The following is a 114446-nucleotide window of genomic DNA, read 5'->3' as shown; positions in this document are numbered from 1 at the left end:
CCGAAGAAGCAATCAATGCGGCAACCATCAACGGCGCCTTTGCAATGGATCTGCAAGAGGAAGTGGGCAGTATTTCGGTAGGCAAAAAAGCTAATCTTATTTTCACCCGCTCTATTCCTTCTGTTGCTTATTTGCCTTATGCATTTGGCAGTAATCTTATTGACAAAGTGATGATTGGCGGAGAATTTTTTGCGTGAAGGAATATGTACTGAAATAAGTTATCTTTCAATACGAATCAAAACAGCCATATGCAGTCATTCCGTTTTTACAACAAAGAAGATGTACTTACATTAACCAAGATCCGTCGTTTTGAAACCAAGCTGGGAGAGAGAGTGCAATTGCCAAACAACAGGGAACAGTTTGATAAAATATTACAGGAATCAACTGCAAGATTTGCGTTGTTTGGAATACCGGAAGATATTGGCGTAAAAGCAAACGAAGGAATTGGCGGGGCCGATACGGCATGGTTTCCTTTTCTCACTGCATTTCTAAATATACAAAGCAACGATTTTTTGCAGGGCGATGAAATTCTCCTGCTCGGTCATTTTGATTTTACGCATGTTGAATCGGTGATTGAAGAGAATGCACACGGCCACGAAGAAAGAGTAGAGGCTTACCGACATGCAGTGCATGCAATAGACGAAGAAGTGGAAACGCTTGCTAAACTCATCACCTCATACGGAAAAATTCCGATCGCTATTGGTGGCGGACATAACAATGCCTATCCACTTATAAAAGGCACAGCAAAAGGATTACATAAAGTTGGCAAGGTTCAACTGGCGCAAATCAATTGTATTAACCTTGATGCACACACCGATTATCGTCCTGTTGAAGGAAGGCATAGTGGTAATGCATTTCGTTATGCAGAAGAAGATGGTTACCTGCAGAAATATTTTGTAATTGGGGTACATGAAAATTATATTCCACAAAATGTATGGATCGATATTGTGAACAATCCTTTCTTCGACATGATCACTTACGAAGATATTTTTATTCACGAAAAAAGAAATTTCATACAAGCGGTGGCACATGCCACGGGTTTTACTGAAGATACTTATACAGGCCTGGAACTTGATCTTGATTCTATTGAACATACCCTCAGCAGTGCGTTTACACCGAGCGGTATTGATAAGCTGCATGCAAGACAGTATATTAATTTTGCAGCGACCGATGCAAAAATTGCTTACCTGCATATTTGTGAAGGCGCCAGCTTTTTAAGCGATGGGCGAAAAAGTGAAGGAACCGGAAAGTTGATCAGTTACCTGGTAAGCGATTTTGTAAAAGCCGGACTTGCACCTTAAAGCACCGGTGCAGTTATTTTAACAGTGTTGTTATTTGCTTTTTTTATTTTTTCCAGTAAAGCAGTTGCTTCTTTTATTTTTTTCTGCTGTACATAGGCTGTGTGTAAACCCGACAAGGCCCAGATGTTATTGTTATTATTCTTTAGATCGCTAAGCAATATCTTTTCTGCATTCTTCCAGTCTTTTTGTTGCAGGTAGGCGTTACCTAAATAATGTTTTGGATTAAGCAACCAATCTCTTGGTTCGTTATACACCATCTGTTCTTCTATTGCAGCGGCTTTACTAAAATGCTGGATAGCGGATGCATTGTTCTTTTGTGTAAGTGCAATAGTGCCTGCCAATAAATTGGCGGCAACATTTGCACCATCGATAGCAGGAGAGAAGGGCGCAAATGGTAATGAAAGCATGCTGTCTTTTAATAACTCACTCAAATAACCATACTCTCTTTTTGCATCGGCTAATTTTTGTTGGTGTGCATAAGCCATTCCTTTTCCGAAATGATAAAGCACATTTGAATATACTTGTTTTACAGGTGGCTGTGTCATTGACAGTAACACCTCCCACCGTGCATAACGAACATCAACAAGAGTGGGTGTATGATAAATGTATTGCAGGTAATTTCCCATGGCTCCTTCCATCAACAAATAATCAGCTGGTATGCTGGCTGCTGTTTGCTTTGCACTCTCAACTGCATACTTCATATCACCACTCATGATAGCATGATTGGTTTGCATATGCAGGTTATGAATCACATACAAAAAATCGGCACCAGCTGCCGGCGCAAAAAGTTGTACTACGTTTTTATAACTCTTCACTGCATCTTCATTTACACTTCCGCCTTTACTGTAATTGCCGGTGCGTAAATAAATATGCGAAGGCATATGCACCATGTGTGATAAAGCCGGAGTAAGACTGCCAAGCCTGTCGGCACTTGCTGTTGCAAGGGAAGCGTACGGCGAAGGTTCCATCACATGTATGTAGTAGTGATTGGCACCGGGATGAAGCGGAGCGGTAATTAGTAATTTTTCAAGTACATTTCTTATGCGTGGAGTCCACTCTTTTGGTTTGCCGTTGCTGGACCACAAATCCCAGGGATGTTGCAGCATTAATGCATCGGCATATAACGCAGCTATATCAGCAGATGATGAATGTTGTTCATACAATGCTTTCATTTTATCGGCATACAATTGATTCAGATGTGTTCTTGTTTGTGTACTGTCAGCTGAATAACGAACAGCCTGCGCAAGTATCAATCCTTTTTCAACAGCTGTGGCGTTGGTTGAAAGTTCACTTGCTTTATTTATTGCTGTTAATGCATCAGGCGATGCTGCATAACCAAGATCGTTGATGTTTGGTCCGTATGCCAATGCTTTTGCCCAATGGATCATAGCAGCAGAGGGATCAAATTTTTCTGCTTTCTTAAACGATGCCATTGCTTCAATAATATGAAACCCATAATACATGTTGATGCCCTGGTTGAAATAGAATTGTGCACTGTCGTTGCTGGTTGTGATCTTCCATTTGTACGAACCTGCACCGGGAATGGGTGGAATGTCAACTTCCTCCAACATATCTTTTAATGCATCCCAATCAGGACTGCAACGAATGGCATTTTCCCGTTTATATTTTTTTAGCTTTGTTAATTTTTGATTCGATTCATAGCGATCTGCAAACTGTGCTGCCAGTAATGCTATAACAAATGCAGGAAGTGAAAGCAGTAATAATCGCAGTTTCATTCGAGATAAGTTTGGTTGTTGAGGTTAAACCGTTGAGGCGAAAAAGATACAATAAAGGAAAGACAGCTGCAAGCCTGCTTTGAAGCTTTTACTGAAAACCGGTGGTAGTTTTTAATTCTTCCATCACGTTAAAAATAATGGGGCAGCGATCGTAGTGCATCATCACAGAAAATAAACGAGCGGTAAACTGCGGAAGATGTAAAGCGGGAAATTCCCTGCAACCCGCAAACCTGTCCTCATAAATAGTGCATATGTTATTCTCCAAAAAATGACAAGGGATTTGATTGATGATCATCAATTCATGACTTCCTTTCTCGAGGTATTTTTCATCAAATACTTCACGGGTAATTTGTAAACGATCTGCAACACGATCGGCCTCTGCTGCTGTTACATTTATCATTAAACTTTTACAACAGTTGCCACAACTTGTACAATCGATCTTTGGCTCAACAAGTTGATTGAGACGGACCACTTCTTCATCCACCTCATTGCTGTTGTGTTGTTTCAGAAACTCCACGAAGCGAAGATTCTCTTCCTTCTTTTCATCGGCAATTTTTGCAATAAGGGGGAGTGATTTTTGAAGATCCAAGAAAATGATTTGCGGCAAAGGTAAGTGTTGTGTGAACTACTGTAAATTGCATTATAGAACTTAATAAGCGTCTACTCAATCATAAATTTATAACCTCTGCCATGTACGTTAATAAATTTAAAGGAGCTATCCTCGCTTAATTTCTTACGTAGTTTAGATACTAATACGTCAACATTTCTGCTGATCACTACGATGCCTTCGTCTTCCCAGATTTCTTTCATCAGCTGTTCCCTGTCTACAACCTGGTTCCTGTTTTCTGCAAATATTTTCAGCGCTTTTGTTTCCTTTCCTGAAAGCATGATGGTTTTATTCTCACTTTCAAGAACATTACCGGCAGTATAAAACCGGAAGTTGCCTAATTGTATGTAATCACTATTGTGGGCGATTGATTCTATCTCTTCTTTTTTCCGAAACTTGTCTTTCCTGTAAAAACCAAGAAAACCCAAAGGGATAATCAATAGCAACAACCAATAGAAATTAAAATTCGTTTTCTTCAACAATTCAATTTCAATCATATAACAGCTAACCTCCAGTGAGCGACCCCTGCAAGGTGTTAAATTGCCTTTGAGGTTATTTATTTCGAATGCAAAGACCGTTTCATTTTGTTTGCAATCTCTCAAATTCACGATATAATCGGTGGCAGGGATATTTTTTTGAAATGTACGTTGAACTAGATTTATGAGCGAATCGGAAACAAACCCAAAGTGGTGCTGAAAGGAAATCTGGTATGTATTTTCATTTATTTTCTTAACTGGGAGTACCCGGGATGAAGAATCTTTCGCTGTAAGCAAAAGCTGATGGCCCAAATCACGCAATACCACTTCTAAGTGCTTCTCCGGAATCTCTTCCTTTTTATTGATAACTGCCACGGCGGAAATCAACATAACAATTATGATGACTGAAGATGCAAACAGAATAAACCGGTTCATATGTTCACTTTTAGTGCGCAGGCTATCGCCTGCTATTTTTTGGCCATAAGCCCGCCTGACCGGACGGGCAGGGAATCCCTATGATCATTTGCAGGGGCATTGGTCAGGTAGTGGGGATTTCATAGCTGCAAAATAATCTATTAAACGCCGGTTTCAGGCGGTTTTACAAATGTTTTACGGTTCCTTTACATCTCTTTACTATAAAAAAGCCTGAGCAATGTTGGCGCCCGATATCTTTATTGCATTGTTCACCAAATCATCATCGTTATGAAAATCTACAGCCTTCCTTTTTTGCTTGTTCTTCCCATTCTATTTCCCATTCCTGTTAGTGAGCAGGAACAAAACAGAGATAAGACCGCAGCTGCAAACATTGTTTTTAAATCTGCTGACGGCGGACAAACATGGCAGGATATCAGCAAAGGCCTTCCCGAAAATTTGCGAGAAGATGGTGCCGACAGGGATGGTTTTTTTGCCAACGAAGCGGGGTTCTATGTGCGTGTTGAAAATGGACTCTATCACAGTAAACCAAATTCCGTTGCTCCATTTTGGGGAAAAGAAAATTTCCCTAGCAAACAGGCCAGTATTGCGGCATGTAAGAGCGGATTAATTGCATACAATTACAATGGCCAGTTTTTACAAAGATTAAACGGAACCGATTCGTGGAAGCCTGTGTACACAAATTTCCCGGAAAGAGAGATACGTACTGTTTTTGAAACTACCGGAGGTGTTGTTTTCATCGGCTGCAACAAAGGTCTTTTCAGATCCACAGACAATGGAAAAAACTGGAAACAAGTGCAGAAAGGGGGATGGGCAATGAAGCTGGTAGAGTTAAACGGTGTACTCCTGGCAACCAGTCAGAGTGGAATCATCAGATCAACCGATGCTGGTGAAAACTGGGAATTAGTGATCAGTGAAGGCGGAGTGGGGATAGATGTAACACGCATCAATGGCGGGTTCGCTGCAATTACATTCAATACACAATCGAATACCCGGAGAATAAGAACATCTTACGATGGCGGTAAAACCTGGCAGCCAATTGATGCAGGTTTACCGGCGTCCATCTTTACTGCTCCTGCTGCAATACCTTTCTCACAACTTAATCAATCTGATTCAGCCTGGAATCCCAATCCAATGAATACCGGGCTTCCTGACCAGGCTTTTATCAGTTCAGTTGTGCAGGTTGGTAAAGATTTCTTTTGTGGTCATCCCAGCGGCATTTTCAAAACATCCGATAATGGAAAAACGTGGAAGCTGATACTGCCCTCTATTAAAAATAAGGTGTTCAATTTATCAGTTTCAAACGGTGTGATTTACGCTATACCAAGAAACAGGGGATGTTAATGTAATGGTTAAATGTTAATGGTTAATTGTTAATAGCAATCGTTTCAGAAGTTTAAAATAATATTTTTCAGATGTACTATTAAAGGGCTATTAAACGGGTGTAATGATGAGGCATACTTACTGTTTTATTCTTGTTTCTTTTCTTTTAATCAGTTGCAGTTCACAAAACAACATTTCAAAGCAAAACAGCACCGAAGAATATATAACGACAAGTTCAGGACTTAAATATACCATCCTCAAAAAAGGAAATGGTGCTGCTGCAAAGGAAGGTGACCAGGTTTTAATTTTTGAAACGACCAGCTATTTAAACGGAACGGTATTGTATTCAAACGAAAACTCAACCACAGCTGTTAAAGTATTGATTGGTGGTAAGCAGGCAACTGAAGGAGTTGATGAAGGATTGCGAGGCATGCAGGTTGGTGAAGTGAGGAAGCTGATCGCAGCGCCTCATTTGGTAAAAAGAACATCGTATCCGGAAAATGTATCACCTGACTCTACATTAACGATCAAGATTATACTTCATAAAATATTATAGTGTTGATTTTTATCATTATGTTTTTAACCCACAAACGGATTAGGTATTTCTATTTTCCGGGGTCTACTAAGTAAGACCCCGGCAGATAACATAAATGATAAAACAGAACATCCTTTCAATTTAAACAATTGACTTCGTGCAGATCTCTGAGAGTTCTGTCTGCAAAGAACGAGTGCCTGCAGACAACTGCACGTTGTAACCATTAAACCTTAATGTCTCCTTCCAAAGCGCCATCGTCTGTTTTTCCTCCTGTTAATGCTTTTAATCCTGCCTTTAGCATGCCGATTAAATGCCCGTCTTTTTCATCCCAGTAATGACCACTCATTACACTTGCCCTCAGTAATGAAATTTCGGGATCGCTCTTTCCACCAGGGAACCATGCTTTCATAAGGTCATTCCACAATTCATCTACTTTCTGCTGATCCTCTACAATTACCACTTCGGTACTTAACGAAAGATAATGTTGCTTACCCGCTTCAATAAACATCAGGTATGCTTCCGGATCTTTTTGTACCTGCCGGTTTTTATTGCTGCTTTTTGCACTGAAGAACCAAATATCACCTGCCTCATCTACCTGCGTTGCACCCATGGGGCGGGAAACCAATTGCCCGTTTTCTTTTGTGCAGAATAAACACATTTTTCCTTCTGCCAGCTCTTTGAGTTTTTCAATGGCTTCCTGGTTGCTTAGATTTTTTATTGTTGACATAACTGTAGTTTACAAGTAATACTCATAAAACATACCACTTAAAATTTTGAATGTTTTGTTTAATTGCTGCAAGCAGGTATTACTAAAAATGTGAACATGCATGTAAGAGCGTGAAGAAAAAAATGCGATTTGTGTGGAAATAACAGGTCAACCCAAACAGTTTAAAGACGTTTTGCGACCCGTGGTTTCCTGATTGTACCTTGTACTGCAAAGCCAAAAATAAAGTGCTAACTTCAGGAACAAATCGTTAACCACGCTGGTATGATCTATCGTTGTTATCATCCAAGTGCTCATCTCAAAGAATTTATCAGGGATTATCTGCTTATTCATTTTGACTTTACAGGAAACGATGCAACACCTGTAAAACCTTATCCTGCCTGTCCAAAACAAGGTATCATCTTTTATATACGGGGTTCTGTTGTTTCAAGTGATCCTGTAAGTGGCCTGTCGGAAAAAAGAGCGCAGACGGTTATTTTCGGGCAACCTGTTGCCCGGCAGGATCTGCATCTTCCCAAAGATTATATGGCTATCAGCATACGTTTTCAACCTGGCGCATTGTTCAAATTCCTGGCAGTTCCAATGACAGAGTTTCTTCAACGAAATGTGGATGCTGAATTGGTGATGGGGCCTGAGATAAACCTGTTAAATGATCAACTTGCAAATGCTGGGTCATTTGAACTAATGCTGTCGTTAATAGAAAATTTTCTGTGGAAGCGAATTCAGCAATTAAAAGAAAATATTCATCCTGTTGATAAGATCGGTCAACTGCTTTTGGATAATCCACAAACTTTTACGTTAGATAAAATTGCGAAACAGGCATGCCTTAGTGCAAGCCAGTTAGAGCGACGTTTCCTGCAACAGATAGGAGTGTCGCCAAAATTCTATGCCCGCATTTGCCGATTTTATAATGCCTATAATATGAAACAGCGTAACCCCACATTGCCTTGGCTGGATGTGGCCTGGGAAAATGGCTATAATGATTATCAGCACATGGTGAAAGATTTCAAAGCTTTTTCAAACAGTACACCAAATGATTTGATAAAGGATAATGCAACTGCACCCGAACAATTCCTTTCGCTAAATCCTGATTTTAAATACGATTAAAACTTGCGGATTTTTTACCACTATGTAATGAGCAAATGGTTTGAGCTTTATTGAATCATTTACATCACATCTTTAATTGCTCATTACATGAAAAGAGGAACATTTATTAAAACAAGCTTAATGACTTTTCCCATGATAGGTGTTAATCAAACTGACGTTTTCGCCGCCGACAGGCCGAAGAAAGGTATTAAAGTTGCAGACGGCGAAAACAGGCTGCATGAAACTGTAAAACTCGATGGCGTAGTTCCCATTGATTTTAAAGTATTGTCGAACGATACGGATGGTGGTCTTGCGGTTATGACCAGCTCTAACAATCCAAAATCTACTGGCCCGCCTTTACACATTCATCCCGATTTTGATGAAATGTTTTATGTTACAAAAGGTGAAGTGAAATTTAAAGTAGGAGATGAGCTTTTCTTTTTGAAGGTGGGCGACAGCATCTTCATTCCACGTAATGTTCCTCACTGCTTTACTATCGTGAGCGAAATGCCTGCAACGTTCCTGATCATTGCGCAACCAGCAGCAAAGCTGGAAGACTTTTTCAGGGCTTATGCAAAAGTTGATAAGATGACTCCTGACATAGCTAACCGATTAATGATAGAACATAATATGACGGTTGTCGGGCCGCCGTTAACAGTCGATTGAGAAATATTCAATGTATTAAATTAAACATGCCTGGTGATGAATAATCTATCGGCATGTTTTTTTTTTTAACAGGCGAAACTTTTTGGAACAAGCTCTCAGTTGTAAATGTTTATTCAACTGGTAGCGTAAAATAAAAATCAGAACCTTTATTTACTTCACTCTCAACGCCCACGGCGCCACCATGTCGTTTCACAATACCTGCACAGATGTAAAGACCAAGACCCAGGCCGGGGAAATTATGCAAGTGTGGATTATTTACACGGAAAAAGCGGTTGAACACTTTCTCTTTCATATCATCAGGAATGCCCATTCCTTTGTCCGATACAATAAGTTTAACAACACCGTTCAATTGTTCTGTGCTTATAGTTATTGTAGAACCATCAGGACTATACTTAATGGCATTTGAAATAAAATTGCTGATCACCTGTGCAATTCGTTCCCTGTCGGCTTGCACAGCAGGTATGTCACCCGGTACAAATTCAAATTCATGCAGACCAGCCATCAACTTCATATCACTGATGATCTCGGAAGAAAGGGTATTCAAATCAATTGATTCTTTCTGTAGCTGCATTTGCCCTTCCGATATTTTTGTGGTGTCGAGCAATGAGCTGATAAGATTTACCAAACGATCGACCTGCCGGCCCATTTTATTGACAAAGAGTTTGTGTTTGGTATCGCCTTCTTCCTGGTAGGTTTGTTCTAACAGTTGCGCATAACCTTTAATGCTGGTGATAGGCGTTTTTAATTCATGACTCGCTATGCCAATAAATTCATCTTTTTGTTGTTCCAGTTTTTTACTGTTGGTGATATCATACAAAACGCCCACCATGCGTGAGGCCTTGCCGTTTTCCTGTTCAATGGTTCGTCCGTAACCACTCATCCAACGTATGTTTCCATTATCAGCACGCCTTATGCGAAACTCTGCATGAAAAACATCAGCAGCAGCAATGGCTGTGTTAAATTTTTCTGATACCATATCAACATCATCAGGATGTATGAACTGCAGGAAATATTCAACCGTTTTTTTAGAATCGGTGGGAGAAAGGCCGAGCAGGAAATAATGCTGATCATTCCATTCAACAATATTATCAGCAACATTCAGATCCCACGCACCCATTTCTGCAGCCTGCAAGGTTACTCTATGTCTTTCTTCTGATAACCTGATGAGGTCTTCTGCATTCTTACTTTCAGTAATATCCTGGAAAAGGATGGCAATCGTGTTATCGCCTGAATTTCCTGTTTTAAATACTTTTATATCGTGCCATGCTTTTAAGCTATTCACTTGCCTGACACTATGTACACTCTCACCAGTTTTTACCACATTCAGGTATCGTTCGTGCCAATAGGGTTCAAGGTCGGGTTCCACTTCACGCAGGCGACGATTTTTATAACTGATGCCGGTAAGTTTTTCTGCCGCAACATTTGCATCGGTGTATATCACATCAATGGTGTTGGTTGCTTCATCATGTGTTACTTCAGCAATAAGGCAACCTTCATCAATAGAATTAAAAAGCGAACGGTATTTTTCAACAGAAAGTTGTAACAAATCCTGGTGACGCTTACGTTCTGAAATATCAATAAAGGTGATAACGATACCGTTGATCTGGTCTTCGTTGGTGCGGTAGGGGAGCAACCGCATAATATAAGTTCGGCCATCGGTAGTTGTTACTTCTTTTTCGATGTTTTGCAAACGGCCAAGCACAAGTTCTGCATCCTTACCAATGTTGCTGTACTCGAGTTTGTGTGTGATATCAGAAAGCATTCTTCCTGTATCAGCAGGTATCAGGTTGAAAATATCTGTTGCAGTGGGTGTAAACAATACCACACGCAAACCTCTGTCGAGAAAGATAGTGCCAATGCTTGCAGAGTTGATGAGGTTTTGAAGATTGTTTGAATATATACTCGTCTCTTCAATTTTTACTTTCAGTTCCTGGTTCACAGTAAGCAATTCTTCATTTACCGATTGCAATTCCTCCTTGCTTGTTTCGAGTTCTTCTGCGGATGAACGTAACTCTTCATTCAACGCCTGTAATTCTTCATTGGAAGCTTTTAATTCTTCGGCCTGGAACTCGTGTTGCTCAACCGATGCTTTTATCTGGTCTTTAAAACGGATGATCTCATCTTCCAGCTGTTGCGAATACACTTCGTTATTCATCACAACATATTCTTCGTTGCCGCTTTCGCTTGTGCTTGGTTCAAATATCACCAGCAGGTAACCGTGTTTGGTACTATCATCCCCAAAAACCGGTTTTACAAATATGTTGATGACCTCATCCACACCATCAATTTTTACTTTGATGGCTTTGATCTCTACGGGCTTTTTTTCATGCGATGCCTTGTACAATGCAGAACGCAGCTCCACTCTTATATCTGGCTTAGCAAGCTTCAACAGGTTTTGCGAAAGTTCGCCACCTTTTATTTCAAGGTAGCGACTGGCATTGTTGGATAGATGAACGATCTCATTCTCTTCATTTACTACTAATGAAGGTGGCGCATATTCTTCAAGCAAGCGCTGGTGCAGTTCATGGTATCTTACATCGGAGCGATGAAATCTTCTTTCAAGTGTATTAACACCCAGCTCCGGTATATCTGCAGGAGTGAGTTGTGCGATTGGTAATGGTGGACGGTTGTATTTCTTACGGCTGCGGAATATATGATGCTGCCGATCGAATTTCTCAAAATAATCACCTGATCCTTCAGCCGATTCGGATGAACCAAGAAATAAAAATCCATCGGGTTTTAGTGCAAAATGAAATGTTTGAATGGCGTGTTGCTGGGCTGTTTTATTATAATAGATCAACACATTTCGACAAACAACAAGGTCGAGCCTGGAAAATGGCGGGTCTTTAATAAAATTGTGTGTGGCAAAGAGGATCATTTCTCTTATCTCCCGCCTTATGCGATAACCATTGCTTTCCTCTTTAAAGTATTTGCTTGTTCTTTCAGGTGATACATCGGCAATATCATTGAGCGAATACAAACCTTCTCTTGCATGCCGAATAGCTGCTTCATCGATATCGGTTGCAAATAGTTGTATTCTCGGCGCTCCCACAACATCGCTTAACAATTCGGCACAAATGATGGCGAGTGAATACACTTCTTCACCAGTGGCACAACCGGCTGCCCATATCCTTACTTCATCCATCGCTCCTTTGCCGTTCAATATTTCGGGCAACACTTTTTCCTTGATGCGGCTGAATGCATTTGTATCCCGAAAGAAATTGGTAACCGATATCAGCAGATCTTTCAGCAATGCGTTTATCTCATCTTTATTCTGTCGCAGGTAAGCAACATAGGTAATGAGATCGGGGAAGTTAAAGATGTTGATACGTCGCTCTAACCGTCTTAATAACGTTGGATGTTTATAATTACTGAAATCATGACCTGTGTGTGCACGAAGCAATGTAAATACATCATGCAATGCTTTGGTGTGTGCATCAATATTATTCTCTTTCTCTATTTCAATATGACCCGTTTCAAAATTGTTTTTGTATTGGAGTATGCGTGCAGCCATTTCGCTCACGGGTAAAATTTCATCTACTAAGTTAGTAGCAATAGCATGACGTGGCATATCATCAAACATCGCTTCAGTTGGCTCCTGCACAAACACAACGCCTCCTTTTTCTTTTATTCTTTTCAAACCCATGGAGCCGTTAGCGCCGGTGCCTGATAAAAGAACAGCGATGGCACGTTGCTGATGCGAATCAGCCAGCGTGCGGAAAAATATATCAACCGGTGCACGCCTGTCTTCAACCGAACTGTTGTTCAGTACTTTTAACTTTCCATCCACCATATTCAAATGCTTGTTAGGTGGAATAACATATACATGATCGGGCTTTACTATCGTGATTTCGGTTACCTGTGTTACAGGCATTTTGCAGGCTGTTTGTAATATTTCAGCTAACTGGCTATCATGATCGGGTGAAAGATGAAGAATAACGATGTAGCATAAGCCCGAATCTTCTTTAACACTGCTGAAGAATTGTTTTAATGCCTGTATACCACCGGCGGATGCACCTAGGGCTACAATGGAAAATTTTCCCTGATTAGAGTCGTCAATGTCATCTTTTGCGGAACTTTTGCTCATTGAATTGGTCTTTGACCTGGTTGAGGAACTAAACTTTTGAAAGTATTTCCGGCGATCCTGAAAACTTATAAAAACTTTTGTTGATTGTTCATGGTCATGGAGTTAAAGGTAAAGCTATTCCTATAGCAACAGGAAATTAAAACCCCGGTTTTCAATTTGATGTTCAATTGCCTCTGTTCTTGCAAAACATGGCTTGGACTTTGCGCCCATTACCTTTTATATGAAAAAGAGAATACTAATTGCAGATGATGATGAGAGCATACGTGATGTACTATCCATGATACTTGAAAGGGCGGGTTATGAAGTGGAATTGTGGCCAAATGGAAGTTTTATTCATGCTGAACCTGACCATTATCCTGACATGTATTTAATTGACAGGCAGATGCCGGATGCAGATGGGCTTGAGTTGTGTAAGCAGTTGAAAGGTGCCGATAGTACACGTTTGATTCCTGTGATCATTATATCCGCTACTCCCGGTTTGAAAAAGCTTTCTGCCGAAGCGGGCGCCAATGATAGTATTGAAAAGCCTTTTGACATAGCACAGTTGCTTGAACGGATCGGCGATCACGTCAATAGAAATAAAGTTGTTGATTGATATTGAAATAAAAAAAGGGCTTTCATTAATGAAAGCCTCTTTTGATTTTATCAGTTGTTATGCTACGGGTGTGAGGTATTGCGTAAAACAATAACCTTCTTCACCATTATCTGTTTTAATATACCACCACTGATCGTTTTCTTTACGCACCAATGTAATTAATTCGTGCCTTGCTGCCTTGCCTACAATATCATCATTAGTGCTTGGCCCGCTGCGAATGTTGAGGTTGCTGTTGTTGGTTGTTACTTTCAACTTGCTTCCTTCTGCCACACCAGCAACGCTGTTGATGTTAAGCATAAGATCGCCTGAAGAATAATCAGGGTCTATCTTTTCATAAATATCCCACAATTGTTGCTTTACTGATCCCGTGGCTTCGCCATCAATATATAACACATTATCCTGTTCACGTACCTGCAGATTAGTTACTCCAACTGAATTGGCAGCGTCAACCAATTCTCTGTATTTATCTTGTAGTGCCATAATATGTTTCCTCCTTGTTTATTTTTTTACTAACCCGGCTGACTCAATTTTTTTCAGCCCCATGGATTTTAATGCATTTAAACTCATCATCAGTTTTTGAAGATCAGCTCGTTTAATTTCACCAGTCAATGTCAGCACGTCGTTATCGAGTTGTGCATTAACCGTTGGGTAATCCTTTACCGCATCTGCAACGGCCTGCGATAACGCATCACTAACCGGAGGTACAACAACAGTGGGCGCTGCCGCAACAGTACAGTTGTTGATAACAGATTTTACGCCTTCAACTTTTTTTACGGCATCTTCGCATCTTGCCCTGCAGGCTTCATCTTTACATTCGCCGCTAATGGTGGCTACACCATCTTTCACAATTACCATGGTTCTTTTCATGTCAGGATCAGAATTAAGAACCGATTCAATATTGGCCTGTATGTCGGCGTCCTTTAGTTTCTTTTTGCATGCTACCGCTCCCAGCACCAATACAGATGCAAGCAGAATAAAACATCGTTGAAATGTTGTTTTCATTTGTTTTGTTTTTTTAAATGATGAAATTGAATGATGCAGTCTTCAGAGTAGGAGATGTTGGTGGAATATCCTTTGCAAGCGTTATGCCAATAATGCACACCCATGTTTCATAAAATAAAAAAGCGACAGACGCAAGTCTGTCGCTTTTTTGTTTAGTAATATTTACTTAATAGTCAACTTTCATTTCAACCCTTCGGTTCAACGCCCTTCCTTTTGCCGTTTTGTTGTCGGCAATGGGCTTAGCGTCGCCATAACCTTTGTATGTAATACGTTCTGCTGCAATTCCTTTGCTGATGAAATAATCGGCCACAGCTTTTGCTCTTTGTTCGCTCCAATACAAATTCCGTTCAGTAGTACCTACATTATCAGCATGCGCATCGATCGTTAATTTCAATGATGGATTTTCTTTCAAAACCTTTACTACTTCGTTTAACGGTGCAAAAGATGATTTTAAAATAACAGCGCTTGCAAACTGGAAAAGAATATTCTTTGCTGCAAAATCAATTTTCTGTTTTATCTCCTGTTTTATTTCGGGACAACCTCCGTTAGCACTAATACCTGACTGCGTTGGGCATTTATCTTCTTCATCATTTATGCCATCAGCATCTGTATCAGGAATAGGGCAGCCGTTGTAACGTGCAAGTCCTGCCACATCTTTACACTTATCATCTTTATCGGCCACGCCATCATTATCTGTGTCGGGGCAGCCATTCAATGTGCCTTTGTCGTTGGGGCATGCATCATCTTTATCGGCAATACCATCTGCATCAGTATCCGGACAGCCATTGAGCGTTCCTTTTTCAGCAGGACATTTATCATTTGCATCGGCAAAACCATCGCCATCAGCATCGAGAGGCAATACTGGTTCAACTGCAATTACCACAGTCGCTTCGCTCACTTTCTTTTTTCGTTCAAACGGATTTTGCTGTGCAAAGCTGAAACTGTAATGCAGGTAATCGTTGTTAATACCATTGGTTAATTTCTTGCGCCATTGTGCCTGCAGGAAAAAATAGGCACCTGACTTTGCATGAAATTGTAAACCCACACCTAAAGGAGCGTAAGCGGCAAACTGTTTAGGAAAATAACCAATGCCCAAACCAGCCGTTAAAAATGGATTAACTGGAGATTTGTCTTTAAAAGCTCTTATATGAAGCAATGCATCAAGTTGTGTGCTGAATCTTGCTTGGCCAATTGAATCGTCTTTTACAAAATTGGCGGGGAAGTTAGAGAACGTACCGGTCATTGTTCCCGAAGCATCTATCTTTTGTGTTAATCCACGCCAGTAACTGAAGCCAAATCCAAATGATTTGTTGGATGGTTTATACCAATCGCCCTGGTCAAAAGCTTTGCTGGCGGTTGAATCTTTAATGAGTTGTGGAAAACGGTAATCAGAAAGACTGATGTTGTAAGAAATAAGTTCGGGTTTTCGTAGCTGATGATCCTGCGCATGCAGGCTAATGATACACATCAGGGAAAATACGGTTAGTAAGCAGTTTGGTTTCATAGAAATTAATTGAGCGCTAAATTAACGTTCGAAACTCTATTTTATGCATAAATGATGTTTTCTTTTTGTGCGTAAATCATCAGTTTTTTTATAGGTTTTATGAGATGTATTGACTAAATTTATTTAGCTCTTTGATGATATCTTATTTAATCACAATTAAAACTGTTTCCCATGGTTTCAACAGACACAACACAGCTTAACAGGGAATGCAGCTCCTGGAGGGAGCATCTGCGTTCCTATCGCAATGAAATGAGTCAACTGAGAGATCAGCTTCAACTCATGGCAAGCGGAGAAAAAGACAAGGAAGTCCTTACCGAAGTGGAACATTATCACAACCAGTTTTACATTCAGCAGATCAACATTCACGATCTGAAACAAGCCATCAAAACTCACGACCGACGACTACAGGTAGAAAAAGATCCATCAAGCGGTCATCCATCAGAAGCGGCAATGCAGGAGCATGAAGAGCTGCACGGACAATACGAAATACTGGAACATACGTTAAATGAATTAAGAAGCGATTTTAGAAATTTCGTTGCTAAGGCATAATTGTAATTGCCTTTACTACATCTATCAAAGACATTCCCCCAGCCACCCATTCAAATTCTATCTGTTCCCTTGTACGGTAACGCTTGTACTTACATGCCCATGTATGCAGGTGATTGTTTACATTTTAAAAAATGAATGTTATGGCAGACTTTGATACCTCACACGTAAAAAACATTGTCTTGCTGGGCCACGCAGGTTCCGGTAAGACAACATTAGCGGAGTGCATGCTATACGAAGCAGGCATTATTAACCGCAGAGGCACAGTAGCAGAACGCAATACTGTTGCCGATTATCATGAATTGGAACAGGAAAGAGGCAATTCGGTTTTTTCAAAACTTTTACACAGCAAATGGCGGGGTTATAAGATCAATATTATTGATACACCCGGCTATGATGATTTTGTTGGCGAAGTAATAAGTGCATTGCGTGTTGCTGACACTGGTGTTATGTTATTGAATGCAAGTCGTGGTGTGGAAGTGGGTACGGATATTATCTGGGATTATACCGAACAGTTTAAAACACCCATGATCTTTGCAGTAAATAAACTTGATGAAGATGCAGCTGATTTTGAAAAAACAGTTGCTGAAGCAAAAGCTCATTTTGGTTCAAACATTACAGTGGTGCAATACCCACGGCAACAGGGAGCAGGTTTTCATGAAATTATTGATGTACTGCGTATGACCATGTATAAGTTTAAAGATGCAGGAGGCAAGCCGGAAAAATTACCTATTCCGGATGAAGAAAAAGAGAGAGCCGATAATTTACACAAAGAATTAATTGAAGCTGTTGCAGGTAATGACGAAACACTTATGGAAAAGTATTTCGATAAAGGTGAGCTTGATGAAGATGAAATAAAAGCTGGTATGAAAAAGGCGATGATCAATCACGACCTGTTTCCATTGTTCTGTTTATCTGGTGAACGTAATATGGGTAGTGGTCGTTTAATGGGCTTTATTGATAATGTTTGCCCAAGCGCCAATGAAATGCCTCCGCAAAAAACAAAAGCAGGTGCAACGTTGTCTTGCGATGAAAAAGGACCAGGTTGCATTTTCATTTACAAAACTGTAAGCGAACCGCATGTGGGCGAACTGTCTTTCTTTAAAGTTTACAGTGGCACTATTAAAGCAGGAATGGAATTGGTAAATGAATCAACCGGTGTTGCCGAAAAAATGAACCAGCTGTTTATTGTAGAAGGAAACAAACGCACACAGGTAAACGAACTCACCGCTGGTGATATTGGAGCAACGTTGAAACTCCGCAACACGCATGTAAATAATACACTGCACGAAAGAGGAAAAGATATTGAATTGCTTCCAATTGATTTTCCTGCTTCCAATCTTACCATGGCCATTGAAAGTGTAAAGAAAGGCGAAGAAGAAAAGCTGGCCGAAGCTTTACATGATCTCCGTAATGAAGATCCCACATTTAGAGTGGAAGTATCCCAGGAGTTAAGACAAACGTTGATCCATTGCCAGGGCGATATGCATTTGTCTGTTGCCAAATGGAAAATTGAACACCAGCACAAACTGGAAGTGAAGTTTGCAAAACCACGCATTCCATACCGTGAAACAATTCGTCGTAGTGCCGATAGTATGTATCGTCACAAAAAACAAAGTGGAGGTAATGGGCAGTTTGGTGAAGTACATTTACGTATTGAACCATGGCATGAAGGAATGCCCGAACCTTCCGATCTGAATGTTCGTGGCAGGGAAGTGCATGATTTGCCATGGGGTGGTAAGTTGGTTTATTATAACTGTATTGTGGGCGGTGCGATTGATGTTCGCTTTTTGCCATCTATCTTAAAAGGAGTGATGGAGAAAATGAACGAAGGTCCGCTTACGGGTTCTTATGTGCGTGATGTTAGAGTAAGTGTGTATGATGGTAAGATGCACCCGGTTGATAGTAATGATATCTCTTTTAAGATTGCAGGACTGCAGGCTTTCCGACAGGCATTTCAACAAGCCGATCCGCAGATACTGGAACCGATGTATCATGTGGAAGTACTTTGCCCCGAAGATCTCACTGGTGCTGTTATCGGCGATTTGCAAACTCGTCGTGCCATGGTAGAAGGGATGGACACCGAAGGGCATTTTACGAAAGTGATTGCTAAAGTTCCATTAGCGGAAATGCAGGACTATAGCAGCAACCTGCGTTCATTTACTCAGGGGCGTGCAAAATTCCGTATGCATTTTCTCGATTACGAGCCTTTGCCATTTGAAGTACAACGTAAACTTGCTGATGATTACAGCAAAGTTGCGAAAGAAGAGATGATGGCTTAATGCCGGTTATGAGAGCAAATCAAAAATATCCTGCACCAAACGTGCAGGATATTTTATTTATGATCTGTCTGCAAAAAAAACTTTGTCAGGAATCGCACTTCCCGAGTACTACCCATATAACAATGAAAATAAGAATTGTACTTAAGCATCCGCCTCCTAATTTTTTTGCGCCATATCCTGCAATTAATGCTCTGAAAAATTTATTCATCTTGTTCTTTTAGTTGGTCAATAGTTGATATCAATATTTTTTTGTCATGGCTTTTTACCTCTTCCCATCCGGAAAATTAAAAACAGGATCAAACCTATAATTGCCACCACAATAAAAATTCCGAAGCCCATGCCGGCTTTGAAAATACCTTGAACAAGTTCACAAGAACTGAGCATTGTCATCATTGCAATCAATAAAAAGCTGACGTACTTTGTTAGATTCATAGTTTAAATATTTAGCGGTTATACAATTTTTTGCCTGTCAATAGTTTTTAAAAAACTTTTCCATCGTCCTGTTTATTTAAAATAGTGGGTGCATCGGAGTCGCCTGCAACAGTTTCATCTGGCTTTTCATTAAGTGGTTTATCGGTTGTGTCGGGCTGTTCCGGTTTGTATTCTTCTGACGAGCCTTTTGTTTTTTGCTTTTCATCAACCCCGCTGCCGCTGTTCTTTTTTTTATCCTCAATGCCGGGAACTTCCGGTTCCGGCTTTTCTTTTTTTAGATCAGGGTCGTTGGGCAAAGGTTTTTTGCCGTTGAAATCCTGGTTTGTTTTCTGCTTTAATGCTTTTTCTGTCTCCTCTTTATTTTCGGTTATAGTTTCACGTTTGTCCATGATATGAGTGTTTAACTGTTAACAATATGTAGTCTTACAAATCTGACTATCATTTACTATAAATTCCTTACATGATTCAGTTGAGTTCTTACAACTTTCACATATTTATAAAGCATTGTTTAGGTTTTACTCTAAGGGTAAAGGAAAAGAAGAGGGTACATGTAATAAGAAAAAGCGACACTTACAGGTGTCGCTTTCCATGTATATATAGAAGTGAAACCTATTTTTCGTTTCAAGAAGGGTTGCAATATGTCACTACAATTTCATTGCCACTGTTCGACAGAGAACGATATATCACAAAGCTGAAAATATCATTAGCAATTAGGAATAGTTAAAAAATCATGCCAAAGCTTTTAGATTCCCTGGTGGATAATCATTGTTATAATGATTCTGTTTATTGCGTGACTTGATTTGAAACTATGGTATAAGTGACACTGAACTATAGGATTAACGCTTGTTTGTATTCTGTTTCTTATCTTCCTAGCATGAATCAAACGACTGCTTCCTCTTCCATCTGGAAAGTGATTGCTGCTTCCTCGATGGGCACCCTGATTGAATGGTACGATTTCTACATTTTTGGTATGCTTGCCAAAACAATTTCTGTGCAGTTTTTTCCCGAAGGCAATGATATAGCAGCATTGCTCAGCACACTGGCCATTTTTGCTGCAGGTTTTATTGTGCGTCCTTTTGGTGCATTATTGTTCGGCAGACTTGGAGATCTCATTGGTCGTAAATATACCTTCCTGTTGACGCTTGTGCTGATGGGAAGCGCCACATTTTTAATAGGACTTGTGCCAGGTTATAAATCAATTGGTGTGTTGGCGCCAATTCTTGTTTTATTACTTCGCCTGATACAAGGTTTAGCTCTTGGCGGCGAATATGGAGGTGCGGCTACTTACGTGGCCGAACATGCGCCATCGAACAAGCGTGGCCTTTATACGAGTTGGATACAAACAACAGCAACGCTCGGATTGTTCGTCGCATTAGGCGTTATTCTTATTGTAAAATCAAGCATGAGTAATGAAGCATTTGATGCAGAGTGGGGTGGATGGCGTTATCCATTCTGGTTATCTATTTTGTTAGTTGGTGTTTCCATATACATACGCATGAAGATGAAGGAATCGCCTTTGTTTGCGAAGCTGAAGCATGAAGGAAAAACATCGGCAAATCCATTAAAGGAAAGCTTCAGCCACAAAGCAAACTTTAAAATGGTATTGCTTGCATTGTTTGGTGCAGTAATGGGGCAGGGAGTTATTTGGTATACGGGACAGTTTTATGCTCAAAACTTCCTGGAAACAAAAGTGATGATTGAATTTGGACAAAGCAGAACCATTTTGCTTTGGGCCATTTTATTTGCGACACCTTTCTTTGTATTCTTTGGTTGGCTGAGTGATAAGATAGGTCGTAAATGGATCATGCTTATTGGTATGTTGTTGGGCGTATTATTTTATCGTCCCATATACAGTAGTTTTTTGAATAGTGTTGATCCGGCTAAAATAGAAACGGTTGATGTTGCAATGACGAATAATCCCAAAGTAACCACTAGCCTGATTAGCGGAACGAATGATTCATTGAGAATATCAACAGCTTCTTACAAAACAACAAATGGCTGGGCATATACAGTTTTATCAAAAGACACACTTAAGCAAAATGGTTCAACCATTCCTGCGCAAATTCAATACAAAGACCGTGTGTTACCTTCTTCTGTTTTCTGGAAGTTTGTGTTGCTGGTGTTCATCCAGATATTTTTTGTGACCATGGTGTACGGGCCCGTTGCGGCCTTTTTGGTGGAGTTGTTTCCAACGAAGATCCGTTATACTTCCATGAGTTTACCTTATCATATTGGTAATGGCGTATTCGGCGGGCTTGTTCCATTTATTGGATTGCTGTTAACTGCTACTTACCCTGATGATCCGCTGGTAGGTTTGTGGTACCCCATCATTGTTGCCGCCTTATGTTTTGTTATCGGCGCATTGTATTTGAATAATAAAATTGATCCTAACGTAAACGATTAAACTATGAACAAATTAAAGCGATACGCAGGTTTGGTGTGGATGATTGCTGGTCCATTAATCTTTGTGTTTCTTGTAATGGCCGCCTGGTATAATATAGATAGCAATGGAAAGAAGGATATCAATAACCCTGTGCCATGGGTTATCATTATTGGTATTTTTTTACCAATAGTAATAGGGTTAGTCATATTTGGATGGTATGCACTGAAAGGTGAATATGATCACTTGCCTGAAGATTCGACGGAAGTTGAATAGGTCCTCAACTAAATTCTTATATATATAAGCACAGAACGCTGAGCAAATTGTTCAACGTTCTGTGCTTCTTTTTGATTGTTATTCTATCCTGAATGATATTTTACATACGCATCCAAAAGTAGTTACCTCACCGTCTTTTACATGTGCTTTAATATCTTTCACATAAACTGAATCAATATTGCGCACTGTCTTTGAAGCTTCGGCCACGGCCTGGCGAATGGCATCATCAAGTCCCTTTTCTGAGGAAGCAATCACCTCAATTATTTTCACAATTGGCATAGCTGTAAGTTTTTGATGTTATAAAAATGATTTGCAGTAATAAGGTAAACAATACATGGGGTAAAGACAAGTGTTGTTTAAATGTTTCTTTGCATCTAGGTGACGATTACAAAGTGAGATCTGCGTTCCAATTCATCGAAAAAAATAAATTTTATAAGTGCAATTACTTAATTGCTGAAAAATTAAGTATAAAATATCTTTCTGAACAAAACTGTTCAATGCTTCTGATGCACTTTTGTTGATGATTTTATAACTGTTGTTTTAAACAGCAGTGGCACTACCCAGCCAACCACATGATTGATGATGAATAAGCGGATTTCATGTCTTTATGCTTATCGATCTAGAGCGAAACATCTTTTTTGTAAAACCGTACGTAAATGATGTAATCCGTCAAACGTACCTTATATGAATACTATGCTTATTGCTCCTGTACCCAAAACTGAAGAATTACGTTTACTTGACCTCCAGTTATATGATATACTCGACACGCCCGGCGAAAAAGAGTATGATGAACTTCGTGAATTAGCTGCAACTATTTGTCATTGCCCCATTGCGTTTATTTCGCTCATTGATAAAGACCGACAATGGTTTAAATCCAAGCAGGGCGTAGGAATTTCTGAAACCTCACGCAAAATCTCTTTTTGCTCACATACCATTTTGCAAAAGAATATTGTAATAGTTCCTGATTTGACTTTAGATGTGCGCTTCAGCGATAATCCAGCTGTTACAGGAGATAGTCATTTGCGCTTTTATGCGGGAGCACCCATTGTTTCTCCAACGGGCCAGACATTAGGAACTATTTGTGTATTTGATCATAAGCCAAGAACATTGAATCCTGAGCAGGAGAGGGCTTTAGAAATATTATCGAACCAGGTAACAAAGTTGCTTGAGTTAAGACTTAAATCAAAAGTAATTCAACAACGTGCTGCCGATTTGATCCGTATTAAAAACGAAGCAGCAGGTGAATTGATTAAAGAGCAAGACGAAGAAAATTTATCCGTTGCAAAAGAACTGCACGAAAATATTGCACAGGAACTGGCAGCAAGCCGACTATATTTAAACATGGCTGCCATAAACGAAGGAGGAAGATTGGAATATATACAAGAAGCTAACCAATCCATCGGTCATGCGTTAACTGAAATTAAAAATCTTTCTTATAGTATAACTCCTTCTACACTTGATTCAGCATCGGTGCAGGTAATGCTGGAAAACTTTTTACATAGTCATCGTTCGGATTATTCCTTTGAAACAGAATTACAAATCAGTGGTAACAGTGAATTAGTAAATTTTGGCCAGGCCATGAATTGTGCAAAGATTACAGAATCGTGGCTGCAGGTTCTCCAGGCAAAAAAAGAAATTAGCCAGGTAAACATTCAGTTGAACGTTGAACATGAAATAAAACTGTGTATTGAAGACGATGCTGGTGACCACCACGTGCAGGCAAGAGAAAAAAAACTGATCAGCAGTATGGTGTACTATCGCATTATTGGAATGAATGGAACGGTTCAATTTAGTGAAACGGAAAAAGGCACCAACTTACTTTGTGTAAACTTTCCTTTGGAGGAAAAATAATGAGTTTAATCTTTAAATTCCTGCGCTATCATTAAGCCTGATTTGCCCCCGTCGATAATGCCAATTCCTACACGACCGAAGGATTTGTTGAGTATGGCCGCACGGTGACTGGGAGAGTTCATCAAACCCCGGTGCGCTTTTTCAAGTGTAGCGGCATAAGCAAGATTTTCTCCCGCCTTGTTATAATTTATACCCGCTTTTTTCATGCGGGAAAACGGATCTTTTCCTTCGGGAGTTACATGTGAAAAATAACCTCGTTTCATCATATCCGATGAATGTGCCCTGGCAACATGTCGTAATGGTTCATCAGCAACCAACGCTTTCAAACCTCTTTTTCTACGTTCGCTATTCACCAGCTGCAACATCTGTTGTTCAAGGTCGGGCCTGATACTATAAATATCTGTTGCATATACTTCCGGCTCCTTTTTCCCATGAGAAAGAGCAACATCAAACGTTTTTTCAAGTAGGGGTGTTATTTCTTTTTCGGCAATATTGCTGTAAGGAGATAACATAGCAGCCACTTCACTCTTCTCAGCTTCCGCACTAATGCCATCAACCACTGAAAATGTGAGGAGCTTTGCCGTAACGGCACTTATTACAATGCCTAATAACAGTCCAGGTATAATGCCCGTCATCCGGTCGAGAAAACGAACTCTTGTTTCGTTGTCAGTTGCGTTCATTAAAATGCGTTGTAATACAGATAGTATGATATACACAACAATAAATCCTGCGATCAAACTTAGTGGGAGGTACCAGTAATTCAATACAGGCAATTTTTTTACAACATCTTCAGCTGTGTTTGTATAAAGCAAAATGCCGGCAACAACAGACGCCGACCATTTAAACAATTCTAATAAAAAACGTAATGCTCCAAAACGGTAGCCGATAAAAGCTGCAATTAAAATAAGAAGTACGAGAAAAATATCAACGCTGTTCATGAGTAAGTTTCTTTACTGAAAAAGCGGAGATCAAACATTGTATGAATGATCCCCGCTATTATTAAACGTTCATGCTAATTAATAATTGCCTTGTTTTTTGTCGATGGATCGGCCAATGGCCCAACCACCACCTGCACCAAGTACACCGCCAACTAATACACCGGCTACACGATTCTTTTTACTTACCACGCCGCCAATTACGGCACCACTGGCACCACCAATAACTGCACCCTTAGTTGCGTTGGTCCATTTTTTCTTCGCTGGCTTAGTATTGGTAACTACAGCAGGGGAGGCGTTAGTTACAGTTTGTCTGCGCTCTACGTAGCGAACGGTTGTCGCTGCTCTTTGCTTTTTTAGTTCCTGATCTTCTTTCCATTCCTGGAAAGCAGCAAACTCTGCTGAGTCAACCGCTGATAAAACATTTGTTTGATCAGTTGTTGTCGTTTTTGTTTTGCACGAGATAGTTACTACTGCAGCTACTGCTGCTACCGATAAAATTGTAAATATCTGTTTCATAACTTCTGGATTTACGGTTTAAAAATATTGTTTCATTTTCCTACACTAGATATAGAAAGACCGTGCCAGAAAGAAATAAAAATGTTAAGGAAAATTAATTGTTTCAATAGAGTTATTGAAACTTAATGCTTTGACAACACAGTGTATCAACTGCTTTAAAAGAGACAAAGCAATGCATTCTTTATTGTGAAGGAAAGATGTTAATGATTTGCAAACAAAAAATCACAAGTGAAATGCTGCAGTTAATGTACAGCCTTTTCCGGGAGCAGATTCGAGGTTCATTTGTCCGTTATAAATCAGTAAACGGTTTTGAATATTCCTGAGACCGAGACCCGTTTTCACATTGGTACTTTCAAAACCATGGCCGTCATCCGTCATTTCGATATGCACCATCTCCTGTTTAGAATATAAGTTGATCATTACATTCGATGCCTCAGCATATTTCAGAATATTGTTTAGTTGTTCCTGCACAACCCGGTAGATCATCAGTTTTTGCTCATCGTTAAGTTTTGTATCGTCAAGTTCATTTGTTGTGAAACTGAAATTGATTTTTTTAATGCGGTTGATATTTGAAAATAATCGTTCGATCGATTGCTCTAATGTCATCAATGAAAACACAGGCGGCTTCATAGTAGCGGATAACAAACGGATTTCCTGCTGCACTTCGTTCACCATTTTTTTTGCTTCATCGATCATTACAACATTATTATCGAGTTTAACTTTTGTGTTACTGAGGTATAAATTGATCACCGTTAATATCTGCGAAATATTATCATGTAATTCCTGTGCCCATCGGTTGCGTTCGTTTTCTTCTGCTTTAACAATAGTGCTCGCCAATCGTTGCTTGTGTTTTAGCTGTTGGCTGTAATATTCTGCCTGCAGATTTCGTAGTTGAGAAATGTCTTGTATCTCACCAATTATGCGATCAATCCTGCCCTGATCATTCCGTATCAAAAAAACACTGCTGATCACTGTGTAGTATTTACTGTCGCAGCCAAGCACCTGGTATTCTGTAGTCCATACGTCTTGCATGGATTTAATGGCCGCATCAAATTCGCTTCTTACTCTTGACCGGTCATTTTTATGTATGCGTTCAAGAAACAAGAGCAAAAAATCAGGAACATTCTCCGTTAAGCTGGGAAAAAAGAACTTCATTTTATTATTGATTTGAGCAGTTCTTGTTTCAATATTATAATCAATCATTCCTCCACGGCTTGCAATATTTAATGCATCTATCTTTTGTTCCAGCGAACATCGTTGTTTATCAATTTTACGGAGGCGGATATGCAGGCAATGGCTCACTAAGAAAAGCAGGAAGCCTGATAGCATTACAAATGCTACACCTTTTTTATTTTGAAGTTGCTCAAGCAGATCGTTGTTATTTTGGGCAATCTGTGTTACTAATGTATCGCTCCATAAAATCCACAGTACGCTGAGGACTAAATAGGCGGCAGTTAAAATAATAGCCGGCGACCAACGGGAAATTTCGTTTTGGAATTTAAAGAGATTGTTACGGATATACATGGCGGGTGATTTCTTTGCAACTGCAAACTTAGTTCGGTGCTTTCGGGCCGCTGATGAGAAAAATCTGTCCTTTTACTGATTACCGTCATGAAATGCTGAAAGAATGAACACAAAAAAAGACACTCCATTGTGAGGAGCGTCTTTTTTTTACAGTAGATGCAGTTATTAATCTAAACCACCTCTGCGTGTTGCTTTTGTTTGTGCAGGCCATTTGCCGGGCTCACCAGTTCTTTGATTAACAGGTAAAACAATGCGCTCACGTGATGTTTTGTTTTCATCTTCACAAGCCATATAAATAAGAATGGCTGTTAAAATTGCATTGTTCTGTACATCATCAAACACGATCTTATCATAAGTGTCTCGATTGGTATGCCATGTATAGTTGCCATAGCTCCAGCTATTAGAGCTCAAGGAAAAGGCGGGAACACCTGCAGCAACAAATGATGCATAGTCGGAACCACCGCCACCTGGTGCACCGGGAAATCTTGTTTCCAATTCCTGTTTGTATTTGTTTGGAACACGTGCTAACCAGCGGCCAATATAATCGTATGCATGAAGAAATCCTTGCCCCGAAATATTTACCACTCTTCCCGTTCCATTATCTTGGTTAAACAATGCCTGTATGTTTGAAATAATTTCAGGATGATCTTCTACAAATGCACGTGAACCATTTAAACCTTGTTCTTCACTTCCCCAATGACCAACGAGAATTGTGCGTTTAGGATTTGGATAAACCAATTTTAAAATACGCATGGCTTCCATCATCACTAATGTGCCGGTACCATTATCTGTAGCACCGGTGCCACCATCCCATGAATCGAAGTGTGCAGACATCATCACATATTCATTTGGTTTTGTACTGCCTTTTATCTCGGCAACAGTATTGTAAGTTGGTACAACACCAAGCTCTTTTGAATCGGCACGCACACTAATCTTTGGTGTAATACCAGATTCGGTTAAGCGATATAGTAAACCATAATCTTCCAATGCAATATCAACTGTTGGAACTTTCTTTGTGTTGGCACCAAAAATTTTATTTACACCAAAACCTCTCGACCAGTTGCTCATGATTACACCAACAGCACCTGCATTTTCCAAAGCAGCAGGTAGTGTTCTTGCAGTATATCCTGTTTTGCTGATTCGTTTTGTCCATGCGTCTGTGATTTCAGTGCGTTCTTTTTTCATTTTCTCAATCGATTCCTTTGTGCCAAACTCATCCCAGTTATAATCAGGACGACCTGTTGGCTGATTCATTGAGATCAATACAAATTTTCCTTTTACTGATGGTAGCCATTTTTGAAAAGCAACCGAATCTGCCAGGTCAGGAACAAGCACCACATCTGCAGTAATTGTTTTGCCACCGGTGCCGGGGCTCCATGCCAGTTGCATACCTTCCAATGTTTTTACACGTGGGTACACCATATCAACATGTGTAACGCCTCTTTGCCATCCACGCCATTCGCCCCATTTTTCATTGCGTGCAGTTACACCCCAGTTTGCATATTTTGCTACAGCCCAGTCGTGTGCCTGTTGCATTTGCGGAGTGCCGACAAGTCGTGGGCCAATTCCATCCATCAATTCCTGCCCAAGTTTTTTTAATTGTGAATTTTCGGTGGCTTCTTTAATAATGCGGCTCACCATTACTGAATCTTTATGCTGTGCAACAACTGTAGTGCTTATGAACAGCAACGCAATTACGATTCGGATCATGTTGATTGAGTTATAGTTTGTTTACGAATGTCCCGAAAATAGTGAATGATTGAAATCGGAACAGCTACAACCAATAGAATGTGATGAGTGGAAAACCCGGATCAGCAACCGGTAATCAACCAATTTTTTCCTTAATTGATCTAATGATCAACGTTGCGTGTTCTCGTGAGTTTTCAATAAATAATCGGGAGGTGTTCATGCCGCCACAGATAACGCCGGCGAGATAAATGCCGGGCACGTTTGTTTCATGTGTTTCTTCGTTGTAGTCGGGTTTGCGAACATCATCATTTGATAAAGTAATGCCGATCTTTTCCAAAAAAGATAAGTTAGGTTGATAACCTGTTGCAGCAATTACCCAATCGTTTTCAATTGTTTTGATGCCTTCAGGTGTTTGTATAATGACTTCGTGTTCTTTGATCTCAAGAATACTTGATTCGTAATATGCTTTGATGGATCCTTCGGTAATGCGGTTCACCACATCAGGCCGCACCCAATACTTCACACGTTCGCCCACTTCTTTTTCCCGTATCAACATTGTTACATCGGCACCTTTGCGCCATGTTTCCAAAGCAGCATCAACAGCGGAGTTGTTTGCACCTACCACCAATACTTTTTGAAAAGCATAGAAGTGAGGATCTTTATAATAGTGCGTTACTTTCGGCAGGTTTTCACCTTTTACATTTAGTAAATAAGGAATATCATAAAAGCCTGATGCAATAATGATATAGTCGGCTGTGTAATGTTGCTTGGTTGTTTGTATGCCGAAATTGTTTGCAGTTTGTTCAACTTTATTAACTTCTTCAAACAGGTTGATGTTTAGTTTATAAGCAACCGTCACTCTGCGGTAATATTCCAATGCTTCTGCCCTTGTTGGTTTGGGATTTACTGATACAAAAGGAACATCACCAATTTCCAATCGTTCAGAAGTGGAGAAGAAAGTCATGTTAGCAGGATAGTTGTACAATGAATTAACCAAACATCCTTTTTCTAAAATGAGATAAGGAATGCCTGCTTTCTTTGCTTCAATTGCACAAGCCAAACCAATAGGTCCGCCACCAATAATGATAATGGAATAGTGTGTTGTTTGCATGAAGAACAAAGATAGGGAGGGGTAGGGCTGGTTTCGTTTGACTACTCTGCAACTTTTGCTTCCCTTCTGCTGCCGCTATACAATTCATATTCGAGCAAGCGACAATCGATGGTGCTGTTGTAAAATTCTATCCTGCGTTTTGCCTTCAGCCCGATCTTTTTTGCCAGCTCCATATTGCCGGTGAATATGTAGCCGTAATAACCGCCGCATTGTTGTTTCATAAAATCGCCAATACGTGCATAGGTTGCTTCCAGTTCTTTTATGTCGCCAAGACGTTCGCCATATTCCGGGTTGATCATCATCACTCCTTTTGCATCCTGCGGCACTTCTGTTTTTGCAAAATCGCACACTGCAAAATCTATCAGCTTTTGCACACCTGCAGCAATTGCATTCTTCTTTGCATTTTCAATTGCTTTGGGATTATAGTCAGTTGCTATAATTTTTAAACCCGGCACATCAATGATCTGTTCTTCCAGTAATGCATCTTCTTTGTGGTAAACGGTTTTATCGTAGCCTTGTACATGCATGAATGCATAATTGGTGCGATACAATCCTGGTCTTCGGTTTGTTGCTATCAATGCTGCTTCAATTGCCAAAGTACCCGAACCACACATGGGATTTATGAACGGTGATTGTCGATCCCATACCGTTGCATAAATGGTGGCCGATGCTAAGCCTTCAAGCATAGGGGCAAGACCTGGAATTTTCCGGTAACCATGCCGGGCTAATGAATCACCTGACGTATCAACAAACACTTCTGCATCTTCGTTCTTCCAAAACAAATGGATAACAGTTCCGGTTAATTCTGCTCCTGTTGAAGGACGGGTACCACGTTTATCTCTGATTCGATCAACAATAGCATCTTTCACTCTTAAGTTTGCAAACATGCTGTTGTTGATAGTAGGATTATTTACATTACTCGTAACCGAAAAATAACCAGGATTAGGTAAAATATTTTCCCACTGAAAATCTTTCAGTGCCTTGTAAATATCATCGCCATCGTGTGCAGTAAATTGTTTTAAACTGTACAACACCTGGCTTGCACAACAAAGGTTAAGATTGAGTTTAATGCAATCGCTAATTGTTCCCTTCAGTTTAATACCCGTTATGAATGCTTCATCAATGGAAAAGCCCAATGCTTTTACCTCTGCTTCAAGATATGGAGCAATGCGCTTGTGGCAGGTAATGATGATAGTAGATGGAGTATGGAATAAATTCATTCTTTAAGGTTGGTGGTTTCAGGTTTAAGGTTGAGGGAAGACATGGCAGCAGTAAATCTGCACTCGCCTTGAGCCCTTTGCCTTATGCCTTCCGCCTATTTCGCTACAGCAATTTTCACTTTCTTCCCTTTTATCTTTTCGTCTTTGATCAGGTTGAGTGTGTGATTGGCTTTGATCTTTTTTACAGCAACAAAAGCAAAAAAATCTTTCACTTCAATCAAACCAATATCTTCTTTTTTCAGATCGCCTTTATTGCTGAGGAATCCAACAATATCAATTTTATTCACTTTGTCTTTTTTACCTGCAGCAATAAACAGTGTTGTCCATTTTGGTTTTTCGGGTATCTCCGCTTTTTCCGGTAGTTCAATTGCTTCTGCTTCGGAAGGAACATACACAGGCATTTTTTCATCGGGGCCAAGAATGACAATGGCTGTACCGCTTGCTTCCATACGGGCAGTGCGGCCGTTACGATGCGTAAATGAATCTTCTGTGTGCGGTAAGTGATAGTGAACAATGTAACGGATGTTGGCAATATCTAAACCACGTGCTGCAAGATCAGTAGTAACCAATACATTCGATGTGCCGTTACGGAATTTGCATAAAGCTGCATCACGGTCACGCTGTTCCATGGCACCATGATAAAACACATTTACAATATCCCGTTCTTTCAATAACTCACTGGTACGCTCAACCGCTTCACGGTGGTTGCAGAATACAATCGTTGAGCGGTTGCCCAACATACAGATCAAACGAAACAATGTTTCGATCTTGTCTTTCTCCGGGCTTTGCAATGTTTTAATTGCAAGACCTGTATCGCTGTCTTCATTGCCGCTTAAAAAGTCAATGGTGACCGGTTGCTCTAAACCGACAAACGCTGGAATTTCTTCCATCATGGTAGCGGAGGTAAGCATGCGTTCTTCAATATTGGGCAGAGAACCAATAATGAACGACATCTCTTCCTGGAAGCCAAGTTCAAGTGATTTATCAAATTCATCAAGCACCAACGCTTTAATAGTAGCAGTATTAATATTTTCCCGGCGAATATGATCGGCTAAGCGGCCAGGTGTGCCGATCAACAATGCAGGCGCTTGTTTCAGATTATTTTCTTCTATCTCACGTTTATGACCACCATAACAGCAGGTAACTTTTAAATTAAGTTGTAAACTTTTAAATACAGTTTCGATCTGCATGGCCAGTTCACGTGAAGGCACAATAATAATAGTAGTGGTTACAGTGGGGTTTTGTTTTAACTCATCAACCAATGGCAAGAGGAAAGCAAGCGTTTTGCCGCTGCCTGTAGCCGATAACAGAATGAGATCTTTGTGTTTGGCTGCAGCATCCAGTGCAGCTTCCTGCATTGGATTAAGCGCTTTGATATTGAGATTGTTCAGCGCATCTTTCAGCCATTCGGGTTGTTGTTGCATAGCGGCGAAGGTAGGATTTTATGCGGCGAAGAGGCGGAAATGAAAAGGGTTGGCAACCTTCGAAAGGTTGCCAACCCGATGAATTGATGCATAAGCGAAAGGCTTGCGCCTGATTCTTATGTAATAAATAGCCGACGACTAGGTTGGCTTATCACGTGTATTACGCACCAGTCCAATACCGGCGAAAAAGAAAATGGCACCCACTATGCCAAATGCAATAATGAGTTTAATGTTTGTAGTGCCTGTTCCTCCATTGATAAAGGCAAAGGCAGCATACAAAATTCCGCCAACGCCCAGCAAGGATAAAATGATCCCCAATATTCGCTTTTCCATGCTCGTGTTTTACAGGATAAATCAAAGGTCAGGCCAAAATATCCTGATTTTATCATTCACAGTTTTCTCTCCATCTTCGCAACTCACATTTTTCAAATTAATTCTAATATGCGCATTGACGATTTTTTAAGCAAACTCCGCAGAAATCCCGGAAGCATTTCTTTTACTGATACCATTGAAACAATTGACGTCCATTATGATTTTACGCCTGTTCGTTTTACCAACGGCACAGCCATAAATGATGCAGGAACTAATTCAGGTTCCTGCAAATTATTTTCATTTGCCAAACTTCAAAATTTAAGTAAGGAAGAAACATTGGCTTGCTTTGGCAATTATTATCGTGTGGATGTTTTGCAACATCCTGAAGCAACAAATCATGCCAACATCCGCAATTTTATGGTGACAGGTTGGGAGGGAATAAGTTTTGATTCAGAAGCGCTGCATAAAAAAAATGTGTAACTGAAGTTGAAAGTTTAAATAATTTAAGCCGAATATGACAGACAACATACTCGCAATTATTCGCCGGGATTTTAATCAGGAGCAAAGCATCCTGGTAACGACTCAACTTGCTTCAATCAATTTAACTCACGTGATGGCCGCCGCAGAAATTAATGTAGAAGCTACCCGACTGGCGATTTTGAAATTAGCAAAGGGAGATTTAGGAAAAGTAATTCGTTTAACTGAACATGCAAAGTCAGACTTTCGGGATGTCATTATGTGGGCGTCTGATATAGAGTAATGGCATGCTGTTTTAAAAACTTACAATCGTTATCTTTGCCCCTCAATCTAAAACGCTATATGAAAGAAGTATATGTTATCTCAGCTGTTCGTACGCCTATGGGTAGTTTCGGCGGCAGTTTAAAAGGTTTAACCGCTACACAATTAGGAGCTATTGCTATTAAAGGCGCTTTGCAAAAAGCAGGTATTGAAGAAGATAAGGTGCAGGATGTTTTGATGGGTTGTGTTATACAAGCAAATCTTGGACAGGCACCTGCCCGACAAGCCGCAAAATTTGCAGGCTTACCCAACGAAGTAAATTGTACAACGGTAAATAAAGTGTGCGCCAGTGGTATGAAAGCTATTGCGCAGGCTACACAAAGTATTATGCTGGGTGATGCCGATGTTATCATTGCAGGTGGAATGGAAAGCATGAGTAATGTTCCTTTTTATGTTGACAGTATGCGTTGGGGAAATAAATATGGTAATACCAACTTTATTGACGGCTTGGCGAAAGATGGTTTAACAGATGTGTATGATGGAAAGGCAATGGGCAATGCTGCTGAGTTATGTGCAAAGGAATGCGGCATTAGTCGTGAAGACCAGGATGCATTTGCAATTGAAAGTTATAAACGTTCCCAGGCAGCATGGGAAAAAGGTTTGTTTGATAATGAAATTGTGCCGGTTGAAATTCCGCAACGCAAAGGCGAAGTGGTTGTGTTTGCAAAAGATGAAGAGCCTTACAATGTAAAATTTGATAAGATACCAACACTCAATCCGGCTTTCCAAAAAGAAGGAACAGTTACTGCAGCAAATGCAAGTACAATGAATGATGGCGCCGCTGCATTGCTACTCATGAGCAAAGAAAAAGCTGACGAGTTGGGATTGAAACCTATTGCTAAAATTCTTTCTTATGCTGATGCAGAACAGGCACCTGAGTGGTTTACAACAACGCCTTCATTAGCTGTTCCAAAAGCAGTTGCCAAAGCAGGATTGCAAATGAGTGATATTGCTTATTGGGAATTAAACGAAGCATTTGCAGTGGTGGGCATTGAAAACACCAAACGTATGCATCTTGATCCCACAAAAGTAAATGTGCATGGTGGTGCAGTATCGCTTGGTCATCCCCTGGGTGCAAGTGGCGCACGCATTATTGTTACATTGATCAATGTGTTGAAAGCAAATAATGCGAAATATGGTGCCGCAGGTATTTGCAACGGTGGTGGTGGCGCCAGTGCAATGGTGATTGAGAATGTAACCCTCTGAGCTTCGCTCTTAACCTTCATTCTTCGGTTATCCCTAAAGTGAGACTTGCCTGGCACAGCTCATGCTTGTTCAAAAGATTGTTTTAATAAAAGCTCTCCGAATTTCGGAGAGCTTTTATTTTGCAGAGTCCATAGTTGCGAGGGCTGTGCAATGGACTCTCCTTTTAGGGAGTGAAGGAGAGGTTTTTTAGTTCGACACAACTTTTACAACTCTGTAGATCACTCTTGCACTTTCCTGTTTTCGCATGTTGCCTATCAAGTTAAGGTTATCGGGGAAAACAGTAGCAGGATCCCACGGTGTGAGCAGCGCATCCTGCAAAGTGCGGAATAGATCGTAGGAGATCGTATTGAATTTCATATCGCCACCGGTTGGTGAAAGTACAGTGGCATTACCCCAGCCAAGTTGCTGTGTTTGTTTTTTGTCCATTGCCGATTGCAAAAAAGGTTTCCAGATATTTTTTTCTGCATTGATAAAATTTCCTGCACTTTCAGAAAGATGATAATTCATCACTACATAATTGAAATCTTTTGCAGGATTAACTCCTTTGGCTTCGGCCCAGTCTTCACCATGAAAAAAAACTTCACTTGTAACGGTTGTAAATGAATTAGTTTCCATCTGGCTGTAAGGAACTTTCGGAAATAGTTTTGATGGATCAAATGTATCGCCGCTCCAGGCCGAATCCATATTGGAGAAGCCGTTAATGAATAGAAAATTAGATGAGTTAGGCAAATCATAACCACCCACTTTCTCAAATAGTCCCCAGAATTGCATTTTTTTTGAATCAACGGCTTTTTGTGCAACCTTGCTCCAGTATGTTGTTTCACGTTTAATGAACTCTTCAACTTTATCAGCCGGAACATGCCTGTATTGGTAAACTGATATCTGAGCAATTTGCTGTAAAGGAAGTAATAGTATGATGATGAATAACCAGCATACCCTGTTTTTAAAAAGTATCGGTTTCATGGTGTTGATTTTTTAAAAATTAAGAGTTAAGTATTCTACTTTGAACTAAGATCAGCACGAAATGTCAATAGTTCGCTCCATCTGCTTTCAATGGCTTTGGCATAATCTGCGAGATAATAATTCCACGCACCTGCGCCATGTGCTTCGTCAAAACGATCAGGCATTGGTTTGCGAAAACCAGGAGCCAATTCTTTCAACCCTTGTTTTAACCTTGTTACGGTAACTATTTGTGGCGGGCCGGATATAGTTGATGTATAAACTGCAACACTTTCGTTGCCTGCAACCCAAACTTTTTTCAATTTCTTTACCAATTCATTTGCTTCCCCGATCATGCCCGGCTTAACATACATATGGTTGATGATGATTTTATCGCTGTAATCAGTAAGTGCAACATTGCTTAAATCAGAATTGAAAGATGAATAACCCGATGTGCCACGATCGACTGTAAGAGGAGATACATTTTTAGCCCAATCATTTGTATGCTCTGCGCTGATGTCGCCACGCTTGTCGAGTTGATCCCAACTCAACGGCCCTTCTGTAACATGAAAGCCCCCGGCGTCGGGCCCGCTTTCAATGGCATACACACGCCACTTCCAGTCGCCTGCGTGATACTTTTGCGCATGCGAGGCGAATGCCTTTTCGAACTCCAGTAATTTGTCGGTTTTGGGAAATACTCTGAATGTACTCACTACGTTGTTCTGGCTCATTCCAATGATGGGAACAAGCAGGCAGAGAAGAAAAATCTTTCTCATGTTTGTTGTTTTAAATGTGAATAAAGAGAGGGTAGTGTTGAGATAGGATGGGAGTTAACATTAAGTTATAGCAATTCCCAGCCAAATCAAAGGAGAAAGATTTGCATTATTTCACAGAAAAACATTCAATACAGCTAACGGTAAGGATTAAGGGAGGATAGATAGTTTCTTCTTAATCTTTCCGTGCAACGCACATCCAATCCCATGGATATGGATCTTCCAGCCATTTGGGAGGATTGTTAAATTCTGTTTGCCAGGTATAGTTGATCTTTTCTACACGATCAACCGTGAAGCCATCAAGTTTTAAAAGCAATTCTAATTCTTCTTTCAGGTAGTGCTTGGTAGGTACATTGTCAATATCTGTAACCCCTTGTTTAATGTTCTTCGCCAGTGCATATGCTTTCTCCACCGATTCAATTTTTTCTTTGTGATCATCATCCACATTCCAGCGATGTGCAATGATGTTGGTGTAGAGTTTAGATTCAAGTGATGGAACAACAAGCACGAGCGTGCCTCCCTGGTTCAAACAAATATTGAGCGATTGAAAAAAGTTGATACGTTTTTTTAAATTATCGGTTAAGATGGCGTTAATGCAAACAGCCACATCGCATGGCGTTACTGTTAATGTGTAGGCACTCATGTCCATCCGTTGGTATTCAACGTTGGTGTAATCTTTACATTTCTCTTTAGCTATATCAAGATTAACAGCGGAAATATCAGTGGCCACCACATATTTAAACGCAGTTGCCAGCAAGGGTATCCATTTGCCAATGGCACAGCCAATATCGGTTACTGTTTTTTCTTTTGATGCAACTTCTTCAATAGCTCCTACAATTTTTCCACTGGTATCATTCTTTAAGACATCAAAAATTTCTTCGTTGTAGTTTGGTGCAATGCGTTCCCAGTAATTTCTATCCATGTTAATGATTGAGTGTAGCTAAGATAAATTTTGTTATCAATTGAAGCGGAATTCAAGTAATTTAACTTCTCAACAAAAAGGTATGAGTTTAGTCACAATTCGATATGCAACAGCCGCCGACGCAGAATTAATTGCCGATATCAGTCGCACTACTTTTTACGAAGCATTTGCGAAAGACAATACCAAAGAAGATATAGATATTTTCATGAACGAACAGTTTACCAAAGAAGCGCTCATGAAAGAAGTTGAAATGGGTGAAGGGATTTTTACTGTTGCCTATGTAAACGATGAGCCGGTGGGTTATGCAAGGCTGAGATTAAAAAATAATCTTGCACATGAACAAGCAATTGAAGTAGCTCGCATCTATGCATTAAATAAAGCAATTGGAAAAGGAGTAGGGAAGGCGTTGATGCAGGAGTGCATCAGCAAAGCAAACGAACTGCAAATGAAATTTATCTGGTTGGGGGTATGGGAAAAAAATGAACGGGCAATTGCGTTTTATAAAAATTGGGGGTTCGAGCGGTTTGGTGAACATCAGTTTTTGCTGGGCACCGATTTGCAAACCGATTGGCTTATGAAAAAGCTTTTATAGGCACGTAGTTGTACGTGATTTGTAGTACATTCTATGAAAACCCCTGTAAATACAAGGATTTCAGGAGAAAATCGTTAATTTACAAGACCTCTTAAACTATTAAAAACCATTTTCTATGAAACGCTTTGAAAAAACAATCCCGGTTTACACCCGTAAAGATGTTCCCTTTGCATTGTTTATAGTATTCTTTTCATTGGCGCTGATCGTTAGTATCTGCATCAGTGTTTACAAATAAAGAGCATTTGTTTCCCGGAACCTTTACCAACTGCATACAAAAAGCCCCCGCTAACCGGGGGCTTTGTTTTATCCTTTTTTCAGAACGATTTTTTGTCCTTCGTCTTTTTTTATGGCCTCGAAACTGTTGGCTACTTCATTAAACTTATCGGGAGACACAATATGCTTGTTCAACCGAAGCTCGGTTGTAACAGTCATATGCGTTTTGCCTTCATTCAACTTAATATTGTTCTGGTAATTTAAATATTCATTCTTCAGCTCTTTTGCAGGAGGCAACGTTTCGTTTACAAACCCTTCAGGAAGCTTGTATGTAATATGATCTTTTTTAACGTAAGGGTAATTAAACAGGAAATCGTGTTTCCTTATTTCGGCAGGTTTAATGGTTTCGTCGTTTAATTTGTATTGGCGTAATGGATAAAAGTGCTTTGCTCCAGCTTTAAAATCGTAAAACTGTGAGTAAGCCAATTTTATCTCTACTAAATGTCCATCGGCTGAATCAGAAAGAATTTTCACCGACAGGTCATCAGGTGCTTTATAACCAAATGCGTTCACCAATGCTTTCTTGGTGTCATCTTTTGTTTGTCCATTCACGTATGCATCCACATATTGCCAGAACTCACCCGATACAAATAACCTGCTGCTGAGAACGGCAGCCCCGTCATCAAATAATTCAGCATCAGTTGTTGAAATCCATTTATTAGAAATGCTTTTGCTGGTTGGAGTATTTACAAGCACACCGCCATTTTCTGTAAGCAATAATGCGTTCCTGTTTTCTGTAAAGTTTCCAAGTTCGCCGGGAAGTGTTTGTTTGCTGGTACATTCAAGCCACATCGAATCTCCTTTCAGCGGCACGCAAAGAATTACGTGATTGAAATTGTTTGAAGCAAAGGCCGGATCAACAGGGTACTGATTAGTGCCGGCATTGATCAATGCTGCATGCGCTTTAATTCCTACTGCGTTCAATACGTTTTTCATGTAATGGGTAAGTCCCTTACAATCGCCGTATTTTTTTTGTTCAGCAAAAGCTACTGGAAAAGGTTTAAACCCACCAATGCCAAACTGAATACTTACATAGCGAAAATCTTTTTGCATGTAGCGGTAAAGAATCGCAATTTTTTCCTGTTCTGTTTTTGCATCTTTTATAAGCGATTTAAAAAACTCTACACGTTCTGGCTTAAACGGATTTTGTTCTTCGTAAAACGAATAGGTCCACTTCCCAAACTCTTTCCAATTTTCCAGTGATCCCGGATAGCCATCATAACTAAATTGAAGAGGTGACACATCAATCAATGGCAACGATACACGGGGACCGTATGAGCCGGTTTCTTTTTGAGGAACAGTTTTGTTGTTCATTTCCCAGGTGTAAACTGTTTTCTTTCCGTCGGTTGTAACTACCGGTTCACCGTTAAAATTGTATGCCTTGTGTTTTATAGGTATAACAGATTTTACTACAAACCTGCTTGTCTTAAACGATTCGGTTGTGCTGCCAAAATACCAGGAAGGTATATCAATGAAACCTGAACAGTTTAATTCGTATTCAGTTTCAATAGTGCAAGGTGTGCCGGGCACGGGGAAATCAAGTTCATATAATTTGTCGTCGGATGCGAGTGTAATGCCATCGTATGCTCCTTCTAATTTGAAATCTTTTTTCTTGTAACGTGAAATTTCAATTCCAAGCTCATTATACACTTTAACGGTAACCTCCTCCAGTTTACGAAGTTTGTCTACTCCAATTCTTACAACAGAATGATGAAGACCAGCTTTGGTTAATACAGTTGCAATGGTATGTGAGCGGATGATCATCTTAGTAGGTGATTCAATTTCAACTACATTTTCTTCCAAATGATAAACTGCATCAGCATCTTTTTTCAAACTGTCGGGCAGGTTTAAGGAAGAGTAGTTGAGGAGCGTTTGCGCCCATCCATTGGCGGATAGTAAAACAAACAGCAGGAGTACATTTAGTTTTCTCATGGCTTAGGTGTGGTTTTTCTTTTGAATACAATTTGCTCATTCAACATCTCAAACAGCTTCGCATAGAAAGTTTTGAAATCGGGATATTCATCAGCGTAATAAGTCGGGCGTTTTATCTCAAGCGTATAACGCATGGAAATACTGTTCTCGTTTTTGCTTACAAATCGTTGAAGTGAAATGCTGGTATCTGGTAATATCATCCGGATGTTCTTGGGTAATTCTTCCAATTCGAAACCTTGGGGGAAACGGAGAGTAGTGAACATATTATAATACTGAATGTACCCAAATTCAATATCAGTAAATCGCTTGTCGGAAAGGAAATCATTTGTTTCCAGTTCCATTAAAAAATTGGGAGAGTAGAATAAATAATCTCCACTGCTTGCAAGGTTACCCTGAAATTGTACCAGATTCTCTAATGGTAAGCTATCGTTCTTTTCATTCTTATACGTGAGCGAATCAAATTTAAATTCAGGGTGTGGTTCTGTGAAGTATTCTTCCAGGTAATTTTTTTCTCCTTTTCTTATGGCTGCTACACGACGGTTTTTTGCATACTCGTAAGCTATAACGTTGGCAGTTCCATTCACTTTACCTTCAGCAGTGATCTCTCCCAAAATAGAAGATACCAACCGGAATCGATGTTTAATGTCGCCTAAGGGAATGAATTGTGCCAGCTTTTCATCAACAAGAAAGCCTTCAGTAAACTGCACATCCCATGGAATTAAGAAAGGAGGATTACTGTAATTTGTGGCATCTATCACAAATGGCATTTCATTTATTTCTACGTAAGCGTACACATCGTTAAACTGGTAAAGAAACGGGTAAGTTGAATTTACTTTTCCATTATCTCTCGTGCTTACCAAAACCGGGTAAGCTTTTAATCCGGCATCACGAAGCATGCTGATCAATAATAAATTCATATCGGCACTGTTGCCACTATGTTTTTCTAATGCATTTTTTACGCCTTCATCTGTAACGAAATATGATTTGCCATTCCAGGTAATTTCTTTTTTTACATAATTGAGAATGGTTACAAGTTTTTGATAAGGATCAGTAATTGATTTTAATTCGCCGGGTAATGTTGTGTTTTTGTAAACGTTTTTCTTGATCTGAACTCCAAACCTGTCTTCTTCAAGCAATTGTTCCGTTAGTTTATTCCAGGTTGTCATTTGCGGCTGACCATTATATGATCTCAGTTGAAAGTCGATACGTTGCAGGTAATCTTTTCTGCTGCTCATGAAGGGTTCTGTATCAAGCCCGGGAATATTGGTCATGATAAAACGCTTTGTTTGATTGATACCTTCTGTGCTTTCCTTAACCGGTAAGGAGCGTTTGATCATGTATGTAAACTCAAGTTCTTTTGGAATTTCAACATTATACTCACTATAACGAACAGGCAAGGAGCGCTGAAATACCCAGTCTTCAATTTCAATATAATTTTGTTTGCTGTGTTCATAGCGATATTCAATAACGCTACCCACTTTTACATTCGGCATGGTAAAAACCATCATATCATAATCCTCGTCAAGTTTTTGTTCCATCACTGATTTCTTCTCCAGCTTGCTTACTTCAACTTCACCATTTGCATTCAAGTTAAAAGTTTGTCCTTCTATACTCCTTATGCGCTGACGATTACCTGCACTGTAAAACGGTAAGCGAATATTTGCAAGTTCAATAGCCTTTTCATTCAGAATTTTAATTCGAATGCGTGTGGTTGTTTCATTTACGAAGCTTGATGATGTAAGGTAATAACGCACTTGTGCAACGTCGAGTAAATATTCAGCTGTTGCTTCTTTGTCGTAACTGCATTCTTTTGAGGCAAATTCTTCTTTGTCAATTTTTCCGAAGGAAGGAATTTTTTGTGCGGATGTTTGAGTGCATAGGGTAGCGAACAAGAGCAATACAAAAATGCTTTTCATGTTGATGTGATTTTTAGGATGCACAAGTATAAAACAGAATTGCGAGTAAACTCCTGATCAGCATAAAAAAATTCCCTCTTATTTCTTCTGAATAAGAGGGAATACTTAGAGAGAAAAAAGTTGATTAATACTGCTCTAATCCACTAAAGAAAAAGCTTCCTTCAATTTTTGCATTATCATCACTATCACTTCCGTGCACTGCGTTTTCACCAACTGATGTTGCAAATAATTTTCTGATTGTTCCTTCATCTGCTTTTGCAGGATCTGTTGCACCAATAAGTGTGCGGAAATCAGAAACAGCATTGTCTTTTTCAAGAATAGCTGCGATGATGATACCACTGCTCATAAACTCAACAAGCTCTCCATAAAAAGGACGCTCTTTATGAACTGCATAAAATGCACCCGCAGTTTCAGCAGTAAGTTTTGTTTGCTTTAGCGCAACAATGCGGAAACCAGCTTTAATAATTTTGTCTAAAATAGCGCCGGCATGACCGTTCTTCATTGCATCGGGCTTGATCATTGTAAACGTACGATTGCTCATGTTTATCTTGTTTTTTGCGCCGCAAAGATAGGGAAGCAGGGTGAGGGAGAGAGAAGGAATTTGCTGAGCTAAAATTGGATTTAGGATTTGGGTATTTGGAATTGGGGGTTTACAGATGCTGAATTACTAATCCCAACTCCTCAATCCGAACTCCTTCATTTCCCCTACATTTGCAACCGCTCATATGCAAGTAATAAACGAACTATACCCTCTGCTGAATACACCTGCTAAGGTGGTTATCACAACTCATCAGAAACCTGATCCGGATGCGATGGGTTCTTCGCTGGGTCTTTATCATTTACTGGTACAACTTGGCCACACGGTGCAGGTGATTTCACCAACCAACTGGGCGGCTTTCCTCGACTGGATGCCCGGCTGTGAAAAAGTGTTGAACTACGAAATAACCATCGATAAGAGCAATACAATTATAAATGAGGCAGATTGGATTTTTTGCCTCGATTTCAATGCGTTAAACCGTTTAAAAAGGATGGCGCAAGTAGTGGGTGATGCTAAAGCCAGGCGTGTGCTTATCGATCATCATCGTGAGCCGCAAACCGAAGTATTTGCTTTTGGCGTGAGTGATGTAACCAAGAGCTCCACCTGCGAAATGGTGTACGATTTCATCGTTAACAGCGGCCACGCCGAAAAGCTAAACATGGACATGATGAGGTGTTTATACGCCGGCATCATTGGCGATACGGGAAGCTTCCGTTTCTCATCGGCCAGCGCCAGTGTATTTGAAATGGCTGCCGATTTTAAACGCCGGGGGCTTGAGCACACCACCATCCACGAAAACATTTACGATAATTTCCTGGAGAACAGGTTCCGTTTTATTGGGCACGTGCTGAGTAACCGCATGGAAATTGATTACCAGTTGAACACAGCGCTTATTTGGGTGACCAAGCAGGATTTGCTCCGCTACCAGATCAAAACGGGCGATACGGAAGGTTTGGTGAATTATCCTTTGGGCATACAGGGCATAAAACTGGCCTGTATTGTAATAGACAGGGACGAAAAAAGAAAATGGAGCTTCCGCAGCAAAGGAGACTTTGATTGTAATACTTTTGCCCGCACTCATTTTAATGGCGGGGGACATTTCAACGCAGCCGGTGGCGAAACCGACGATAGTCTTGAAACCACCCTCAAACATTTTAAAGAAGTTATTCATAATTATAAATCGCAGTTAGAAACGTTTTAAAAACAAACAATGAAGACAATTCAATCAATTTTTGTAGCCCTGCTGGCAGTAACGGTGCTGGCGAGTTGCGGTGGCGGTTCTTTTAAAAAGACAAAGGGCGGCTTGCTGTATAAAATCGTTCCCGGAAGCAAAGGGAAAAAAGTATCTGCTGGTAAATTCTTTGAATTACAGTTTGGTGAAACCCGTTACAAGGGCACCGAAAAAGATACTTTGCTTTCTGATCCTTCACAAACCGGGAGCCAGATCGTTCCTTTCGATTCTACAACATTGCCTCCCGACTATTATGCCATCTTTGCACAAATGTCAAAAGGTGATAGCGTAGTTGTTCGCCAATCAACCGATAGCATTATTAAACAAAGCCAGGCACAAGGCGGCCAGTTACCTCCTTTTATTAAGAAAGGAGCCTTCATTGTAACTACGTTTAAAGTACTGGATGTATTTGATACAAAAGAAGAAGCGGATAAAGCAAGTGTTGCCATTATGGAAAAGGCAAGAGTGAAAGACTCAATCCGTGCGTTAGAGCAAATTAAGAAAGACGATAAAGTGATTGCGGATCATCTGGCTAAAAATAACATCACTGCAACTAAAACTGCAAAAGGTGTTTATGTTACTATTTTAAATCCTGGTGCTCCTGAAAAAGCAGTTGACGGACAGCAGGTATCTGTAAAATATACAGGAACAAGTTTCGATGGTACTAAGTTCGATTCAAATGTTGATTCAACTTTTGGTCACCTCGATCCTTATGTATTTGTTTTAGGTAGTGTTCCTCCGGGCAGCATTGCAGGTTTTGAAGATGCTATCAAGCAAATTGGTAAAGGCGGTAAACTGAAAGCTTATATTCCATCTGCATTAGCTTATGGTGCACAAGGATCACCTCCCCGAATCAAAGCAAACGAAAGTCTTGTATTCGAAATTGAGTTGATTGATGTGACTACACCCAAGCCAGCGGCTCCGCCAACAGCACCGGGTGGTAATCCAAACGGACAACAATAAACAAATCAGATCACGATAAATAAAAAAGGAAACAGTTACTGTTTCCTTTTTTTATGTTCATGACATAAATCTTTCGTGATTGAATGGTTATGCTTTGTTGTAAGCTTCAAAAAGTGTTATGGCCTCTTTGGCTTCCCTTACATCATGTACACGTAAAATGCTTGCGCCTTTTGAAAGGGCAATTGTATTTAAAACAGTGGTTCCGTTCAATGCTTCTTCAGGAGTTATTTGCAATGTTTTCCAAATAGTTGATTTGCGACTGAGTCCTGCCAATATGGGAAGATGGAAGATCTGTAGCGCTTCCATTGTTTTCAACAATTGAAAATTATGTGTGATCGTTTTTCCAAAACCAAAACCGGGATCCAGAATAAGATCAACAATGCTAGCTGCTTTGCATGCTGTTGTTTTTTTAATGAAATAGTCAATTACTTCTCTTGTTACATTTTCGTATGTTGCATTCTGTTGCATATTGTCGGGGTTTCCTTTCATGTGCATGGCAATAAATGGAACCTTCAAAGCTGCAACAGTTGAAAGCATGGTATCATCCAGATCGCCTGCACTGATATCATTAACAATATCAATTCCCGCAGCTACAGTTTCTTTCGCCACTTTTGCATGATAGGTATCAATGGAAAGAAACATCGAAGGAAATTCTTTTTTGATCGCTTCAATTACAGGCAATACTCTTTCAAGCTCTTCGTTGGCCGATAATCGTGTGCTGCCGGGGCGGGTACTTTGTCCCCCAATATCAAGAATGCTTGCGCCTGCATTGATCATGTCGCCGGCTTTCTGCAATACTTCATCTTGTTTAATGCGGCTGCCGCTATAAAATGAATCGGGTGTAATGTTTAAAATACCCATTACAACAGGCTTGTCCAGCACTAATAATCTTCCTTTGCAGTTGAGTGTGTACATTGTATTTTTGGGAACTTAGCTGATAGCAGTAAAGTTCAGCACGAATTAACGAAACAATTTTCAACCGTTCATGAATACGATCGAGCAATATACGCAGGCAGTAAATCAATGCAGGGATATCTTTAAGAAAAAAACGAGCGATTATGGTACATCATGGCGGGTGTATCGCACCATCTCTATTGTTGACCAGATCTATATCAAAGCAAAACGCATACGCACCATCCAGGAGAAAAAAGAACAAAAGATCGGCGATACTATTGCTTCAGAATTTAAAGGTATCTTGAATTATGCAGTGATGGGATTAGTGCAGTTAGAATTGCCACCAAGCGAAGGCGATGAGTTGTCCGTTGAAAAAGTAATGGAGCTTTATAACGATAAAATTGCGAAAGCACAACTGTTGATGCTCGATAAAAATCATGATTACGGTGAAGCGTGGCGTGAGATGAGCCAGGAAAGTTTTGTTGACCTGATGCTGGCAAAGCTGCAACGCATCCGTCAGATTTTACAGAACGATGGCAAGACATTAGTGAGTGAAGGGATTGATGCCAATTACTACGACATTATCAATTATGCAATTTTTGGTTTGATTTTGATTGAAGAAGGAACGCATAATGGGTGATGGCTGATTTATGATTTATGATGTGTGATGTAGGATTGATTTTGCCAATTGCCGATTGTCTATTGCTTGTTCACCATTGACCATTCACCACAACAATTCACAACATGAATAAATCGCTTACACTTTCCCGTTGGTTCGTTGGCATTCTTTTTATCTTCTCCGGTTTGGTAAAAGCAAATGATCCCCTTGGGTTAAGCTATAAGATGCAGGAGTTTTTTGAAGCCTGGGGGGTGCAGGGCTTTCATGACTATACATTAACACTTTCTGTATTGATGAATGCGTTTGAGATTATCGCTGGAGTGGCGGTGATCATTGGATGGCGCATGAAAATGTTTAGCTGGTTATTGTTACTGCTTATTGTCTTTTTTACATTCCTTACAGGTTATGCATGGCTTGCGAAAAACCCCGATGGTACTGCTAAGTTTGCATCATGCGGTTGCTTTGGCGATTGTTTGCCCTTAACACCGCAACAGTCTTTCCTGAAAGATCTTCTATTGCTTGTGTTGATAGCTTATATTTTCAAATACAGTCATTTGGTAAAACCGTTATTCAAAAAAGAGCTGGTCAACGCCTTTCTCATTTTTGACGCAGCAGTGCTGGCATTTGTTTTCCAATGGTACACATTAAAATATTTACCGGTAGTTGATTGCCTGCCTTTCAAAAAGGGTAACAATATTGTTGAGTTGAGAAAGTTGCCTGCTGATGCCGTGCCTGATAAATATGAATATGAATTTGTGTATGAAAAGGATGGCAAGCAGCAAGCTTTCTCAATGAAAAATTTGCCCGATAGTACATGGAAGTTTGTTGATCGTAAGCAAACGCTTGTGCAAAAAGGGAAAAACAATGAACCCAAGATTAAAGACTTTGATTTAAAAACACCCGACGGAGCAGATATTTCATCGGATATACTGGAACAAAAAGGAACTTACTATTTATTGTTTCTTCAGAATTTTAATAAGCTTAGCACAAATGATGCATGGGTAAAGCAAATGAGCAGGCTTGCAAAAAATCAAAAGCTGATTATTGTTACAAGCGTACCGGATATGGCGAAAGATTTTCTGGCATCAGATATTATCCTGAGCCAAATGCAGTTAATCACATGTGATGTAACTGCTATTAAAACGGCTGCACGTGCTGTGCCGACGTTGTATAAAATGAACGGTCCGGTAGTGGAAGGAAAATGGAGTGCAGCAAATTTCGACCAGGTAAAATAAACCCTGCTAATATGTTGGGAACTTATTTTCTTCGAAAACTTTTTTATGGATTGCTCGTATTAATGGGCGTAGTTACCGTAGTGTTCTGGATGTTCCAGGGCTTTGGCGATCCTGCACGTCTGGTGATGGGACAAACAGGCGACAGTGCAACCATTGCTAACATCAAGAAAGAATTATATCTCGATCAACCGAAGTGGAAACAATTTGTATTGTATGTAAATGATGTGTCGCCTATCGCCATTCACAGCAAAGAAGAAATCGATAAAAAGCAATTGAAGGGTTTGTTTATCGGTGCTGAAAAAAAGCTGGCGATTAAGTGGCCTTACTTGCGCAGAAGTTATCAAACAAAAAAACAAGTGGGCGAGGTTTTGATTGAAGCATTGCCAGGCACTATTATGCTGGCCCTGGCTGCCATGTTACTTGCAACTTTGTTGGGTGTTTTTTTGGGTGTAATCGCTGCCGTAAAAAAAGACACCTGGATGGATACATCAGCTGTATTCAGTAGCATCATCGGCATTTCCGCACCATCTTTCTTTATGGGAATTCTCATCGCCTATTTCTTCGGATTCGTATTGAGTAAGTACACGGGCCTGAACATGACCGGTAGCTGGTTTGACATTGATGTGCAAACGGGGGATCATTACTATACATTACAGAATTTGATTTTGCCTGCATTAACGTTGGGCATTCGTCCACTGGCCATTATTACACAGTTGACTCGAAGTGCCATGCTTGATGTGCTGAACCAGGATTATGTACGCACGGCATATGCAAAAGGGTTGAGCAGTCGCACCGTTATCTGGAAGCATGCATTACGAAATGCATTGAATCCCGTTATTACAGCGGTCACCGGTTGGTTTGCTGAACTTTTAGCAGGTGCTTTTTTTGTTGAATATATTTTTGGGTGGAAGGGAATTGGCAAAGTAACAGTTGATGCATTGGAGAAGTTAGACTACCCTGTTGTGATGGGAAGTGTATTATTAAGCGCTTTTATTTTTGTGTTGATCAATATACTTGCAGATCTATTATACGGCATGGTTGATCCGAGAGTGAGAGTAGGGTAAAGTGGAAAACGGAAAATGGAAAGTGCAGAGTATTCACCTTCTGACGTCCTCTTCTGACGTATTGAATGAACAACTAAACCAAACTATATGCGATTCTTTCTTCTTTTACTTTCTGGTTTCTCTATTTTTTCCTGCAAGGAAAAATCAACTTCTCCAACTGTTGCAGATTATTTCAATTATGGCGACAGTGGTGTACAATCGGCAGGTGTAAAAATGATTCCCATTCAAACACCTGTTGGTACGTTTAAGGTATGGACAAAACGTTTCGGCAATAATCCCCGTATTAAAATATTATTGTTGCATGGAGGTCCTGCAATGACGCATGAATACATGGAATGTTTTGAAAGTTTTTTTCCAAAAGAAGGATTTGAGTTTTATGAGTATGATCAATTGGGATCGTACTACAGCGATCAGCCGAAAGACAGTAGTCTGTGGACAACAGATCGATATGTTGAAGAAGTAGAACAAGTACGTAAAGCCATTGGTGCTGACAGTTCAAATTTTTATGTACTTGGAAATTCATGGGGTGGAATTTTAGGAATGGAGTATGCATTGAAATATCAACACAATATGAAAGCATTGATTGTTGCCAACATGGTGGCAAGTGCTCCTGAATATGGAAAATATGCGCAGGAAGTATTGGCAAAGCAAATGGATACAACTGTTTTGGCTGAGGTGAGAGGCATAGAAGCGAAGGGTGACTTTAGCAATCCACGTTACATGGAATTATTGCTGCCGAATTTTTATAAGCAGCATTTGTGCCGATTGGAAGAATGGCCCGATGGATTTAACAGAAGCATGAAGCATGTTAATGGAGAAATTTATACACTGATGCAGGGCCCGAGCGAATTTGGTATTGCAGGCCGTTTAGCGAAATGGGATATTAAGGCAAGGCTGAAGGAGATAAGAATACCAACGCTGATGATCGGTGCAAAACATGACACGATGGATCCGGCAGCAATAGAAGAGCAAAGCAAGCTGGTTCAAAAGGGTCGTTATTTATATTGCCCCCATGGAAGTCACCTAGCCATGTGGGACGATCAGGAGGTATTCATGACCGGTGTGATTGACTTTGTGAAAGATGTGGACGAAGGTAAATTCTGATCAGCGCTTCTACAAAATTCAAGAGCCGCCTGGAAAGGCAGCTCTTTTTTAACGATTAACAGCTGACCGAATTATTGCACAGCCAGTAATTTTAAATGGACTTACATCCATTTCAGGAGATAGAGTTTAAACTCATCTCTCAATTCGTTTATAACTTTTTCAAAGCTTTCAAATTCGTCTTTAACAGCGTCGTGGCGGGTAACTTGTTGTGTGTCCACATGGCCGGCGTGGGCTTGCACATCGAGCACGACATTATGTTCATGTTCATGAATGTTATGCCTCAGCTCGTCGATTGTGTTGCGTTGAATAATAAATTGATTCTGGAAATGTTCTACGCCTTTCATCGCTTCTTCGCCGTTGTTTTTACCTGCAACTTCCGCCAGGCGTGTTTCCAGAATGTCCAGTTCGTTATCGTAAAAATCAATTGCTTTTAACCATTCCTGGTGGTCGGTGCCGCATTGGGCAACAGTTGTATAGCTCATGGCAAATTATTTTAGATGTTTGAAATCTGATTGACAGTTTCAAAGTTTCTTTATTGTTGCCAGCAAAAAGGTGATGGGGGTTAGTAAAAAGAATGAGAGTTCTCAGGAATGAGTTGCCGGGATTGGGATCTTGCTTATTTAATAATCACTTCTTTCACCGCATGTTCGTTAAACAATTCATTTATGCGGTTGCGGATTTTTTCTTTTTGATAAAGTAGTTCCTGTTTAAGCGGAGCAACAGTGGTAGTAATGATGAGTTGTTGGTTGATGAGTTTAATATCATCGGTGTACTTAGCAATGGTGCTGCCCATGAGTTCGGCCCACACATCTTTTATCTCAAAAGCCTGTACCCGTTGCTTGAGTTTGCTTTGTTTGAGAAACTGCTCCATTGCCTGCTGTATACTCATTTCACCCATGTTGCGAAGGTAATGGTTGTTTATGGTTTATAGTTTGTAGTTTATAGTTAGGTCATTTATCGGCAAGTTCTATAGTTGTTTAGTTCTGAGTTTTGCCCATTGCCAATTGCTTATTGTCTATTCTTCACTTAATTCAATCAATTGAACTTTCTTCCCCAGTGCTTCAAAAGAAGTAATGATACGTTCGGGATAAGGATCAGTAAGAAAAACCTGTCCGCCAAATTTTGTGCATACATAGTCCAGCAAATTATGCATTCGCACCGCATCCAGTTTTTCAAACACATCATCTAACAAAAGGATGGGGGCAAAACCTTTCTGTTGTTTCAACACTTCGGCTTCAGCGAGTTTCAAACTAAAAAGTAAACTTTTACGCTGACCCTGCGAGGCAGTTTGTTTAAATCCTTCATGATTCAATAAAAACAACAGGTCATCTTTATGAACACCTGTTGTGCTTCGTTGCAATAAATGATCTTTTTCTCTAGATTGCTGTAACCAATTTTCAAACGGCTGCTCAAGTAACTTGCTTTCATAACTTACATTTACCGGTTCCATTTTGCCGGCTATAGATTGATAGAACGCCAATACCTGGTCATTAAATGCAGGTAAAAAATCTTTTCGTTTTTGATGAATGTAATTCCCGGCAACGAGTAGTTGTTCATCTAACACATCGAGCAATGCATCATTTCTTGTTTGTGTTTGGGCACAACTTTTCAAAAAGCTGTTTCGCTGCTGCAGTATTTTGTTATAACTGATCAGTTGCTGAAGGTACATTGCATCTAACTGCGATAATAACGTATCTAAAAACAAGCGACGTTCTTCACTGCCGCCAATGATCAGTTCCACATCATCAGGCGCAATAACAACGCAGGGATATTTGCCGATATGCTGTGAAAATTTTTCATACGGCACTCCGTTGCAACTGATCTCTTTTTTTCCTGTTTCTCTGAGTACGATACTCACCACTGTTTCTTCAACAGCTTCCTGCAAATGGCCTTCAATTCTGAAACCCTGCATTCCGTGTTGAACATTGTTACTGTCGGAGCCGGAAAAATAACTTTTGGTAAAACATAGATAATGGATAGCATCCAGCAAATTGGTTTTGCCAATGCCGTTTGCTCCTGTTATGGCCACGATCATTTCATCAAACCCAAAACGTTGGTGCGTGTAATTTTTAAATTGTGTTATAGTTACCGATCTCAGGAACATAGCTTGCAAGATAAGAAGAGCAGGCAAGTATTGAGCGGTTTCAACAAACGGTCTTTACAATATCCTGATATAAACTCTGCTATTTTGTTTGTAACTTAATTGTCGGATTTTTTAACTATAAAACTTACAAGTATGGAAGACAGCAAAAATGCCACAGACAACGACAAACAAAGTTGGAAAGACAAAGCCGAAGATACTTTGCAGGATCTGAAAGCAAAGGCATCGGATTATGCGGGTAAGGCTGAAGAAAAGCTCGATGAACTGAAGGATAAAGCCGAAGATAAGTTCGAAGAGTTTAAAGACAAGGCCGAAGATGTTGTTGACGGATTGAAGGAAAAGGCATCAGGTCTTTGGGGCAAAGTGAAAGACAAGTTCGATGGCGATGATGATCATGCAAAAAAGAATCCCGGCAATTAAAATTCTAAGGCTGCATTGCAGCCTTTTTTATTTCTTTGTTTTATGATGATAGAATTTACAGCAGCAGAATATATAAAGACGTTACAATTGCAGCCGCATCCCGAAGGTGGTTATTACCGACAAACATATGTAAGTGATGAACGATTGAGTGCAGCGTCATTACCGGAACGATTTGGAGCAGACCGCTACATATCGACTGCCATTTATTTTTTGCTGGAAGGCAAAGATTACTCTGCCTTTCATCGTATCAAAAGTGATGAGCTCTGGCACTTTTATACAGGTGGAGGATTGCATATTTATGTTATTCATCCCGATGGCAGAGGAGAGCAATTGTTGTTGGGTAATGATCTTGCAAGTGGCTATCGTTTTCAGCAAGTGGTAAAAGCTGATTGCTGGTTTGCTTCTAAGCCGGCAGATAAAAACAGCTTTTCATTAGTTGGTTGCACCGTTGCTCCCGGCTTTGATTTTGCTGATTTTGAGATGGCAAAAGAAGAAGAGTTGTTGCAACAACATCCGCAATATAGTACCTGGATCACGCAACTATGCAAATAGAAAAATGTACTGACTTTTAGAGAAAGCTTACTTCTCCTGTATGCAGATTGTAATATGCGCCTACAATTTTTATTTCCCCTTTATCAGCCATTTCTTTTAAAAGTAGACTTTGTTTTTTGATCATCTCAATTGTGTGCAGCACATTTTTCTTGGCAACGTATTCAACAAATGCAGGGTCTTTTACTGTTTTCTTCCCGTTATAATCAGCACAGCGTTCAACTGCAGGTTTTATTTTCGATAGCATGGCAGTAATGTTGCCCATCTGCACATTTTCAATGGCGGCTTTAATTGCGCCACAGGATTCATGTCCCAATACCAAAACCAACTTAGCACCTGCTACTTTGCAACCATATTCCATACTGCCAAGCAGATCTTCATTTGCAAAATTGCCGGCTACTCTGCCAACAAATAAGTCGCCTATACCTTTATCAAAAACGTCTTCAACAGGAACACGGCTATCCAGGCAAGAAAGGATCACTGCTTTTGGGTATTGCCCTTGCGAAGCATCACGCACCATAGCAGAATGATCTCTTGCCGTAAGATCCTGGTGAGCATACCTGTAGTTGCCATCCTTTAAACTCTTTAAAACCATTTCAGGTGTCAATGCTTTTTGCTCATCGGCAGTAAGCACTTTTTCAATACGAATTTTTGGAATTTCACTTTGATTTTCTTTTGTAGTTGATTTGCAGGAGGCGATAATCAACAGCAATCCTGTAAAGGCCGCAAATATTAAACTTTGGTTACGCATGGCTGGGTATTTGAAAGAGAAAAAACAGAGTATCTAAGTTATTTCTTTTTCGTTGCTTTCCAATTGCAGAAAATTGTTAGTGCAGGATGTTGTTTAGCTGCAGGTATTGAATTAGCATGATTGTTTTTGCATCTTTTATTTCTCCTGTTTCAATCATGTTGGCAGCTTTTTCAAATGGCAATTCCAGCACTTCAATGTTTTCCTGTTCGTGTTCAACACCACCGCCTTCTGTAATTTTCATTTGAGGTTCATAAGCTGCAATAAACAAGTAGAGAATTTCCGTTACAGATCCAGGCGACATATATGCTTCATACACTTTTTTGATCTCGCTTACTTTGTAACCCGTTTCTTCTTCAGTTTCCCGACGTATGCAGTCTTCGGGATTGTCTTGGTCGAGCAGGCCTGCACAAACTTCTATCAGCATACCTGTTTCATTGCCGTTGATGTAAGTTGGTAAACGAAACTGTTGTGTTAAGATCACTGTCTTTTGTTGCAGATTGTAAAGAAGTATTGCAGCTCCATTGCCACGGTCGTATGCTTCACGTTGCTGCACCTGTACCTTTCCATCTTTCTGTTTATACTCATAGGTTACTTTTTTTAACGTGTACCAGTTGTTGGAAAGAATTTCGGTGTTGAGGATGTTTATATTGTTGTTCATTGAATGAAGTCAAAAAAGTTTGTTGTAGTGCTTTACCCGTTCTTCATTTTGTAAATCACTAAAAAGCCCAGTACGATCAAAACAAGAATTAAAAAAGTAGTAACGATAATCAGCGACTGATTGGGTATCGGCTTATGTTTCCGTTTGCGGCGTTGCTGCTGTAACTGCACTGAAAGTTGTTTGTTGAGGTCGGCCACTGCATGCCGCATCTTCTTTTCATCAGCAAGACGTAAACCTTCTTCTGCATCACTCATCATATCAGAAGAAGCAAGGCGTTGCTCAACAGCATTTCTTTCTTCAGGTGTAAGATTTCCATGCAGGTATTGAAGCAATTCCTCTTCCGTGAGATCGTCACGCTGGTTCAATATGTCGAGCAGCTTATCGGCCATTGTTCTCTTGTTTCAGCAAAATCATTTTCAAGTTACGTTTTCCATTTTGAATATAGCTTTTCACCTGCATTAAGCTGTAACCGGTACTGCTGGCAATATCGGTATAACTCTTTTTCTGCAGGTAAAATAATTCAATACAGGTACGTTGTTCAGGTATCAGTTCGGTAACGGCAACGGTTAGCCGTTCCAGTAATTCATCTTTTTGCAAGTGTTCGGTATGGTTCACATCTTCAGCAGGCGTTGCCATCATCTGCTCACTTAATTCTTTGGGCAATTTGCCTTTATCCCGCAGCTGCATCAGGCAATGATTTTTTGCCACCATGTACACCCAGCTTTTAAAATAATCAACCTTGTATTTGCCTAGTTCTTTAATCGCTTTTTCAAATACCTGTTGCACGGCATCTTTTGCTTCCTCTTCGTTCTTCAAATATTTCATACACACACCAAACAGTAACACGGTGTAGCGTTGCAATAATAATCCAAGCCATTTGTTATCGCCATGTTGATAAAAGCGGTTGAGTAATTCCTGGTCGGGTATGGTGGAGTAGGTTGTATTCACAAACAGGTTTGTGAGATCAAGTTAGTTATTTCTGTTGAAGAGATGCAATGGCACTCAAAATTCCATATATTCATAGAAATGAATTTTGTAAATGAATAATGCGCTTTGCATAGTACCGGTTGCGCCTGTACGCAGGCAACCACAACAGGAATCGGAAATTACCTCGCAGTTATTATTTGGAGAAGCGGTGGAGTTGTTGGCGGCTCATGGCGATTGGGTGGAACTCGTTTGCTTGTATGATGGTTATACCGGTTATTGTTTACGCAGCCAACTTGCCGAGGTAAGCGAAGCGATTGCATTGCAAGACCAGGTAGCATTGGTGAATACGTGGAGTGGTATTATACTGGTAAATGATGTGCCCATGCATGTGCCGTTTGGCAGTGCGCTTCCGGGTTTACAAAATGCGGAAGCAGTATGGGGCGATCATAGAATTAAAAGCAGCAGTAAACTTGTAATGGAAGGGGCCTATGTGTTTGATGAAGAAAGCATCAGGCAGGTAGCGTTTATGTATTTGAATACAGCTTATTTATGGGGCGGACGCTCGGTGTTTGGTATCGACTGCAGTGGTTTTGTACAAGGGTTGATGCGTTTCTTTGGAAAGAAGTTGCCCCGCAATTCAGCGAACCAGGCAATGGTAGGAGAGGACTTGGGATTTTTGCAGGAAGCCCGTTGTGGTGACCTTGCTTATTTTGATAATGAAGAAGGAAAGATCATTCATGTGGGATTGTTATTGAACGACCATGAAATAATTCATGCTGCTGGTAAAGTACGCATAGATAATATTGATGGCGCCGGTATTCTGCAAAGTGAAACAGGCGAACGAACGCATCGGTTAAGAATGATCAAAAGAATTTGAGATGAAAGGTTTAATGCTTCCAACTAAAAACTACAAACTATAACTAGAAACTTTTTATCCAACTCACCACTGCTTTTTCCCAGCCTATCATTTTAAAAGCGGTATAAAATAAAAGTATAGCAAATACTTTCTTAACGGTTTCCTGCGGCAAACTCAAACTCCATTTGCTGCCAAAATAACTTCCCACAACGAAACCCAATGCAAGTAATCCTACAACTTTAAAATCAACATGACCTGCTTTGTAATAATTCATCATACCTAACAAAGCAACAGGTAATACTAGTAAACCCAATGAAGTTCCCTGTGCTGTATGTTGACTAAAGCCCAGAAAGTAAACCAGTGCCGGTACCACAATTAATCCGCCGCCAACACCCACCATGCCGCCCAAGATGCCTGCTGCCAATCCAATGACAAGCACTGCAATAATAATTGTTGTATCCATTTTTTTTGCTTGCATTAGTTAAATTTTACCACGGTATTTCTCTTTGTAAAAAGCAATAGCTTCTTCAATAATGCGGTATGCTTCAGACTTACTTTGAAAATTATCGATTTCCACCACTTTATTCTCCAGCACTTTGTATTCTTCAAAGTAATGTTTCAGTTCATGAAAGAAATGCTCGGGCAATTCATCTACATCCTTGATATGTTTTACGGTTGGGTCGTTACTTGCCACAGCAATTATTTTATCATCACGTTCGCCCTGGTCGATCATTTGCATATTGCCGATCACGGTTGCTTCCACTAAACAAAGCGGCTGAATAGCTTGCGAACAGATGACAAGAATATCCAGCGGATCGCCATCCTGCCCTAAGGTTTGGGGAATAAAACCATAGTTCACGGGATAGATGAATGAAGAGAAAATTACACGATCGAGGCGAAGCAAACCTGTGTCTTTATCAATCTCATATTTACTGCGGCTGCCCTGTGAAATTTCAATTAAACCGTTTACACGTTCAGGAGCTTTGCTGCCGTAATGTGCGCCGTGCCAGGGATGAAGAACAGTAATCATACCAATAAATAATTAAGTTATTTAAAAAAAAAGTTGATGGAGTTTTTACGTTCGGTTGTTTATTCGAAATCTTTATAGATCAAATATTTTTTTCTGACTTCTTTAAATTTCTGCAAAGCAGGTTGCCAGCTTTCACGTATTTCTTCTTCCGTTTTTCCGTCTTTAATTTGTTGCATCAATGTGCTGTTGCCTGCAAGTTTATTAAAGAAAAAATCAGTTGGTTTTCCACTTGCTGGTGCAATGAAAAACTCATTTTTATTTGGGAACAACTGGTATGCATCCATCAGCCATTTTACCTGCACTTTACTTCCTGCTGTAAGAAATACTTTATCAGCGGGCCCGCTTAAATCCCATCCATAACATTGTTGATCTTTCAGTTTTGGTTCTTTCGCACCATCTCTGCTTCGTGGTGTAAAGGGCCGTAATGTTTTTGGTAAAGAGGGGTGCCCGAAAATCTGGAAAGGAATGTTTGTTCCACGTCCTTCACTTAAAACTGTTCCTTCAAAAAAACAAGTGGAAGGATACAGCCATATGGATTGACTGCTTGGTAAATTGGGCGAAGGTTTTATTGGTAACTCGTATTTGGTTGTATGTGTGTAGTTGTTGCAAGGGATAATGGTTAATTCAAATTTTCCATGTCGGCCGGCTAATTCATACAATCTTGGTTCGAGCCATTCCTCATCATAAATCATTTGTGCATATTCGCCAATAGTCATACCATAAACAACAGGAACAGGCTGCATGCCTACAAACGATTTGTAAGCAGGTTCAAGCACAGGGCCATCAACAAAATGTCCGTTTGGATTTGGGCGATCAAGCACTATCAAATGTTTGCCATATTCCAACGCCGCTTCCATATAATATTCAAGTGATGAAATGTATGTGTAAAAGCGAACGCCCACATCCTGAATATCAAATATCATTACATCAACATCAGCCAGATCTTCTTTTGATGGTTTGCGTTTGTTACCGTAAAGTGATATTACCTGGATACCTGTTTTTTCATCCTTGTAGTTCCCGATTTTTTCGCCGGCATCCGCAGTGCCACGAAAGCCATGTTCGGGTCCAAAGATCACTTTAATATCGATGTTCAGTTTGCGTAATGAATCCACAAGATGGCTTTTGCCGATTGTTGATGTTTGATTGGCAAATACGGCCACTCTTTTTCCTTGCAGCAGATCGTAATAGTTTTCGATATTTTCAGCACCTGTTTCAAACAACCTGTTTTTAATAGAGCCACGGTTATAGCCCGATCGGGTGTGTTTTTTCTGCGCCTGTGTTGCCACCGCAGTAAACAAAACCAGTAAAAGGAGTAATTGTTTCATTCCAAGTGGATTGTAGCTCAAAGTTGCACAATTAGTACCGTAAAAAAAATTTATTGGCAGCGCTGGCATTTGCCAGTAATTTTGCCTGAAATAATAAATTATGCAGCAGGCAAAAAAAGGTGATACAGTACGTGTGCATTACACTGGTAAGTTAACAACAGGTGAGCAATTTGATTCAAGTGCAGGCCGTGAGCCGCTTGAGTTTGAGGTGGGTGCCGGCATGATGATCAAAGGTTTTGATGATGCAGTGGTGGGCATGGCTATTGGCGACAAAAAAACGATCAACATTCAGCCAAATGATGCATACGGCGAACGTAATGATCAGATGGTAATTGATTTCCCTCGTTCAAATTTTCCTGAAGATATGGTTCCTGAAGTAGGTATGCAGTTAATGATGAACAACAGCGCCGGTCAGCAGTTTCCTGTAACCATCACCGAAGTGCAGGATGAAACAGTGATCTTAGATGCAAATCATATGCTCGCCGGGAAAGAACTGGTGTTTGATATTGAGATGGTAGAGATTGATGCGAAAGGATTGATTATTGTGCCGTAAAGATTTATAGTTTGAGGTTTGTAGTTTTTTGTTACAAGCTTCAATATTTCTATCAACCTCAGTGGCGTCGCACTCTTGTACAAATAAATTCAATTCAGCAAAACGGTTCGCTATTTAGCGAACCGTTTTTGTTTTGTAACCACAAACTATAAACCACAAACTATAAACTATTTCCTATTCATCCACCAACCCAACCACGCACCAACCAATCCCCACGAAACAATTGCATCAACAAAGTAAGCATTGATGTCGTGCTTGGGATACCAAATGTGGCCAGTGTATGGACCGTTGGTAAAAGCAATAAGCCCAATGATCAGGCTTGCAGTTAAATAAGTGCCGAAGCTTGCATTCGTGATCTTCGCAAAGATCCAGCAGAGGCCGATAACAATGATGATGTTTGCCAACAGTCCTCTCACCATGTTCATTCCCATATTCAGGTTCCAGGCTTTGTAGTAACTGAGCTGGGCCCATGGTTTGCCATCAACTTCTTTCATGAATTTTTCCATGTCTTCTGACGAGCTTTCGTCTTTAAGGCGGGGCATAAAATAAGTGCCTTCTTCTAAACCAGAACTGTTTAAAAATTGAAGAATGCTGTCTTGTTTGGGAGTGTAAGCCTGTCCTTTGTCATGAAGATTAGCAACTGCGAAAGAAACTGTTTGCCATGCAAAAAGTAAAATGCCGCCAACAAGGCCGCCGATAAGGATCTTCTTCATGTTTTGTTGATTTTGGTGAAGAAGTAAAGTAGAAATTCTGTTTAGCATTCACAAATTCTCAATGCACATTTATTCAACTTTACTTTCATATTTGCGTTGAAACAAGAAGAAAAGTGCAATGGCCATGAGGCTTGTTGCAAATGTGGTGAGCCATGATGCTTCAAGGCCGAATTCTCCACCGGTTAATAAAATAGACCCCCTGAGATTTTGGTCGAGTAGTGAGGGAAGCGATAATCCACTCACTTCAAAACCCAGTATTGGTCCCTGGAAAAAGTTCCATGTAAAATGAAAGAAAATGGCAAACCAAAGATTACGGGTGTAGATATAATTTATCCCAAGCAACATGCCTGCAATAAATATATTAATGAAAGCAATGAGATTGAAATTAGGATTGAGCGAATGAAATACGGCAAACAAAATTGCTGAAGCAAACAGTGCCGCTTCTCTGGGCATCGACTGCATTAAGTTATTCAACACATAACCACGAAACACCAACTCTTCAGCAAAACTCACTAATATCATCATCACAATCGTAAGCAGAAATCCATTTATGTCAACATCAGCAGGAAACCATTGCAGTAATTTCATTAACCATAAAACCGTTGCCATTAACGATAGTAAAAGAATGCCCGTGAGAAATCCCGCCGTACGTTCTTTACCAAATCCCTTCCATTCAAAACCGAGGCTTTTGATCGTTTTCCGGTCAAATAAATTTCTGAACAAACCAACTGTTGCAAAAGCGATAATAAAATTTAGAACTACGGTAGCGTAGAAGAGTGTTTCTGCTGTAACGTTTAGTCCGGCTAACATCACCAGCACACCCACGAATGCACTACCAAAAAAGATGAGTAACAAATAGCCGATCAGGAAAAGCAGTACACGTAGCCAGCCTTTTTGGATAATGGGAGATGATTGCATAGAGTTGGTTTTGGTATAAGAGCTGAAACGCTGTTATTTTACAAGTTCAAAAATAAGTGTATGGCAACAGAAAACAAATACGGAACGGCAGAAAGGTTGATGCGTTATGTGCAGGTTGATACTCAAAGCGATCCCGAAGGTAATAGCTCACCTACAACTGAAAAGCAAAAAGATCTTTCGAAAATATTGGTGGAAGAGTTGTTGCAGATGGGTATTTCTGATGCGCAGATGGATGATTACGGCTACGTGTATGCCACTATTCAATCAACATCGGAAAAGCTTGTGCCGGTTGTTTGCTTTTGCAGTCATGTTGATACTGCACCCGATTGCAACGGCACCAACGTAAAACCCATTCTTCATTCAAATTATGATGGAACTGATATTGTATTGCCCAATGATAAAACACAGATCATCAGTCCTTCAAAATATGCTTATCTAAAACAACATATTGGTAAAGATATTATCACCGCAAGTGGAAACACATTGCTTGGTGCCGATGATAAAGCAGGTGTTGCCATAATTATGAGTATGGCCAATCATCTTATTCAGCATCCGGAAATAAAACACGGAACAATCAAATTATTATTTACGCCCGACGAAGAAGTTGGAAAAGGAACGGATAAAGTTGATCTGCAGAAATTGGGAGCAACCGTTGCATATACTTTGGATGGAGGTGAACTCGGCACGTTAGAAGATGAAACATTTAGTGCCGATGGCGTAAAGATCGTTGTGCATGGTGTAATTGCACACCCAGGTTATGCAAAAGGAATTTTAGTAAATGCATTAAAGATTGCAGGCGAAATAGTATCAGCACTTCCCAAAACGGAATGGAGTCCAGAAACAACAGAAAAGCGGGAAGGATTTGTGCATCCGGTAGCTATAAACGGTATTGCAGAAAAAGCAGGTATCGATTTTATTGTGCGTGATTTTACAGTGGAGGGATTGTTGCAACACGAAGCAAAATTAAAAACCATTGCAGAAAAAGTGTTGAAACAATATCCCGGCTGCACAATGGAGTTCATCGTAAAAGAACAATACCGAAATATGAAACAGATACTCGACGATCATCCGGAAATTGTTGCGAATGCAGTTACGGCATATGAACGTTGCGGACTTACTGTTGTAAAAGAACCTATTCGTGGCGGTACCGATGGAAGCAGGCTCAGCTATATGGGGTTACCTTGTCCTAATTTGTTTACCGGCATGCAGGCCATTCACAGCAAACATGAATGGATAGGTGTTGATGATATGGAACAAAGCACCAACATGCTTGTTGAATTAGTAAAAGTGTGGGAAGAAAAATCGGCTATATAAATTATTTAATAACCGAATCCATACGCTGCCAATATTATAACAAGGTATAAGATAATCAGGATAAGGTAAGCAAAGCCTATAATACTTAAAATAAGTCCTGCTTTTGCTAACCCTTTATTTCTTGTAGTTAATGTGCCGGGTTCAAGCTTTTCTTTATTGAGCGCCGATTTAGAAAAGAAAAATCCGGGGATTGAAAGCAATGGCATTAATGCAAGACTGCAAACACCGAGAATAAAACCGGTTAGAGCATGATTGTTTGCTTTTTTTGCGTCAGCTTCAGGATCGCCAGTAAGTTTGCTGTAATACCAAAGTCCCATTCTTTCAAACAACCCCAGTTTTCGTCCAAGTTTTTTCTCCGTTTCCTGCCTGAATTTTTTAAAGGAAGAAATCTTTTTCTTTGTCTGGGCTGTATTCGTTACGGTTTCCGCAGCGCTGGCATGACCTTGTATGGAAGAAAAGGCAAACGGTGTTGATGAAATAAACACCGAAAGTAAAATGGTAAGCAGTATAGTTTTCATGTGCTGATGTTGGGAAAATATAAACAGAAATGATTTTAGCGAAATTACATTTTTACAAAATTGCTTTCAGGTTTTTCTTCGGGCCAAATGCGAATGCCCCAATAAATAGGATAGGCGATAGTACTCACAAAAATGAATAAGAGTATCCAGATGATGCGCTCTTCATTTTTAACCCTTTTGTTGTTAATGGCGTGAATGATGAAATAGATCATAAGACCTAATTGCACAAACACAAGTATGATGATGGAAGAGATAAAGCCCACCATGTTGCCAAAGAAAAATTCTGGCGGCACATCACCATGCTCATGTTCCATTCGTATTATTTCCGGGAAAAAATTTGCAAAAAAGTAAACGAGAAAGATGGCAGATGCAACTAAAGGAATAAAAGCAAGTATTCCGATAAATACTTTTTTGGACCGGGACATGATGGTTTGTTTTCTTAAAATTAAACATTCAGTTGCATAGTTTCTTCCCTTTATCAAAAGGAATGTGCTATTTTGGATCAAATTTTTAAAACCATGGATTTCCTTGTCAGTTATTGGTGGGTATTGCTCATCATTTTCATCATCTTCAGCGGTCTCGTAACTGTTAACCAGGGTACAATAGCCGTTATTACAATGTTTGGCAAATATCAACGTATCCTTCGCCCCGGGTTGGGTTTTAAAATTCCGATACTCGAGCAGATATATAAGCGTGTAAGCATCCAGAACCGCAGTGTGGAGCTCGAGTTTCAGGCTGTAACCATTGACCAGGCTAATGTATATTTTAAGAGCATGTTACTTTACTCTGTACAAAATTCAGAGGAAGAAACTATTAAAAAAGTAGCATTCAAATTTATTAGTGACAAGGATCTGATGCAGGCATTGATCAGAACAGTTGAAGGTTCCATTCGTGCATTTGTTGCAACCAAGCGCCAGGCAGAAATATTGACTGCCCGTCGTGAAATTGTAGAGTATGTAAAAGAGCAGATCGATCATTCTTTGGAAGATTGGGGTTATCACTTGCAGGATCTCCAGATCAACGATATTACATTCGATCAGCAGATCATGGAAAGCATGAGCCGTGTGGTAGCGAGTAATAACTTAAAAGCTGCTGCGGAAAACGAAGGACAGGCATTGCTCATCACCAAAACAAAAGGTGCAGAAGCAGAAGGTAACGCTATTAAAATTGCTGCCGAAGCTGAACGTGAAGCTGCACGTTTACGTGGACAAGGTGTGGCTCTCTTCCGCCAGGAAGTTGCAAAAGGTATGACGGAGGCTGCAGAACAAATGAAGCAGGCGAATCTTGATACTAATGTCATTCTTTTTAGTATGTGGACCGAAGCAGTAAAGAATTTTGCAGAATATGGAAAAGGAAATATCATTTTCCTGGATGGCAGTGCAAACGGCATGGAAAATACAATGAAACAAATTCAGGCCCTCATGGTGAAACAGGCAGGTGCTTAAATAAAATCATTTTATGTAAAAGGCTCATCAATTGATGAGCCTTTTGTTTTGTATGGAACGAAATTATTTTGCTGCTGTTGGTGGAGGCGGGGGTGGATTTATTTTTGCTGTTGGCACCACGTTCTTCACCGGCTTTGTTGATTTTAAGAAGGCAAACACTTTGCTAATCTCTTCATCCGTTAAATTTTTGTATGCTTCCCAGGGCATAGGCGGCAGTATAGGTCTTGTGTTATCCATGCCTTTATATTTTCCCTCACGTAACACTTTTTTAAATTGATCTTCTGTCCACATACCAATGCCTGTGGAGTCGCTGCTGATGTTTGCTGTGAACGATTGTCCCCAGGGCCCGATCATTGAAGTGAAATCAGGCGCAAATAATACCCAGCCGCCTTTTACTGTTGCTTCGTCATATGGAGGAAGCGGCGTGCCTGCCTGGTGACCGCCAAAGCGAAGTTCAGGGATCACTTCAGGGCCTTTAGGTCCCATTCGTTTTGGTGAATGACAGATTTCGCAATCGAGTGAAGCAACTAAACGTTCACCGTCTTTAATTTTATCTTCAGCAGATGCTGTTGACATTGTTGGTTCGGTTGACTCTTTTGTTTCGGCAGATTGGTTGTTGCAGGCATTAATGAAGAGGAAGCAGAGCAATGTAGCCGCCGCAATTTTGAATGAATAGCGCATGGTTGGTTGTTTTAGATTATTGTGATGTCTGCCGGGCAGACGTTAAATACCTGAATCTTCAGATTATCTTGGGCGGGGAATGCAGAGTAAGCAGTTATAGTGTGAGTTTCAGTACTGAAAATAGTAGCTTCTTTTAAGAATTCATAGTTTTTGCAAATCATTTTTAAAAGTAACATGTGTAGCGGCTTTACAAAAGGACAGAATAGTTTAGATAGCAGAGGTGGCATATTAGTTGTACCTCCACATTATTCAACACACATGAATAGCTGCCTTGAATAATTTAAACCGTTACTGATGCGTATGAATTTATTTATATTATTTGTTTGTATTTCGATGAGTAACTGCCGTTATTTTTCGAATGAGTTAGATGTAAACGAACAGGATTCGGCTGCTGTTGCTGCGAATGACTCCAGCAATTTGCCAAAAGATACTACTTTGGATGCTCCACATGTTGTAGATAGTATTATCGATAAATCAACTGATTTCACCAAGACAGTATCACCACATGAACTTTTGTCATATGCAAAAACGCTCATAGGTATTCCTTATAAATATGCTTCAGTTGATACTGCTGTGGGGCTCGATTGTTCCGGTTTTATTACACATGTATTTAACCATTTTTCAATACAGGTTCCCCGTTCATCAGTTGACTTTACAAATTATGGAGTAACGATTAATGCTGCTGAAGCAGTGCCCGGAGATTTAATTTTATTTACGGGTACTGATCCAGCGTCGCAAATAGTGGGTCATATGGGTATTATAACCGACGTTAGTAACGAAGTTTTTAAATTTATTCACTCAACTTCGGGCAAGGCATACGGTGTAACAATTTCTGAAGTAACCGATCATTACAAAAAGCGTTTCGTAAAAGTTATACGCATACCATATACCACTACCGAACTTTAAGAAGTAAGATTGTTTGCAACAGAGAAAAAGAATGTGCTTCCTTTTCCTTCTTCCGACTCAAGCCATATATCGCCCCCATGCCGCTCTGCAATTTTTTTACAAAGTGCTAATCCTATGCCCGTTCCTTTAATGGTTGAATGTGAGTGCAGGCGATGAAATATCAAAAAAACTTTGTCGAAAAACTTTGTATTAATGCCAAGCCCGTTATCCTTTACAGAAAAAATCCAGTGCGTTGCTGTGCTGCCTGCAGTTATTTCAATTTGTGGTGCTGCAGTACTCCGGTATTTAATTGCATTGCCAATAAGGTTTTGAAACAGTTGTGTTATTTGTAATCGGTTCGCTTTCACCACAGGTAAATCGGAAAAGAAAATGCCGGCGCCGGGTTCTTCTAAATCTTCACGAAATGTTTTTTTTATGTCGTTAACAATATCTGCAATGTTCACATCACTGTATTCAATGGTTGTGATACTTGCACGTGAATAATTCAGCAGATCGTTGATCAGCACCTTCATCCTGTTGGCACCATCCACAGCAAAGTGAATATAAGTTTGTGCTTTTTCATCGAGCTGACCTTCATATTTTTTTTGCAACAAACTCATGTACGATGATACCATTCGGAGTGGCTCCTGTAAATCATGAGATGCAGCGTAAGTAAACTGTTCAAGCTGTTTATTCGTTTCATTTAATTCGTTATTCTTAAGAACTAATTCTTTTTCGATGGTTACCATGTTGTTGATCGTTTTAACTGCATAAGCAGCAATACTGCTCAGCAATAGAAGAATTAAAAAAACATTCACCAGTACTAAATAACCTTTAACATCCCTGGCCGTATCGCCCAACGCATTAGAGAAAGCACTTTCTTTGTCTGAAAGTTGAGATGAAATAGAATTGATTTCTTTTATGAAATTCACTTTTTGTTCTGCGGATAAAGTACCCGCCAGCATTTGTGCATGAATGTTTTTACCAATAGTATCAAACCTGTTGATCAAAGGTTCGGCCGATGCCCAAATATCAATTGGCTTCTTCATAAAGGGAGCTTTGTGAAAGGTTTTGAAGAGCCAGATCATCGAAGGAATATCGGCTACATGATTTTTTCCTGTAATGAAACCTTGTTTCGCCACTTCATCATCCTGTTTTGCCAGCAAAGCATTTCGGGCAATATTGTCGCCTTTTGGTACAGCAATTGATTTGTTGAAAGCCTGCCATTGAGCTCTATCGCCCGATTCAACATAAGTAACAAGATATAGCGAAGCATCTTTTTGTCCCTTGGAATATTCAGATTCACCATTAATATATGCTCTTGCTGCTGAAAGTACTTTTATGGTGTAATAATTTGTAACTATCAGCAGAAGTGATACCAATAAAATAAATAGCAACAGCAGTGATTTGCGTTTTTTCATGGCGGCAATTAGTAAGATTAAAGATATATTTAATACTTCCTAAATGCAAGATGCTCACTATTTGCAAAATGATTTTTACCCGTATCGCTTGTGAAAAATCTTATAACAGTTTTTAGCTTGCCTGCGAAGCGGAAGCGATAACATGTTCAACCGGGGCAGTAATTTCTTTGATGACGAGTTCGAGTTGTTTTTGCAGATCATCGGTGTTTTTATAAATCACCCTGTAATCGCTGGCACCTGAAAGCGTAGTGGAATGTTCAGCTTCTTTATGACGGAGATAAACAACAGGTTTGTTTTTTGCTTTGGCATAACCAGCTTCAATACCAATGCCAATTCCTTTGTGCGATGTTTCAGCGATCAGCAAATTGCATTGTTCTAATTCTGAAAGCGCAGCACGCATCATTTCTTCTTCATGCGTTTCCTCAAATTTGTAATGATCCACAAAAACAAATGATTCAACATGATGTTCTTCAAGAACACTCATAATAGCAGTGATGGCGGTGTTAAGACTCCTGCGACGTTGGTAGCTGATGGAGATATAGGCTTTCATACCCTGCAAAATACGGATTGTGGGCGATGATTCAGGCATCAGCTAAGTCGGTAATGCCAAAAAGTTAGTCACATTGCTGGGGAAAAAAGAATAATAGCCGGATGCAGCGTTTGATGTGGCTGTATGGAGCCTTGTCTTGGGGAAATAGTAAGCATTGCAACTATTGGCGGCAACTGTGGAAGTACTGACGGCAAAAAATCAAACATCATTTTCTTCAAACGATAATTCTATTTTACCAACATGCGATACCACTTTGCGGTAATTTATTCCCGCTGTAGTTAACATTCGTTTTGATGCCACAGACGGGTCGGAGCCATCATATTTATCGGATAAATAAATTACTTCAGTAATGCCCGCTTGAATAATTGCTTTTGCACATTCGTTGCATGGAAATAATGCGGTATAAATTCGGCAGCCATGCAGATCCATACCGATATTATTAAGAATAGCATTTAGTTCCGCATGACATACGTAGGGATACTTTGTTTGCAGGAAATCGCCTTGTTTCTCCCATGGAAAATCATTGTCATCGCATCCTGCGGGCAGGCCATTATAACCAGCACCCACAATTTTATTTTTGTTATTAACGATGCATGCACCCACCTGTGTGGCCGGGTCTTTACTTCGCTTTGCAGAAAGCAATGCCACGCCCATAAAGTATTCATCCCAGGAAATATAATTGGTTCGTTTGCTCATCGAGGTTTGTTGTTGTGGTCGAAAGTAAGCAAATAAAAAAAGCTCTGCACAGGCAGAGCTTTTTTTCGAAAGGAAATAGTTTATCGCTGCGCCTGTACCGGCTTCGGCATTTCTTTTCTCGGCAGTTTCTCTGCACGTTGCGCTGTATTGTATACAAACGTAGCAACGATGGTTGCCATTTGTTTCAGATCATCAGCAACTAAGTGATCATAACTATCCATTGTTGTATGATGGGTGCGTGTGTCGTATTCAATTTCATCCTGGATGAATTGGAAACCCGGGATACCCATTTCATTAAATGAAATATGATCGGTACCTCCAGTGTTTTGCAACGTGAGGGTAGAAGCGCCTACTTCTTTAAAAGGCTCTAACCATTTTGCAAAAATTGGTTGAACTCCAGAGTTGCCTTCTAAATACACGCCCCTGATTTTCCCGGTTCCATTATCGATATTGTAATAAGCAGAAATTTTTCCTTGTTCAGGTTTTACTTCTTTTGTTACACGATCGCCTACATTGTTTTTGATCCAGCCACGTGAACCAAGTAAACCTTGTTCTTCGCCACTCCATAGTGCAATGCGTATAGTGCGTTTAGGTTGAAGGTTCAGTGTTTTAAAAATTCGCATTACTTCAAGCATTACGGCACAACCCGCTGCATTATCTGTTGCACCTGTTGAGCCCTGCCAGCTATCAAGATGCGCACCCAACATCACTACTTCATCTTTTAATTTTGGATCAGTGCCTTTTATTTCGCCAATCACATTGTAACCTTTAACGTCTGTGCCTGTAAATTCCGATTGCACATCAAGATCGATGGAAACTTTAGTACCCATGTTTACTAAACGGTTAATGGTTTTAATGTCTTCATACGAAACAGCGATTTCCAAAACAGAAGGCTTACCATTGGTGAAATCAACACGATTGCCTGCAGGGCCTTGCACGAAAATGGTTCCGTCGTGTGAAGCAGGGCTGCTGGTTAAATAAGCTGCCGCACCTTCGTCAGTGATCATTTGTTTGATGAGTGTGTTCAGACGTTGTGCTCCTGCAAAGCGGGCCATGTTTGGATTTGCACCAGGCCGTTGACCTTGCGGTTGCGGATTTGGTTTGAAATCAGCCATTGTTTTTAATTCATCGTCGGTATGGCGTGATGCATCAGGTTTAAAGCTGTGCTTATATTCATCAACACGATTAACGATTACCACTTTGCCTGCAAGTTTTCCTTTATATTGATCAAGCTCTGTTGAGTCTTTCACGTTTATCACAACTACATCAGCCTTCACCAAACCCTTTGTGCTTTGTGTCCATGTTTTTGGATAAGCCATGATGGGTTTGTAATAAGGAGCCGTCATGGCGATATAACTTTTTTTCAGTTGCCAGCCTTGGCCAAAATCGCCCCAAGCCTCAAGTCCTGCTTTATCGGCGCCCCATTTTTTTAATTGGTTTACTGCATAATTTGCTGCACGATAATAACCGGGTGAATTGGTTAAACGTGGTCCACTAACATCAGTAAGATTGAAAGCAATATCCATGATCTGCGAATTGGAAGTGCCTTCTTTAATGATCTTGTTAATGATCTCCTGGTCAACTTTTTCTTCCTGTGCAAAAACAGAAAGACTAAGCAACAAAGAAGCTGATAAGAAAAGTTTTCTCATGATTTTTGTTTTGAAGAGTTTATAGCTGAAAGTACTGAACCCTGCGAAAAATGGCAATAGTTTCTTTGCAGCGGCTTTATAGGCTGTTGTATGGCGATACTTGGCTTACAGCTCTACAAAGTCGAGATCTTTTGCAAATGTTTCCTTTGTTTTAATAACGGAATAAATGCCAATGGCAAGGATAATAATACCCGTTACCCATGCGCCGGTTACATAGTTATTAAACACAGCCTTGCTTCGCAGGAATTGGAAAAGTAAAAGCATGAGCGGCAAAAAACCACGTACCAGATTAGGAACCGAAACTGCTACCGTTGATCTCAGGTTTGTGCCAAATTGCTCAGCACTCATCGTGATATATAAAACGGAAATGCCCGAACCAAAACCAAGCCCCATGCAAATAAGGTACATGTTGAATGCACTGCCTCCGCCTTTGAAAACAAAGAACACCAGAATAAAAAATGCAGTGATGCCATAAAAGATGTACAATGTTTTCTTACGACTTTTTAGATAGTTGCTTAAAAGTCCTGCACCCATATCGCCAAATACCAATGCCACATATTGCAACATCAATGCTTTTGGTTGATCGAAACCAACAATGCCAAATTGTTTGGCGAACTCATCGGAAAAACTGATGATGATGCCAATGATATACCATACAGGCAGGCCAATTAAAATAGCACGCAGGTAACGCACAAAACGTTCCTTGTTGTTAAGCAGCATGAAGAATTTACCTCGTGGCGTGTTATCTTTTTTCACCGCAGCAAACATGTGACTCTCCAGAAAACCGACACGCAAAAACAACAGTGCAAGACCCATTCCGCCGCCAATAAAATAACAGAGTCGCCAGTTCTCATCGCTGAGATAATGAATGAAATAAGCTGTGATAGTACCAAACACGCCACTGGTTGCAATAATAGCCGCACCAATTCCTCTTTTTTCTTTTGGTAATAATTCGCTTGTTAAGGTAATACTGGCACCTAATTCCCCTGCAAGGCCGAGTGCTGCAATAAAACGAACGAGCCTGTATTGTTCTATATCTGTAACAAAACCATTGGCAAGTGTTGCAAGTGAGTATAACAGGATAGAACTGAAGAGCACACTTTTCCTACCTTTTTTATCGCCCAATATTCCCCAGAGTATACCGCCAATTGTTAAGCCCAGCATTTGCCAACTCAACAAATTTTCACCAACATTTTTTAATTCATTTTCAGGAACACCTAACTCGGTAAGACTTGAACGTCGTGTGATATTAAAAAGCAGCAAATCGTAAATATCAACAAAGAAACCTAATGCTCCAACGATCACAGGGAAGGAGAAAATGCCGTATTGTTTTGGTTGCATGCAAGCGTGATTAGGAACGGAAGATAAAATATTCCCGGTAAGTTGATTTAGCTGTTGTGCAACTCATGCCCGCAATGCTTACAATAGTTGGCATCTACATCATGGCCTTCACGTCCGCATGCCGGGCATGTTTCATGTTGTTCTTTTTTATTACGCATGGCAGCGGTCATTTCAGAAGTAACAATACCTGTTGGCACGGCAATAATGGCGTAACCAATAAACATAATTACACTGGCAAAGAGTTTTCCCATTGGCGTAACGGGCGAAATATCGCCGTAGCCGACAGTAGTTATTGTTACGATCGCCCAATAGATACTGTCTGGTATGCTGTTAAAACCGTTTTGTCCATTTTCAATCAGGTACATGAACGAGCCAAGAATGATAACAATGGTAAACACCACCAGCATAAAAATGGTGATCTTATTCAGGCTTTGACGAATGGCATAACGAAGGAAGCGAATTTCACCGAGAAAATGGCTGAGTTTAAATATGCGGAAAATGCGAAGCAATCTTAATGCTCTTAACACCATTAGCGATTGCGTGCCTGCAATAAACAAACTGAGAAAGGAGGGGAGTATTGCCAGTATGTCGATCAGGCCAAGGAAACTCAACGCATATTTCAAAGGTTTTTCCAAGGTGAGTATTCGCAAAATATATTCGATGGAAAACAGGATGGTGAAAAACCATTCCAGCGTTAAAAAGAATTGGCCGTATTTTAAATGAAATGATGTAATACTATCGAGCATCACAATCAATATACTTGTTACGATGGCGATGAGCAATGCAATATCAAAAGCCTTACCTGCCCTGGTATTGCTTTCAAAAATGATCGTATGCAATTTTGCCTGTGCTGAATCTGACAACAACGCCATTCTGCAATTTATAAATTAGTATGCAGAAGTTAAGTAGCAATTGAAAGGCCAAATAAATGCTACCTGTTATCTCGCAGCACAGTTGGCCTGACGAAGATCATCTTTTCAAACGCTTCCTGTCAGTTAATTCAAAAGCCGATTGCTATCAGCAGAGAATAGTTTTGCGACAGCAAAAAACCGGTTGTTAAAACCATCATTATTCATCACTTTCCAAAAACAAGCAGGCATCTGCGTGTCATTTCATTCATGAATTATTCTTCACCACACAGATTTCATATTCCGGTAATGGGATTAGCTTATACAGTTGACAGCCCCATTAAAGTTGCACGCTTTGGCATTTCATCGGTCATTTCTATTGTTGAGGACCGTCTAATTGAAATGATGCGTAGCCATTATTATCAAACAGCCAATCTTCCTTACACGGCTATTCCTGTTCACGAAGAAGATTACCGGGCGAAACGCGTTGCTGATTATCTCAACCTTGTTAATACAATTGTGCAGGAACAGGTAGAAAAGTTGAAAGCTGCTGCATTTGAAAAAGGTTCGGAGATCATCAAGTATTTTGAAATGCTGCCGGAGGATAGTAAGCTGAAGCAATTGTACAGGCAAATGATGAAGATGAGTGATCATCCGGAAAAAACGCAGTTGGAAAATTATTTGCGTTCGCAAATTGTTCCCGGTACAATTGATGTAAACATCATGACTAAAGTTGACCGTGAAACCTATAACAAAGAAGGAGTGTTGATAGAAGATGGATCAGATGCTGTTGCTGCATTGAGAGGATTTGTAAAAAGCAATCTCAATAATTCATCGGTGATTTTTTCTGCCGGTATGAATCCACGTTTGTACAATTATCTTGAAAGTTGCAAAGAACTTGATGCAAATGAGCAAGGCGTGTTTACTAAAAAAGTAGTAGTAAAGGTGAGCGACTATCGCTCAGCATTGATACAAGGAAAGTATTTAGCTAAGAAAGGTATCTGGGTGAGTGAATTCAGAATTGAATCAGGTTTGAATTGCGGCGGCCATGCATTTGCAACAGAAGGTTATTTGCTTGGGCCGATATTGGAAGAGTTTAAAGCAAAAAAAGAAGAGCTCACGAATTCATTATTTGAAATTTTTAATGCTGCACAGCAGAAAAAGAACAACCGCATTTTTGATGCTGCCCCGGCTATTGTCTATTCTGTACAGGGAGGAATTGGCACAAGTGAAGAAGATGCATTTTTGCATACAGAATATGGTATTGAAAGTACGGGATGGGGCACTCCGTTTTTATTAGTGCCCGAAGCCACAACGGTTGATGAAGAGACAATGCAGTTGTTATGTGCAGCAGAAGAAAAAGATGTGGTGCTGAGTAGCAACTCTCCGCTGGGTGTCCGTTTTCATTATCTCAAAGGAACAAGTTCAGCAAGAGAAAAAGCTGAAAGAATCAGTAAAGGAACTCCCGGCAGCCCTTGTACTGAAAAACATTTGTCGTTTAATACCGAGTTCACCAAAGAACCCATTTGTACCGCTTCGAAAAAATACCAGAAGCTGAAACTTGAACAGTTAAAAACGCTTGAACTGTCCGAGCAGGAATATGAACTGCAGGTAAAAAATGTATTGGATAAGGAATGTTTATGTGTTGGGCTTAGCAATTCTGCTGCTATCAACTATCAGCAACCTTTTGTAAAAAAGTTAGAAGCAGTAACTATTTGTCCGGGCCCCAATATTGCCAACTTTTCCAAAGTTGTTTCGCTGCAAACTATGACCGATCATATTTACGGCCGTGAAAATATTATGGAAAACAAAAGCAGGCCGCATATGTTTATTGCCGAACTGAATTTATACATGAATTATTTGCGTGAGCAACTGGCAGAAAGTCCATCACTCAACGAGAATGCAAAAAAGAAAAAATACATCAGCTCATTTTGCAACAACCTGCGTGAAGGAATTAACTATTATCGAAGCCTCGCCGGCGTTGCAGTAGATGGGCGAGAAGCATTTGATGCGGCCTTGCAAAAAACAGAAACGGAATTAGATGTTTTATTGTGTTGATTCAATATCTCCGAAAAGCAAAAGCCCCGACGTTATCATCGGGGCTTTTATTATTTACGATGTGCAATAATTAAATATCAATCGCTTCACCATAGGCGGCAGCCGTTGCTTCTTTCAACGCTTCGCTCATTGTTGGGTGAGGATGTACACCATTCAATATTTCATGATAAGTAGTTTCAAGTTTACGTGCAACAACCACTTCAGCGATCATTTCCGTAACACCTGCACCAATCATATGTGCGCCGAGGAACTCTCCATACTTCGCATCAAAGATCACTTTCACAAAACCATCTGTATTACCAGCAGCACTTGCTTTACCACTCGCCATGAAAGGAAACTTACCAACCTTTACTTCGTAACCTGCATCCTTCGCTGCTTTTTCTGTATACCCTACGCTTGCAATTTCAGGTGTGCAATAAGTACAACCAGGAATGTTATTATAATCCATTGCTTCAGGAGCATGGTTATATTTCTTTTCCATGTAAGCAATATGTTCAGCAGCATTAATACCTTCTTTACTTGCAACGTGTGCAAGAGCCTGACCTGGTGCCACATCACCAATAGCATAAATACCAGCTACAGACGTTGCACCATATTTATCAACTACAATTCTTCCTTTTTCTGTTTTAATACCGTTTTCTTCCAGGCCAATGTTTTCAATGTTGGCAACAACACCTGCGGCACTTAACAAAATATCAGCTTCCAAGACCTGTTCGCCAGCAGCTGTTTTTACAGTTGCTTTTACACCTTCACCTGAAGTATCAACTTTTGTTACTTCGGCGCTGGTCATAATAGCAATGCCTTTTTTCTTGAACTGTTTTTCGAGTTCTTTCGAAATATCTTCATCTTCAACAGGTACTACACGTGGCATAAATTCCACGATGGTAATTTTTGTACCCATGCTGTTATAAAAATCAGCAAACTCAACACCAATAGCACCGCTACCAACTACGATCATTGATTTTGGTTGTTGGGGCAACACCATTGCTTCACGGTAACCAATAATCTTTTTACCATCCTGCGGCATTGACGGTAACACACGGCTACGTCCACCTGTTGCAATAATGATATATTTTGCCTCTACTGTTTGCTTTTTTCCGTCAGCAGCAGTTACTTCCAGTTTGCCTTTGCCGGCAACTTTTCCGTAACCCATGATCACATCAATCTTGTTCTTCTTCATCAAAAAGGTAACACCTTTGCTCATCTTATCGGCTACACCACGACTGCGTTTTACCACGCCGCCAAAATCGTGTTTTATATCGCTGGCTGAGATGCCGTAATCAGCACTATGTTTCATGTATTCGTACACCTGTGCACTTTTTAATAAAGCTTTGGTTGGAATACAACCCCAGTTTAAACAAACGCCACCCAGGCTTTCTTTTTCAACAATTGCCACTTTAAAACCAAGCTGTGAAGCACGGATAGCAGCAGGATAACCACCAGGACCACTACCGAGAACAATTACATCGTATGCCATATTCTTAATTTGATAATTTGAAAAATCCCCAATTTGAAAATTGTCGGCAGCGAAGGTAACTTAAGTGGGGGAAATAGCAAAAGGGAAGAAGCTACCAGCCGATAGTGAATAGCACAGGCCGATAGTAAGCAGCTCTTGTTTTTTCGACTAACTACTATCCACTAACCACTACCGGCTCTCTTTTAGCTTTCCTCTAACACAAATCGTTAAAACATGGATGCATATTTGACTGTGGAAAATAAACAGTGAAAGCTCACGTTTAGATGCTTTGCAAGATTTACATTTGAACGCCGGTAACGATTGCGTACCGGTTTTACTAAAACCATTGAACAGATATGAATTTTTTTCTTCTCCAGGTTCAGAATGCAGTTGACACATTAACCAATGCTGCTGCAACACAGGTAGTTCCCAAAAAAGAAATGCATTTAATTGATCTGCTGATGCAGGCAGGCTGGATCATGATACCATTGCTGTTGTTGAGTGTTGCCACCGTGTATGTATTTGTTGAACGTTGGATGGCTATTAAAAAAGCAACTGAAGTTGATTCAAACTTCATGAATATTATCCGTGATAATATCTTAAGTGGAAACGTAACTGCTGCCCGCAATTTTGCCCGCAATACACAAAATCCCGTTGGCCGTATAATTGATAAAGGGTTGCAACGTATTGGCAAGCCCATCGATTCTATTGAAAACAGTATGGAGAATGTGGCTCAGCTTGAAATGTACAAACTGGAACGTAACGTAAATATTCTTTCAGTGATTTCTAAAGTGGCCCCCATCTTTGGATTCGTGGGTACGCTGGTTGGTTTGATGCAGTTGTTCTTTAACATCAATGCAACGGGTGAATATGAATTGAGCACCATTGCCGGCGGTATTTATACAAAGTTGATCACTTCTATCAGCGGGCTTGTAATTGGTTTGATCGCTTACCTGTTCCATAACATTCTTTCAACCCAGGTAGAAAAAGCATTGAACAAAATGGAAGCATCTGCTGCCGATTTTCTTGATGTATTGCAGGAACCAACACGTTAAACCCCGAACGAATGAATCTCAGAAAGAAACGAGCAGAATCATCGGAGGTGTTTACAGATGCGTTGAACGATATCCTGTTCATCCTGCTGATGTTTTTCTTAATTGTATCTACACTGGCCAACCCCAATGTGCGTAAAGCATCTTTGCCAAAAGCCAAAAGCAATACACGTAGTAAGCAAACGGTTGTGGTAACCATTGATGCGACCAATCATTTTTATGTGGGCTCAAAACCTGTTGATCCGTTGCTGATGGATACAACGCTTTCGCAAATGATTGGTGCAAAACGCAGTAGTGGCGAAGAAGTAAGTATTGTGATCAATGCCGATCGGAATGCAACCATTGAAAGTTTTGCAGCGGTGCTTCGTGCAGCCGATCGTTTAGGCGTTAAAGCGGTGATGAGTGTTGATAAAAAAGGAGTGGAATAGAATTTTTCGTTTATAGTTTATTGTTTTTGGTTTCGGGCACTTGAATGGGTGGTATCTGCATTGGCGTCGCACTCGTGTACAGCGGAATTTTATTGTACGAAAGCCGATGAACTATAAATTTGCTTTGATCATCCGATCATTCCCACTCATATCTTTTCTCAATTCAACATTAAATCCTTTTTGCTGAAATAAGTCCACTGTTTCTTTGCCTAACTGTTGGTTGATTTCAGCATACACTGCACCGCTAGGCTGTAAATGCTGCAACGCAAAATCAGCGATCTTTCGATAGAACAACAATGCATCTTCATCTGGAACAAACAATGCTTTGTGCGGTTCGAATTCCAGCACATGTTTGCTCATGGTATTAGCTTCTGTTGATTTGATATAAGGTGGGTTACTGACGATAATATCATATTTCCCTAAGTCGTTCCATTTACTTTCATTCAAAAAATCAAGTAATTGAAAATTAATTTCGGTCTCATTGTTCACGGCATTGGTAGTAGCCGTGTGTAAAGCTTCGCTGCAAACATCAATTGCAGATACTTTTGTTAGTGGCAGAGTCTTTTTGAGTGCAATGGGAATGCATCCGCTACCCGTGCCAATGTCAAGGACAGTGAGTGGCGAATCTGGATTCGTACCTCTAACCTCGTACCTTGTACTTCCTTTTTCACTTTCCACTTTCCACTTTCCACTTTTCACTTCTTTCACAACCCAATCAACTAATTCCTCTGTTTCCGGTCTTGGTATCAATACGCTTTCATTTACTTCAAACTTCAATCCATAGAACCATGCTTCATTCAAAACATATTGCAATGGACGGTGCGTGAGGAGTTGTTGTAGAAGCTGATCGGTGTGCTTTATTTTTTCCTCGGTAATTACTTCCGCTTTTAAGTGATTCAGCTTCTTGCCGCCAACATGTTCTGCTACTAATGCAGCCATTACTTCTGATTCGGAAGTTTCATGCACGGCACTTAATGCTTCCCGTAAGTATTGATATTGTTCCTGCCAGGTCATTTGCGCAAAGCTACATATGTATGCCATACTTATCGCATCATGCTATAATTAGTGAGACGGTTATCGGTATGGCCTACCTAAACCGCCGTCAAAACAGGGCATACCTGTGAAACCGCTATTTTTGCAGCCTTGCGAATGACTACTGACGAACTATATATGCAGCGCTGTATTGAACTTGCCCGGAAGGGTTCAGGATCAGTGGCACCTAATCCAATGGTGGGAGCTGTGTTGCTGCATGAAGGAAGGATTATCGGCGAAGGTTGGCATCAACAATTTGGTGAATCACATGCAGAAGTAAATTGTATTAACAAGGCAATTGAAAACGGACATGCAGACAAACTGAAACATTCAACGATCTATGTTTCGCTTGAGCCCTGTGCGCATTTCGGCAAAACTCCTCCATGCAGTGATCTTATCATCAAACATCAAATACCAAAAGTGGTGATCGGTTGTCGTGATCCCTTTAAAGAAGTTGATGGCAAAGGAATCGAAAAGCTAAAAGCAGCAGGAGCGGAGGTAACAGTGGGTGTTTTGAAAGAAGAATGTATTGAGCTCAACAAACGTTTTTTCACTTTCCATCAACAGAAACGTCCTTATATCGTTCTAAAATGGGCGCAAACAAAAAATGGAAAAATTGCAGCTACAACACATGAGCGTTTATTGATCAGTAATGAAATGACCAACAGATTAGTTCATCAGTGGCGAAGCGAAGAAGCTGCAATACTTGTTGGAAAAAACACAGCAGCACTTGATGATCCACAACTCACCAATCGATACTGGCAAGGCAAACAGCCATTACGTTTGGTTTTAGACAAAGAACTTGAGCTGCCGGCTTCGTTGAAATTGTTTAATAATGATGCGCCAACGATCATCTTCAATACCAAACGTCATAACGATAAAGGCCAGCCACGCTATTATCAAATTACAAATGATGTGAGCATGGTACAACAAATGGTCCATGCATTGTATCAGCTAAATATTCAGAGTGTGATTGTAGAAGGTGGCGCCCGGTTGTTGGAATGCTTTATTGATGAAGAATTGTGGGATGAAGCACGTGTCATTACGAATCAGCAATTAACTGTCAATGATGGACTAGCGGCACCGCAGCTATCAAATGAATTGCAGGTTGCCGAACAGCAGATAGGCACCGATCATGTTGTCTTTTTTCGCAACATGCATAAACTCATAACCCATAACCTGTAACTTCTTTCCAACATGCTTTTACTTCTGATTGGTAGTATTGTTTTCAGTTCATGGTTAACGTTATCATTTAAGCTGTTGGAAAAGTTTGGTATCAATACATTCCAGGCAATCGTGTTCAATTATATCACTTGTGTTGTTACCGGCTCGTTTGTAAATGGTGAGTTTCCTATCAACAGTGAAGTAGTAAAAGGCAGTTGGTTTCCGTGGGCCATGCTGATGGGAACTGTTTTTATTTCCTTGTTCAACGTAATTGCTAAAACAGCGCAAGCAATGGGCGTGGCTGTGGCATCAGTGGGAAATAAGTTATCACTGGTCATTCCTTTTTTGTTTTCTATTTATTTGTATAACGAAGAAGCGACGATATTAAAAGTTGCTGGTGTTATTTTAGCGCTTATTGCAGTAGTGTTTACCTGCTGGCCATCAGCAGCGCATACAGAACCTTCGGGCAAAGTGGTGAAGACTGCTTACTTCCTTTTACCTGTTATTTTGTTTGTTGCAAGCGGTTTGCTTGATACTATGATCAAGTATGTTGAAACAACTTATATTAACGAAGCAAACCAGAATGCTTATCTCATCAGTGCGTTTGCTGCAGCGGCTTCACTTGGTATTATCAGTTTAATCTTCCTGTTCAGCACCGGACGTTTAAAGTTTGAACCAAGAGCAATTATCGCAGGAATGATCATTGGCGTGCCGAATTATTTTTCTATCTGGTGCCTGGTACGGGTGTTGAAAGCAAATGCCGGTAACAGTTCAGCAATTATTCCTATCAATAATATGGGCATTGTTTTATTCAGCACCGTTGCTGCCTATTTAATGTTCAAAGAAAAATTGACAAAACTAAATTGGCTGGGGATCATCATTTCCATTGCCGCCATAGCGTTGATCGCTTACGGTTAATCATTGCTTATTGTCTATTGCTAATTGCTTATTAAATTAAATGAACGAAGAATTTTATTATACTATTGCCCAACCCGTTGTTGCCGAGTTTAAAGATCGGGGCAGTCGATTTCTCGCTTACGCTTTTCCTTTGTCATCAGTTGATGAATTTAAAACAAACCTGAAACACCTGAAGGAGGAACATCCCAAAGCAGCGCATCATTGTTTTGCGTATCGTTTGGGTGTTGATGGAAATACATTTCGGGTAAGCGATGATGGCGAGCCTTCAGGTAGCGCAGGCAGACCAATACTGGGCCAGATCGACAGCAAACAAATTACAAATGTGCTGGTAGTAGTGGTTCGTTATTTTGGTGGCACATTGCTTGGTGTGCCAGGCTTAATCAATGCATATAAAACGGTTACTTCACTTGCATTACAAACAACACCCATTGTTCAAAAACAAATTGAAGTAAACTATCAACTGCATTTCGGTTATACAAAAATGAACGATGTAATGATGGTGGTGAAACAATACAACTGTACCGTAGTAAAACAAGAGCAAACATTGTTTTGCGATGTTGAGATCAGTATTCCCAAAAACAGGCTGGAAGAAGTGTTGTTTAAGTTAGGAGAGATGCATACAGTGGAAGTAAGGAAGTTGTGAGTTTTTAATTTTTAAGTTCTGGAGTCTGAGTTTCTAAGTTTAATAGTTGAAGCCGTAGACTGGATTTATTTTCCACTTCTAACTTCGTACTTTCGACTTTTTCGTCAGGCTTTCCCCGTCATTTTATACACCATTAACCCAACTACTTCTTTTAAATAATGATCCCACCCCTCAAATGAATAATGCGAAGGTGTAATGGCGTCAGTGAATAATTGTGGGTTGTCAATTGAAGTAAAATTGCATGGGTAAGCAATTGTGTTCAATCCAACTTTTGTAAACACTTTTTGTGAACGTTTCATATGCATGGCAGAAGTGATCAGTAGATAAGGTCCTTTCAATTGCAATGAATCGAGCAGCTTTTTTGAATAAACCGCATTCTCATAGGTATTCCGGCTTTGATTTTCACTTAGAATATCTTCTTGAGCAACACCCATTTTTAATAATTCGTCTCTTACAAAATCAGCTTCTTTGTATTGTTGACGTAGCACACTACCGCTCCCGCCGGTGATTAGTATTTTTTTGATATGCCCGAGTTTGTATAAACGAATTGCCTGGATGTAGCGGTCGCTGGCACCGCCATAAAAGCCTTGTTTGCTTTTAAACTCAAACGAAACAAAACCTGCCAGTAAAATACCCACCTGGTATTGTTCGCCGCTGGCCATTAGTTTTTGGTTGGCTTGCCAGTTAAGCGAAAGCTTGTGAATAATGTATGGGTTAGAAAACAACAGGAACCAGCCGATGCAAAAAATAACCCGGCGACGTTTCCGTTTTTGATCTTTTGTAAAAAAAGTGACCAGGATAAAAACAAGCAGCCAGTTAAAGGGCGAAATAAAGAAGTACAGGAGTTTGGACAACAGGAAAAACATGGCGTGAAGATAAAAATTTCCTGATGCTGGCAAAGTGCAGCAAGAAACAAAGTTTAGCAGGGATTTTGCAGTAAGTAAAGAAAATATTTTATGAAACAGTTCGCTATTTTGCTTGTTTTTATGGCTGCCGGTTTTGCTTCATCGTCTCAATTAAAAGTGAAGCCCGATTGCGGTGTTTTAACTGTTGATGTGTATAAGGGCTGGATCAATGAAACAAAGCCGAATGCTGATCCTGAACAAATGAAGGCTAAACTTCCATGCTTTACTTCGTCTGAAAAAGAAGGCAACGCATCCACTTGCGGCGGTGGTGTTTACCTGGATGACAAAGGAGTGCGATTTTACACGCAACGTGACTACATCGTCATCAACGAAAAGTTTAAAGGAAAGTTTACTGCCCCGGTAATGGGGGTGAAGAAAGGTGGTTTGTTTCCCAAATTTGGTAATCCAAAAATGAAAGATGCTAATTGGGAAGCTTATCAAATGGCTTATGGTATCATGATCGTTTATTACAACGCAAGGGGTGTGGTAAACAAAGTAATAATCAGCACCAAAACAACCGACGATATTGATCTCTGTACATCCAATTAACCACACGAATATCGAACTTGCTTAATTGGATGTTTCATAGGATATTTGTTGCACAAAATTTTTCTATGAAATATACTTTCACATTATTCGTGCTTGCCGTTTTTACTTTCACCGCAACTGCTCAATTGAAAACAAAACCCGATTGCGGCGCTATTACGGTTGATGTGCACAAAGGATGGATCAACGAAGCAAAACCAAATGCAGATCCCGAACAAATAAAAGCAAAGCTCCCTTGTTTTACTTCATCCGATAAAGAAGGAAATGAATCGGGCTGCGGTGGTGGTGTTTATTACGATGATAAAGGCATCTGCTTTTATATACAACGTGATTATGTGGTGATCACAGAAGCGTTTAAAGGAAAATTTACAGTTCCTGTTTTGGGTGCAAAGCGAGATGACTTGTTTGTACGTTTCGGAAATCCAAAAATGAAAGATGCTAACTGGGAAGCTTATCAAATGGCTTTTGGCATTATGATCGTTTATTACAACATGAAAGATGTGATCAATAAAGTGATCTTAAGCACAAAACCAGTTGACGAAATCGACCTCTGCAATATCAACTGATCTTATTTCTGAATGGTAACAGGCGTGCCCGATTTTGCATAGCGAACCAAATCTTCGATATGTGTATTCTTGAGTGAAATGCATCCGTTTGTCCAGTTGTAATATCGGTCGATGAAGTAATCGTTTCCTGATTCTACACCATGAATGCCAATGCCATTACCAACACTTGCATTTGCAGGAATAAGTCCGTCTTTTTTTCTCAGTTTGTATTTGATAAGGCTTTCTGTTGTTGGATAATCCAGCATCAGCATTTTCCGCCAAAGTTGGTGCTCCTTACTATAAATTATTTTAAAGGTGCCTTCAGGTGTCCGGCGATCGCCTTGCATAAACTTATCCTCTAAAGGTTTTAAGCCAAATACAACAGGGTAGGCAGCAAGCAATCCTTTACTGTCGTATACTCTCAATTCAAAATCTGATTTATCAACGACAATGCGAACAGCGCCAGTTGCAGTACCGGCAGCACGATAAAATTTTTGCATTGGACGAATACCCGTTTTATCAATCTTGGCAGTAGTGGTTGCATTTGTTTTGTACACAGCCGGCGTTGCATTTGTGGTTTCAGGAACAGATAAAGTTGAATTGGAATTAGTAGAACATGCTGCCGCAAGCATGCTTATTAGCAGTAATTCTGATGTAAATAGTTTCATAGCATATTGATTTTAATAAAGCAGTTGAAACAGTTCTACAAGCAGATAAAGGGTAATTGATGGTTGAATAACGCCACAAAATAATTGCTTATTGCTTAATAAAAAACAGGCTTTTGTAGGACAACTTTGAAATGTGAAAAACAACATGGTAGCTTTACTTATTCCAAAATATTATTTGAAGGAATAGTGATAGTGTAATTCCTTCTTCATAAGTATTTCATGTAAATCATTTTGTGGTTTCACGGCTGAAACAAATAGAATTGAAAAGAAATCAAGTCTTTTGATCGTGACATCCATATCGTGATGGCAATGAAAAAAATGTGGAAAACTAAATTGCATCAGAATTATGCCAGGGAAAATTACAAAGGAAGAATCATGTCTTCGTTTAAGCCATTGTATTGAAAATGGCCGAGTGAGCGAAATCCGTTTTTTTGATAAAAACGCACAGCTTTAAAATTATCTGTTTGCACCCCTCCCCAAAGAATAAGTTGTTTCACTTTCCTGTTTTTCATTTCAGCGAGAACATAATTGAATAACAACTGTCCAACTCCAGAGCTTTGCCATTCATCCGTAACAGACGGTGCAATGGTGTAGCAATGATCATATGCTATATCAACTCCATATTGTTGCAGGCGTGGATAATCGTGGTGCAGGTATCCTTTTTTCAAAACCGTGTAACCAATGATATTTTCGGAAGCAGGATCAACCGCAATCCATCCTTCATGATCATCGCAGTGATGAAAATTTATTACTTCGTCTTTGTGATAGGGATGTGGTTGAAAACGTCGTACAGTTGCAGGACTCAATTGATAGAGATAAGTCAGCAGGCGATCGAAGTCGTTTTTAGTAAGCTGCCTGATAACAACAGGCTTATTTTTTTTTGTTAAAACTGTCATGCTGAGAGGCCATTATTAAACTGCACAATTCCAGGAATACGTCGACATCTCTCCACTAGGTAGTAATGCAGGTGCTTCATGGTTTTGCTTTAGCAATTTACGAAATTCTTTCGTTGAAGGTTTTATTCTCAATGAATAATTCTCGTCTCCATGTCTTCAAGTGCTACACCTTTTGTTTCAGGCATCATAAAACGAACATACATTAGTTGCAGTATCATCATCACGCAAAAGAAAAGGAAAATAGGACCGCCACCGAATTTGCCTGCGAACCATGGAAATGCATTGGCAATGATGGCTGCAAATACCCAATGCGTAAGGCTACCAAATGATTGACCGCTTGCACGCACTTCATTTGGAAAAATTTCTGAGATAAACACCCATATTACAGCTCCTTGTCCAACAGCATGTGCAGCTATGAACAGGAAAACAAAAAACTGCATACCAGTATATTGATCGGTATAAAATGCATGAGCCATTAAACCCAATGAAACAATGTAACCGATAGAGCCGACATACATCAGCAATTTTCGCCCAAACCTGTCGATGATTGAAAGACCTATCATCGTAAAAATTAAATTCACCACACCAATGCCTGTTGATGAAAGTAATGCCGATGAAGTGCCAAGCCCCGTCATTTCAAATACACGTGGTGCATAATAAATAATGGCGTTGATACCTGATGCCTGGTTGAAGAATGCCAATAAAAATGCAAGCAGTATCGGCCAGCGGAATTGTTTTGAAAAGAAATTGGTTTTTATTTTTCGCTCCGTATGTTTTGATTCAACAATGGCTTTCAACGTTTGATCTGCAGTGGAAGGATCAATTTGATCCAATACTTCTTTTGCTTTTGCCGTATCGTTCCTGTGCATTACAAGCCAACGTGGACTTTCTGAAATGAACAAAGTGAGTAAGGTAAAGATCAAGGAAGGAATGGCGACTATGCCTAACATCCAGCGCCAATCATTTTCGCCTGTTGCTCCCAGTAAATAATTTGATACATAGGCGATGAGTATACCAAAAACTATATTGAACTGAAACAAGGCTACTAAAAATCCACGCTTCTTCGCCGGTGCAATTTCAGAAATATACAGTGGCGACACAACCGATGATGCGCCAATACTAAAACCGCCCAACACACGAAAGATCATGAAGACATACACATCCTGCGCCATTGCTGAGCCCAGCGATGAAACAAGAAATAATAAACCGATCCAGAATAAGGAGCGTTTACGACCAAGCTTATCAGCAATAACGCCACCGAACAATGCACCTATTACTGTGCCGTACAATGCCGTGGCAATGGCAAGACCATGCATGGCATCGCTCAATTGCCATAGGTGCTGAATTTTTTGTTCAGCTCCTGAGATAACGGCTACATCTAATCCAAAAAGAAAACCGCTTAACGCTACTGTAAGCGACCATAGAAGTAATTTATTTGTTTGCATGCAATCGTGGTTTAGGTATGCTGAGTGTAGTACGTACGTGAAAATAAACTTTATGTTGCAAGTACAAACATAAGTTTCGGTACAAACGATTGCAGTTGGAAATTAGGTTGCTTGTCGCCGGAAAGCAGCCGCCATGAACGAAAGAGGTATGCCTATACAAACAACAATGATGGAGGCAGCAATAATAGCTGCCGGTAAATTAAACGGCTGTTTATTTGTGAGCGATAATGGTAACACAACAAAACGCATAAATGACCAGGCAAAAATGCCATAAACGATACCTGTAATTAAACGATGGTTTAACAGCAAAGGAATTTTACTGCAAAGCCAGAAGAAGAAAATCGTAAAACTCATGGCGATAAAATAATGAAACAAAAAACCCCAGGCGATCATGTCGGCGCTTCCTTTCAGGGCAGCACTCCCAAAAACACCGCTTGCAACAAATTTTAAAACAGTGAGCGGATCTTTCCCTGTTTTAATATAAAACTGAAGCATGGCAGCAGTAATATCGAGTGTGCCGACAATAATACCGGCCAGTAGAATTTTTGGCGTTATTAATTTATTCATGTCAATTGTTGAATGAGAAGATCAAATTACAAGGCTTCCGGATGTTTGCAAACCCGGAGCTGTGAGATACATCAATTCGCCACTTTAATATAACCATAACCTTCAGCCTGTTTTTTCACGAGTTCATAAATACCATCGGGAACGGTTTGCACACCGGGTAATAAGTTTCCCTTGTTGATCTCGTGCACTTTCATGGCCACTTCACAAACACGAAAAACAGCTTTGTTAGCAGCAACGATCTTTTGTATGTCATCGGTAACTGATGATTTTTGTTTTGTAACCATATTTAATGATTTGCCATAGAACACTACTTCAATTTTGGCAGTGGGGTCCGCTTCTGTAATCAGGTTTATCCAGCGAATAACACGTGCATGCACTTCGGGATCTGAACTGGTAAGATCAAACACCACATTGTAAGGTTTGTTTTGAGCAATCAATGATGAAGTGGCAAGACACAGCAGAATAAATAAACATATCTTTTTCATAACCTTGAAGTTTAAGATGTAAAAGTTACAACATCTGCAAGGCTACGTCAAGTACTGCAACAATGTTTTGTTTATAGCAGTTACTTCAAAAAGTTGGCAAACACAGTGATCACAATTGCATTTACATAATCAATAAAAAAAGCACCAACCAGTGGAACTACCAGGAAGGCATGGGGTGCAGATCCGTATTTCGATACAATTGTTTTCATCACCACCATCGCATTGGCAATAGTGCCAAGCATAAAGCCAATGAAACCACTCGACATAACAGCGGCTTCATAATCTTTGCCCATAAACATAAATGTTACCGCTATTGCAAAGAAGAGAGCAACCAACACCTGGGCAAGAAGAATAACGGTAAGAGGTAATGCCAAATGAAATAACTCCCAGAGTTTCAGATCCATCAAGGCAACGGTGAGAAAAATATTTAGCGCAATATTGCCTGCAAAGTCAATTGATCTTTGATCGATGACAATCCATTCTGTTTTGTCGTTGATGTTTCTGAACAAGGCACCCACAATCATAGCGCCGATATAAGAGGGAAGTGTAACACCCGACTTTGCAATCAATAAACTTACAATGCCGCCAAGCCCCATAATGATGATGGTGTTGATAAGACTGATAGTAAATACAGAATTTTCACTGGTTGTATCAATGTGAATTATTTCATGAGGTTCCTCTTCGTCCACTTCGCCTGCAATTCTTTTTGATGCTTTTTTTAAATTGAATTTCCGGATAAGAAATGTTCCAAAAGGTCCGCCGAGTAAACCACCGAAGACAATTCCAAATGTAGCTGAAGTAATTGCGATTGTTTCGGCACCTTTCAACCCAAGTTCTTCAAAGAGCGGAGAGAAGGCCAAGCCGGTTGCTGGCCCGCCAACTAATGTTACGGAGCCGGCCATTACACCAAATGCTTTTGGTACATCAAATAAACTGGCCACTCCAATGCCGGCGAGATTTTGAATGATGCAAAACGCAGAGGCAATCACCAGGAATACGGTCACTTGCATTCCGCCTCTTTTTAATAATGCAAAGCTGGCATTGGTGCCGATTGACGTAAAAAAAAGCACCATGCATAACGATTGCATGGAAGTGTCGATGCTGATATTGAGAAATCTGTTGTGCAGAACCAGGTTGATTGCAGCAAATACTAATCCACCCAATACAGCAGAAGGGATGTTCAGGTGTTCAAGAATTTTTATTTTTCGCTTGAGTAATACACCGGCCAGGTAAACAATGCCGGCAATGGCAAATGTCTGGATCAGGTCGAGACGCAAATGTGGAATGAGAGCCTGGGTTTTATCCATAAAAACGATCGTGGGATTGCAGGGTTAATTTAAACCTTTATTTCCGATTGTTTTTAGAATACTGTTTGATCAGCTACAAATACCAGCTTCTATTTTTGAGGAACTACCGCTTTCATTGGAAAATATTCATACCTGTTGATGGCTGCCGCAGGATCATTTACAATAAAATCTGTTACTTCCTGCTCATCGTCAACAGCAATAATTCCTAATCCATAAACTTCAGCCGGGTCCATTACGGGACCGAATGCGACAACTTTGCCTTTATTCATCAAATCCATCCAATAACCAACATGCGTCATCATGATGTTTCTTTCTTCTTCGCTCATGGTTTGTGCAAAGTCGGGTCGGGAAGGGAGGAGATGTAATACAAAGTATTTTTTGTCCATCGCTAAGGGTTTTATAATGAATGAGAAATAAAGTTATTAGTTATACGCATAAAATCATAGCAGATAAATCACAGCGCTCTCTTCCTAAACATTCTCGTAAGCCTGCTATTCGTTGGATACTTCCGGTTGGGAGTAATATTGTTAAATACAAGTGCAGTAGTGAGCAATATTAATACACCACTTAAAATAGGCGAAAATACATAACCGTAACCAAGCGATTTTATATTGGGTGTTCCAATAACAGCGATCAACGCTGTTGCGCCACCAGGAGGGTGCAGCGATTTAGTGATCTGCATGGCAACAATGGAAAGTGAAACAGCAAGTGGTGCTGCAACCCAGTTAATGCCGGGCAAGAGTTTATAAATGGTCACTCCAATGAAGGCTGAGATAAGATGACCACAAACCAAATTGCGTGGTTGTGCCAACGGGCTTTGAATAGCACCAAACAGTAACACGCTTGTTGCACCAAAAGAACCAATCAAAAAGATGTTCTCAAGTTCAGAAAAGAAATGTGATTGTATAAAAGCAATTGTGCCAATACCGAGAAATGCACCAATGAACGACCAGATATGTTCCTGCGTGTTAACTAAAGTTTCTTTATAAATAACGTATTGAGAAATCCGTAAGGTTCTTTTGATCTTTTTTCTAACCATTAAATGATTGTTGGTGTGGGGTAAAAATAAAACCTCTGGAGTTTAGCAAACCCCGGAGGTTTATATTTAAGTTCATTTAATTACTTGAAAAGCCTGCTTCTTCTGCTACGGTTACTTCACTGTAATCTTTTACAACATTGTACAACGTATCTCGCTCAACAGGTTTGCGGTTTACTTGTTTTATAAGTGCAACTAATTGTTCAGTTGTCATGGTAGGTGTTTGTTCTTCGCTGCCTGCCATGCTGTAAATTTTTGTAGTATCATCGATAGTGCCATCAATATCATTTACGCCAAAGCTTAACGTCATTTGTGCATTGTGCCGTCCAAGCATTGGCCAATATGCTTTCAGGTGCGGAAAGTTATCGAGGAACAAACGTGCAATGGCATACATCTTCATATCTTCTACCACCGTGCTTTCAGGTACATTACTCATGTCGTTATCCTGGTTGCGAAACTTGAGTGGTATAAAAGTCTGGAAGCCTTTTGTTTCATCCTGCAAATTTCTTAAACGACTCATATGATCAACACGATGCCAGTATTTTTCAATATGACCGTATAACATTGTTGCGTTACTATGCAAACCAAGTTTATGAGCAGTTGCATGAATATTCAGCCAGCCGTCGCCATCCACTTTGTCGGCGCAGATCTGTTGGCGAATTTCAGGATGAAAAATTTCGGCACCACCACCGGGAATAGAATCCAGTCCATGACTGATCAAAATTTTCAATCCCTCTTCGGCACTCACTTTTGCTTTACGGAACATGTAATCATATTCCACAGCGGTAAACGCTTTAATATGCAAATCGGGGCGATGTGTTTTAATTGCTTTCAACAGATCTGCAAAGAACTGCAGGTCCATTTTGGGATGCACACCACCAACAATATGTGCCTCGGTAACCGGTACGCCATCATATTTTTTTACCATGTGCAACATCTGGTCGATACTCAACTCCCAACCTTCATCACGCTTCGCATACAATTTTGAATAAGAACAAAAGTTGCAACTGAACACGCATACATTGGTTGGTTCAATATGAAAATTGCGGTTGAAATAAGTGGTGTCGCCATGCATACGTTCACGCACAAAATTTGCAAGGGCACCGATAAAGGGGAGACTTGCTTTTTCAAACAGTAATACAGCATCTTCTTCGCTGATGCGTTGCTGGTTATATATTTTATCCGCTATCTGTTGTAAGTCTGTACTGATCCTGTTGCCTTTGAGTATCGCTTCAATTCCTGTTTGCATAAAATATTTCTTGTTTAGTGTGTTGCAAAGCCATTCGTAAACGGGCCAAAATAAAACAGCGCAACTTTTGGCAAAGTTACGCTGCGAACGGTTTCAAACCTGCATTGGTTATGTGTTGTATAACAGTTTAATTATTGACCTTGATCACCCTGAATGTATCTGTGGTTCGTGAGCGGTAAACGATCTGAACGGTATAGATACCACTGCTCATACCGCCGAGGTCAATTTCCTGGTAACCTGGTGTGGGAACAGTTACGGGCCGGCCAAGTGCAATACGTTTTTGCCATACCAATTGCCCCAGCTGGTTATACACGTTAATGTATTCTAAATTGGCAGGAGGATCGAAATACTGCAGAGAAAATTTATCCCTGAACGGGTTAGGCGTAATCATAATGCCTTTTGCTCTAAGGTTGGGATTAACATCCCGAACAATGATATTGATGTCATCAATATAAATATTGTTCTCCCAATTGGTTGTATTGCGGAAAACAACCTGCATATATTGTTTCGTGGTTCCTGAAAAATCGCCAAGAAACACACTATCCTTGCGCCACTCACCTGCATTCGGTATAAATGATTCAGTGGTTGCAACATTTCCTGTAGTAATAAGATCACGCCCCCATTTCTTATACACTGAACGTAAGGTTACACCACAATCATCGGTTACAAATATCTCTAATGTATCGGTGGGTAAATTAACATCAAATGGATTGGAATACATGGCGGCCGCAACCTGGAATGTGAGGAAAGCCGAATCCTTGCCTCTTACTTCAAGAAGTGGTGAGTACATATAATCCTGCGCTCCATTCATATCATAATCAAAGTTGTTGATGAACATGGACGCAACACCTGTTTTGGCTGCAGTTGTTGTGCGTTCCCATGTAATGCCTCTGTCAGGATTAATGCGTTGCCATAACACAGGAGGAAAAGTTGTTGACTCAAATCCTTCTGTTAATGGCAATGTGCCAACAGGAAATACAACGCCATCAATACGACCTGTATCATTTGATAATCGTTGATCAACATTTCCATTAGGATTAGATGTGTAAACAGTAAGATTAGCATTGAGCCCGGGGTTCAATGTCATTGGATTTAATGTAACATCCATCGAAGACAATGAAAGAAGATTGCCGGTCCAGTTAGTAATAACGGGCGTGCCTGTTCCAAATCGTGCAGTAATTGTAAGACTGGTAATATTATCTGTTCCTGCATTGCGAATTGTTACAACCGGGCGATAAATATTGCTGCATACATAAATATAACTGTTACCATTGCTGCAGGCAGCAAGCGTTGGATCATTAAACTTTACAAATTTTGCATCACGGTTAACTGTAGTAACGGGTGTGCACCCGTTGGATGCTGCAAGCGACACAAGCCAGGGGAATGAACTAAGCGTTGCTTCTGCACGCAGTTGCTGCTGCGGAGTAAACATCACCATGGCCCGGTCATCAACATAATCCATATAATTCATCCACATAATTCCGGGATCGGTAGTGGTACATGCATCTTTTATAATACTGTCGGCAGCGGGAGCACCATAAGTGGCCCTGTACTGAGCAGGAGTTTCGGTTATGCCATCATCATCAGTGCATGTTTGTATTCCGTCCTCGTCATTATTAGGTCCCCAGATATGTTCAAGATCAAAGAAATGCCCAATTTCATGTGTGGCAGTGCGACCAAGATTAAAAGGTGCCTGGGCAGTTCCCGTTTTACCAAATGCCTGGTAATTGTTTACAAAGCCACGTTCATTTAAGGGAATACTTGGTAAGGGGAGAGAGGCATAATACGAATAACCTAGATAACCATCGGGCATGGCACATACCCAGATATTTAAATATTTTGACGCATCCCATGCATCACTGCCTCCCTCGCATGTAAACTTAACAGGATCGGTTTCGCCGGGATCAGACATTCTTGACGAAGTAACACGCACAATACCATTTGTGCCTTCGCCCTGCGGATCTCGTTTCGCCAAACAAAAACGAAGGTTGCCCTTTCCAAATCGTGGCTTAAAAGCTGCAGGTATACGAACCGAATCAGCATTCAACCCGGCATAATCGGCATTGAGCACATCAATCTGCGATTGGATTTGTAAATCTGTTACAAGGTTTGGGTTTGGCAACACCACATGTACCACCACCGGAATTGTAATAACGGCATTGGTGCGGAAAAATTCATTGAACTCTTTCAGTTGATTAAAACGTGCAAGAGCTGATTGGCGGTTGCTCAGCATTCGTGTTTTCAAACGTGGATCTTTTTTCACCGCTTCCTCAAATACAAATTGCGACCCGCATCGATGAAAATCCTTAGGCTGTAAAGTTGTTGATTTTTGCTTTTGGGCAGTTGTATGCAAACAACAGGTGCTCAGCAACAAAAAAAAGAGTGCGGTCTTGATCAACTTCATACAGGAGGTTATACTGTGAATGTACGAAGTAGTGCTCAAAAAGGTTGCTTCTGCTGAGCACCGATTTTAACCGTTTGTGTAAACATCAGACAGGTTTCGGAGCTGTTTAACCTTGTTTCAGATGTTGCAAAAACCGTTATCTTTCAATCTAAATACAAATCGTTCAATCAAAATAATTGTTGATGAGTTTGAAGTTTCGTCTTACCGTTCTTAGTTTTCTCCAGTTTTTTATTTGGGGCTCCTGGTTAATTACAATTGGTGCATATTGGTTTCAAACAAAACAATGGTCGGGCACTAACTTCGGCGCTATCTTTTCTACCATGGGTATATCGGCAGTGTTTATGCCAACGCTTGCAGGTATTATTGCCGACAGGTGGATCAATGCTGAACGTTTGCTCGGCATCTTTCATATATGTGCAGCGGCTGTACTTATTGCATTGCCACAGGTGAACGATCCTTTTACTTTCTTTTGGGTGATGTTATTGAACATGATCTTTTACATGCCTACTATTTCACTAGGCAATACTGTTTCGTATAATGCATTAAAAAATAATGGTGGTAATGTGGTAAAAGATTTTCCTCCCATTCGTGTATGGGGTACTATTGGTTTTATTGCTGCCATGTGGATGGTGAGTTTGTTACACATCGAAACTTCGGCAAGCCAGTTTTATGTTGCAGCAGGAGCGTCGCTCTGTTTGGGATTGTATTCTTTCTCCCTACCGAAATGTGTACCCGGTTTAAAAATAAAACCAGGCAGCCCGCTGGTAGATGTATTAGGTCTACGTGCATTCACCTTGTTTAAAGAATGGAAGATGGCTTTGTTCTTCATCTTTGCCATGTTGCTTGGCGCAGCGTTGCAGTTAACTAATGCATATGGTGATACTTTCTTACACGACTTTGCAAAGGTGGACGAATATAAAGATACACTGGCAGTGAAATATCCAGCAATCATTATGTCTATTTCGCAGATCTCTGAAACAGTGTTTATTCTTGCTATTCCTTTTATGCTTCGTCGTTTTGGTATTAAGCAAGTAATGTTGTTTAGTATGGTTGCATGGGTGTTGCGTTTTGGTTTGTTTGCTTATGGTAATCCTGGTGCCGGATTATGGATGATCATTCTCTCTTGTATTGTATATGGATTAGCGTTCGACTTTTTTAATATCTCTGGTTCTTTGTTTGTGGAAACACAAAGCGAGCCTGCTATACGTGCTAGTGCGCAAGGTGTGTATATGATGATGACGAATGGCTTTGGTGCATTGCTTGGCAGTTCGATAAGTGGTATTGTGATCGATAAATATTATACGCTTGCAAACGGAGATAAAGACTGGCATGGCATCTGGATTGCCTTTGCTGTTTATGCGTTGATTGTTGCTGTGCTGTTTGCAGTGTTGTTCCGGCATAAACACGATCCGAAATCAATAACGAATATTGGTCATTAAAAAGAAACCCCGCCAACGGCGGGGTTTCTTTTTATCAATGACTGTTCACCTGGAAGGTGACTGTACAACTACATTATCCCTTCTTTACTTCTTTTGCCCATGCATCTTTCAATGTTACGGTGCGGTTGAAAATTAATTTATCAGATGATGAATCTTTATCTAAACAATAATATCCTTTACGCAAAAACTGGAAACGATCTGCAATTGTTGCCGTTTTAATAGCAGGCTCTGCATAACCTTTCACCACAGTTAATGAATTGGGATTGATATAATCTTTAAAGTCGCCTTCTTCGCTTGCAGGATTTTCTACCTGGAACAGACGATCATATTCCCTTACTTCAACTTCAACAGCAGTTGCAGCATTGGCCCAATGCAAAGTTCCTTTTACGTGAATACCACTTGTATCGCTTCCGCTTTTGCTTTCAGGAATATAAGAACAATGAATGGCGGTGATGTTGCCTGCATCATCTTTCAACACTTCATCGCACTTGATGATGTATGCACTTTTCAAACGCACCATTTGTCCCGGGGCGAGTCGGAAATATTTCTTTGGCGGATTTTCCATGAAATCATCTGCTTCAATAAATATCTCCCTGCTGAAAGGTAATTCACGTGTGCCACCGTTCGGATCTTCAGGATTATTTTCTGAAGTGAGTAATTCAGTTTGGCCTTCAGGATAATTCGTGATGATGAGTTTTATTGGATTGAACACTACCATTCGTCTGAAAGCAATTTTATTCAAATGTTCACGCACGCAAAATTCCAGCAAACCAAATTCAATCAGGTTGTCTCGTTTTGCCACACCAATCTTATCACAAAAATCACGGATGCTTTCAGGTGTGTAACCACGGCGGCGCAAACCACTAATGGTTGGCATACGTGGATCGTCCCATCCGCTCACGTGTTTTTCATTTACCAATTGCAATAGTTTGCGCTTACTCATCACCGTGTAGTTCAGGTTGAGACGGGCAAACTCATATTGTTTGGATGGAAATATTTCCAACTTTTCAATACACCAATCGTACAATGGGCGATGGGGAATAAATTCCAGCGTACAAATAGAGTGGGTAATATTTTCGATAGAATCACTTTGACCGTGTGCAAAATCATACATCGGGTAAATGCACCACGCATCACCTGTGCGGTGATGATGTGCATGTTTAATGCGATACATCAAGGGATCACGCATGTGCATGTTAGGTGAACTCATGTCGATCTTTGCACGTAATACTTTTTCGCTGTCTTTATATTTTCCTGCACGCATGTCGGCAAACAATTGCATGTTTTCTTCAACAGATCGTTCGCTGTATTGATTGCGTGTACCAGGCTGTGTAGGTGTCCCTTTTTGTTTGGCAATTTCTTCGCTGCTGCTATCGTCCACATAAGCCAATCCTTTTTCAATCAATTTTACAGCAAAGGAATACAACTGCTCAAAGTAATCAGAGGCATAAAATTCATTGGCCCAATTAAAGCCCAACCAGTGAATATCTTCTTTAATACTGTCAACATATTCTGTATCCTCGGTAACAGGGTTGGTATCATCAAAACGGAGATTGGTCTTGCCATTGTATTTAATACCCAAACCAAAGTTCAAGCAAATACTTTTTGCATGACCAATGTGCAGGTAGCCATTCGGCTCCGGCGGAAAACGAGTGAGAATGCTTTGGTGCTTTCCGTTCTTCAAGTCTTCTTCAATGATCTCTTCAATAAAATTGAGGCTTTTTTCTTCGCTCATGCTTTCTTCAATTGAGGTGCAAAAATAAGGGTTCTGAGGTAGCCGATAGCCGGTAGTAGATAGTCGATAGCCAGTTCCCGATTTCTTTCATTACTGACTATCGGCTAACGACTTCATCAATCCAGTATCTGCAAACTCTTAGCAATAATCCCCACACATTCATGTACCTGATCTTCAGTGATCACCAATGGTGGAGCAAAACGTATCTTATCGCCATGAGTTGGTTTCGCTAATAATCCGTTTTCTTTCATCTCCATGCAAAGCTCCCATGCAGCGTCAGGATTACTATGTTTAATAACAATGGCATTCAATAAACCTTTACCCCGAATGGTTTCAATAAAAGGCGAATTGAGTTTGGCCAGTTCATCTCGCAACAGCTGACCAAGTTTTTCTGAGCGTTCGGCTAACTGCTCATCCTTTAATATTTGCAATGATGTTATTGCAACAGCACAAGCTAATGGATTACCACCATACGTGCTTCCATGTTCACCGGGTTTAATACCCAACATGATCTGGTCATCAGCCAGCACTGCACTTACAGGTAACATACCCCCGCTGAGTGCTTTACCTAAGATCAAAATATCAGGACGAACATTTTCATGATCGCAAGCGAGCATTTTTCCTGTGCGACAAAGACCCGTTTGTATTTCATCGCCAATGAACAACACGTTTGCTTCGGCGCAATATTTTTTTGCAGTTGATAAATAACCTTCAGTTGGAACAACTACACCTGCTTCACCTTGTATTGGCTCAACTAAAAAGCCACAAACATCTTTATCGTTCAATGCTTCCTTCAATGCGTCAAGATTGTTGTAGGGAATTACTTTAAAGCCCGGCATATAAGGACCAAACTTTGAGTAAGAAGAAGGATCGGTACTGAATGAGATAACAGTACTTGTTCTTCCATGAAAGTTTTCTGCACATACGATGATCTTTGCTTTATTGTCTTCAATTCCTTTAACAGAGTAGCCCCAACGACGTGCAAGTTTAATGGCTGTTTCCACTGCTTCAACACCTGTGTTCATGGGCAACACTTTATCATATCCAAAATATTGCGTGATGTATTCTTCATACTCACCTAATAAATTGTTGTGAAATGCACGAGATGTAAGCGTTAATTTTTGCGCCTGCTCAATAAGCGATGCAACAATGCGTGGATGGCAATGGCCCTGGTTTACCGCTGAGTAACCGCTGAGAAAATCGTAGTAACGCTTATCATCAACATCATACATAAACACGCCTTCGCCACGATTCAATACAACAGGCAATGGATGATAATTGTGAGCACCATATTGCTCTTCTTTATCAATGAAATATTGAGTATTGGCAGAAACTGCTGCAATAGAAGTATGCATAGTAAGAAAATTAAAAATGAGAAATGGAGAATGAAAAATGCAAAAGTGATCAGCCTTACTGATCAGAAGCAGTACTGCTTAACTTAGTGATTGAGCAGATCGAGATTTTGTTTAAGAAAGGAATGTTGCTGTTTCATTGCCTTACAAAAATACTGGCTTACTTTCATAAAATAAAATCAGAGTTATGAGCTACATAGTTCCTGCGCAAACACGCATTGGTCATGTGCACCTTAAAGTGTCAGACCTAGAGCGTTCGTTAGCATTCTATCATGAGCTGCTTGGCTTTGAAATAACGCAACGTTATGGTTCACAAGCCGTGTTTATTTCTGCAGGTGGTTATCATCATCATATCGGATTAAACACCTGGCATAGCAAAGGCGCTGGGCCAGCACCGGTGAATGTTCCGGGTTTGTATCACACAGCGATTCTTTATCCCACACGAAAAGACCTGGCGGTGATCTTAAAACGATTGCTCGAAGCAAAGTATCCGTTAACAGGTGCTTCTGATCATGGTGTGAGTGAAGCATTGTATTTAGATGATCCTGATGGAAACGGTGTGGAATTGTATTGGGATAAACCAAAAGAACAATGGCCAGTTGATGCAAATGGAAATTTGGAAATGGTTACGATGAGATTGGATTTGGAAGACCTTTTAAAAGAGGCGGAGTAAAAGAGTTACGGGTTATGGGGTAGGTGTTATGGCCATCATCCAAATCGGTTACAAATCTGGCAGGCTGTTGACGTGTTAACTGACTATGGCATTATGCAGATTGTGAAAGTTTTTATAGTACCGTGATTTGATTTTTAATTTTCTTCCTTCTTTGGTTTGTATGTAAAGTGTGTAATACTCGTTGTATTTACCAAAATATTCATGGTGTTTGAAACGATACGGTGCACTTTCTCTTTTTAAAAGAATTTCTTTTGCGGAAGGAAGGGTGTATGTTTTGCGACGCAACCCGAACCAATCAATCACTTTTATTTTGCTGTCTGTAATAATAAATTTTGCGCTTGACCATGAAAGGATAAATAACGGAAGTGTTATGCAAAATAATAGATAGAGTAATCCTCTAAGTATGAAATTTAGATTTCCTTTTTTTACCTCCTGAAAATAATCAACATTCCAAAAAACAACTGAAAAACAGGACGCAATAATCAGGAATAAAAATAGGTTACAGTAAAAGAGTGTTTTGTCCGCCTGAGACTTGATCATTTTAAATCACTTTATACAAATACTTTTCATCAAACTTCAACTCCGGTTCTTTTTCAAAAATCCCAAACACTGTACTGCCACTTCCCGTCATGCTTGCATAAACAGCGCCTGTATTGTATAATTGTTGTTTGATGTTTGCAATCTCTGGATATGCTTTACAAACAGGTTCTTCAAAATCGTTGATGAGTTGATCTTTCCAGGTGGAGACAGGCTGCCTTATGATTTGTTTCAAATCAGGTCGGTCAGAATTATTCAGTTGCAATTGTGCAAACGCCAAACCTGTGTTTACATGAATGCCGGGATTAACGATAGCAAACTTATAAAAAGATAGATCAAGATCTACTGATTCTAATACTTCACCTCTGCTTGTTGCATAGCAGGGTTTGTTGATAATAAAGAACGGGCAATCGCTGCCCAGCTGCAATGCATAATCAATCAACTGTTGCTTAGATAAACCCAGCTGAAATTTTTCATTCAGCAGTTTTAATGCAAATGCACCATCGGCGCTGCCGCCACCTAAGCCTGCACCCATGGGGATAGCTTTGTGCAAATGCATTTGAATGGGAGGGAGCTGGGGGAAATCTTTATTGAGTAAATGATAAGCTTTAATGCAGAGGTTGTTGGCTTCGTCTCCGGCGATGGGAAGGCCTGTGGAGGAAAATGTTATGTCGTTATCTCGACTCCGCTCGATAAATTCAGCAGACCCTTCGACTTCGCTCAGGGCCTTACTATCGTCCGTCGTCAATCGTCCGTCGTCTCTCCGCACTATTTCCAAAGCATCTTTCAATAGCAGGGGATAAAAAACCGTTTCAAGATTATGATACCCATCTTCCCGTTTGTTGAGAATATGTAATCCGAGATTGATCTTACAATTAGGGAAAACGATCATTCGAAGAATGAAAAATTAAAAATGCAGAATGTGAAATGAATAAGTGTTAAAAGTAAACGATCAATTATCCATTTATCAACTTTCAATTATTTCTTACGGTTGGACAGTTCATCACGTATTGCGATAGCCCTGATATAATCCTCCTGTTCCAGCACATCGTTCAGTAAAGTTTGAAGCTCTTCAATGCTGAGTGCTTTCAGGTCTTCTTTGTCTTCTCCGCTGGTAACCGTTGAGCTGCTGCTGACAGACACTTCTTCCGTTTCCTTTTTCTTTTCTTCATCTTCCATTAAAATACCTGCGCTTTCCAAAATATTCTCGTAGGTATAAATGGGGCATCCGAAACGAACTGCCAATGCAAGTGCATCACTGGTGCGGCTATCGATCTCTACCGTATCATGATCAGTTGAGCAAAGTAGTTTGGAGTAAAAGATACCTTCCTGCAAATCGTTGATCACTATTTCATGAAGCTCCACATTAAAGGCCATCATGAAATTTTTCATCAGGTCGTGAGTAAGGGGGCGACTGGGTTGCATTCGTTCAAGTGCCACAGCAATGGCTTGTGCTTCAAAACCACCAATGACAATCGGGAGACGGCGTAAACCGTTCACTTCGCCCAACACAACAGCATAGCTGTGCGTTTGGGTAATACTGTGCGAGAGAGCAACTATTTCCAGTTCGATCTTTTTCATAACCTGTCGGCAAATTTAAGGGCTTTGGATTGAATAAAGCAAAGCCGATAGTCTTTAGTCTGCGGGACTAATGGCTATCGGCTGATGACTTAAACTATTATTATTTAGGCTATTCCTTTAAACTTCTTTACCTCAGTTATCAGCTTTGGTACAACCTCAAAAGCATCGCCCACAATACCATAATCAGCTGCTTTAAAGAAAGGTGCTTCAGGATCTTTATTGATCACAACGATAACCCTGCTGCGGTTAACACCCGCAAGGTGTTGAATAGAACCACTGATGCCGATGGCGAGATAAAGATTTGGTGCAATGGCACCACCTGTTTGTCCCACATGTTCATGATGCGGACGCCAGTGTGCGTCGGCAACCGGGCGACTACATGCTGTTGCTGCACCCAGCAATCCTGCCAGTTCTTCGATCATCCCCCAGTTCTCTGGTCCTTTTAACCCACGGCCGCCACTCACCACCAGTTCAGCTTCGCTCAAAGGAACCTGGCCGGTAACTTTATTAGTGGCGGTAACTTTTACTTTCGGGGCATCAACAGTTACATTCGCTGCAACTATTTCCGCAGTTCCTTCGCCTGCTTCGGTTTTGTATGAATTAGGACTGATAGAAAGAATTTTTACCGCTGTATTCACTGCCATATGAGCAAATGCCTTTCCGCTGAAAACGCCTTTCTTCACCACAAATCCATTGCTGGTATTGGGTAGACCAACAGCACCCGCAACAAGACCGGCTTTAAGTTTTGCACTCAGGCGTGGCGATACAGCTTTACCTGTTACATTATGTGAAAGAACGATCACGGTTGAACCGGCAGCAGCTGCTATTTCAGCAATTGCTTTTGTATAAGATTGTGCATCGAAGTGGTTGAATGTATCATTGGCCACATGATGAATTTTTGAAACACCATATTTACCAAGTGCAGCCACATCATCGGCAACAGTACCTAATAAAACCCCTTCGGCATTTGTGCCTAATTGTTTGGCTAAATGTGCGCCATAAGTTAATGCTTCAAACGAAGATTTTTTTACATGACCATCAGCAGCATCGATGAATATTAAAACAGACATAGAATTTGAAAATTTGATGATTTGAAAATTTGAAAATGCTGAATTCCCTTTAAGGGTGGGATCAAATTACTTTGGCTTCTTCGTGAAGTAATCTTACAAGTTCGCCCACATTCTCCGGATCAACCAGTTTTACACCAGCTTTTGCAGGAGGCAATTCAAATGATGCGACAGAAGTGAGTGCATCTGCTGCAACAGGTTCAACTGCTTTCAATGGTTTGGTGCGTGCACCCATAATGCCTTTCATATTGGGGATGCGTTGCTCAGCCATTCCTTTCTGGCAGCTTACCACAACGGGCAAACTAACTTCGCAGGTTTCTTCTCCACCTTCAATTTCACGGTTGATTGTTGCAACCGTTCCATTCAAATCAAATTTTGTTGCAAGAGATACATAAGGTTGATCAAGCAGCTCTGCCACCATACCGCCAATAGATGAACCATTGTAATCGATGGTTTCTTTGCCGGTAAATACAAGATCGTAAGCGCCTTGTTTTGCTACTTCAGCAATTTGCCAAGCAATATAAAAACTGTCGTGGCTGTCGGCATTTACACGAATAGCCTCATCACCACCCAAAGCCAATGCCTTGCGGATGATAGGATCTGCATCAGCAGCACCAACAGTTACGAGGTGAATGACAACAGAAGGATCTTTTTCTTTCAATTCAATGGCACGCACCAACGCATACCATTCATCGTAAGGATTAATGATCCACTGCACGCCCTCCTGCGCAAACTTTGTGTTATTATCGGTGAAAGCTATTTTTGCCGTGGTATCAGGTGTTTTACTGATACAAACTAAAATCTTCATGCAAGCAAAATTTTGTATGAGTTAAGAAATAGTTGTTTATGCAACTATACAAAGATAAAGGTTTGAGCCTCTCATCGGCACAGTTAAACAAAAAATTATTCACAAACATGGAGCGGATAGAACAATTAAAGAAGTTTTTGCAGGAAAGCCCCAATGATAGTTTCCTGAAACATGCATTGGCGCTCGAATATGTGAAGTTGGGTGATGATGCAACAGCAAGAAACCTGTTTGAAGAATTACTGGTCGCCGAGCCCGGATATGTAGGTTCCTATTATCATCTCGGTAAATTGTTTGAACGGATAGCTGATAATGATAAGGCCATTGAATGGTACGAGAAAGGCATGCTGGTGGCGAAGGAAAAGGGAGAGCAACATGCGTATGGAGAATTGAGGGGAGCGTTGGAGGAGTTGACGTTTTAGGCTTTGAAGTTTATGATTTGTAGTTTTTGGTTACCAGCTTTTGCACTTGATTGATCTTTTCTTGCGTCGCACACTTGTACTACATTGCTTCTCTCAACAGTAAGAATTAACTAAATGAGTTTATTACATCGTTTTCAACAATACATTCAGCAGCACAATCTTTTTCAACCAAAAGATCAGCTATTCCTTGCCGTTAGCGGCGGAGTAGACAGTATTGTGCTGGTTGATCTTTGTGCAAAGGCCGGTTATAAGTTCAGGATTGCACATTGTAATTTTCAACTAAGAGGAGAGGAGAGTGAAGGTGATGAAGCTTTTGTACGATCACTCGGTGAAAAATACAATGTTGAAGTATTGGTTAAGAAGTTTGATACGGAAGAATATGCAGCTGCAAATAAACTCTCCATTCAGGAAGCTGCACGTGTGTTGCGGTACGAATGGTTTGAGGAATTAGTTAATGGTGAATGGTCAATGGTCAATAGTGAAAATTCAGAGGAGGTGCACAACACTCATCACTCATTACTCATCACTCATCTTCTCACTGCCCACCATGCCGATGATAACAACGAAACTTTATTAATGAATTTCTTCCGTGGCACAGGTTTGCACGGACTCACAGGTATTCCTGCCTCGTACGGTCATGTGAAACGGCCATTACTGTCTTTCACCAAACAAGAGTTGTTGCAATATGCTGCAGAAAATAACCTGCAGTACAGGGAAGATTCATCGAATCAATCATCTAAGTACACCCGCAATTTTTTCAGGAATGAAATTATCCCTGCCATTGAAAAAGTATATCCGCAGGTGAAAGCAAGTCTCACGGATAACATCAACCGCTTTATAGATATTGAACAGTTGTACCGACTTTCAACACAGGCTATCATTAAAAAGCTTTGCCGTTTAAGAGGAAATGAAATTCATATCCCGGTAAAACAGTTGATGGAGTATAATAACCGGGCGCTGATCTATGAGATCATTCAACCGTATGGATTTTCAGAAAAGCAGATCGACGAAGTGCTAAAGCTGTCAGCAAGTGAATCGGGGAAGTATATTGATTCGCCCGGCTTGTATTACCGAATCATCAAGCACCGGCATTGGTTTATTATTTCGCCGGCACAATCTGCTGAATCTGCTAACATCATTATAGAAGAAAAAGATTCGGAATTATATTTCGAAAGCGGGCATATAGCATGCAAGAAAATAGCAGCTTCAAAAGTTGATCTAAATTCAGTTGCTAGCATTGCATTACTCGATGCAAAGGAAATTTCCTTTCCATTGTTATTGCGAAAATGGAAAACAGGTGATTATTTCTATCCACTCGGCATGCGAAAGAAAAAGAAAGTAGCCCGTTTTCTTATCGATGCCAAATTATCGAAATCGCAAAAAGAAAATGTCTGGGTCATTGAATCGAATAAAAAGATTATCTGGGTTGTTGGTCATCGTATAGATGACCGGTTCAAAATAATCTCTTCAACAAATGATGTATTGCAGATTACTTATACTGCCAATGCTCTTTAGTTAAAAACTTGGATGCATTAGTTGGTCAATAAAACGATTGATGATCGTTGGTTCCATTAGTAATGTAAATACAACACCCCAGGCTGCACCCCATAGATGCGCACTATGGTTCACGTTATCGCCACCTTTACGATCCATATAAATTGAATAGCCAACGTACAATGCAGCAAAAATAATTGCAGGCACGGGCAGGAAGAAAACATAGATCGTTTGCCAGGGCGCTAACAAAATAAATGAAAACAATACAGCAGTAACCGCACCCGATGCACCAAGACTACGATAGCTATAATTGTTACGATGCCTGATGTAAGAAGGAATTTCTGAAACAATAATTCCCGCAACATAAAACAGAAGGTAGCCGGCTTTTCCAATCTTTGGAACGAACAGGTATTCTTCAACCAAACGGCCAAAGAAATATAAAGTGATCATGTTAAATGCCAGGTGTGGAATATCGGCATGAATTAAACCGGAAGTAATAAAACGGTAATATTGATTCTTCTGTTTGATCATCGGCGGCCAGAAAATAAGATCGTTAATGATCTTCTCACTACTGAATGCCGTGAATGAAATAATAGCAGTGATAATAATGATGATGACTGTAATTGTTAAGTCCATGCTACCGGTGGTTTATATTCAAAACTAATGAGAAATGGTCAATTGTCAATTGTGAATGGTCAATGGTGAATAGGCAATAGTGAATGGGCAATTGGCAACTTTTATACCAGACATCCTACATCATCCATCAGGCATTTCTTTCGTTCTTCAAACTTTGTACTTAACTATGATGATACTTTTCATTCCTGTTAATACTGCAGGCCCTGTACACCTGTTCAGCAAGGATCAGTCGTACTAATTGATGCGGGAAAACTAATTGCGATAAACTCCATTTATAATTTGCTCTTTTCATCACGGCTTCATCAATACCATAAGCCCCGCCAATCAGGAACACGAGGTTCTTCACACTTTCATTGCCACGTTTCATCATAAAGTCTGCAAGTCCTTCGCTGCTGATCTGCTTGCCACGTTCGTCCAACACCACGAGGTAATCATCTTTTTGCAATATCCCCAAAATGATTTCGCCTTCTTTCTTTTTCAAATCAGCTTCACTCAAAGTGCCTGCATTTTTTGGCGTTGCAATAATGTTCCATTCAACAGGGTAGTAATTAGAGATGCGTTTTGTAAAATCTTCCACACCAGCTTTTACATATGGTTCATGTGATTTACCAATACTCCAGAAACGGATCTTCATTTGTTGATGTTAATTAAAATGTTCGCCGGTAAATTTCGGAAGAACTACATTGATTGATTCGTTTTTCTTTACACAAAAGAAAGCCGGCTGCATTGCTGCAACCGGCAAAAGAAAAATCAGGAATAAAAGAGTTATTGACCAATCGCATAATCCTTACGGAATGCTTCTAATGTTTTCTTATACAATTCAAGTTCAGGATTTAACTGCGCTGCCTTCTGGTAGTAACCATAGGCATCAGAATAGAAGCGTGCCGACTCAAGCATAAAGCCCATTCTGAAATTCTTTTCAGCTTCTGTTTCGGTTCCTTTTTCGGCGCTGCGGATCTGTGCTACTAATTTTTCAAACGAAGACTTGTCCCAGATAAAGATCACCTTACGTTTTTCAGGATCTTCATTCTTTACATTTATCTGCCAGTAGTAAGGAGTTCCTTTTTTCAGTTTCGAAGCGAACTCAGAAATAGGTACAACAGTTTTTTTCTTCACCGTTTTCTGGAAGATAGGTTTGCCTCCGGTTGTTTCATCAAACACTTCAAATGAAAATTCTTCAGCATCGGAATAGCTTTTCCACGAAACAGGGAATGAACCTGCATAATAATTAATGGTGTCAAGTCTTGAATCGATCCAGATGCTGATGTTGCCACGGCTAACCGCACCAACGTTGTTCATATAGCTTTTACGGTTTTTCTCTGGAGCTCCTTTTGGTGTGGTGAGCTGGTTCCAGATAAACTTGAGGTAATTTGAAGTAATAGAGCTTTTGTTCGATAAACAAGAGTCTTTAAAATCAGACATGGTATAGGTGCCTGCTTTTACAACAGAAAACAAACTGGCTTCATTACAAATAATACTCACCAGTGAATTGCTGCCAATGGTAAGTTTCGATTTGTCGTTAAGTAATTTGCCTATTTGTGCTTTGGTACCTTTGCCATCTTCAATAACGGAAACTGATCCTTTTACTGAGTAGATGAGGAATGAATTTGCTTTTTGCGCTTGGGTTGCCACGCTGAATGTTGTGAGCAATAGCAACAGGTGAATGTGTCTCATTGTAGTTTATTAGTGTGATTTTGAATGAAAACTGGTTTGAAAACCAAATTTTGTGTGGAGCCATACGGCAAGCGCTTCGTAGAAATAGATTATATCGATTGCCAAGATAATCACAATCAGCGATATTTTGGTATCAATTTTAATGCTGAACCAGTCGAAACACATGATGCCCACGTACACCGAAAGGATGGCAAAAAATATTTGTGCCACCTTGGCCACCAGGTGAAACCAGATATGGTCTTCAATATAATAACGGATGAAGAGTGCCACATGCAACCACGCAATAAGAATGGTGATGACCCAGAACAGACCCGATGGAATATCTTTTATATACTTGCCATCGAGCACCATGGAGATAATATTTGCATGAACGATGATCCCGTTCATATCAGGTATTGATTTTCCTGCAAATTGTTTGTTTAGTGGGGTGAACTTTTTGTCTTCAATATTATTCGGATCGGGGTTGATATAACCCATCAACACAATCTTATTGGTAAACAGTTCCGGCGCAATATTATCGTCAAGGAAATCTTTACCATCCACCATCATGTACTGCTCCAATGTGCGGCTGTAGTGAATGACTTCGTATTCTCTCTTGCGCTTTTTCAGTTTTTCATAGGCAGCTTTATCGGCTTTCTCCACTATGGCTGCAGGAAAACCTTTGTATACAGCATCCTTATTCTTTTCAAAAGGCGAAAAAGTGCGAATGGTGCCGCCTTCTTCTCCAATAAAATTAGCGTAACCACGGTTGGGTGTGTAGATGCCGAAGTACCCAACATTTTCAGGAGTTGCCTTGTTTTTCCAATCAATTTTGGAAACGATCACCAGGTTGGGTGTGCTGCCGATCATATGCCGTAGCAACGAATCTTTCTCTGGTTCTCTCGGTCCTTCAAAGGTAACATCAAGCCCTATCACTTTTGGCTTGGCCATTCTCAGTTTCTCAATCATGAGGGCAAGACCCATTCGGTCGGCATCACCAATGTTGAGGATAATGATCCTGTTATCCATCGGCGTGTTCTTGTTCTTATTCAATACAGAATAAGAAATGTCATTAAAGTCGAGATCTTTAAGTGCGGTCTTAAAAGGATTGAGTATACCGGTATTTAAAGGCAATAAACCCAGCAGCCCGATAACAATGAATACTGAAAAAGTGGACAGGATGGTATCACGTTTAAAAAGATAACGCAGGTAGAAATGATAAAGCCAGCGATAGGCTCTTTTAAAAAAGGAAGATGATTTTTTACGGGTTGGTGGTTTGGGTGGCGATTGCATTTAGTTTGGTCTTGTCTTCTTAAATCTGTTTGCCTACTTTCGCCTTCGAATATATGCGAAATTGTAAAGCCCTCCTTATTCTGTGTGTCGCATTTTTTACACTTCACACAGAAATATTATCAGCACAAACACCTGTTACAGCACAAGTGCCGGATACAAGTGCTGTTCCTAAAGGACAGAGCTATGCTATGATCCTTGGCATATCTACCTACCAGCATATTCGTCCTTTATCATATGCCGATAGTGATGCCGGATTGTTTCGTGATTATTTAAAATCAACCGGGGCCGGAAGTATTCCTGATGACCGGATGCTGTTCCTGGTAAATGAACAGGCAACGTCAGCTAATTTTTGGGTGAAAGGAATGGCGTGGTTGAGGCAGAAGAATTTAAAAGCAGGCGATCGCTTATACATTTATCTCGCAGGCCATGGCGATGCCATTAACCAGGATGAATATTTCTTTCTGACGTACGATTGCAACCCCGCAGGTGATAAGAACAATTATATTGTAACAGGCAGTATCCAGTTATATAATTTAAAAAGCCGCATTGCCGAACTGAGCCGCAAGAATGTGGAGATCTACCTGATCATGGATGCCTGCCGCACCAACGAATTACCGGGAGGTACGGATGGTCAACAGATATTGAACTCAGCCATTTCAGAACGTAAGGCAGGTGAGGTGATCATGCTGGCAACAGGTGCGGGGCAGGAATCGATGGAAGATGCTACTATCGGTACCGGACATGGGCTTTTTACTTATTACCTTGTTGATGGTTTAAGTGGTTTGGCTGATGGATATGAAGGTAAGGATGGCATTATTACTTTGGTTGAACTTCGCTCCTATGTATTATCAAAAGTGCCGGTGGTTGCAGAGAAAAAATACAAACGCAAACAGGAGCCTTTTATCTGTTGCGATGATAACGGAAGAAAAAATGTGGTGACTGTTGACAGTGCTTACTTAGAACAATGGGAGAAAGGCAAGAACATCAACGGCATGATCAATGGCGAAGGATTGAATGATATGGTGAGCAATGCAAGAGGCAGGGGCGCAGCGCTGGCCGATACCAATATTATTCGTCTTTACCGCCAGTTCAGTCAATCCATCAAACAAAATAAACTTACCGGCGACAGCTCCGCTAATTTTTACTTTGATCAGTTGCAACGATTCTTTCCAGATGATGTGCTTACCATCGATGCACGACAAACACTGGCTGCAGAGTTCATCAATTTTGCACAACGCAAGATCAATTTGTATTTGAGTGGAAAGGATGCGGCAGGTATTCAGCAAATAAGAACACAGCTTGATGATAACGACCGGAGTGAAGAAATTCAATCGGGTATTGAACGACTTGAATATATTGCCGGTCTTGATTTTGAAAAAGTGGCCGTGATGATGAAGAAGGCCATTGATCTTGTTGAAACAACAGATCCATCATTGATCAACTCACTTAAAGGCAAACTCTATTTCTTCCAGGCAAGAAGTTATTTTGATGGTAAGAATAATATTACCAACATGCAGGCCGCAAGGGATCTTATTTACCAGGCATATGCATTGGATAGTAATGCAGCTTATGTGTTGCACACCATTTCGTCGTTGCAATTGCAAATGAAGAAATATGATAGTGCAGTTTATTATAGTTTAAAGGCAATCAGTAAAGCACCGAAGTGGCGTTATCCATATACCACTGCTGCCTTTGCTTACACGCAGATGAAACGTTTTGATCTTGCACGTACGTATTACGAGAAAGCTATTTCGGTTGATCCAAAGAATGCAGATGCGTACGTTGATCTTGGCTTCTTTGAATTTCAGCAACGCCGGGTGGAAAAAGCAGAAGCATGGTACCGGAAAGGATTGCAGTTAGATGCAGGAAATGTATCGGCACTGAATAACCTGGGATGGTTAATGAAAGAAAAAGGAAGGTACAAAGAAGCCATCCAGTATTTTAATGAAACGGTGAAGAAGGATTCCTCTTTTGTTTATGCCTATAACGGTTTGGCAAGAGTGTACGGTGCTATGAAGCGTTACGATTCGGCACGTATCTTTTACTTGCGCAGTGTAAATTATTATCCTGATAAGGCTTACGTGTATGAATTGCTGGGCAATTTCTTTAAAGAGATCAATCTTCCTGATTCGGCTTTGAATTATTACCACAGTTCCATAAAACTCGATTCAAATTATACGCAACCTTATCTCGATCTTGCCCGTTTACATGAGCAGGGAAGAAGAACTGACTCTGCTGCATTTTACCTGCAGAAGATCATTCGTATGAATCCTACTTCGAAGAATGCATACATCAGCCTGGCAACATTTTACCAGAACTCCAGAATGTTTGATTCTGCCAATGTGTATTTCAATAAAGCCATTGATGTGGATGCAGGCGATGCAGGTACCTACAATTCTATTGGTGTTTATTATTACAGGAAAAATCAACCTGATTCTGCAAAGAAATATTTTCTTACTGCATTGAAGTACGATACGCTCAACTCATCGTTGTACAGCAACCTGGCAGCCGTGTATGACCGCACCAAACAATACGATTCGGCCTTTATTTGTTTAGACAGGGCATTGGCATTAAGTCCGGGTAATGCGCTTATCTATAACAGCATTGCCCTGCTGCACAAAAAGCAGAACAAACCTGAACTGGCGCTGGAGAATTATAAACTGGCCTATCAATTTAACAATGAAAATATTTCGGTGCTTATTGATATGGCTGATCTGTTCAGGGATATGAGTGAACCCGATTCTTCCATCAGGTATTTGAAGGAAGCGATCAGGCTGAGACCGGAGATAGCCGACCTGTATAACAGTGCAGGTGTGGTGTACCTGCGTTACAAACAATACGATTCAGCCAAAGTATATTTATTAAGAGCTGTTGAGTTAGACCGTACATTGTTCAGGGCTTATAATAATCTTGGTAACCTGTTTTATGTGCAACAGAAATTTGATGAAGCGTTGCCTCATTACGAAGCTGCATTGAAACTGGACTCTGTATATGAAAACCCGCTTTTGTTTAGTGGATTGATCCATATTAACACAGGCCAATACGATAAGGCCGTTCCTTTCCTTGAACGGTTGGTGAAAGCCAATTCAAAAAGTGGTTCGGGCTTCTATTACCTTGCCGTTAGCTATGCTGCATTAAAGAATGATGCAAAAGCAATTTCTACACTGGAGAATGCATTGAAGCTGAAGTATGGTGAAGGTGGAGAAGTATGGAGCCAGAAAGAATTTGCAACCATCCGCAATACTGCCCCGTTCAAAGCACTGATGACAAAATATTTTCCCGGCGAAAAATTCTGATGAACTGATTGCAGCGTGCACAGCTATTGATTAGTTGAATAGTTGTAAATTTCAGCATAACTAAAATTGCTATGAGATTTATCACAACACTGGTTGCATTCGTTTGCACCTGTTCACCTGTATTGGCACAGGTAGCAAAAGCTCCCCTTAAAAACGAAGGCCAGTCTTATCCTCAACTAATACTTCGTGGCGTAACTATCATCAATGGTACCGGTGCGCCACCCATGGGGCCTGTTGATATTGTTATTGAGAAAAACAGGATCGTACAAATTGCCAATGTGGGTTATCCAGGTGTTGCTATTAATCATGAACGTCGTCCGCAATTAAAAGAGGGTGGTCAAGAATTACATCTTGAAGGCCATTATGTATTACCGGGCTTTATTGATATGCACGGCCATATTGGTGGTACGGGCCAGGGTGCTAATGCAGAGTATGTGTTTAAACTCTGGATGGCGCATGGCATCACCACTATCCGTGATCCATCGTGTGGTAACGGTCTCGAGTGGGTGCTGGAAGAAAAAAAGTTAAGCGCACAAAATAAGATTACAGCGCCACGGATATTTGCTTACACGGCATTCGGGCAGGGAAGCAAACAACCCATCAGCACACCCGAGCAGGCCATTGTATGGGTGAGAGAGAATGCACAGAAAGGTGCAGATGGTATTAAATTCTTTGGTGCCGCTCCCGATATTATGGATGCTGCTATTCGTGAAAATAAAAAACTTGGTTTGCGCAGTTGTTGTCATCATGCACAAATGGATGTAGCCCGCTGGAACGTGGTGAACTCGGCCAAAGCCGGGATGACATCGATGGAACATTGGTATGGATTACCCGAAGCATTGTTTACGCAGCAAACCATTCAACAATACCCGCTCAGTTATAATTACAGTAATGAACAACATCGATTTGAAGAAGCCGGTAAATTATGGAAACAGGCAGCTGCTCCTTACAGCGATCACTGGAACAAAGTGATGAATGAATTGCTGTCACTTGATTTTACACTTGATCCCACCTTTAATATTTATGAAGCCAACCGTGATCTGCAACGTGCAAGAAGAGCAGAGTGGCATGAAGATTATACCTTGCCATCGCTCTGGAACTTTTATGAACCAAGCAGGGTATCGCACGGAAGCTACTGGCATAGCTGGGGTACCGAACAGGAAGTGCAGTGGAAAGAAAATTACCGGTTATGGATGAGCTTTATTAATGAATATAAAAACCGTGGGGGCCGTGTAACAACAGGCAGCGATAACGGCTTTATTTATCAAACCTATGGCTTTGGATATATACGTGAGCTGGAGTTAATGCGTGAAGCAGGTTTTCACCCGCTTGAAGTGATTCGTTCGGCCACCTTATATGGCGCACAGGCCTTGGGTGTGGAAAAAGAACTGGGCAGCATTGAAACCGGAAAACTGGCCGACCTGGTAGTAATTGATGTAAACCCGTTAGAAAACCTGCAACTGTTATATGGTACGGGTGCCGTGCAATTAAATGCCCAAAATAAGGTGGTGCGGGCAGGCGGGGTGAAATTTACCATTAAAGATGGCATTGTGTATGATGCAAAAAAATTACTGGCCGATGTAAAACAAATGGTGCTGGATGAAAAGAAAAAAACCGGCTGGCAATTGAAACAACCCGGTGTGGAATGATTGGCTGCAAAAGCAGCACCAGGCAGCAGTGTACGTTATTAAGTAATTAATACTTAATTATATAAGAGCCCCGAAAGGGGCTCTTATTTTTTTAAAATGAGCTTGCTGGCACAATCTTTGGCAAGGGAGGATAGAACAAATAATTTTTTTATGAGAAGAACAACGAAGGCCGTTTATTACCTGCTTGCAGTAAGCATTGTATTGGCCGCATGTAAAGGAATGACAAAAACACAAAAGGGTGCTGTTATAGGCACCACAGGTGGCGCTGCAGTGGGTGCCGTTATTGGAAGAGCATCGGGTAACACCGCATTAGGAACCATTATTGGTGCTGCCGTTGGTGGCACAGCAGGTGTACTCATCGGTAAAAAAATGGATAAGCAAGCCGAAGAAATTGCAAAAGAAGTACCCAATGCAAAGGTTGAACGTGTAGGCGAGGGTATTGAAATTGAATTTGAAAGTAAAGTGTTGTTTGATTACGACCAGGCTGGTTTAAAAACGGAAGCAAAATCGAGTTTGAATGAATTTGTCAGCATCCTTAAAAAATATCCTGATACCAATATCGAGATACAGGGACATACCGATAACAAAGGTTCTGATGCATACAATGATGGTTTATCGCAACGCCGTGCCAACTCAGTGATGATGTATTTAATTGACAAGGGTATTCCCAACTCACGGATGAATCCAAAAGCAATGGGTGAAAATCATCCTAAATACAGCAACGATACAGAAGAAGGAAGAGCACAGAACAGGAGGGTTGAATTCCTGATCACGGCAAATGAAAAAATGAAATCCGACGCTAAGAAAGAAGCCGGCAGTGGCCAGTAACTGATCTATTAACCATTTATAAAACAAAACAGTCTTATATGAAAAAGATCTTATTTAGTTCAGCGCTTATTTTATCGGGCGCATTTATTACAGCATCAGCTCAATCAACAACTACCACAACAACTACGGGTTCTGGTGTAAGTTTTGGCATAAGAGCAGGTGTAAACCTCCAGAACATTAACGGAAAAGATGGTAACGGTGATAAACTTGAAAACAAACTTGTTCCCCGTTTCCAGGGTGGTGTGGTCGTTGATATTCCTTTGGCTGACCAGTTTTATATTCAACCAGGCGTATTGTATTCGGCGAAAGGTGCAAAAGAAAAAGGAACCGATAATAATGTTTCTATTTCGTACATCGATGTGCCTGTAACATTTTTATTTAAACCCATGTTAGGTACAGGACATATGTTACTAGGTGTGGGACCCTATGTTGGTTTTGGTATTGCCGGTAACGTAGAAGATGAAAATGAAAATGAAACAAAAATTAAATTTGAAAACGAGGTTACACTTATCCAGGCAGCTACCGATCCTTATTTCCGTCGTTTAGATGCCGGTGCAAATCTTCTGGTAGGATATGAAATGAGCAGTAAGATCAGTATCCAGTTAAATGCACAACTGGGTATGGCGAAGATCAATCCTGAAATAACAGATTTGAATGATAACAAGTGGGCATTACGCAACACTGGTTTTGGTTTATCACTCGGGTACAGGTTTTAACTTGTTTATCCGTACTTATATAGGTCCCCCTTTTACAGGGGGATTTTTTTATTGAGAGAAACGGATAAAGATTTCAAATTTCAATTGAACCGTTGTATATTTGCAGCCCGTTAAACGGAATGGCTGCGTAGCTCAACTGAATAGAGCATCTGACTACGGATCAGAAGGTTTCAGGTTTGAATCCTGACGCGGTCACAACCAGTACAAAAAGGGTTTCAGCAATGAAACCCTTTTTTGTTTTTATACTATTTCAGTGAAAAAGGGCGGACAAATATTTTGGGGAAGCATTCTTATTACCGCCCTACACGACGATGATGATAAGGTGATTGGTTTTACAAAACTGACCAGCGAGGTGGACGACAGGATGAATTCGTGAGGGAAGCCGATAGTTGGCAACAGGCAATGACCAATGGGCTATAGGCAATGACCAATTGGCAATGTGTAAAACGCAATGATAACAGACCAGTGAATGGGGGGAATTGAGCATGGTTTAGGGGTGGATCGACAGTGTCGGATTTAAACGTCCTGAGCGCTTTATATACGCTTAATGTACGCTTAATATAGGGAGTATCCTGCCTTGAAGGATGCCTGCAAGTCGGTGATGTCTAGTCCTAAAATAGCTATACAGGTGAGAGAATAAATCCTGGATTAGCTATACACCCGGGACTGGTAATCCTAAAGGAGCTATACAGGATCATTTTTTTCAAATTTATGCATTAATGGGTTGCGTGTACTTAACGGTT

The 114446-nt window shown here is 40.4% G+C and carries 114 protein-coding genes and 1 tRNA gene (1 of these 115 running past the window's edge); 46 read left to right on the top strand and 69 right to left on the bottom strand.

The genetic code is table 11. The features are described 5' to 3' along the window. Positions 1-197, top strand: the final stretch of a protein-coding gene (gene hutI / locus ACO1QW_RS02535) for an imidazolonepropionase (RefSeq protein ID WP_486255390.1). The gene continues 1045 nt to the left of window position 1, outside the view; only the last 197 of its 1242 coding nucleotides appear in the window; its start codon lies off the left edge, out of view; it ends in the stop codon at positions 195-197. A 51-nt stretch (positions 198-248) separates the two neighbouring features. Continuing rightward, positions 249-1301 (top strand): formimidoylglutamase, encoded by a 1053-nt coding sequence (locus ACO1QW_RS02530; protein WP_486255388.1) that lies wholly within the window; start codon positions 249-251, stop codon positions 1299-1301. Here ACO1QW_RS02530 and ACO1QW_RS02525 read toward each other — a convergent pair. The 3 genes from ACO1QW_RS02525 to ACO1QW_RS02515 all read right to left on the bottom strand — a co-directional run bounded on the left by ACO1QW_RS02525 (position 1298) and on the right by ACO1QW_RS02515 (position 4555). Beyond that, positions 1298-3037, bottom strand: coding sequence for a tetratricopeptide repeat protein (locus tag ACO1QW_RS02525; protein WP_486255386.1), 1740 nt, complete (start codon positions 3035-3037; stop codon positions 1298-1300). The two genes, ACO1QW_RS02530 and ACO1QW_RS02525, sit on opposite strands and share 4 nt — an antisense overlap. Before the next feature lie 88 nt (positions 3038-3125). Beyond that, positions 3126-3626 carry a YkgJ family cysteine cluster protein gene (locus ACO1QW_RS02520; RefSeq protein WP_486255384.1) on the bottom strand — a complete coding sequence of 167 codons (501 nt, stop codon included), beginning with the start codon at positions 3624-3626 and terminating at the stop codon, positions 3126-3128. Between the two features lie 71 nt (positions 3627-3697). Next, positions 3698-4555: a winged helix-turn-helix domain-containing protein gene (locus ACO1QW_RS02515; protein ID WP_486255382.1), complete on the bottom strand. Its 858-nt coding sequence runs from the start codon at positions 4553-4555 to the stop codon at positions 3698-3700. Positions 4556-4822: 267 nt separating this feature from the next. Here ACO1QW_RS02515 and ACO1QW_RS02510 point away from each other — a divergent pair, with 267 nt between their 5' ends. Together ACO1QW_RS02510 and ACO1QW_RS02505 are read left to right on the top strand one after the other, a co-directional pair. After that, positions 4823-5896, top strand: coding sequence for a WD40/YVTN/BNR-like repeat-containing protein (locus ACO1QW_RS02510; RefSeq protein WP_486255380.1), 1074 nt, complete (start codon positions 4823-4825; stop codon positions 5894-5896). 103 nt (positions 5897-5999) lie between these two features. After that, positions 6000-6431 (top strand): FKBP-type peptidyl-prolyl cis-trans isomerase, encoded by a 432-nt coding sequence (locus ACO1QW_RS02505; protein ID WP_486255379.1) that lies wholly within the window; start codon positions 6000-6002, stop codon positions 6429-6431. A 202-nt stretch (positions 6432-6633) separates the two neighbouring features. Here ACO1QW_RS02505 and ACO1QW_RS02500 read toward each other — a convergent pair whose 3' ends face one another. Continuing rightward, a complete protein-coding gene (locus tag ACO1QW_RS02500; protein WP_486255377.1) occupies positions 6634-7137 on the bottom strand; it encodes a pyridoxamine 5'-phosphate oxidase family protein in 504 nt (167 codons plus the stop codon). 261 nt (positions 7138-7398) lie between these two features. Between ACO1QW_RS02500 and ACO1QW_RS02495 the strand changes: the two genes are divergently transcribed. Further along, entirely contained in the window at positions 7399-8241 is an 843-nt protein-coding gene (locus ACO1QW_RS02495; RefSeq protein ID WP_486255375.1) for a helix-turn-helix domain-containing protein, read from the top strand. 87 nt (positions 8242-8328) lie between these two features. Further along, positions 8329-8886, top strand: coding sequence for a cupin domain-containing protein (locus ACO1QW_RS02490; RefSeq protein WP_486255374.1), 558 nt, complete (start codon positions 8329-8331; stop codon positions 8884-8886). 109 nt (positions 8887-8995) lie between these two features. On the opposite strand, the gene ACO1QW_RS02485 is transcribed toward ACO1QW_RS02490, so the two are convergent. Beyond that, complete coding sequence (locus ACO1QW_RS02485) at positions 8996-12973, bottom strand: chemotaxis protein CheB (RefSeq protein WP_486255372.1); 3978 nt, start codon at positions 12971-12973, stop codon at positions 8996-8998. A gap of 220 nt (positions 12974-13193) precedes the next feature. Here ACO1QW_RS02485 and ACO1QW_RS02480 point away from each other — a divergent pair, with 220 nt between their 5' ends. After that, on the top strand, positions 13194-13568 hold the full coding sequence (locus ACO1QW_RS02480; protein WP_486255371.1) for a response regulator: 375 nt from the start codon (positions 13194-13196) through the stop codon (positions 13566-13568). A 57-nt stretch (positions 13569-13625) separates the two neighbouring features. Here the strand turns inward: ACO1QW_RS02480 and ACO1QW_RS02475 are convergent, their stop codons facing one another. The 3 genes from ACO1QW_RS02475 to ACO1QW_RS02465 all read right to left on the bottom strand — a co-directional run bounded on the left by ACO1QW_RS02475 (position 13626) and on the right by ACO1QW_RS02465 (position 16074). Beyond that, positions 13626-14048, bottom strand: coding sequence for an SH3 domain-containing protein (locus ACO1QW_RS02475; RefSeq protein WP_486255369.1), 423 nt, complete (start codon positions 14046-14048; stop codon positions 13626-13628). An 18-nt stretch (positions 14049-14066) separates the two neighbouring features. Further along, positions 14067-14570, bottom strand: a complete 504-nt coding sequence (locus tag ACO1QW_RS02470) for a BON domain-containing protein (protein WP_486255367.1) — start codon at positions 14568-14570, stop codon at positions 14067-14069. A gap of 166 nt (positions 14571-14736) precedes the next feature. Then, a complete protein-coding gene (locus tag ACO1QW_RS02465; protein WP_486255366.1) occupies positions 14737-16074 on the bottom strand; it encodes an OmpA family protein in 1338 nt (445 codons plus the stop codon). A gap of 171 nt (positions 16075-16245) precedes the next feature. Here ACO1QW_RS02465 and ACO1QW_RS02460 point away from each other — a divergent pair, with 171 nt between their 5' ends. Both ACO1QW_RS02460 and ACO1QW_RS02455 read left to right on the top strand, forming a co-directional pair. Beyond that, a complete protein-coding gene (locus ACO1QW_RS02460) occupies positions 16246-16623 on the top strand; it encodes a hypothetical protein (RefSeq protein WP_486255364.1) in 378 nt (125 codons plus the stop codon). 140 nt (positions 16624-16763) lie between these two features. Beyond that, positions 16764-18902, top strand: a complete 2139-nt coding sequence (locus ACO1QW_RS02455) for an elongation factor G (protein WP_486255362.1) — start codon at positions 16764-16766, stop codon at positions 18900-18902. 479 nt (positions 18903-19381) lie between these two features. Here ACO1QW_RS02455 and ACO1QW_RS02450 read toward each other — a convergent pair whose 3' ends face one another. Beyond that, positions 19382-19723, bottom strand: coding sequence for a hypothetical protein (locus ACO1QW_RS02450; protein WP_486255360.1), 342 nt, complete (start codon positions 19721-19723; stop codon positions 19382-19384). Between the two features lie 485 nt (positions 19724-20208). Between ACO1QW_RS02450 and ACO1QW_RS02445 the strand changes: the two genes are divergently transcribed. Both ACO1QW_RS02445 and ACO1QW_RS02440 read left to right on the top strand, forming a co-directional pair. Then, positions 20209-21738: an MFS transporter gene (locus tag ACO1QW_RS02445; RefSeq protein WP_486255358.1), complete on the top strand. Its 1530-nt coding sequence runs from the start codon at positions 20209-20211 to the stop codon at positions 21736-21738. Between the two features lie 3 nt (positions 21739-21741). After that, positions 21742-21990 (top strand): DUF6814 family protein, encoded by a 249-nt coding sequence (locus tag ACO1QW_RS02440; RefSeq protein ID WP_486255356.1) that lies wholly within the window; start codon positions 21742-21744, stop codon positions 21988-21990. A 78-nt stretch (positions 21991-22068) separates the two neighbouring features. Here the strand turns inward: ACO1QW_RS02440 and ACO1QW_RS02435 are convergent, their stop codons facing one another. Next, positions 22069-22269 carry a dodecin family protein gene (locus tag ACO1QW_RS02435; protein WP_486255354.1) on the bottom strand — a complete coding sequence of 67 codons (201 nt, stop codon included), beginning with the start codon at positions 22267-22269 and terminating at the stop codon, positions 22069-22071. 405 nt (positions 22270-22674) lie between these two features. Here ACO1QW_RS02435 and ACO1QW_RS02430 point away from each other — a divergent pair, with 405 nt between their 5' ends. Further along, positions 22675-23841 (top strand): GAF domain-containing protein, encoded by a 1167-nt coding sequence (locus ACO1QW_RS02430; RefSeq protein WP_486255352.1) that lies wholly within the window; start codon positions 22675-22677, stop codon positions 23839-23841. A gap of 5 nt (positions 23842-23846) precedes the next feature. On the opposite strand, the gene ACO1QW_RS02425 is transcribed toward ACO1QW_RS02430, so the two are convergent. The 8 genes from ACO1QW_RS02425 to ACO1QW_RS02390 all read right to left on the bottom strand — a co-directional run bounded on the left by ACO1QW_RS02425 (position 23847) and on the right by ACO1QW_RS02390 (position 32596). Then, positions 23847-24779, bottom strand: a complete 933-nt coding sequence (locus ACO1QW_RS02425) for a CvpA family protein (protein WP_486255351.1) — start codon at positions 24777-24779, stop codon at positions 23847-23849. Positions 24780-24857: 78 nt separating this feature from the next. Beyond that, positions 24858-25295 carry a glycine zipper domain-containing protein gene (locus ACO1QW_RS02420; RefSeq protein ID WP_486255349.1) on the bottom strand — a complete coding sequence of 146 codons (438 nt, stop codon included), beginning with the start codon at positions 25293-25295 and terminating at the stop codon, positions 24858-24860. Positions 25296-25517: 222 nt separating this feature from the next. Next, on the bottom strand, positions 25518-26819 hold the full coding sequence (locus ACO1QW_RS02415; RefSeq protein ID WP_486255347.1) for a sensor histidine kinase: 1302 nt from the start codon (positions 26817-26819) through the stop codon (positions 25518-25520). A 165-nt stretch (positions 26820-26984) separates the two neighbouring features. Further along, the gene (locus ACO1QW_RS02410) at positions 26985-28529 is read right to left on the bottom strand and encodes a M20/M25/M40 family metallo-hydrolase (RefSeq protein WP_486255346.1); all 1545 of its coding nucleotides are present in this window, start codon (positions 28527-28529) and stop codon (positions 26985-26987) included. 115 nt (positions 28530-28644) lie between these two features. After that, on the bottom strand, positions 28645-29619 hold the full coding sequence (locus ACO1QW_RS02405; protein WP_486255344.1) for a YpdA family putative bacillithiol disulfide reductase: 975 nt from the start codon (positions 29617-29619) through the stop codon (positions 28645-28647). A gap of 41 nt (positions 29620-29660) precedes the next feature. Next, complete coding sequence (locus ACO1QW_RS02400) at positions 29661-30839, bottom strand: THUMP domain-containing class I SAM-dependent RNA methyltransferase (RefSeq protein ID WP_486255342.1); 1179 nt, start codon at positions 30837-30839, stop codon at positions 29661-29663. Between the two features lie 95 nt (positions 30840-30934). Then, positions 30935-32263, bottom strand: a complete 1329-nt coding sequence (locus ACO1QW_RS02395) for a DEAD/DEAH box helicase (RefSeq protein ID WP_486255340.1) — start codon at positions 32261-32263, stop codon at positions 30935-30937. 138 nt (positions 32264-32401) lie between these two features. Further along, a complete protein-coding gene (locus tag ACO1QW_RS02390) occupies positions 32402-32596 on the bottom strand; it encodes a hypothetical protein (RefSeq protein ID WP_486255338.1) in 195 nt (64 codons plus the stop codon). A gap of 108 nt (positions 32597-32704) precedes the next feature. On the opposite strand from ACO1QW_RS02390, the gene ACO1QW_RS02385 reads away from it, so the two are divergent. Genes ACO1QW_RS02385 through ACO1QW_RS02375 form a run of 3 tightly spaced genes read left to right on the top strand, consistent with a single transcriptional unit; the run spans position 32705 to position 34579 of the window. Beyond that, positions 32705-33055, top strand: coding sequence for a HopJ type III effector protein (locus tag ACO1QW_RS02385; protein ID WP_486255337.1), 351 nt, complete (start codon positions 32705-32707; stop codon positions 33053-33055). 34 nt (positions 33056-33089) lie between these two features. Beyond that, a complete protein-coding gene (locus ACO1QW_RS02380) occupies positions 33090-33335 on the top strand; it encodes a hypothetical protein (protein WP_486255335.1) in 246 nt (81 codons plus the stop codon). A 59-nt stretch (positions 33336-33394) separates the two neighbouring features. Continuing rightward, positions 33395-34579 carry an acetyl-CoA C-acyltransferase gene (locus ACO1QW_RS02375; protein WP_486255333.1) on the top strand — a complete coding sequence of 395 codons (1185 nt, stop codon included), beginning with the start codon at positions 33395-33397 and terminating at the stop codon, positions 34577-34579. 186 nt (positions 34580-34765) lie between these two features. Here ACO1QW_RS02375 and ACO1QW_RS02370 read toward each other — a convergent pair whose 3' ends face one another. From ACO1QW_RS02370 to ACO1QW_RS02360, 3 genes are all read right to left on the bottom strand, one after another. Then, a complete protein-coding gene (locus tag ACO1QW_RS02370; RefSeq protein ID WP_486255331.1) occupies positions 34766-35542 on the bottom strand; it encodes a hypothetical protein in 777 nt (258 codons plus the stop codon). A 35-nt stretch (positions 35543-35577) separates the two neighbouring features. Then, a complete protein-coding gene (locus ACO1QW_RS02365) occupies positions 35578-36294 on the bottom strand; it encodes a hypothetical protein (RefSeq protein ID WP_486255329.1) in 717 nt (238 codons plus the stop codon). Positions 36295-36466: 172 nt separating this feature from the next. After that, positions 36467-37213 carry a class I SAM-dependent DNA methyltransferase gene (locus tag ACO1QW_RS02360; RefSeq protein ID WP_486255327.1) on the bottom strand — a complete coding sequence of 249 codons (747 nt, stop codon included), beginning with the start codon at positions 37211-37213 and terminating at the stop codon, positions 36467-36469. 82 nt (positions 37214-37295) lie between these two features. Here ACO1QW_RS02360 and ACO1QW_RS02355 point away from each other — a divergent pair, with 82 nt between their 5' ends. Next, the gene (locus ACO1QW_RS02355) at positions 37296-37805 is read left to right on the top strand and encodes a GNAT family N-acetyltransferase (protein ID WP_486255325.1); all 510 of its coding nucleotides are present in this window, start codon (positions 37296-37298) and stop codon (positions 37803-37805) included. Between the two features lie 303 nt (positions 37806-38108). Here ACO1QW_RS02355 and ACO1QW_RS02350 read toward each other — a convergent pair whose 3' ends face one another. The 3 genes from ACO1QW_RS02350 to ACO1QW_RS02340 form a co-directional block, all read right to left on the bottom strand. Further along, a complete protein-coding gene (locus ACO1QW_RS02350) occupies positions 38109-40010 on the bottom strand; it encodes a DUF3857 domain-containing protein (protein ID WP_486255323.1) in 1902 nt (633 codons plus the stop codon). Next, positions 40007-41926 (bottom strand): transglutaminase family protein, encoded by a 1920-nt coding sequence (locus tag ACO1QW_RS02345; RefSeq protein ID WP_486255322.1) that lies wholly within the window; start codon positions 41924-41926, stop codon positions 40007-40009. The genes ACO1QW_RS02350 and ACO1QW_RS02345 overlap by 4 nt, the downstream gene beginning before the upstream one ends. Before the next feature lie 124 nt (positions 41927-42050). After that, complete coding sequence (locus tag ACO1QW_RS02340; protein ID WP_486255320.1) at positions 42051-42467, bottom strand: nucleoside-diphosphate kinase; 417 nt, start codon at positions 42465-42467, stop codon at positions 42051-42053. Between the two features lie 184 nt (positions 42468-42651). On the opposite strand from ACO1QW_RS02340, the gene ACO1QW_RS02335 reads away from it, so the two are divergent. Further along, positions 42652-43665 (top strand): DHH family phosphoesterase, encoded by a 1014-nt coding sequence (locus tag ACO1QW_RS02335; RefSeq protein ID WP_486255319.1) that lies wholly within the window; start codon positions 42652-42654, stop codon positions 43663-43665. Positions 43666-43674: 9 nt separating this feature from the next. Further along, positions 43675-44658: an FKBP-type peptidyl-prolyl cis-trans isomerase gene (locus ACO1QW_RS02330; RefSeq protein ID WP_486255317.1), complete on the top strand. Its 984-nt coding sequence runs from the start codon at positions 43675-43677 to the stop codon at positions 44656-44658. Positions 44659-44745: 87 nt separating this feature from the next. Here ACO1QW_RS02330 and folP read toward each other — a convergent pair whose 3' ends face one another. Then, the gene (gene folP / locus ACO1QW_RS02325) at positions 44746-45573 is read right to left on the bottom strand and encodes a dihydropteroate synthase (RefSeq protein ID WP_486255316.1); all 828 of its coding nucleotides are present in this window, start codon (positions 45571-45573) and stop codon (positions 44746-44748) included. A gap of 70 nt (positions 45574-45643) precedes the next feature. On the opposite strand from folP, the gene ACO1QW_RS02320 reads away from it, so the two are divergent. From ACO1QW_RS02320 to ACO1QW_RS02305, 4 genes are all read left to right on the top strand, one after another. Next, a complete protein-coding gene (locus tag ACO1QW_RS02320; protein WP_486255315.1) occupies positions 45644-46192 on the top strand; it encodes a DUF1599 domain-containing protein in 549 nt (182 codons plus the stop codon). A 104-nt stretch (positions 46193-46296) separates the two neighbouring features. Then, positions 46297-47406 carry a BT_3928 family protein gene (locus ACO1QW_RS02315; protein WP_486255314.1) on the top strand — a complete coding sequence of 370 codons (1110 nt, stop codon included), beginning with the start codon at positions 46297-46299 and terminating at the stop codon, positions 47404-47406. Between the two features lie 11 nt (positions 47407-47417). Further along, the gene (locus ACO1QW_RS02310) at positions 47418-48470 is read left to right on the top strand and encodes an ABC transporter permease (protein WP_486255312.1); all 1053 of its coding nucleotides are present in this window, start codon (positions 47418-47420) and stop codon (positions 48468-48470) included. Positions 48471-48557: 87 nt separating this feature from the next. Further along, complete coding sequence (locus tag ACO1QW_RS02305) at positions 48558-49574, top strand: proline iminopeptidase-family hydrolase (protein WP_486255311.1); 1017 nt, start codon at positions 48558-48560, stop codon at positions 49572-49574. Between the two features lie 101 nt (positions 49575-49675). Here ACO1QW_RS02305 and ACO1QW_RS02300 read toward each other — a convergent pair whose 3' ends face one another. From ACO1QW_RS02300 to recF, 3 genes are all read right to left on the bottom strand, one after another. Further along, positions 49676-50056, bottom strand: coding sequence for a hypothetical protein (locus tag ACO1QW_RS02300; protein ID WP_486255309.1), 381 nt, complete (start codon positions 50054-50056; stop codon positions 49676-49678). A gap of 134 nt (positions 50057-50190) precedes the next feature. Beyond that, positions 50191-50463, bottom strand: coding sequence for a DciA family protein (locus tag ACO1QW_RS02295; RefSeq protein ID WP_486255308.1), 273 nt, complete (start codon positions 50461-50463; stop codon positions 50191-50193). Positions 50464-50589: 126 nt separating this feature from the next. Then, positions 50590-51678: a DNA replication/repair protein RecF gene (recF, locus tag ACO1QW_RS02290; protein ID WP_486255306.1), complete on the bottom strand. Its 1089-nt coding sequence runs from the start codon at positions 51676-51678 to the stop codon at positions 50590-50592. Positions 51679-51810: 132 nt separating this feature from the next. On the opposite strand from recF, the gene ACO1QW_RS02285 reads away from it, so the two are divergent. Both ACO1QW_RS02285 and ACO1QW_RS02280 read left to right on the top strand, forming a co-directional pair. Continuing rightward, positions 51811-52095 carry a hypothetical protein gene (locus tag ACO1QW_RS02285; RefSeq protein WP_486255304.1) on the top strand — a complete coding sequence of 95 codons (285 nt, stop codon included), beginning with the start codon at positions 51811-51813 and terminating at the stop codon, positions 52093-52095. Positions 52096-52137: 42 nt separating this feature from the next. Next, positions 52138-52647: a cupin domain-containing protein gene (locus ACO1QW_RS02280; protein WP_486255302.1), complete on the top strand. Its 510-nt coding sequence runs from the start codon at positions 52138-52140 to the stop codon at positions 52645-52647. Positions 52648-52663: 16 nt separating this feature from the next. On the opposite strand, the gene ACO1QW_RS02275 is transcribed toward ACO1QW_RS02280, so the two are convergent. The 4 genes from ACO1QW_RS02275 to ACO1QW_RS02260 form a co-directional block, all read right to left on the bottom strand. Continuing rightward, positions 52664-53395, bottom strand: a complete 732-nt coding sequence (locus tag ACO1QW_RS02275; protein WP_486255301.1) for a carbonic anhydrase family protein — start codon at positions 53393-53395, stop codon at positions 52664-52666. A gap of 76 nt (positions 53396-53471) precedes the next feature. Then, the gene (gene nudK, locus ACO1QW_RS02270; RefSeq protein WP_486255299.1) at positions 53472-54053 is read right to left on the bottom strand and encodes a GDP-mannose pyrophosphatase NudK; all 582 of its coding nucleotides are present in this window, start codon (positions 54051-54053) and stop codon (positions 53472-53474) included. Positions 54054-54085: 32 nt separating this feature from the next. Further along, the gene (locus tag ACO1QW_RS02265) at positions 54086-54442 is read right to left on the bottom strand and encodes an anti-sigma factor (protein ID WP_486255297.1); all 357 of its coding nucleotides are present in this window, start codon (positions 54440-54442) and stop codon (positions 54086-54088) included. Further along, positions 54432-55001: an RNA polymerase sigma factor gene (locus ACO1QW_RS02260; protein ID WP_486255296.1), complete on the bottom strand. Its 570-nt coding sequence runs from the start codon at positions 54999-55001 to the stop codon at positions 54432-54434. Before ACO1QW_RS02260 ends, ACO1QW_RS02265 begins: the two co-directional genes overlap by 11 nt. Before the next feature lie 91 nt (positions 55002-55092). Between ACO1QW_RS02260 and ACO1QW_RS02255 the strand changes: the two genes are divergently transcribed. Beyond that, entirely contained in the window at positions 55093-55857 is a 765-nt protein-coding gene (locus ACO1QW_RS02255; RefSeq protein ID WP_486255294.1) for a C40 family peptidase, read from the top strand. Between the two features lie 43 nt (positions 55858-55900). Here the strand turns inward: ACO1QW_RS02255 and ACO1QW_RS02250 are convergent, their stop codons facing one another. Genes ACO1QW_RS02250 through ACO1QW_RS02240 form a run of 3 tightly spaced genes read right to left on the bottom strand, consistent with a single transcriptional unit; the run spans position 55901 to position 58191 of the window. Then, positions 55901-56314 (bottom strand): sulfite exporter TauE/SafE family protein, encoded by a 414-nt coding sequence (locus ACO1QW_RS02250; protein ID WP_486255292.1) that lies wholly within the window; start codon positions 56312-56314, stop codon positions 55901-55903. A gap of 3 nt (positions 56315-56317) precedes the next feature. Then, positions 56318-56866, bottom strand: a complete 549-nt coding sequence (locus ACO1QW_RS02245) for an inorganic diphosphatase (RefSeq protein WP_486255290.1) — start codon at positions 56864-56866, stop codon at positions 56318-56320. 59 nt (positions 56867-56925) lie between these two features. Further along, positions 56926-58191: an exo-beta-N-acetylmuramidase NamZ family protein gene (locus tag ACO1QW_RS02240; RefSeq protein WP_486255289.1), complete on the bottom strand. Its 1266-nt coding sequence runs from the start codon at positions 58189-58191 to the stop codon at positions 56926-56928. 100 nt (positions 58192-58291) lie between these two features. On the opposite strand from ACO1QW_RS02240, the gene ACO1QW_RS02235 reads away from it, so the two are divergent. Further along, a complete protein-coding gene (locus ACO1QW_RS02235; protein ID WP_486255287.1) occupies positions 58292-58744 on the top strand; it encodes an FKBP-type peptidyl-prolyl cis-trans isomerase in 453 nt (150 codons plus the stop codon). 167 nt (positions 58745-58911) lie between these two features. Here ACO1QW_RS02235 and ACO1QW_RS02230 read toward each other — a convergent pair whose 3' ends face one another. Together ACO1QW_RS02230 and ACO1QW_RS02225 are read right to left on the bottom strand one after the other, a co-directional pair. Next, a complete protein-coding gene (locus ACO1QW_RS02230) occupies positions 58912-59457 on the bottom strand; it encodes a hypothetical protein (protein WP_486255285.1) in 546 nt (181 codons plus the stop codon). 69 nt (positions 59458-59526) lie between these two features. Continuing rightward, complete coding sequence (locus tag ACO1QW_RS02225; RefSeq protein ID WP_486255283.1) at positions 59527-60375, bottom strand: CPBP family intramembrane glutamic endopeptidase; 849 nt, start codon at positions 60373-60375, stop codon at positions 59527-59529. A 60-nt stretch (positions 60376-60435) separates the two neighbouring features. Between ACO1QW_RS02225 and pepT the strand changes: the two genes are divergently transcribed. Further along, positions 60436-61689, top strand: coding sequence for a peptidase T (pepT, locus tag ACO1QW_RS02220; RefSeq protein ID WP_486255281.1), 1254 nt, complete (start codon positions 60436-60438; stop codon positions 61687-61689). Between the two features lie 5 nt (positions 61690-61694). On the opposite strand, the gene ACO1QW_RS02215 is transcribed toward pepT, so the two are convergent. Together ACO1QW_RS02215 and ACO1QW_RS02210 are read right to left on the bottom strand one after the other, a co-directional pair. After that, positions 61695-62207 carry a DUF4190 domain-containing protein gene (locus tag ACO1QW_RS02215; protein WP_486255279.1) on the bottom strand — a complete coding sequence of 171 codons (513 nt, stop codon included), beginning with the start codon at positions 62205-62207 and terminating at the stop codon, positions 61695-61697. Between the two features lie 44 nt (positions 62208-62251). After that, on the bottom strand, positions 62252-62632 hold the full coding sequence (locus ACO1QW_RS02210; RefSeq protein WP_486255277.1) for a hypothetical protein: 381 nt from the start codon (positions 62630-62632) through the stop codon (positions 62252-62254). A gap of 93 nt (positions 62633-62725) precedes the next feature. Between ACO1QW_RS02210 and ACO1QW_RS02205 the strand changes: the two genes are divergently transcribed. Then, entirely contained in the window at positions 62726-63652 is a 927-nt protein-coding gene (locus ACO1QW_RS02205; RefSeq protein ID WP_486255275.1) for an SPFH domain-containing protein, read from the top strand. Between the two features lie 63 nt (positions 63653-63715). On the opposite strand, the gene ACO1QW_RS02200 is transcribed toward ACO1QW_RS02205, so the two are convergent. Next, complete coding sequence (locus tag ACO1QW_RS02200) at positions 63716-64333, bottom strand: c-type cytochrome (protein ID WP_486255273.1); 618 nt, start codon at positions 64331-64333, stop codon at positions 63716-63718. A gap of 300 nt (positions 64334-64633) precedes the next feature. Between ACO1QW_RS02200 and ACO1QW_RS02195 the strand changes: the two genes are divergently transcribed. Then, positions 64634-65239 carry a C40 family peptidase gene (locus tag ACO1QW_RS02195; RefSeq protein ID WP_486255271.1) on the top strand — a complete coding sequence of 202 codons (606 nt, stop codon included), beginning with the start codon at positions 64634-64636 and terminating at the stop codon, positions 65237-65239. On the opposite strand, the gene ACO1QW_RS02190 is transcribed toward ACO1QW_RS02195, so the two are convergent. From ACO1QW_RS02190 to ACO1QW_RS02165, 6 genes are all read right to left on the bottom strand, one after another. Then, positions 65236-66639 carry a sensor histidine kinase gene (locus ACO1QW_RS02190; protein ID WP_486255269.1) on the bottom strand — a complete coding sequence of 468 codons (1404 nt, stop codon included), beginning with the start codon at positions 66637-66639 and terminating at the stop codon, positions 65236-65238. The genes ACO1QW_RS02195 and ACO1QW_RS02190 overlap by 4 nt on opposite strands. Positions 66640-66751: 112 nt before the next feature. Next, complete coding sequence (locus ACO1QW_RS02185; protein ID WP_486255267.1) at positions 66752-67189, bottom strand: nucleoside 2-deoxyribosyltransferase; 438 nt, start codon at positions 67187-67189, stop codon at positions 66752-66754. 198 nt (positions 67190-67387) lie between these two features. After that, positions 67388-67885, bottom strand: a complete 498-nt coding sequence (locus ACO1QW_RS02180) for a deoxycytidylate deaminase (RefSeq protein ID WP_486255265.1) — start codon at positions 67883-67885, stop codon at positions 67388-67390. 80 nt (positions 67886-67965) lie between these two features. Beyond that, positions 67966-69534, bottom strand: coding sequence for a M20/M25/M40 family metallo-hydrolase (locus ACO1QW_RS02175; protein ID WP_486255263.1), 1569 nt, complete (start codon positions 69532-69534; stop codon positions 67966-67968). A gap of 105 nt (positions 69535-69639) precedes the next feature. After that, positions 69640-70875 carry an MFS transporter gene (locus ACO1QW_RS02170; RefSeq protein ID WP_486255261.1) on the bottom strand — a complete coding sequence of 412 codons (1236 nt, stop codon included), beginning with the start codon at positions 70873-70875 and terminating at the stop codon, positions 69640-69642. A gap of 47 nt (positions 70876-70922) precedes the next feature. Continuing rightward, positions 70923-71747: an ion transporter gene (locus ACO1QW_RS02165; protein ID WP_486255259.1), complete on the bottom strand. Its 825-nt coding sequence runs from the start codon at positions 71745-71747 to the stop codon at positions 70923-70925. Positions 71748-72032: 285 nt separating this feature from the next. On the opposite strand from ACO1QW_RS02165, the gene ACO1QW_RS02160 reads away from it, so the two are divergent. After that, the gene (locus tag ACO1QW_RS02160; RefSeq protein ID WP_486255257.1) at positions 72033-73781 is read left to right on the top strand and encodes a hypothetical protein; all 1749 of its coding nucleotides are present in this window, start codon (positions 72033-72035) and stop codon (positions 73779-73781) included. 70 nt (positions 73782-73851) lie between these two features. Here ACO1QW_RS02160 and lpdA read toward each other — a convergent pair whose 3' ends face one another. After that, positions 73852-75258 (bottom strand): dihydrolipoyl dehydrogenase, encoded by a 1407-nt coding sequence (gene lpdA, locus ACO1QW_RS02155; RefSeq protein WP_486255255.1) that lies wholly within the window; start codon positions 75256-75258, stop codon positions 73852-73854. A gap of 335 nt (positions 75259-75593) precedes the next feature. Between lpdA and ACO1QW_RS02150 the strand changes: the two genes are divergently transcribed. Together ACO1QW_RS02150 and ACO1QW_RS02145 are read left to right on the top strand one after the other, a co-directional pair. Continuing rightward, positions 75594-76292, top strand: coding sequence for a MotA/TolQ/ExbB proton channel family protein (locus ACO1QW_RS02150; protein ID WP_486255254.1), 699 nt, complete (start codon positions 75594-75596; stop codon positions 76290-76292). Positions 76293-76303: 11 nt separating this feature from the next. Further along, a complete protein-coding gene (locus ACO1QW_RS02145) occupies positions 76304-76717 on the top strand; it encodes an ExbD/TolR family protein (protein ID WP_486255252.1) in 414 nt (137 codons plus the stop codon). Positions 76718-76828: 111 nt separating this feature from the next. Here ACO1QW_RS02145 and prmC read toward each other — a convergent pair whose 3' ends face one another. Next, positions 76829-77758: a peptide chain release factor N(5)-glutamine methyltransferase gene (prmC, locus tag ACO1QW_RS02140; protein WP_486255251.1), complete on the bottom strand. Its 930-nt coding sequence runs from the start codon at positions 77756-77758 to the stop codon at positions 76829-76831. Between the two features lie 108 nt (positions 77759-77866). Here prmC and ribD point away from each other — a divergent pair, with 108 nt between their 5' ends. Genes ribD through ACO1QW_RS02125 form a run of 3 tightly spaced genes read left to right on the top strand, consistent with a single transcriptional unit; the run spans position 77867 to position 80474 of the window. Further along, complete coding sequence (gene ribD / locus ACO1QW_RS02135) at positions 77867-78934, top strand: bifunctional diaminohydroxyphosphoribosylaminopyrimidine deaminase/5-amino-6-(5-phosphoribosylamino)uracil reductase RibD (protein ID WP_486255250.1); 1068 nt, start codon at positions 77867-77869, stop codon at positions 78932-78934. A gap of 12 nt (positions 78935-78946) precedes the next feature. Next, on the top strand, positions 78947-79831 hold the full coding sequence (locus ACO1QW_RS02130; protein WP_486255248.1) for an EamA family transporter: 885 nt from the start codon (positions 78947-78949) through the stop codon (positions 79829-79831). A gap of 40 nt (positions 79832-79871) precedes the next feature. Further along, the gene (locus ACO1QW_RS02125) at positions 79872-80474 is read left to right on the top strand and encodes an IMPACT family protein (RefSeq protein WP_486255246.1); all 603 of its coding nucleotides are present in this window, start codon (positions 79872-79874) and stop codon (positions 80472-80474) included. Between the two features lie 104 nt (positions 80475-80578). Here ACO1QW_RS02125 and ACO1QW_RS02120 read toward each other — a convergent pair whose 3' ends face one another. Next, positions 80579-81340 carry a YdcF family protein gene (locus tag ACO1QW_RS02120; protein WP_486255244.1) on the bottom strand — a complete coding sequence of 254 codons (762 nt, stop codon included), beginning with the start codon at positions 81338-81340 and terminating at the stop codon, positions 80579-80581. Between the two features lie 90 nt (positions 81341-81430). On the opposite strand from ACO1QW_RS02120, the gene ACO1QW_RS02115 reads away from it, so the two are divergent. Then, entirely contained in the window at positions 81431-81928 is a 498-nt protein-coding gene (locus ACO1QW_RS02115; protein WP_486255242.1) for a hypothetical protein, read from the top strand. A 65-nt stretch (positions 81929-81993) separates the two neighbouring features. Then, positions 81994-82491, top strand: a complete 498-nt coding sequence (locus ACO1QW_RS02110; protein WP_486255241.1) for a hypothetical protein — start codon at positions 81994-81996, stop codon at positions 82489-82491. A 2-nt stretch (positions 82492-82493) separates the two neighbouring features. Here the strand turns inward: ACO1QW_RS02110 and ACO1QW_RS02105 are convergent, their stop codons facing one another. From ACO1QW_RS02105 to ACO1QW_RS02060, 10 genes are all read right to left on the bottom strand, one after another. After that, positions 82494-83138 carry a L,D-transpeptidase family protein gene (locus ACO1QW_RS02105; protein ID WP_486255239.1) on the bottom strand — a complete coding sequence of 215 codons (645 nt, stop codon included), beginning with the start codon at positions 83136-83138 and terminating at the stop codon, positions 82494-82496. A 359-nt stretch (positions 83139-83497) separates the two neighbouring features. Then, positions 83498-84034 carry a GNAT family N-acetyltransferase gene (locus tag ACO1QW_RS02100; protein ID WP_486255237.1) on the bottom strand — a complete coding sequence of 179 codons (537 nt, stop codon included), beginning with the start codon at positions 84032-84034 and terminating at the stop codon, positions 83498-83500. A gap of 128 nt (positions 84035-84162) precedes the next feature. Then, a complete protein-coding gene (locus ACO1QW_RS02095) occupies positions 84163-85479 on the bottom strand; it encodes a sugar porter family MFS transporter (protein WP_486255235.1) in 1317 nt (438 codons plus the stop codon). A gap of 102 nt (positions 85480-85581) precedes the next feature. Beyond that, the gene (locus tag ACO1QW_RS02090; protein WP_486255233.1) at positions 85582-86046 is read right to left on the bottom strand and encodes a hypothetical protein; all 465 of its coding nucleotides are present in this window, start codon (positions 86044-86046) and stop codon (positions 85582-85584) included. A gap of 71 nt (positions 86047-86117) precedes the next feature. Further along, positions 86118-86531, bottom strand: a complete 414-nt coding sequence (locus ACO1QW_RS02085; RefSeq protein ID WP_486255231.1) for a DsrE family protein — start codon at positions 86529-86531, stop codon at positions 86118-86120. An 80-nt stretch (positions 86532-86611) separates the two neighbouring features. Further along, positions 86612-87838, bottom strand: coding sequence for a sodium/glutamate symporter (gene gltS, locus ACO1QW_RS02080; protein WP_486255230.1), 1227 nt, complete (start codon positions 87836-87838; stop codon positions 86612-86614). A gap of 89 nt (positions 87839-87927) precedes the next feature. Beyond that, positions 87928-88224, bottom strand: coding sequence for a YciI family protein (locus ACO1QW_RS02075; protein ID WP_486255229.1), 297 nt, complete (start codon positions 88222-88224; stop codon positions 87928-87930). 68 nt (positions 88225-88292) lie between these two features. After that, the gene (locus ACO1QW_RS02070; RefSeq protein ID WP_486255227.1) at positions 88293-88877 is read right to left on the bottom strand and encodes an HPP family protein; all 585 of its coding nucleotides are present in this window, start codon (positions 88875-88877) and stop codon (positions 88293-88295) included. A gap of 76 nt (positions 88878-88953) precedes the next feature. Then, complete coding sequence (gene mqnE, locus ACO1QW_RS02065; RefSeq protein ID WP_486255226.1) at positions 88954-90123, bottom strand: aminofutalosine synthase MqnE; 1170 nt, start codon at positions 90121-90123, stop codon at positions 88954-88956. A gap of 127 nt (positions 90124-90250) precedes the next feature. Next, positions 90251-92527, bottom strand: a complete 2277-nt coding sequence (locus ACO1QW_RS02060) for a M43 family zinc metalloprotease (RefSeq protein ID WP_486255224.1) — start codon at positions 92525-92527, stop codon at positions 90251-90253. 182 nt (positions 92528-92709) lie between these two features. On the opposite strand from ACO1QW_RS02060, the gene ACO1QW_RS02055 reads away from it, so the two are divergent. Beyond that, a complete protein-coding gene (locus ACO1QW_RS02055; RefSeq protein WP_486255223.1) occupies positions 92710-93966 on the top strand; it encodes a nucleoside permease in 1257 nt (418 codons plus the stop codon). Between the two features lie 73 nt (positions 93967-94039). Here the strand turns inward: ACO1QW_RS02055 and ACO1QW_RS02050 are convergent, their stop codons facing one another. Both ACO1QW_RS02050 and rocD read right to left on the bottom strand, forming a co-directional pair. Next, entirely contained in the window at positions 94040-95701 is a 1662-nt protein-coding gene (locus ACO1QW_RS02050) for a glutamine--tRNA ligase/YqeY domain fusion protein (protein WP_486255221.1), read from the bottom strand. Positions 95702-95817: 116 nt separating this feature from the next. Then, complete coding sequence (gene rocD / locus ACO1QW_RS02045; protein ID WP_486255219.1) at positions 95818-97056, bottom strand: ornithine--oxo-acid transaminase; 1239 nt, start codon at positions 97054-97056, stop codon at positions 95818-95820. A 184-nt stretch (positions 97057-97240) separates the two neighbouring features. On the opposite strand from rocD, the gene ACO1QW_RS02040 reads away from it, so the two are divergent. Next, on the top strand, positions 97241-97726 hold the full coding sequence (locus ACO1QW_RS02040) for a VOC family protein (RefSeq protein ID WP_486255217.1): 486 nt from the start codon (positions 97241-97243) through the stop codon (positions 97724-97726). A gap of 541 nt (positions 97727-98267) precedes the next feature. Here the strand turns inward: ACO1QW_RS02040 and ispE are convergent. From ispE to ACO1QW_RS02020, 4 genes are all read right to left on the bottom strand, one after another. Then, on the bottom strand, positions 98268-99155 hold the full coding sequence (ispE, locus tag ACO1QW_RS02035; RefSeq protein WP_486255216.1) for a 4-(cytidine 5'-diphospho)-2-C-methyl-D-erythritol kinase: 888 nt from the start codon (positions 99153-99155) through the stop codon (positions 98268-98270). Between the two features lie 86 nt (positions 99156-99241). Further along, positions 99242-99844: a bifunctional nuclease family protein gene (locus tag ACO1QW_RS02030; RefSeq protein WP_486255214.1), complete on the bottom strand. Its 603-nt coding sequence runs from the start codon at positions 99842-99844 to the stop codon at positions 99242-99244. A 104-nt stretch (positions 99845-99948) separates the two neighbouring features. After that, on the bottom strand, positions 99949-100914 hold the full coding sequence (locus ACO1QW_RS02025) for an electron transfer flavoprotein subunit alpha/FixB family protein (protein ID WP_486255213.1): 966 nt from the start codon (positions 100912-100914) through the stop codon (positions 99949-99951). A 61-nt stretch (positions 100915-100975) separates the two neighbouring features. Further along, complete coding sequence (locus ACO1QW_RS02020) at positions 100976-101719, bottom strand: electron transfer flavoprotein subunit beta/FixA family protein (protein ID WP_486255211.1); 744 nt, start codon at positions 101717-101719, stop codon at positions 100976-100978. Positions 101720-101757: 38 nt separating this feature from the next. On the opposite strand from ACO1QW_RS02020, the gene ACO1QW_RS02015 reads away from it, so the two are divergent. Both ACO1QW_RS02015 and tilS read left to right on the top strand, forming a co-directional pair. Next, positions 101758-102138, top strand: coding sequence for a tetratricopeptide repeat protein (locus tag ACO1QW_RS02015; RefSeq protein WP_486255209.1), 381 nt, complete (start codon positions 101758-101760; stop codon positions 102136-102138). Between the two features lie 114 nt (positions 102139-102252). After that, positions 102253-103653 carry a tRNA lysidine(34) synthetase TilS gene (tilS, locus tag ACO1QW_RS02010; RefSeq protein WP_486255207.1) on the top strand — a complete coding sequence of 467 codons (1401 nt, stop codon included), beginning with the start codon at positions 102253-102255 and terminating at the stop codon, positions 103651-103653. Here tilS and ACO1QW_RS02005 read toward each other — a convergent pair whose 3' ends face one another. The 4 genes from ACO1QW_RS02005 to ACO1QW_RS01990 form a co-directional block, all read right to left on the bottom strand. Beyond that, positions 103654-104268: a rhomboid family intramembrane serine protease gene (locus ACO1QW_RS02005; RefSeq protein WP_486255206.1), complete on the bottom strand. Its 615-nt coding sequence runs from the start codon at positions 104266-104268 to the stop codon at positions 103654-103656. It lies immediately after the preceding gene. A gap of 160 nt (positions 104269-104428) precedes the next feature. Further along, complete coding sequence (locus tag ACO1QW_RS02000; protein ID WP_486255205.1) at positions 104429-104902, bottom strand: 23S rRNA (pseudouridine(1915)-N(3))-methyltransferase RlmH; 474 nt, start codon at positions 104900-104902, stop codon at positions 104429-104431. Positions 104903-105033: 131 nt separating this feature from the next. Beyond that, positions 105034-105942 (bottom strand): hypothetical protein, encoded by a 909-nt coding sequence (locus ACO1QW_RS01995; protein WP_486255203.1) that lies wholly within the window; start codon positions 105940-105942, stop codon positions 105034-105036. 9 nt (positions 105943-105951) lie between these two features. Further along, on the bottom strand, positions 105952-107214 hold the full coding sequence (locus ACO1QW_RS01990) for a CHASE2 domain-containing protein (RefSeq protein WP_486255202.1): 1263 nt from the start codon (positions 107212-107214) through the stop codon (positions 105952-105954). Between the two features lie 53 nt (positions 107215-107267). Here ACO1QW_RS01990 and ACO1QW_RS01985 point away from each other — a divergent pair, with 53 nt between their 5' ends. From ACO1QW_RS01985 to ACO1QW_RS01965, 5 genes are all read left to right on the top strand, one after another. Then, positions 107268-110510 carry a tetratricopeptide repeat protein gene (locus tag ACO1QW_RS01985; protein WP_486255200.1) on the top strand — a complete coding sequence of 1081 codons (3243 nt, stop codon included), beginning with the start codon at positions 107268-107270 and terminating at the stop codon, positions 110508-110510. A gap of 71 nt (positions 110511-110581) precedes the next feature. Next, positions 110582-112159: an amidohydrolase family protein gene (locus ACO1QW_RS01980; RefSeq protein WP_486255199.1), complete on the top strand. Its 1578-nt coding sequence runs from the start codon at positions 110582-110584 to the stop codon at positions 112157-112159. 150 nt (positions 112160-112309) lie between these two features. Next, positions 112310-112987 (top strand): YiaD family glycine zipper/OmpA-like lipoprotein, encoded by a 678-nt coding sequence (locus ACO1QW_RS01975; protein WP_486255197.1) that lies wholly within the window; start codon positions 112310-112312, stop codon positions 112985-112987. A 38-nt stretch (positions 112988-113025) separates the two neighbouring features. Then, positions 113026-113703, top strand: coding sequence for a porin family protein (locus ACO1QW_RS01970; RefSeq protein ID WP_486255195.1), 678 nt, complete (start codon positions 113026-113028; stop codon positions 113701-113703). 121 nt (positions 113704-113824) lie between these two features. Further along, positions 113825-113898, top strand: a tRNA-Arg gene (locus ACO1QW_RS01965). Positions 113899-114446: the final 548 nt, after the last annotated feature.

It is taken from the genome of Lacibacter sp. (assembly GCF_057361365.1).
Note: the sequence above shows the minus strand (reverse complement) of the source record. Positions and strands in the feature narration are given on the sequence as shown.

What these genes read in the sequence shown, in the direction of transcription:
- ACO1QW_RS02275 (WP_486255301.1), bottom strand. Translation starts at nt 53,395, where the DNA reads ATGCGTAACCAAAGTTTAATATTTGCGGCCTTTACAGGATTGCTGTTG.
- ACO1QW_RS02055 (WP_486255223.1), top strand. Translation starts at nt 92,710, where the DNA reads ATGAGTTTGAAGTTTCGTCTTACCGTTCTTAGTTTTCTCCAGTTTTTT.
- ACO1QW_RS02230 (WP_486255285.1), bottom strand. Translation starts at nt 59,457, where the DNA reads ATGAAGAAGATCCTTATCGGCGGCCTTGTTGGCGGCATTTTACTTTTT.
- ACO1QW_RS02425 (WP_486255351.1), bottom strand. Translation starts at nt 24,779, where the DNA reads ATGAACAGCGTTGATATTTTTCTCGTACTTCTTATTTTAATTGCAGCT.
- ACO1QW_RS02145 (WP_486255252.1), top strand. Translation starts at nt 76,304, where the DNA reads ATGAATCTCAGAAAGAAACGAGCAGAATCATCGGAGGTGTTTACAGAT.
- ribD (WP_486255250.1), top strand. Translation starts at nt 77,867, where the DNA reads ATGACTACTGACGAACTATATATGCAGCGCTGTATTGAACTTGCCCGG.
- ACO1QW_RS01980 (WP_486255199.1), top strand. Translation starts at nt 110,582, where the DNA reads ATGAGATTTATCACAACACTGGTTGCATTCGTTTGCACCTGTTCACCT.
- folP (WP_486255316.1), bottom strand. Translation starts at nt 45,573, where the DNA reads ATGTACACACTCAACTGCAAAGGAAGATTATTAGTGCTGGACAAGCCT.
- ACO1QW_RS02410 (WP_486255346.1), bottom strand. Translation starts at nt 28,529, where the DNA reads ATGATCCGAATCGTAATTGCGTTGCTGTTCATAAGCACTACAGTTGTT.
- ACO1QW_RS02040 (WP_486255217.1), top strand. Translation starts at nt 97,241, where the DNA reads ATGAGCTACATAGTTCCTGCGCAAACACGCATTGGTCATGTGCACCTT.
- ACO1QW_RS02085 (WP_486255231.1), bottom strand. Translation starts at nt 86,531, where the DNA reads ATGAAAAAGATATGTTTATTTATTCTGCTGTGTCTTGCCACTTCATCA.
- ACO1QW_RS02225 (WP_486255283.1), bottom strand. Translation starts at nt 60,375, where the DNA reads ATGCAATCATCTCCCATTATCCAAAAAGGCTGGCTACGTGTACTGCTT.
- ACO1QW_RS02295 (WP_486255308.1), bottom strand. Translation starts at nt 50,463, where the DNA reads ATGAGTATACAGCAGGCAATGGAGCAGTTTCTCAAACAAAGCAAACTC.
- ACO1QW_RS02030 (WP_486255214.1), bottom strand. Translation starts at nt 99,844, where the DNA reads ATGAAAAAGATCGAACTGGAAATAGTTGCTCTCTCGCACAGTATTACC.
- ACO1QW_RS02105 (WP_486255239.1), bottom strand. Translation starts at nt 83,138, where the DNA reads ATGAAACTATTTACATCAGAATTACTGCTAATAAGCATGCTTGCGGCA.
- ACO1QW_RS02075 (WP_486255229.1), bottom strand. Translation starts at nt 88,224, where the DNA reads ATGGACAAAAAATACTTTGTATTACATCTCCTCCCTTCCCGACCCGAC.
- ACO1QW_RS02455 (WP_486255362.1), top strand. Translation starts at nt 16,764, where the DNA reads ATGGCAGACTTTGATACCTCACACGTAAAAAACATTGTCTTGCTGGGC.
- ACO1QW_RS02370 (WP_486255331.1), bottom strand. Translation starts at nt 35,542, where the DNA reads ATGAAACCGATACTTTTTAAAAACAGGGTATGCTGGTTATTCATCATC.
- ACO1QW_RS02420 (WP_486255349.1), bottom strand. Translation starts at nt 25,295, where the DNA reads ATGAAACAGATATTTACAATTTTATCGGTAGCAGCAGTAGCTGCAGTA.
- ACO1QW_RS02320 (WP_486255315.1), top strand. Translation starts at nt 45,644, where the DNA reads ATGAATACGATCGAGCAATATACGCAGGCAGTAAATCAATGCAGGGAT.
- ACO1QW_RS02025 (WP_486255213.1), bottom strand. Translation starts at nt 100,914, where the DNA reads ATGTCTGTTTTAATATTCATCGATGCTGCTGATGGTCATGTAAAAAAA.
- ACO1QW_RS02180 (WP_486255265.1), bottom strand. Translation starts at nt 67,885, where the DNA reads ATGAGCAAACGAACCAATTATATTTCCTGGGATGAATACTTTATGGGC.
- ACO1QW_RS02380 (WP_486255335.1), top strand. Translation starts at nt 33,090, where the DNA reads ATGACAGACAACATACTCGCAATTATTCGCCGGGATTTTAATCAGGAG.
- ACO1QW_RS02330 (WP_486255317.1), top strand. Translation starts at nt 43,675, where the DNA reads ATGAAGACAATTCAATCAATTTTTGTAGCCCTGCTGGCAGTAACGGTG.
- nudK (WP_486255299.1), bottom strand. Translation starts at nt 54,053, where the DNA reads ATGAACAACAATATAAACATCCTCAACACCGAAATTCTTTCCAACAAC.
- ACO1QW_RS02340 (WP_486255320.1), bottom strand. Translation starts at nt 42,467, where the DNA reads ATGAGCAATCGTACGTTTACAATGATCAAGCCCGATGCAATGAAGAAC.
- mqnE (WP_486255226.1), bottom strand. Translation starts at nt 90,123, where the DNA reads ATGCAAACAGGAATTGAAGCGATACTCAAAGGCAACAGGATCAGTACA.
- ACO1QW_RS02510 (WP_486255380.1), top strand. Translation starts at nt 4,823, where the DNA reads ATGAAAATCTACAGCCTTCCTTTTTTGCTTGTTCTTCCCATTCTATTT.
- ACO1QW_RS02405 (WP_486255344.1), bottom strand. Translation starts at nt 29,619, where the DNA reads ATGCAAACAACACACTATTCCATTATCATTATTGGTGGCGGACCTATT.
- ACO1QW_RS02165 (WP_486255259.1), bottom strand. Translation starts at nt 71,747, where the DNA reads ATGGCGTTGTTGTCAGATTCAGCACAGGCAAAATTGCATACGATCATT.
- ACO1QW_RS02495 (WP_486255375.1), top strand. Translation starts at nt 7,399, where the DNA reads ATGATCTATCGTTGTTATCATCCAAGTGCTCATCTCAAAGAATTTATC.
- rocD (WP_486255219.1), bottom strand. Translation starts at nt 97,056, where the DNA reads ATGCATACTTCTATTGCAGCAGTTTCTGCCAATACTCAATATTTCATT.
- ACO1QW_RS02190 (WP_486255269.1), bottom strand. Translation starts at nt 66,639, where the DNA reads ATGAAAAAACGCAAATCACTGCTGTTGCTATTTATTTTATTGGTATCA.
- ACO1QW_RS02100 (WP_486255237.1), bottom strand. Translation starts at nt 84,034, where the DNA reads ATGACAGTTTTAACAAAAAAAAATAAGCCTGTTGTTATCAGGCAGCTT.
- ACO1QW_RS02125 (WP_486255246.1), top strand. Translation starts at nt 79,872, where the DNA reads ATGAACGAAGAATTTTATTATACTATTGCCCAACCCGTTGTTGCCGAG.
- pepT (WP_486255281.1), top strand. Translation starts at nt 60,436, where the DNA reads ATGGCAACAGAAAACAAATACGGAACGGCAGAAAGGTTGATGCGTTAT.
- ACO1QW_RS02015 (WP_486255209.1), top strand. Translation starts at nt 101,758, where the DNA reads ATGCAACTATACAAAGATAAAGGTTTGAGCCTCTCATCGGCACAGTTA.
- ACO1QW_RS02470 (WP_486255367.1), bottom strand. Translation starts at nt 14,570, where the DNA reads ATGAAAACAACATTTCAACGATGTTTTATTCTGCTTGCATCTGTATTG.
- ACO1QW_RS02350 (WP_486255323.1), bottom strand. Translation starts at nt 40,010, where the DNA reads ATGAGAAAACTAAATGTACTCCTGCTGTTTGTTTTACTATCCGCCAAT.
- ACO1QW_RS02365 (WP_486255329.1), bottom strand. Translation starts at nt 36,294, where the DNA reads ATGAGAAAGATTTTTCTTCTCTGCCTGCTTGTTCCCATCATTGGAATG.
- ACO1QW_RS02000 (WP_486255205.1), bottom strand. Translation starts at nt 104,902, where the DNA reads ATGAAGATCCGTTTCTGGAGTATTGGTAAATCACATGAACCATATGTA.
- ispE (WP_486255216.1), bottom strand. Translation starts at nt 99,155, where the DNA reads ATGATCGTTTTCCCTAATTGTAAGATCAATCTCGGATTACATATTCTC.
- ACO1QW_RS02335 (WP_486255319.1), top strand. Translation starts at nt 42,652, where the DNA reads ATGCAAGTAATAAACGAACTATACCCTCTGCTGAATACACCTGCTAAG.
- ACO1QW_RS02475 (WP_486255369.1), bottom strand. Translation starts at nt 14,048, where the DNA reads ATGGCACTACAAGATAAATACAGAGAATTGGTTGACGCTGCCAATTCA.
- ACO1QW_RS02315 (WP_486255314.1), top strand. Translation starts at nt 46,297, where the DNA reads ATGAATAAATCGCTTACACTTTCCCGTTGGTTCGTTGGCATTCTTTTT.
- ACO1QW_RS02250 (WP_486255292.1), bottom strand. Translation starts at nt 56,314, where the DNA reads ATGCAAGCAAAAAAAATGGATACAACAATTATTATTGCAGTGCTTGTC.
- ACO1QW_RS02110 (WP_486255241.1), top strand. Translation starts at nt 81,994, where the DNA reads ATGAAATATACTTTCACATTATTCGTGCTTGCCGTTTTTACTTTCACC.
- prmC (WP_486255251.1), bottom strand. Translation starts at nt 77,758, where the DNA reads ATGGCATACATATGTAGCTTTGCGCAAATGACCTGGCAGGAACAATAT.
- ACO1QW_RS02255 (WP_486255294.1), top strand. Translation starts at nt 55,093, where the DNA reads ATGAATAATGCGCTTTGCATAGTACCGGTTGCGCCTGTACGCAGGCAA.
- ACO1QW_RS02345 (WP_486255322.1), bottom strand. Translation starts at nt 41,926, where the DNA reads ATGAAAAGCATTTTTGTATTGCTCTTGTTCGCTACCCTATGCACTCAA.
- ACO1QW_RS02130 (WP_486255248.1), top strand. Translation starts at nt 78,947, where the DNA reads ATGCTTTTACTTCTGATTGGTAGTATTGTTTTCAGTTCATGGTTAACG.
- ACO1QW_RS01975 (WP_486255197.1), top strand. Translation starts at nt 112,310, where the DNA reads ATGAGAAGAACAACGAAGGCCGTTTATTACCTGCTTGCAGTAAGCATT.
- ACO1QW_RS02490 (WP_486255374.1), top strand. Translation starts at nt 8,329, where the DNA reads ATGAAAAGAGGAACATTTATTAAAACAAGCTTAATGACTTTTCCCATG.
- ACO1QW_RS01995 (WP_486255203.1), bottom strand. Translation starts at nt 105,942, where the DNA reads ATGAGACACATTCACCTGTTGCTATTGCTCACAACATTCAGCGTGGCA.
- ACO1QW_RS02460 (WP_486255364.1), top strand. Translation starts at nt 16,246, where the DNA reads ATGGTTTCAACAGACACAACACAGCTTAACAGGGAATGCAGCTCCTGG.
- ACO1QW_RS02450 (WP_486255360.1), bottom strand. Translation starts at nt 19,723, where the DNA reads ATGGACAAACGTGAAACTATAACCGAAAATAAAGAGGAGACAGAAAAA.
- ACO1QW_RS02515 (WP_486255382.1), bottom strand. Translation starts at nt 4,555, where the DNA reads ATGAACCGGTTTATTCTGTTTGCATCTTCAGTCATCATAATTGTTATG.
- ACO1QW_RS02175 (WP_486255263.1), bottom strand. Translation starts at nt 69,534, where the DNA reads ATGAGAAAACTTTTCTTATCAGCTTCTTTGTTGCTTAGTCTTTCTGTT.
- ACO1QW_RS02235 (WP_486255287.1), top strand. Translation starts at nt 58,292, where the DNA reads ATGCAGCAGGCAAAAAAAGGTGATACAGTACGTGTGCATTACACTGGT.
- ACO1QW_RS02360 (WP_486255327.1), bottom strand. Translation starts at nt 37,213, where the DNA reads ATGGATAGAAATTACTGGGAACGCATTGCACCAAACTACAACGAAGAA.
- ACO1QW_RS02120 (WP_486255244.1), bottom strand. Translation starts at nt 81,340, where the DNA reads ATGTTTTTCCTGTTGTCCAAACTCCTGTACTTCTTTATTTCGCCCTTT.
- ACO1QW_RS01985 (WP_486255200.1), top strand. Translation starts at nt 107,268, where the DNA reads ATGCGAAATTGTAAAGCCCTCCTTATTCTGTGTGTCGCATTTTTTACA.
- ACO1QW_RS02395 (WP_486255340.1), bottom strand. Translation starts at nt 32,263, where the DNA reads ATGCAACAACAACCCGAATGGCTGAAAGATGCGCTGAACAATCTCAAT.
- ACO1QW_RS02485 (WP_486255372.1), bottom strand. Translation starts at nt 12,973, where the DNA reads ATGAGCAAAAGTTCCGCAAAAGATGACATTGACGACTCTAATCAGGGA.
- ACO1QW_RS02480 (WP_486255371.1), top strand. Translation starts at nt 13,194, where the DNA reads ATGAAAAAGAGAATACTAATTGCAGATGATGATGAGAGCATACGTGAT.
- ACO1QW_RS01990 (WP_486255202.1), bottom strand. Translation starts at nt 107,214, where the DNA reads ATGCAATCGCCACCCAAACCACCAACCCGTAAAAAATCATCTTCCTTT.
- ACO1QW_RS02305 (WP_486255311.1), top strand. Translation starts at nt 48,558, where the DNA reads ATGCGATTCTTTCTTCTTTTACTTTCTGGTTTCTCTATTTTTTCCTGC.
- ACO1QW_RS02530 (WP_486255388.1), top strand. Translation starts at nt 249, where the DNA reads ATGCAGTCATTCCGTTTTTACAACAAAGAAGATGTACTTACATTAACC.
- ACO1QW_RS02050 (WP_486255221.1), bottom strand. Translation starts at nt 95,701, where the DNA reads ATGAGCGAAGAAAAAAGCCTCAATTTTATTGAAGAGATCATTGAAGAA.
- ACO1QW_RS02300 (WP_486255309.1), bottom strand. Translation starts at nt 50,056, where the DNA reads ATGAGCTATACAACTGTTGCCCAATGCGGCACCGACCACCAGGAATGG.
- ACO1QW_RS02215 (WP_486255279.1), bottom strand. Translation starts at nt 62,207, where the DNA reads ATGAAAACTATACTGCTTACCATTTTACTTTCGGTGTTTATTTCATCA.
- ACO1QW_RS02150 (WP_486255254.1), top strand. Translation starts at nt 75,594, where the DNA reads ATGAATTTTTTTCTTCTCCAGGTTCAGAATGCAGTTGACACATTAACC.
- ACO1QW_RS02205 (WP_486255275.1), top strand. Translation starts at nt 62,726, where the DNA reads ATGGATTTCCTTGTCAGTTATTGGTGGGTATTGCTCATCATTTTCATC.
- ACO1QW_RS02265 (WP_486255297.1), bottom strand. Translation starts at nt 54,442, where the DNA reads ATGGCCGATAAGCTGCTCGACATATTGAACCAGCGTGACGATCTCACG.
- ACO1QW_RS01970 (WP_486255195.1), top strand. Translation starts at nt 113,026, where the DNA reads ATGAAAAAGATCTTATTTAGTTCAGCGCTTATTTTATCGGGCGCATTT.
- tilS (WP_486255207.1), top strand. Translation starts at nt 102,253, where the DNA reads ATGAGTTTATTACATCGTTTTCAACAATACATTCAGCAGCACAATCTT.
- ACO1QW_RS02500 (WP_486255377.1), bottom strand. Translation starts at nt 7,137, where the DNA reads ATGTCAACAATAAAAAATCTAAGCAACCAGGAAGCCATTGAAAAACTC.
- ACO1QW_RS02445 (WP_486255358.1), top strand. Translation starts at nt 20,209, where the DNA reads ATGAATCAAACGACTGCTTCCTCTTCCATCTGGAAAGTGATTGCTGCT.
- gltS (WP_486255230.1), bottom strand. Translation starts at nt 87,838, where the DNA reads ATGGATAAAACCCAGGCTCTCATTCCACATTTGCGTCTCGACCTGATC.
- ACO1QW_RS02390 (WP_486255338.1), bottom strand. Translation starts at nt 32,596, where the DNA reads ATGGAAAAGCGAATATTGGGGATCATTTTATCCTTGCTGGGCGTTGGC.
- ACO1QW_RS02385 (WP_486255337.1), top strand. Translation starts at nt 32,705, where the DNA reads ATGCGCATTGACGATTTTTTAAGCAAACTCCGCAGAAATCCCGGAAGC.
- lpdA (WP_486255255.1), bottom strand. Translation starts at nt 75,258, where the DNA reads ATGGCATACGATGTAATTGTTCTCGGTAGTGGTCCTGGTGGTTATCCT.
- ACO1QW_RS02400 (WP_486255342.1), bottom strand. Translation starts at nt 30,839, where the DNA reads ATGAATTTATTCCATACTCCATCTACTATCATCATTACCTGCCACAAG.
- ACO1QW_RS02440 (WP_486255356.1), top strand. Translation starts at nt 21,742, where the DNA reads ATGAACAAATTAAAGCGATACGCAGGTTTGGTGTGGATGATTGCTGGT.
- ACO1QW_RS02090 (WP_486255233.1), bottom strand. Translation starts at nt 86,046, where the DNA reads ATGAATAAATTAATAACGCCAAAAATTCTACTGGCCGGTATTATTGTC.
- ACO1QW_RS02020 (WP_486255211.1), bottom strand. Translation starts at nt 101,719, where the DNA reads ATGAAGATTTTAGTTTGTATCAGTAAAACACCTGATACCACGGCAAAA.
- ACO1QW_RS02525 (WP_486255386.1), bottom strand. Translation starts at nt 3,037, where the DNA reads ATGAAACTGCGATTATTACTGCTTTCACTTCCTGCATTTGTTATAGCA.
- ACO1QW_RS02245 (WP_486255290.1), bottom strand. Translation starts at nt 56,866, where the DNA reads ATGATTACTGTTCTTCATCCCTGGCACGGCGCACATTACGGCAGCAAA.
- ACO1QW_RS02160 (WP_486255257.1), top strand. Translation starts at nt 72,033, where the DNA reads ATGGGATTAGCTTATACAGTTGACAGCCCCATTAAAGTTGCACGCTTT.
- ACO1QW_RS02280 (WP_486255302.1), top strand. Translation starts at nt 52,138, where the DNA reads ATGATGATAGAATTTACAGCAGCAGAATATATAAAGACGTTACAATTG.
- ACO1QW_RS02060 (WP_486255224.1), bottom strand. Translation starts at nt 92,527, where the DNA reads ATGAAGTTGATCAAGACCGCACTCTTTTTTTTGTTGCTGAGCACCTGT.
- ACO1QW_RS02465 (WP_486255366.1), bottom strand. Translation starts at nt 16,074, where the DNA reads ATGAAACCAAACTGCTTACTAACCGTATTTTCCCTGATGTGTATCATT.
- recF (WP_486255306.1), bottom strand. Translation starts at nt 51,678, where the DNA reads ATGTTCCTGAGATCGGTAACTATAACACAATTTAAAAATTACACGCAC.
- ACO1QW_RS02170 (WP_486255261.1), bottom strand. Translation starts at nt 70,875, where the DNA reads ATGCAACCAAAACAATACGGCATTTTCTCCTTCCCTGTGATCGTTGGA.
- ACO1QW_RS02005 (WP_486255206.1), bottom strand. Translation starts at nt 104,268, where the DNA reads ATGGACTTAACAATTACAGTCATCATCATTATTATCACTGCTATTATT.
- ACO1QW_RS02430 (WP_486255352.1), top strand. Translation starts at nt 22,675, where the DNA reads ATGAATACTATGCTTATTGCTCCTGTACCCAAAACTGAAGAATTACGT.
- ACO1QW_RS02285 (WP_486255304.1), top strand. Translation starts at nt 51,811, where the DNA reads ATGGAAGACAGCAAAAATGCCACAGACAACGACAAACAAAGTTGGAAA.
- ACO1QW_RS02195 (WP_486255271.1), top strand. Translation starts at nt 64,634, where the DNA reads ATGAATTTATTTATATTATTTGTTTGTATTTCGATGAGTAACTGCCGT.
- ACO1QW_RS02505 (WP_486255379.1), top strand. Translation starts at nt 6,000, where the DNA reads ATGATGAGGCATACTTACTGTTTTATTCTTGTTTCTTTTCTTTTAATC.
- ACO1QW_RS02355 (WP_486255325.1), top strand. Translation starts at nt 37,296, where the DNA reads ATGAGTTTAGTCACAATTCGATATGCAACAGCCGCCGACGCAGAATTA.
- ACO1QW_RS02115 (WP_486255242.1), top strand. Translation starts at nt 81,431, where the DNA reads ATGAAACAGTTCGCTATTTTGCTTGTTTTTATGGCTGCCGGTTTTGCT.
- ACO1QW_RS02310 (WP_486255312.1), top strand. Translation starts at nt 47,418, where the DNA reads ATGTTGGGAACTTATTTTCTTCGAAAACTTTTTTATGGATTGCTCGTA.
- ACO1QW_RS02240 (WP_486255289.1), bottom strand. Translation starts at nt 58,191, where the DNA reads ATGAAACAATTACTCCTTTTACTGGTTTTGTTTACTGCGGTGGCAACA.
- ACO1QW_RS02210 (WP_486255277.1), bottom strand. Translation starts at nt 62,632, where the DNA reads ATGTCCCGGTCCAAAAAAGTATTTATCGGAATACTTGCTTTTATTCCT.
- ACO1QW_RS02185 (WP_486255267.1), bottom strand. Translation starts at nt 67,189, where the DNA reads ATGAAAGCCTATATCTCCATCAGCTACCAACGTCGCAGGAGTCTTAAC.
- ACO1QW_RS02070 (WP_486255227.1), bottom strand. Translation starts at nt 88,877, where the DNA reads ATGGTTAGAAAAAAGATCAAAAGAACCTTACGGATTTCTCAATACGTT.
- ACO1QW_RS02415 (WP_486255347.1), bottom strand. Translation starts at nt 26,819, where the DNA reads ATGTATATCCGTAACAATCTCTTTAAATTCCAAAACGAAATTTCCCGT.
- ACO1QW_RS02435 (WP_486255354.1), bottom strand. Translation starts at nt 22,269, where the DNA reads ATGCCAATTGTGAAAATAATTGAGGTGATTGCTTCCTCAGAAAAGGGA.
- ACO1QW_RS02095 (WP_486255235.1), bottom strand. Translation starts at nt 85,479, where the DNA reads ATGCAAACAAATAAATTACTTCTATGGTCGCTTACAGTAGCGTTAAGC.
- ACO1QW_RS02200 (WP_486255273.1), bottom strand. Translation starts at nt 64,333, where the DNA reads ATGCGCTATTCATTCAAAATTGCGGCGGCTACATTGCTCTGCTTCCTC.
- ACO1QW_RS02375 (WP_486255333.1), top strand. Translation starts at nt 33,395, where the DNA reads ATGAAAGAAGTATATGTTATCTCAGCTGTTCGTACGCCTATGGGTAGT.